This is a genomic window from Sideroxyarcus emersonii, assembly GCF_021654335.1.
GTDB classification, from domain to species: domain Bacteria; phylum Pseudomonadota; class Gammaproteobacteria; order Burkholderiales; family Gallionellaceae; genus Sideroxyarcus; species Sideroxyarcus emersonii.
This window is the reverse complement of record NZ_AP023423.1, coordinates 280,001-392,475: the sequence shown is the minus strand read 5'-3', so window position 1 is coordinate 392,475 and position 112,475 is coordinate 280,001. Positions and strand designations below refer to the sequence as shown.

The window sequence follows — 112,475 nt, the reverse complement described above, 5'->3', positions numbered from 1 at the left end:
CATGCGCACCGCCGGGAACAACCACATGCTGCGCAATGTCGTCATCGTACTGCTCGCCTCCGCGCTGATCTTCTGGTCGATGCAGCGGCCGGGGAAACCGCAGGCATCGGGACCGGCGACGACCCGGACACCCACCCTGTCGCTCAATCAGCTGCACTACCCGTGCGAAGGCGCATTGCCCGCCAACGGCAATGTGAGCCTCTTCCCGGCCAACCGCATGCGCACCGGCGGCCCGGACGACCCCGAGGTCACCCTGAAGAACGACCACCCGCATCCCGTGCTGCTGATCCTCACCGCGGCAGAGAGCGCCACTCCCTCGTTGTCGATATTGGTGCATGCCGGACAGGTTGCCGCCGTGCGCCTGCCTGCCGGACGGTACGACATGATGTTCAGTGTCGGCGACAATTGGTGCAACCCGCGCAACGGTTTCTCGGAAGGCCACTTGCTGAAATTCGACCAGCCGCTGAGCGTGCAGGCCGGCAAACCGGTGCAGGTCGCCATGCAAACATCCGGCAGCGGCATCGCGGACCTGCAGGTGCTGGTTAAAACCTTCCATCCGGCCGCCTCGGCACCGCTCCCGAACTACACCGGCGACGGCCGCATGCAGGTGGCACGCCATGCGGATGGACACTTCTACCTGCCGGGCAGCATCGACGACACCCCCATCGTGTTCATGCTGGATACCGACTCACCGGTCACCTCCGTCTCCAGCAGCCTTGCCCGCCAGGCAGGCATCCGCAACTGCAAGGCGGTACAGCCTCCGGCTGCGAACACCCCTGCGGCCGGCTGCATCGCCCTGGTGCCGCACATGAAGCTTGGCCGCTTCGCACTGGAGAACATCACCGTGGCGGTACTGCCGGACACGGAAACCAACCTGCTCGGCACCAACGTGCTGCGCAATTTTCAAGTCAGCCAACACGACAGCCAGCTGCTGATCGGACGGCGTTAACCGAGGAACCGGACATGACAGAGAGCGAATTCAACGAACAGGCCGATGCGGTATTCCGGCGCATCGAACGGGCGATAGACGACGGCGATGCAGATATCGATTACGACAGCAACGGCACGGTGCTGGAAATGGACTTTGCCGATGGCAGCAAAGTCATCATCAATCGCCACGTGCCCAACCGGGAGATCTGGCTCGCCGCGAAATCGGGCGGATTCCACTATGCCCTGCAGGACGGCCGCTGGATCAGCCAGCGCGACGGCAGCGAGCTGTTCGCCAGACTGGGCGAACTCGTGCAACTGGGTGCAGGAACGAAACTGGTGTTCTAGATGCCTGCGATCCGACCCGGGAAGCGTCGGGACCGGCGGCAAGCGACGGGAAGGAGCCAGGCAGACGGAATAGCTTGCTTCGATGCTTCAGTGATCTGGGGGAGGAGACTACTGGGATCGCATCCTCGTCCACCTGGCAGGACGAACTCTAGAACCGTTCCCGCTGTTTGGGAATGTGACAAATTGTCGCAGGGAAAAATGCCTTTGGACAACTTGCGGGGCAGATTGGCGTAGCCGGGGCGCCGCCCTGCCTATTCCGCCACGCCGTAGCTGCGCAATTCCGCGCGACACTGCATATAGTCCGGGCATGCGCTTTCCACCACGCGCCAGAAGGCGGGCGAATGGTTCATCTCGACCAGGTGCGCCAGTTCATGCACCACCACGTAGTCGATCAGGTGCAACGGCATCTTCACCAGCTGCCAGTTCAGCCGTACCACGCCGCGCGCGGTGCAGCTGCCCCACTGGGTGCGCGCCGCCGACAGCTTGATCTCGCGCGGCATCACCTGCAGCAACGGCGCGAAATGCTCCACGCATTCCTGGAACACGCGCAGCGCTTCCTGCCGGTACCAGAGCATCACCGCCTTTTCGATGTGTGCAGCGTCCGCTTCCAGCCCGACCGGCACGTGCAATACCTCGCCGTGCAATTGCGGGATGGCGCCGCGCAACCTGGGTGTCAGCGTCAACAGGAACTCTTCGCCACGGAACGGGATGCGCGCTCCTTCCGCCCAGAATATCGGCGGCACCTTTTTCGATTGCCATCCCTCCAGCTGCTTCACCACCCAGTCGGCCTTGTCCTGCAATACGCTGTGCAGCCACTTTTCGGAAGCCCGCAGCGGCATGTTGACGGTCAGCCCGCGCTCGTCGATGCGCAGGCCGATGCTGCGGCGCCTGCCGCTGCGCTTGAGGGTGTAGCTGATTTCCTTGCCGGAAAGATGGATATTGCGTTGTTCGACGACAGGCGGGGGGAGCTTCCGGCGTAACGCTCTGAACATCAGTCGAGCTTGCCCATCTCGCCTTCGATCCAGTCCTCGACGCGGCGGCTGATCTCTTCCGCCTTGAGGCCCCTGGGATCGATGGGCTGCCCGATACTCATGACGATGGTACCGGGATGTTTCAGGAACGAATTGCGCCCCCAGAATTTTCCGGCATTGTGCGCCACCGGTACCACCGGCGCGCCGGTGCTTTCGCCCAGCAGGGCGCCGCCGATCTTGTACTTGCCGCGTACACCATAGGGCATGCGCGTGCCCTCGGGGAAGATCACCACACAGAAACCGTGCTCAAGCCGGTCCTTGCCCTGCTCCAGCAGCTGCCTCATCGCCTGCTTGCCCTTGCTGCGGTCGATGGCGATGGGGCTGGTCAGCGCCAGGCCCCAGCCGAAGAACGGCAGCCACAGCAACTCGCGCTTGAGCACCCAGACCTGGTCCGGGAACACGGTCTGCAGCGCGAATGTCTCCCATGCCGATTGGTGCTTGCACATCACGATGCACGGCTGCTGCGGGATGTTCTCTGCGCCGCGTACTTCCATGCGGATACCGCAGATCACGCGCAACAGCCACATCGTGCTGTAGGCCAGGCCGGTGGCGATGCGGTAGCGGGTATGCGGCTTGAAAGGAAACAGGAACAGCACCAGCGACGCATAAATCGGCGTCCACACCAGCTGCACCAGGAAGAAAACCAGGGAACGGAGTGGCGTCATACCAGTGTCGCCACCACGGATGCCAGATCGGGATAGATCAGGGTACCTTCAGGCAGCTCGCCCTTGGCCTGTGTCTTGGCGCCCTTGCCGGTCAGCACCAGAATCGGCTGCGCTTCCAGCCGGGCCGCCGCCTGCAGGTCGCGCAGCGAATCGCCCACCGCGGGCACGCCCCTCAGATTGACGCCGTAACGCATGGCAATCTCCTCCAGCATCCCGCTCTTGGGTTTGCGGCAGCCGCAGTTCGCATCGTTGGTGTGCGGACAGAAGAACACCGCATCGATGCGCCCGCCAAGCAGCGCGCACGCCTTGTGCATCTTGTCGTGGATCGCATTCAGCGTCGGCATGTCGAACAGTCCGCGCCCGATACCGGACTGGTTGGTCGCCACCACCACGCGGTAATCGGCCTGGGTCAGGCGCGCGATGGCCTCCAGGCTGCCGGGAATGGGCTTCCATTCTTCCGGGCTCTTGATGAACTGGTCGGAATCGAAGTTGATGACGCCGTCGCGATCGAGGATGATGAGCTTGCTCATGTAACCGTTCTACCCCTTAAGCCGCCAGCCTGGAAATATCCGCAACCTGATTCATCAGGCCGCCAAGCTGCCTGAGCAGCAGCGCACGGTTGATGCGCAGCTTCCTGTCCTCCGCCATCACCATCACCTGATCGAAGAAATCGTCGATGAACGGTTTCAGCGTGACCAGCGCCTTCAGGTTCTGGCCATATTCGCCGCGGCTGAAGTAGCCCTGCGCGAACGGGGTGATGTCCACCATGGCCTGATGCAGGTTGCGCTCGGCCTCGTCCGTCATCAGCTTGGCATCGAATGCCGCACTCGCCATCGCCGTGCCCAGCTCTTCATGGTTCTTGCGCATGATGTTCTGCACGCGCTTATTGGCGGCCGCCAGATCCTTCGCCACCGCCATCGCGGCAAAGGCGCGCACGCCCTGCAGGCGCGGCAGCACTTCGTGCAAACGGCCGTTCAGCACCGCCAGCACGGCTTCGATATGCGACGGGTCGAAACTGCGATCGCGCAGATAGCCGCGCAGGCGATCCATCATGAAACCTTCCACGTCCGCCGCCACCGATGCGCTCAGCATGCCGGCCGGGAAGTTCTCTGCCGTCGCCTTCAGCAGCGCAGGCAGCGGCAGGTCGAGCGGCGTTTCGACCAGGATGCGCAGGATGCCCAGGGCCTGGCGGCGCAAACCGAAGGGGTCCTTGTCGCCGGTCGGCACCTGCCCGACGCCATAGATGCCGACCACCGTCTCCAGCTTGTCGGCCAGCGCCACCGAACTCGCGACTGCGCCCACCGGGATGGAATCGCCGGCGAAACGCGGGTGGTAATGCGCCTCGATGGCGTTCGCCACCTCCAGGTCCTCGCCGTCATGGAAGGCGTAGTAACGGCCGATGATGCCCTGCAGCTCGGGGAACTCGCCCACCATGTCGGTGAGCAGGTCGGCCTTGCACAGGCGCGCCACCAGCTCCGCATTGGCCTTGTCGGCGTCCAGCAGCCGCGCGATGGTTCCTGCCAGCGTGGTGATGCGTTCGACACGCTGCAACTGGCTGCCCAGCTTGTTGTGGTACACCACATTGCCGAGTTTCTCGACGCGCGATTCCAGCTTCTGCTTGCGATCCTGGTTGAAGAAGAAGCGCGCATCGGCGAGGCGCGGACGCACCACGCGCTGGTTGCCGCCGATGATGTGTTTCGGATCGGCCACCTGCATGTTGGAGACGATGAGGAACTTGTTCAGCAGCTTGCCGCTGGTCGCATCCAGCAGCGGGAAATATTTCTGGTTCTGCTGCATGGTGAGGATCAGGCATTCCTGCGGCACGTCGAGGAATTCCTTCTCGAACTCGCCGACATACACCTCCGGCCATTCGACCAGCCCCGTCACCTCATCCAGCAGGGTGCTCAACACGCTGCGTTCGTCGTTGGACATGGAGAGCAGTTTCTCCAGGTCGAAATTGGCGTGCCCCACCCAGATCGCACCGTTCTGCTCGGCCAGTGTGTCCAGGCGCGCCACGATGCTCTCGCGCCGGTGCGCGAAACTGACGATCACGCGCCCGTCGCGCGCCAGCGTCGCTTCGTAATCGTCGGCATGCTCGATGCTGACGCGCTCGCTGCACAGGAAACGGTGCCCGCTGGTGACGTTGCCGCTGGTCAGCCCCAGCACTTCCACCGACACCACGCGATTGCCGTGCAGGATAGTCAGCCCGTGCACCGGGCGCACGAACTGGTGTTCGGAATCGCCCCAGCGCATCAGCTTCGGCACCGGCAGTTTCTTCAGCGCCTGCGTCACGATGTCCTGCAGGTATTCGTCCAGAGCTTTGCCTTTCTGCTCGACGCGCGCCACGAAGTATTCGGACTTGCCGTCGACCACGCGCTGCAACTGCGCCAGCGTGACGCCGGCCGAGCGCATGAAACCTTCCAGCGCCTTGGTCGGTTTGCCGTCGGCATCCAGTCCGGCCGCGACGGCCGGCCCCTTGCGTTCGATCACGCGGTCCGGCTGCTGCGCCTCGACCGCGGTGATGCTCACGGCCAGGCGGCGCGGCGTGCAATATGGCGTGCACACGCTCGCCTCGCCCAGCAATGCCTGTTCTTTCAGGCTGGCGAACACTTCATTGGCAAACGTGGTGGAGAGTTTCTCCAGAACCTTCGGCGGCAGCTCTTCCGTGAGCAGTTCGATCAGCAACGTCGCTTTCATTTCTTACCCCCGATCCTGGCCATCGGGAAACCCAATGCTTCGCGCGAATCGTAATATGCCTGGGCCACTTGCCGCGCCAGGGCGCGCACTTTGCCGATGTAGGCCGCGCGTTCGGTCACCGAGATCGCACCGCGCGCATCCAGCAGGTTGAAGGTATGCGAGCACTTCATCACCATCTCGAATCCCGGCAGCGGCAGCCCCGCCTCCATCAGGCGTTTGGCCTCGGATTCATATTCGTTGAAATGACGGAACAGCATCTCGACGTTGGAATGCTCGAAGTTGTACTTCGACTGCTCGACTTCGTTCTGGTGATACACGTCGCCGTAGGTGATGACGGTGTCGCCGTTCTTCGCCCACACCAGGTCGAACACGTTCTCCACGCCCTGCAGGTACATGGCCAGACGCTCCAGCCCGTAAGTGATCTCGCCCAGCACCGGTTTGCAGGTGAGAGAACCGACTTCCTGGAAATAGGTGAACTGCGTCACCTCCATGCCGTCCAGCCAGACTTCCCAGCCCAGCCCCCAGGCGCCCAGCGTCGGCGATTCCCAATCGTCCTCGACGAAGCGGATGTCGTGCTCGCCGGTGTCGATGCCCAGCGCGCGCAGACTGTCGAGATAAAGTTCCTGGATGTTGTCGGGAGAGGGTTTCAGCACCACCTGGTACTGGTAGTAGTGCTGCAGGCGGTTGGGGTTCTCGCCGTAGCGCCCGTCTTTCGGACGGCGCGAAGGTTGCACGTAAGCCGCGCGCCAGGGCTCGGGGCCGATCGCACGCAGGAAGGTAGCGGTGTGGAAGGTACCCGCGCCGACCTCGATGTCGTAGGGTTGCAGCAGTGCGCAGCCCTGCTTGTCCCAAAACTGCTGCAACGTCAGGATGACTTGCTGAAAAGTCGGCCCCTGGCCGGCTTTCGGTGAAGACTCATGCGCGGAGCGCGTGACGTCGGAACCAAAGGTTTGCATATGCTCAAAACCACCCGTATTTGCGAAAGGCCGCATTTTACGGGTTCCCGCCTGTTACGTCACGCCACAATATCCCAGCGGCGGGAACCGGGAACGCAATTCGTCCCGATCAAGCGACGTTGGCCTCGGCAAGCAGGTGATACGGCGCAGCAGCGCCAGCCCCCCCCCCGGAAAAAGCCGGGATCGCCCCGGCCTTCAACCACCGCAATAAACAGGCGTCTCCGCGTTTACGCGGAACCGCCTGCCGTTGCCTGTTTAGAACTGATAGACCGCAGAAGCCAGTGCGCTCACGTTGTTGTAGCCCGCATCGTATCGATATGCGACCGCGCCAGCATTAACCGTGGTGTCCACCTTGGCCGTGGAAAGCCGTGCTTCAGCACGGAACAGCAGGTTCTTCACCCACGGTGTCTGCCACTGCACACCGCCGAAGATTTCCAGACCGGAGCCCTTGCTTTGCGAGCTCGCACCACCAAGGGAATAGGTCGGGCCACTGATGGAGATAAAGCCGGCGCCAACGTAAGGAAGCGCAGGAGAATGGGCGATGTCGAACGGCTTGTCGATCAGATAAGTGCCGCGAACTTCGATTGTGGTGAAGCTGTTGCCGTTGCTCAAGCCGACCGATGCGCCGATGTCATCGCTAAACCAGTGCCCAAGCGATGCTCCGATCGTGGAATTGTTCACATCGACCGTACCCGCGACTTCGTTCGTATCCGCCACATGCCGAACCTCTGCGTGCGCCGATGCTGCCGCCAACAATGCGCCCGCCAGAGCGACAGAAACCACCAAGAATTTTTTCATGTGAACTCCTCATTGTCTGAAATAACCGGGGAAGCGCCGAACCGTTCGTCCTTTTCCGACGGAAAAGAAAACTGCCCGCAACCACCCCTCTTGCCAGTCTACTCCCATCCTGTCGGTTGCAATGGGTATCTGATTTTTGCAGAACTGACCGCCCAGTTGAAGAAAAACGACATGGTGCGGCATTTGCGCCACAGGCTGGCAACCCAGCCGGCTCGCAGCGTCCATTTCCATCCAAGATAAAAACCGGGCATCAACGAAACAGCGCAAGTTTGTCCGCACGCGGCAAGGCCTTGATCTCCCGCTCGCGCTTTAATGCGGAGGACTTGTCGGCGCAAGGTTCCTGGTAAACCAAAGCTACCGGCGTACGTCCGCGCGTGTATTTGGCGCCTTCGCCGGCGTTATGCGCGGCCAGGCGTTTGGTGAGGTCGTTGGTGATGCCGCAGTAGAGGGTCTGGTCGGCGCATTGGAGGAGGTAGCAGGTCCAGGCGTTGTTGTTCGGTGCTTTCATTTTTGTGGATTACCTGATGGCCGTTCGTGCTGAGTGCCTCTCGTCCCCTCGCCTCATGGGAGATAACCAGCGACTTGGCTGACGTCGTTTGGCAGCCTAGTCGAATGGCTAGTAGTTCCATCAGGGCCAGGGTGAGGGAGGGCACGTTGTATTTTCACTCATCTTAAAACCAAAACCGTCGGGGGTAGCCCGACAGCTAGTCACTTTTCTTGTCTTGCCAAGAAAAGTAACCAAAAGAAGTCGCCCCCGGTGCGCCGCCCCTTCGGGGTTCCCTCCGTTGCTCGACTGGTCAGGCCTCCTCATAAACTCGCACGATCCGCTACGCGGCCACGTGCTCAAACATATTCGCGGACTACCCCTGACCAGCCTGCGCTACTCGGCGGCGCACAGGGGGGGGAAAGCGAAATTCAAAACCTCAGAGTGGGCACTTCGTGCCCACTCTGTTAGGCTACTTCACTTCAACTATATAAGAGGAATCCACCTCGTAACCATCCTGTGGTTTATTTCCTTTATAGGGCCAGTCTAGCTCAACATGGACAAAGTATGTTTTTCCCTTCGGCACTATAAAGCTCCAAACATCATCATATTCAACACCTGGTTCCAAAACATACTCGCCAGAGAATTCGCTCACGACGCTCTTCAATTCATTCAGTTTTGGAAGTTTGTCTTCGTCAATTCTTCCTTGCTTGAGATTAGCCGGCAATGTTCTAAGTGTGATAGCTATATCACCGCCAGAATTTTTGCCTTTCAGGACTATTGGCACCTTGCCAATATTTTTAGGTTTGACATGCACTACCAGCAAACTCGAATGAGAGTCATACGGCAATGCATTAGCCGATACGTTAATTACGGGATTCCATTCAGCCGTGTCGGTGATTGAAAAATTGTGGTACGTCCACCATCCCCCAATGGGAATAGCGATTATTGTCACCCACTTGAGTAATAGGTCACTCCAGTCTTTTGCTCTTTGCATATCCAACATCGTCAGTTCCCCCGGGTTAAGTAAGGTGGGCACAAAGTGCCCACGGGATGGATTAGGTTTTGACTTTTCTTCCCCTGTGCGCCGCCTCGATATTTCACCAACAAGCGGAGGTTTAGGCGAGCACTGTCCGAGCTCCGCAGTGGGGCACGGTTTGTGTGCCCCGCCAGGGCGAGTTGCGCAGCCCCGCTTGTTGGCGAAATATCGAGGGAACCCCGCAGGGGCGGCAAACCGGGGGCGACTTCTTTTGGTTACTTTTCTTGGCAAGACAAGAAAAGTAACTAGCTGTCGGGCTACCCCCGACGGTTTTGGTTTAGAGATAAGCGGGTATGCAACAAGCTCTCCCTCACCCTAACCCTCTCCCAAAGGGAGAGGGGATGTTCTGCGCTGCATCCACCATGCAGCGATCAACATCGCCACAACCAACACCAGCATCCCCGCATTCCCCCAAACCACATACGGCGTCCTCCCAGCATACCCCTGCACCTGCGCCGTCAGCACCCCTTCCTCATGTTGCGGCAGCATGGCCCGAATGTGCCCATCCGAGCCGATCACGGCGGTCACCCCGGTATTGGTGGCGCGCAGCATCATGCGTCCGGTTTCCAGTGCGCGCATTTGCGACAGCTGGGCATGCTGCATCGCGGCATGCGAATCGCCGTACCAGGCATCGTTGGTGACGTTCACCAGCAGCGTCGCCGCGGGCAGGGCGCGGACGATCTCTTCGCCGAAGGCATCCTCGTAGCAGATATCCACCGCCACTTTCTGCCCGGCGACGTTGAGCGGCGCCTGGTGCGCGCCGCCGCTGGCGAGGTCGCCCATGGGGATGTCCAGCACGTCGTTGATGAGCCAGCCGAGCACACTGCGCAGCGGGATGAATTCGCCAAAGGGGACGAGGTGGTCCTTGCGGTAGTGCTGGCTGGGCGAGCTGCCGAGGGAGTACACGCTGTTGTAATAGCCTCCGCTTTCCTTCTCGAACACGCCGATGAGGATATCGCCGCCGTTCTGGCGCGCATGCTCGCGCAGCAGGGTCTGGTAACTTTCCGGCACGTTGTCGCGCAGCAGCGGCAATGCCGTCTCCGGCATCACGATCAGCCGCCCGTCGCTGGCCTGTGCCAGGCGACGATAGGTCTCCAGCGTGCCGACCAGCGCCTCTTCCGAGAATTTGGTGTCCTGCGCGATGTTGCCTTGCAGCAGGCTGACCTTGATCGGCTCGCCCTCCGCCTGCGTCCAGCCGATGCTGCGCAGGGTTGCGCCGCCCAGCCACAACGCGGCGAGGATCGCCAGGGCGGCCTTGCCGGGCCGGCTCCAGCGCGCGTTCCACAGCAGCAACAGGGCTCCCGCGCTCACCGCCGCGACCAGCGATACGCCGTACACGCCGAGCAGCGGGGCATAGCCGGCCAGCGGGCTGTCCGGCGCTTGCGAGTAGCCCGTCACCAGCCACGGAAAGCCGGTGAACAACAGGCCGCGCAGCCATTCGGCAAGCGTCCAGATCGCGGGCATCAGCAACAGCAAGCGCACGTTCGCCGATACCTTGAACCTTGCCTGCGCATAGCCCGCCAGCGCCGGCAGCGTGGCGTTCACGGCAGCGAACAGTGCCGTGGCGATGGCAGCGAGGACGGGGTGCATGTAGCCATAGATATGCAGCGCCACATAGATCCAGTGTATGCCGACGCAGAACAGTCCCATGCCGAAGGCGAACCCCTGCCATGCCGCCTGCGCCGGACGTTCGGCCCGGCTCCACAGCCGGAACAGCACGGCGAGAGCAAGGATGGGCAGGGGGAAGAAACCGAAGGGGGCGAAACCGAATACGGCAACGATACCGGCAAGGAATGCCTGCGCACGGGGTGAAGCGACGAGTCTTTTCACAATAGTCGGCGATAAAGTTGATTCGTTCAATTATACGGTGTAACTTCCGCCGCACGTCATCGTAACCGCCATATTCTTCACCATGTCCGACCGCTCCGCCCTGCTCGAAGAGATCAGCTCGATGCTGCTCGACAGCGACCTGTTCAGCCACCTGTCGCCCGCGGAGTTGCGCGCTGCCGCGCATTATTTCGGCGTCAACAAGATCGCCGAGGACGAAGTCATCTTCAACGAGGGCGATATCGGTTCGTTCATGTGCATCGTGCATTCCGGCAGCATCGCGGTGATCAAGGCCAACCAGAACGAAGAACTGGTGGAGATGGTCAAGCTGGGGCACGGCCGCGCCTTCGGCGAAATGGCGGTGCTGGACGGCGAACGGCGTTCCGCCACCTGCCGGGCCGCCGAAGACAGCATCCTGCTCACGCTCTCGAAAGAGGCGCTCGACAAGATGCTGGAAGAACACCCGCGCATCGCTGCCCGCGTCATCCGTGCCATCGCCGTCAGCCTGTCGCGCCGGCTGCGCATGGCGGTGGGACAACTGGTCGACCACATCATTTAGGAACGCCCTTGGATGCCTCTAGAAATCGTTTTGCGGGATGCAGCGCAAGGAGCCGCGCAGCGAATGACGAGACATACCGCATTGGTAGGCAAGGAATGAGCGAGCACGCGACGCAGCGATGCGCCCACAAAACGAATTTATAAAGGCATCCAATGCTCGATTTCACCGAATACACCAAAATCTTCATCAGCCTGTTCGCGATCATCGATCCGGTCGGCATCATCCCCATCATCATCGCATTCACCGCCGGCATGACCGCGCAGAAACGCGAACGCGTAGGGCGCATGGCATCGCTTTCGGTACTCCTGATCCTGCTCGCCGCCCTGCTGCTGGGCGAGGCGATACTCGGATTCTTCGGCATCAGCATCCATTCCTTCCGCACTGCGGGCGGCATCCTGCTGCTGCTGATGTCCATCACCATGCTGCTCGGCAACAAGCAGGCGCACTCGCCGGAGGATATCGATGTCGACGCGACCTCGTCCATCGCCATCGTGCCGCTGTCGACCCCCTTGCTGGCCGGACCCGGCGCGATCAGCACGGTGATCCTCGATGCGCACAAGGGCACCAACGCCGGCCACTATGGCATGATGGCACTGGTGCTCGCGGCACTGAGCCTGACCGTGTGGCTGACCTTCCTCATCGCCCCCTGGGTCTCGCAGCGCCTGGGCAGGATAGGCAGCAACATCGTCACCCGCCTGATGGGGCTGCTGCTGGCCGCCATTGCGGTCGAGTTCATCGCCGGCGGCTTGCGCGGCCTGTTCCCCACGTTGGGGTGAGCGCAGCTCCGGCCATCCCGTCTTCCCCATCATGCTTCGCCCACAACAGCCCCTTTACCCATGGAAAAAATACGACTCTCAAAACTCATGTCCGAACAGGGCCTCTGCTCCCGCCGCGAAGCGGATGACTACATCGCCCGCGGCTGGGTGAAGGTGGACGGCGAGGTCGTCAGCGAACTCGGCACCAAGGTTCTGCCCACGCAAAAAATCACTCTTGAAAAGGCCGCACAGGCCAAGCAGCAAGGGCGCGTCACCATTCTGCTGCACAAGCCTGTCGGCTACGTCTCCGGCCAGGCGGAGGAAGGCTACAAGCCCGCCATCCTGCTGCTCGATGCCGCCACGCGCTGGGAACAGGACACTGCGCCGCAACGCTTCCACCGCAGCCAGCTGCTCGGCCTCGCGCCTGCCGGGAGACTGGATATCGATTCGACCGGCCTGCTGGTGCTCACCCAGGATGGACGCATCGCCAAACAGCTCATCGGCGAAGATTCGCCGATCGAAAAAGAATACCTGGTGCGCGTGCAGGGCAAGCTGGTCGGCAACGGCCTGGCGCTGCTGAATCACGGCCTGTCGCTGGACGGCAAGAAACTCAAGCCCGCCAAGGTCAGCTGGCAGAACGAGGACCAGCTGCGTTTCATCCTGGTCGAAGGCAAGAAGCGCCAGATCCGCCGCATGTGCGAGATGGTGGGACTGCGGGTCACCGCGCTGAAGCGCGTACGCATCGGCAAGGTCAGGCTGGGCGAGCTGCCGCAGGGGCAATGGCGCTATCTGCGCGAGGATGAGAAGTTCTGAGTACCGGGAAGTGGCCGCATGATTCCCTTCAGCTCTTGCAGCCCGGCATTCCCGCTTGGAACGGCTTGAACCAGTAGGCGGTCACGCGCGTTCCCACCTGAAAACCGCCAGCGCCGCTATCACGATTAACAGAACCAGGCCGAATGCGACGATGATCATCGTCACAGGCGCGCCCGCAGACACCGCCCAGCCATATGCGCCCACGAACAATAACATCGCGAGGTTCTCGGCAAAGTTCTGCACCGCCAATGCCTTGCCCGACCCGATGCTGGCGTGACCGCGCTCTTGCAGCAAAGCGTTGAGCGGGACGACAAACAGGCCGCCGCAGGTGCCAATCGCAATCATCAGGATCGCGGCCAATGCAAGACCATGCACGAAAGTCAGTGCAAGGATGAGCGGCCCGAGCAGCAGTCCTCCAAGCAACGCCCGGTTGACGTTGCGCAGCGACACCCACCAGCCGGCCGCAGCCGCACCCAATACGATGCCGATAGACACCGCGCCCATCAGGTTGGCCGGCGTCCGGTTGTCGGTGATCAACAATGCTGCCGGAACCCAGGCAAACAACAGCAAGCGCAAGGTCGTCCCGCTGCCCCAGAACACACTGGTTCCCAGCAGGCTGAAGCGCGAGTCCCGGTTTCTGAACATCAACGACAGCGACACCAGGAACTGCCTGGTCAACAACCACGGGCGCAACCCCGTCGCGATCCTTTCTGCCTGCAAGCGCGGAATGAACAAGTTGGCAAGAGTCGCCAGGCCATATGCCGCGATCACTCCGGCAAAGGCCCAAGCCATCGAATGATCCGCCAGCCAGCCGCCCAGGATCACCCCGAGCAGGATGGCGACAATGGTCGAGCCCTCGATCATGCCATTGGCACGTACCAGCGCAGCCGCCCCGAACATCTGCGCGAGGATGCCATACTTGGCCGGCGAATAGATTGTGGCGCCGATGCCGATCAAACCGTAGGCGGTCAGCGGATTGGCCCCCGCTGCCATAATCAGCGCGGCAGCCAGCTTGAGCAGGTTTGCCGCCAGCATTACGCGGCCCTTGGGATATCCGTCCGCGACCTGCCCGACAAATGGCGCGAGCAGGATGAACGGCAGCACGAACGACTCTTGCAGCAAGGGAACCAGATTGGCGTAGTCCTGGGATCGGACGATTGCGATGGCCACAATCAGGATCGCATTGTCGGCCAGCGCAGAAAAGAATTGCGCCGCCAGCACTGCCATCATGCCCGGCGACCATAGTGGCATTTCCAATGCTTTCATTTCGCCATCACCGGGGCTTTTCGCGGTGCTAAGCCTGTTCGCCCGCCTCGATCAGCGTGCGCTCCACCAGCAGGGAATGCAGCCTGCGGCTGTCCGCGCGCAGCACGGTGAATTGCCATTCCCCGATCTGTAAACGTTCGCCACGCTTGGGCAACTGACCGGCGGCCTTGAGCACGAGGCCCCCGATGGTGTCATATTCTTCGTCGCTGAAGTCGGTCCCCAGCGCCTCGTTGAAATCGGCGATCTCGGTATCGGCCTTCACCCGCCAGTGCGCATCGTCCTGCCGGATGATGTTGTCTTCGTCTTCGTCGAAATCGTATTCGTCGGCGATGTCGCCGACAATCTGCTCCAGCACGTCTTCGATGGTCACCATGCCGGACACGCCGCCGTATTCATCCACCACCAGCGCGATATGGTTGCGGTTGCTGCGGAAATCGCGCAGCAGCACATTGAGGCGTTTCGATTCCGGCACGAACACGGCCGGGCGCAACATGTCGCGCACGTCGAACCGCTCGCCGGCGTAATAGCGCAACAGATCCTTCGCCAGCAGGATGCCGATGATGTTGTCCTTGTCGCCGTCGGTGACCGGGAAGCGCGAGTGGGCGGTTTCGATGACATACGGGATGAATTTTTCCGGCGGCTGGCTGATGTCGATGACATCCATCTGCGCACGCGGGATCATGATTTCGCGCACCTGGCGCTCGGAGACCTGGATGACTCCCTCCATCATGGAGAGCGCATCGGCATCCAGCAGGTTGCGCTCGTAGGCGCTGTGCAACAGGGAGATCAACTGCTCGCGGTCTTCCGGCTCCCGCAGCAACATCATGGAGAGCCGTTCCAGCAAGGTGGGCTTGTGACTACTTTCCGAACCGTCCATTACTCAAAACATCAACTAACGAGATAGGGAGCAGGATACCTCAATTTGAGCATCAACGCAGTTTCGCGCACTTCCATCTCTTCTGCCTCGCGCTTCTTTTCGTGGTCGTAACCCTGCAGATGCAGCGCCGCATGGATGGTGAGGTGCGCATAATGCGCGAGCAGATCCTTGCCCTGCTCTTTCGCTTCGCGCGCCACCACCGGCGCGCAGATGACGACATCGCCATACAACGGTGACGAGTCGTCGTAGACGAAAGTCAGCACGTTGGTCGCGTAATCCTTGCCGCGATAGCTCTGGTTCAACGCGCGCCCCTCGATCTCGTCCACGATGCGCAATGCGATCTGCACATCCTGTTCCAGCGCCGCCTTCACCCAGCGGCGGAATTGCTGCCGCGTCGGCAGTTTTTTGGCATTGCTGGCGTATTGCACCGACAGCGAGAGCTTGTGCGGATCAGTCATGGTTTTTGCTGTTCGTATTTTTCGTAAGCCGAGACGATCTTCTGCACCAGCGGATGGCGCACCACGTCCTCGGCAAGGAATTGCTGGAAGGCGATGCCGCGCACATCTTTCAGCACGATGCGCGCATCGTTGAGGCCGCTCTTCTGCCCGCGTGCCAGGTCGATCTGCGTCACATCGCCGGTAATCACCGCCTTGCTGCCGAAACCGATGCGCGTCAGGAACATCTTCATCTGTTCCGGCGTGGTGTTCTGCGCCTCGTCCAGGATGATGAAGGAATGGTTCAGCGTGCGGCCGCGCATGTAAGCCAGCGGGGCGACCTCGATCATGCCGCGTTCGAATGCCTTGGCAACCTTGTCCAGCCCCATCAGGTCGTACAGCGCGTCGTACAGGGGACGCAGATAAGGATCGACCTTCTGCGCCAGGTCGCCCGGCAGGAAGCCCAGGCGCTCACCCGCCTCTACCGCCGGCCGCACCAGCACCAGCCGTTTCACCGTCTCGCGCTGCAGCGCATCGACTGCGGAGGCGACGGCAAGATAGGTCTTGCCGGTACCCGCGGGACCGACGCCGAAGGTGATGTCGTGCTCCTGGATGGCCTGCAGGTATTCGTTCTGGCGCACGGTGCGCCCGCGCACCTCGGATTTGCGCGTCATCAGCAGGGGAACCGATTCGCTTTGCGCATCGGGCAGATCGTGTTTCATGCACTCGATCAGGCCAAGCTGCAGGCGCTCCAGCGTGATGTCGTGTTTGGCTTCGAGATAGAAGCGTTCCATCACTGCGCGCGCCAAAGCCGCCTGCGCTCCCGTGATGGTAAACCGTTCGCCGCGCCGCGCGATGTTCACTTCCAGTGCCGTCTCGATCTGGCGCAGGTTTTCGTCGAACGCACCGCACAGGTTGGCCAGGCGGGCGTTATCCACCGGCTCGAAGGAAAGGCTCACTGCGTCGCTCACGGCTGCATCACCAGTTCGCCGCGCAATGTATGTGCGGACCCCGGCAGTATCCGCACATCCACGTAGCGCCCCAGCATGCCCGGCGAACCGGCAAAGTTCACCACCCGGTTGTTTTCCGTGCGTCCCGCCAGTTCCTGCGCGTTCTTGCGCGAGATGTTTTCCACCAGAACCCGCTGCACGCTGCCCCACATCGTCTCGCTGATCTGCTGATCCAGCTCTTGCAGCCGCGCTTTCAGGCGAGACAATCGCGCCTGTTTCGTTTCCTCGGACGTGTCGTCTGCCATTTCCGCCGCCGGCGTGCCGGGCCGAGGGCTGAAGATGAAACTGAAGCTGGCATCGAAACCGACTTCGTCGATGAGTCTCATGGTGGCCTCAAAGTCCGCCTCGGTCTCGCCGGGAAAACCGACGATGAAATCGGAAGAAATGGAAATGCCGGGCCGTGCCGCACGCAATTTGCGCACGATGGATTTATATTCCAGCGCTGTATAACCGCGCTTCATCGCCATCAGGACCCGATCCGATCCGGATTGCACCGGCAGATGCAGGTGGGCGGCCAGCTTGGGCGTGGTCGCATACAGGTCGATCAGGCGCTGCGACATCTCGCGCGGATGCGAAGTGGTATAGCGCAGGCGCTGCACGCCCGGCAGCGCGGCGACGGCCTGGACCAGGAATGCGAAGTCCACCGTATCGCCGTCTTCCGTCTCGCCCTGATAAGCGTTCACGTTCTGCCCCAGCAGCGTGATCTCGCCCACGCCCTGCGCCGCCAGGCTTTCCACCTCCCGCATCACATCGGCGAACGGACGCGAGACCTCCTCGCCGCGCGTATAGGGCACCACGCAAAACGTGCAGTATTTGCTGCATCCTTCCATGATCGAAACGAAGGCCGTGCCATGCGAGGTCTGCGAGACCGGCACATGGTCGAACTTTTCGATCTCGGGGAAACTGATGTCCACTTGCGGTCTACCGCTTGCGCGGCGTGCCGCGATGAGCTGCGGCAATCGGTGCAAGGTCTGCGGACCGAACACCACATCGACATAAGGCGCCCGCTTGACGATGGCCTCGCCTTCCTGGCTTGCAACGCAGCCCCCGACGCCGATCAGCAGGTTCGGGTTGGCCTGTTTCAGCGCCCGCGCCCGCCCCAGGTCGGAAAATACTTTCTCTTCCGCCTTCTCGCGAATGGAGCAGGTGTTGAACAGCATGATGTCGGCTTCTTCCGGCTTGTCCGTTTGCACCATTCCGACGCAGGCATGCAATACGTCCGCCATCTTGTCGGAGTCGTACTCGTTCATCTGGCAGCCATAAGTCTTGATGTAGAGTTTTGTTAACACGCTCGATACCTGTCGATTTTCGATTTGCGGCAGCCGGATCCGGTCACCCCGGCAATAACCTTATAAATTAAATGTCAATATCCCGTTAAATTGCTCATATAATTGAAACGGCTTTAGTCAACTATCGCCATTATAGAGTTCATCCAAAAAACTGACGCACTTTAGGAGCAGAGCATGGCATTGATTGCAGACGTAGCATCCATCGGTACCGCAATATTCTCGGTTTTCTTCGCAGTCTGGATCACCATCCAGCTGTTCAAAAAGGCTGACTAAGCCGCACTACGCGGGAAGCCGATCCCCCGGCTTCCCATCCCGGTTCCCGTATTCCCCTGCAAGCAGCAACCCTGCCAGGCGCCCGCCCAGCGTTAAATTATTGTTAAGCAAAATCCGACTGTGCTAGGATTTCAATACCACTTGGAAAAGTGCGTGTAATCCATTCCCTTGAGAGGAGCGAAAAATGTCATTCGTCGCAGATATTGCAGCAATCGGTTCGGCATTGTTGGCTGTTGTCTTTTCGTTGTGGATGTTGAAGCAACTCTTTACCGACAAAAACTAGTCCAGAAATTACACAGCACCAAACAAAAACTCCAGCAGATGCTGGAGTTTTTGCTTTCAGTTGCAGATCAGGCGAACGGATCGACATTCCCGCATTGCCGAAAATCCTCGGCCTGAAGCGCTGCCGGCCAATGCGGCCGGACAGACCTTAATCCCGGTCGCCGCCGCGTCCTTCGCCCCTGCGTTCCTCACCCCCACGGCCTTCGCCCCGGTATCCTTCGTCGCCGCGCCCCTCGTCCCTGCGCCGATCGCCCCCACGATCTTCGTCGCGGTAATTGTCGCCACGCCCACGGTAACCGGGTTCGTACTCGGCAGACCTCACGAAATATACCGGCCGGTTGCAGGCATCGTATTCGCGGCAATGCCTGGCCCAGTTCCTCGCGTGGCCCGGTGGCACATTCAGGTAAATCGGCTCCATCGAATCGGCCTCCGGTTGCCGGACCGCGATCATCGGCTGCGCATACACCACCGGAGGTGGCGGTGCATTGCCGATCTGCACCCTGCCATAGACACCCGGACTGACCTCGCCGCCGACCGTAAGATTGATGTACGGAGTTTCTGCATGAACTGCCATAGCGCAAAACAGCAGGGATACAAATCCCGTTGCCTGAAGAGTCGTTTTCATGATGGTCCTTTCCCGAATTGCCGCAACGAAACTTTCGCCTCGGCGGTTGGTGACAGTTCCTGCGGAACATGGCGACATAGCCACCGCCTTGTTGCCGGCGGCTTCCTGCCAAATTCTAGTTTAACGAAGCCAAACTTGCCAGACTGCCCGCACGGGGCTGTCTCATACATATAGAGTGGGGGATGGTGTTTCGGAAGAACCCGCATAAATCCTTGGGTCATGAGGTTTCTCGAAGATTTCTGACACTATCTCAAATACTCACGAAACTGTGAGGTTTAGTGCGATTTTGTGATGTGAAATGCGACCAGGCAATGCTCTAGATGATCTGTGCAGACTGAACCGTCTTATCATTTAACTTGCCCATTTAGTGATACTCACAGCGATACTCACAAATTGCCTAGACAGGGTGAGTCAACCTGCGACAAAACGAGACAGCGCGAGACGCGCAAAATGGCTAAAAACCTTGCAAATACTGAATTCTGGAATGACAAAAGCCCGCTTTGGCGGGCTTTTGTCATTTGCATCTTGGTGGTGATAGGTGGACTTGAACCACCGACCCCAGCATTATGAGTGCTGTGCTCTAACCAACTGAGCTATATCACCGTATCCGGGCGCTGTTGACGGGTTATTCCCGCTTGGGCGCCTTGACGAAGGGCGGCATTTTGCTGATTTCACCCCCGCCTGTCAATTATTGCATGCCTCCACCTTGAGCTCGCTCTCGGGGAATTCCTGCTGCAAGGCATTGAGCTTGTCCGTCGTCCCCGAATCGAGATCCCGGATGAGGAATACGGTGTACTTGAGTTTGCTGGTACGCTCGCCCACTTTGGCAGTGCGCACATCCTTGGTATGCAACATGGCGATATATTTTTCCGCCGCATCCCTGGTCTTGAACACCCCCAGCGAGATTGCGTTCTGCCATTTCCCCTTTTCCTGCACCACGAAGTAATCCTTCACCCCGCGCTCTTTCAGTTGCGCGATCTTCTTTTCCACGCTGGCCCGCTTCTTCAACGGCGGGATGTATACCCAGTATCCGTGATTGCGTTCCACTGCGCGCCGGGTCAGATTGTCGCCCAGCTTGAGCACAGCCAGCGCCTGTTGTGCACGCGACAGATCGTCGCCGGAAAATTCGCCCCACTCCGCACATTTGGCGAGGTTAAGCGGTGCACTCGCCGCTACGGCAACCGGCGGGCGTAGCGGAGCGGATACCGCAACAGGCGAAGACGCCACCCCAGGAGAAGAGTGGGTGGCCGGGTGCGTGGCCGCCGGGGCGGGGACGCTAGCGGGTGCCGAGACCGGCGACAAGGTCAGGCTTAGGCCGGGGGTCTCGCTCTGCGCCGCTACGGCAGAAGCGGGCAGCGCATCGAGCAACCGGATCTTGTCCGGATGCAATGCTGCCTGCAGGGTTCCCGAGTCGGCATCCTCGGTCAGCAAATTGCCCCAGCGCATCCAGCCGAACAATGCCAGGTTGACCAGCAACAACAATCCCACGATCCACTTCGTCATGCTTCCGTTTCTCCAATGATCTGCAAACCTTGTAGCACCAGATTGTCCATCCGCTCCGCAGGCAGTCCCAGATGCGGCTGGACAACATCCGCCGCGCCGCCGCCGAGCAGGCAACGCACCGGACCGCCGCGCGCCTGCAGCAGCCCGAACTGATGCCGGACGGCACCGAGCGTGGCGCGCAGCATGCCGCTATGGATGGCATCGGCCGTATTACGGGGAAAGTCCTGCAGCATGCCCTGTTCAGCTGCAAGTTGGGCCGTATTCGTCGCCAGGCTGCGCTGCATCAGGCTGACGCCGGGCAAGATCAATCCGCCGAGGAACTCGCCCTGCGCGGAAAGCGCATCGATCGTTGTCGCTGTCCCGCAGTTCACCACCAGACAGGCGTCCTGCATGTGGTGCCTGGCAGCGATCAGCGCCGCCCAACGGTCGCTGCCCAGCCGCTCCGGCTGCTCATAACCGTTACGCACGCCGCATTGCCCGGCGCGGGCCGTCACGAATTCCACCGGACATGTCCACCGGTTACAGACGGTACGAATGCACTGCGCCATCGCCTCGCCTGCCACATTGGACGCCAGCACACGGGCCGGCGTCGGCAATGCCGCAAAGGCATGCTGCAAGACCACCCATTCGGTATTGCCCACCACGCCCTGATGCAGCCACTTCCCATCCCGCACCAGTGCCCATTTGCAGCGGCTGTTTCCCACGTCCAGCAATAGCACTTAAGCCTTCCTCAGGCTGACCTCGCCCGCATTGAACGTCTGCGTCCCCTGCGCCGTCTCCAGACGCAAAGCCCCTCCATCCGTGACACCCAGCACTGTGCCAGCCACCTGCGAACCGTCTGGCAGCCACAATACCACCGGGCGTTGTTGAAACACGTGACGGCTTTCCCATTCCGCCCGCAGCGGCGCAAAACCGCTCTCGGCGAACCCGCGCAATACCGACAGCAGATGTTTCAATAATACCGCAAGCACAAGGTTGCGCTCGGGCGGTGCCTTGTCCCGTTCAGCCAGATCGCTCACCGCCTGGTCGATGCGACCGCGCAACGCCTCCGGCACGACAAGATTGAGACCGATGCCGATCACTACCGCGCTGGGACCAAGCATATCGCCTTGCGCCTCGATCAATATGCCCGCCAGTTTGCCCTCGTTCAGCAACACATCGTTCGGCCATTTCAATCCGGCCTCCTGCACACCCAGCTCGGTCAAAGCACGCAGCATGGCAACGCCGACAGCCAGACTCAGGCCCGATAACGCGGCAAGCCCGCTCTCGAAACGCCACAGCAGGGAAAAAGTGAGCGCATCACCGAGGCCCGAATGCCATGTCCTGCCGAGACGGCCGCGCCCGGCAGTCTGGTATTCCACCGCCAGTACCGTGGCACTTGGCTCGCCTTGTGCGGCACGCCGCAGCAACAGCGCGTTGCTGGAGGCGGCATGATCGAGGATCTCGATATGCAGTTCGTCCTGCCTCTCCCCGAGCGCTGCGCGGATCAGCCCGGCATCCAGCCATTGCAGCTGGCGCGCCAGACGGTAACCGCGGCCGCGCACACTATACAAGGTCAGGCCGAATTTCCCGGCATCCTGCAAGGCATTGGACACCGTGGCCCGCGTGACGCCGCATTGCCGCGCCAACACTTCGCCGGAATGGAATTCGCCATCGGCCAGCAGGCGCAGCAACGCGAACGTCAGGGGTTTGGGCGATTCGGCTGCGTTCATTGCGGCATGTCGCTACCCGTGGCCGCCCTGTCGTAGCCGAGAAAACCGATGATCTCGTCGCGGCGCTTCATGGCATCCTGGTAACCCAGCTCGATCAACGCCTGGCAATAGTCCTTGTCGAACAGCAGATAACTCACCAGGTTGGCCCCGCTGCGGCGCATCACGCCCGCCGAGCGCAACAGCAGGCGGATGGGCCAGGGCAGGCGCGCGATATGCCGCTCGGCGATCCTTTCCAGAGGCTGGCTGGGGGTGATGACGAACACATCGATATGCCGCACGGCGGTGGCCGAACGCAACGACTCGGGGATCAGGCTGACGATGGTGTTCATGCGCTGCAAACGTTCCAGATCGAGCTCCAGCCCATCCATGAAGATGCTGTCCAGCGCATGGCCGGCGATCTGCGCCAGCGAGGGATAGGTATCCATGCGGTTGCGCCGCCCCTCCTCGTCGTCGGCATGCCAGGCGCCGATCAGCATCACCTTGTCCGCTCCCAGGTGCAGCGCGGAACCGATCGGCGCGATCTGGCGCACGGAACCGTCGCCGAAATATTCGCGGTGGATGTGCACTGCCGGGAAGATGAAAGGGATGGACGCGGACGCCAGCAGGTGCTCGATGCCGATCTTCGTTTCCACCCCGAGGCGGCGCGTCCGTTTCCATGGCTGCAGCCCCGGCACTCCCTGGTAGAACGTGACCGAATGTCCCGATCCGTAACCCGATGCGGTGACACTCAGGGCATGCAGGGCACCCGCGTCGATGCTTTCCTGGATCTTGTCGCACGGCAGCGTCCGCTCTAGGAATGCCGCCAGCGGCGCGTTGTCCAGCAGCGAGATACGGTTCATGCGATTGATCCCCAGCACGCTCAGGAACAGCCCGGCCAGCCAGCGTCCGCTGTTGGTCAGCACACCCAGCACGTCGGCACGGTAGATGTCGCTCACCTGCGCATGCCTCCAGATGCCGAGCAGGTATTTCACGCCCTTGCGGAATTGCCGCGCATTCACCGCCAGCGTCACCGCATTCAGCGCACCGGCCGAGGTTCCGCAGATGATCTGGAACGGGGACGGCGAACGCCGCGGCGTCAGGTCGGCGATGGCCTTGAGCACACCGACCTGGTAGGCCGCGCGGGCACCACCGCCGGTGAGGATGAGTGCGATCTTTTGCGGGGTCTGGACCATGCTCGCCCTTCGCGATCAGGCCTCATCCGGCTCCGCTTGGACCGCATCCAGCGCATCCTTCAGGGTCTCTTCGGGCAGCGCATTCAGGGTCTCGGACAGCATCTCTGCCGCCTCTACCGCATTGGGTTGCAGCAATGCAGCGTCCGCGTTGGCCACCAGCACGGCCGCCGCGCCCACCACCTTGAGCAGGCGTGCACGCTCGCCCATCAACATTTCGATCTCCTGGCTCAACAACTCGACTTCATGCTTGTTCATTACATCCTCCTAGTATTTCTTGACGCCGGCGACAGCCAGCGCACTCATGTTGACGATGCGGCGCACGGTGGCGGTCGAGGTCAGTATATGCACCGACCGGTTCGCCCCCAGCAGGATGGAACCGATGGTGATGCCCTCGCCGGCCGTGATCTTGAGCAGATTGTAGGCGATGTTCGCCGCATCCAGATTCGGCATGATCAGCAGGTTCGCCTCGCCCTTCAGGCGCGAGGCCGGGAAAGTCTGCAGGCGCAGGTTCTCCGACAGCGCCGCGTCGCCGTGCATCTCGCCTTCCACCTCAAGTTCGGGGGCAAGCTGCTCCAGCAGTTCGCGCGCGCGGCCCATCTTGTGCGCCGAGTCGTCCTTGTGGCTGCCGAAATTGGAATGCGACAGCAGCGCAGCCTTGGGCGTCAGGCCGAAGCGTCGCACTTCGGCCGCCGCCAGCAGGGTCATGGCGGCGATCTGCTCCGCGGTCGGATCCAGGTTCACATGCGTATCGCAGATGAACAGGGTATGGCCGGGCAGCATCAGGATGTTCATCGCCGCATACACATTGGCACCCGGATGCTTGCCGATGACCTCGTCGATATAGCGCAGATGGTTCAGCGGTTGCGACACCGTGCCGCACAGCATCGCATCGGCGGCGTCCATGCGCACCAACATCGCCGCGATCAGCGTGTTGTGGCTGCGCATGGCGCGCTTGGCCGCATCCGGCGTCACGCCCCGGCGCTGCATCAGGCGATGGTATTCGTTGCAATACTCGCGATAACGGCTGTCGCTTTCCGGATTCACCAGTTCGAAGTGCTCGCCTGCGCGGATACGCAGCCCCAGCCTGGCGATGCGCTGCTCGATCACCGTCGGCCGGCCGACCAGAATGGGGCTGGCAATGCCCTCGTCCACCACGGTCTGCACCGCATGCAGCACTCTTTCGTCCTCGCCCTCCGCATATACCAGGCGCTTCGGGTTCTTTTTCGCGAACTCGAACACCGGTTTCATCAGCATGTTCGAGTGGTAGAGGAATTGCGACAGCTGCTCGCGGTAGACCGCCATATCGGCGATGGGGCGCTGCGCCACCCCGCTATCCATCGCCGCCTGGGCGACGGCGGGCGCGATGCGCGTGATCAGGCGCGGATCGAAGGGTTTGGGAATCAGGTATTCGGTGCCGAAGGAGAGGCTCTCCTCGCCGTAGACTTCCGCCACCGCATCGGATTGCTCTGCCTGGGCCAGTTCCGCAATGGCATGCACCGCCGCGCGCTTCATCGCCTCATTGATGGTGGAGGCGCCGACATCCAGCGCGCCGCGGAAGATGTAGGGAAAGCACAGCGCGTTGTTCACCTGATTGGGATAGTCCGAACGGCCGGTCGCGATGATCGCGTCGGGGCGAGCCGCCTTTGCCAGCTCCGGCAGTATCTCCGGCGTCGGGTTGGCCAGCGCGAAGATCAGCGGCCTGGCCGCCATCTGCTCCACCATCTCCGGCTTCAGTACGCCGCCCGCCGACAACCCGAGGAACACATCCGCCCCGGCGATGACCTCGCCCAGCGTGCGCGCGGAAGTCTGTACCGCGTAGCGCGCCTTGTTGTCGTCCATCTCTTCGGTGCGGCCCTGGTACACCACCCCCTTGATATCGGTGACGACGATGTTCTCCATCCTCACCCCCAGGCTCACCAGCATGTCCAGGCAGGCCAGGGCCGCGGCACCCGCACCGCTCACCACCAGCCTGATCTCCCCGATCTTCTTGCCCACCACCTTGAGGCCGTTCAGCAGCGCGGCGCCGACGATGATGGACGTGCCGTGCTGGTCGTCGTGGAACACCGGGATGCGCATGCGTTCGCGCAGCTTGCGCTCGATGTAGAAACACTCCGGCGCCTTGATGTCTTCCAGATTGATGCCGCCGAAGGTCGGCTCCAGCGCGGCGATGATGTCCACCAGCTTGTCCGGATCGCGCTCGTCGATCTCCAGATCGAACACGTCGATGCCGGCGAACTTCTTGAACAGCACGCCCTTGCCTTCCATCACGGGCTTGGCCGCCAGCGGGCCGATCGCCCCCAGGCCCAGCACCGCCGTGCCGTTGCTGATGACGGCCACCAGGTTGCCGCGCGCGGTCATGTTGCGGACTTCGGCAGGGTCGGCCACGATGAGTTCGCAGGCGGCCGCCACGCCCGGCGAATACGCCAGCGCCAGATCGCGCTGCGTGATCATCGGCTTGGTGGGATGGACCGAGACCTTGCCTGCCGGAGCCTGGCGGTGATACTGCAGCGCAGCTTCGCGCAACTGTTTATCCATGGTGATCGCGACATCCGGTATGAATCTCGCGCCGATTATAGCTCAGCGTGCATCCCGTCCGCGCCGGACCTGCCCGCCGCCATCGCTACGGCACATCCGTCGACCCCTAGGGGAAACCCTCATTGATTCGCGCACTGTTGTACATTCGCCGCATTGGGAATCTAATCTGAAGTTCGTGAAGACCGATTTTGCTAGAATGCCGCCCCTTGTCGTTACAGACCATCGATAATCATGCGCCCAGTCACGCTCGCCGGAGGTGAAAACGCCGTGCTGCTGATCCACGGACTGCAGAGCAGTCCGGCCGAATTGCTGCCGCTGGCCAAACGCTTGCAGCAAGCCGGCTATACCGTGCATCTGCCGCACATCCCCGGCTACGGATTCGAACACGGCGATACGCCGCGTTCGGTCACGCACTGGCAGGACTGGCACGCCAAGGCCCTGCAAGAGTTCCGCGCACTGCAGCAACAATACAAGACCGTCTCCGTCGGCGGCCTGTGCATCGGCGGTACCCTGTCGCTCAGCATCGCGGCCGAATTGGGAGATGAAGTCACTGCATTGACGCTGCTGTCCACCACGCTGTGGTATGACGGCTGGGCCATGCCCTGGTACCGGCCTTTCCGCTATCTCGGCTACATCTGGCCGATCCGCTACTGGTACACCTATAAGGAACGCGAGCCCTTCGGCCTCAAGAACGAGCAATTGCGCCGCTGGGTCGCACGCGAAATGGCCCACAAGGATGCCTCCATGGTCGGCGCCAGCCGGCTGAACCTGCCCGCCATCCAGGAAGCCGAGCGCATGATCGCCGTGGTCAAGAAGACGATGTCGCGCATCACCGCCCCCGCCATCGTCATCCATGCCGTGGAGGACGAGGTCGCCTCCCCGCGCAGCGCACGCTACATCGCCCGGCACATCGGCTCCAGAACGGTGGAAAGCGTGATGCTGCACAACAGTTACCACATGATCACCGTGGACAACGACCGCGACCAGGTCGCCGCCGACACCATCCGTTTCTTCGACCATGCACGCTCCCTGCGCGCGCCAGGTTAAGATTCTGTGAAGAATTCGTATCTGCTATAATCCGCCATAATTTCAACAGGAAGCAAGCAACCATGAGTTCTCTGCAAACCATACAAAACATGATGGTCAAGCAATTCGACCTCAAGCTGGAAGATCTCAAGCCCGATGCCACCCTGGAAAGCCTGGGCCTGGACTCGCTGTCGGTGATCGAATTCACCTTCAACCTCGAAGACGAACTGAAGATCACCATGCCGGAGGAGCGCGTCGAACTCAAGACGCTGCAGGATGTGGTCAACCTGGTGGACAAGATCGTCGCCGAGCAGAAGGGCAAAGAGCAGTAACCTCCATGGCCAGGCGTGTCGTCATCACCGGATTGGGCGTCATCTCGCCAGTCGGCAAAAATCCCGCCGAATTCTTCGGCAACCTGATGGCCGGACGTTCCGGCATCAAGCGCCTGCAGACGGATTTCATCGAGCAGCTCTCCATCCGCATCGGCGCACCGGTCGAGGGCTTCGACCCCGCCGCCCACTTCAGCAAGATGCAGCTCAGCGGCATCGAGCGTTTCAGCCAGTTCGCGCTGGTCGCCGCCGAACAGGCCGTGCAGGATGCGCAACTCCAGCTCACCGAAGCCGAATACCCGCGTACCGGGGTCTGCATGGGCTCCTGCCTGGGCGGCGCCGGCACGCTGGAAGACGGCTATGTGGAAACACTGCTGGGCAATCCCCCGCGCGTCAAACCGCTCAGCGTACTGCTCAGCATGAACAATGCCGCAGCTTCGCACCTTTCCATCAAATATCGCCTGCAGGGTGCGAACATGACTTATGCCACCGCCTGCTCTTCCTCGGCCATCGCCGTGGGCGAGGCCTATCGCCAGATCAAACACGGCTATGCCGATGCGATGCTGGCCGGCGGTTCGGAAGCGATGCTCACGCTGGGCGCAATGAAAGCATGGGAGGCATTGCGCACCCTCGCGCAGGAAGACCCGGACGACGCGGGCGCCTCCTGCAAACCGTTCTCGAAGCACCGCAGCGGACTGGTGCTCGGCGAAGGCGCCGCCGTACTGGTGCTGGAAGATGCGGAGCGCGCGGTGAAACGCGGCGCGAGGATCTATGCGGAACTGGTCGGTTACGATTGCTCGTCCGATGCCAGCCACATCACCAAGCCCGATGCCGCCGGACAGTCGCGCACCATCCTCAACGCCCTGCGTGAAGCGCAGCTGCAGCCGCAGGACATCCACTACATCAACGCCCACGGTACCGCCACGCAGGCCGGCGACATCGAGGAGACCAGGGCCATCAAGCAGGTGTTCGGCACGCATGCGGCCAAGGTGCCGGTCAGCTCGACCAAATCCATGCACGGCCATCTGATGGGCGCCACCGGCGCGGTGGAATTCATGGCCGCCGTGCTGGCGCTGCACAACCAGGCCATCCCGCCCACCATCAACCTGCACGAACCCGATCCGGAATGCGACCTGGACTACGTACCCAACCAAGGTCGCAGCAACGTCAGGCTGGACGCCGTGATGTCCAACTCGTTCGCCTTCGGCGGCAGCAATGCCGTGCTGATCGCCAGGCGCTACAATGGTTAGCGGGCATTTACCGGCCCGCTAAGTCTCGCGCCTGCTGTTGCCGCCATCCAGCCGCAACGTAGCCAGCGTCCTCTTGCGCACCTCGTGCAGCAGGGCCACGTTCTCATCCAGCGACTCGCCATAGGAAGGAACCATCTCCTTCAGCCTGTGCTTCCATTCGGCCTCCTTCATGCGCGGCTTGAAACAGCGTTCGATCACTTCGATCATCGCCTGGACCGAGGTGGAAGCGCCCGGCGATGCGCCCAGCAGCGCTGCCAGCGTACCATCCCCGGCCGTCACGATCTCGGTGCCGAATTCCAGCCTGCCGCCTTTCTGGTCGCAGCCCTTGATGATCTGCACACGCTGGCCGGCCGAAGCCAGCTCCCAGTCTTCCTCTTTCGCATCCACATAAAAGCCGCGCAATATCCCCACGCGCTCCTTGTGCGAACGGAACGCCTCGGTGACGAGGTAGCGGGTAAGGTCGAAATTGTCGCGCGCGACCGACAGCATCGGCTTCAGGTTGCCCGGCTTGAGCGAAGTGAACAGGTCGAGCGCCGATCCCTCCTTGAGGAATTTGGTGGTGATGCTGGCGAACGGCCCGAACAGCAGCGCCGGCTCGCCGTCGATGATGCGCGCATCCAGATGCGGCACCGACATCGGCGGCGCACCCACGGCCGCTTTGCCATATACCTTGCTGCTGTGGCGTTTCACCACGTCCGGATTCTTGCAGATCAGCCATTGCCCGCTGACCGGGAACCCGCCGTAGCCGCGCGCCTCCGGCACCCCGGATTTCTGCAGCAGCGGCAGCGCGCCGCCGCCGGCACCGAGAAAGACGAACCCGGCATCGATGGTCCGGGTCTCTTTGCTGTGATTGTCCTTCACCCGCACATGCCAGCGCCCGTTTTCGTGCTGCTTCAGGCTGACGATGGTATGGCTCAGCTTCAGGTCGAAGGCGGCATGCCGGTTCAGCGATTTCACCAGGCCGCGCGTCAACATGCCGAAATCCACATCCGTGCCGTGCCGGACCCGCGTCGCCGCGACGACCTGTCCGGCATCGCGATGCTGCATCACCAGCGGCATCCACTTGCGCAGCACCGCATGATCTTCGCTGTATTCCATCTCCTCGAACAGGTGGTGCTTGTGCAATGCCGCATAGCGCTTGCGCAGGAACGCCACATCCTCCTCGCCCCAGACGAAGCTCTGGTGGCAGATCGGGTTGATGAATTTCTCCGGCGCCGGCAACACCGCCTGCTCGACCAGGTACGACCAGAATTGCAGCGAAACCTCGAATGCGGCATTGATCTCCAGCGCGCGGTCGATGCGGATGCTGCCATCGGCCATCTGCGGCGTGTAATTCAGTTCGCAATACCCGCCATGCCCGGTGCCCGCATTGTTCAGGCTATGCGTGCTCTCATGCGCCACCTTGCTCAGCCGCTCGACCATCACGATCTTCAGCGACGGGTCCAACTGCGACAGCAACGTCCCCAGCGTCGCGCTCATTACGCCCGCCCCGACCAACAACACATCTACTTTCTTGGCTGACATCTTCTATCCCTGGCCTAGTCTCATCCCGCGTGTTCCCTCCCCGGCGCGGGAAGGAAGCACATCCATGCTGCAAATTCTACCCGCTTAACCCGGCCAGCATCTTCTCCAGCCGTTTCACCGACACGATCACCGGCGTTTTCAGCTCCTGCGCGAACAGCGACACGCGCAGTTCCTGCAGCATCCAGCCGAAATCCTCCAGCCGCGCATCGGCTTCGCCATGCTGCGACGACAGCCGGCGCTGCCACTGCTGCAACAGGGGATTCATCTGCGCCATGTTCTGCGCATCGCGTGCCGGGTTGGTGCGCAGCTTCTCCAGCCGCACGTTGATCGCCTTCAGGTAACGCGGCATGTGCTGCATGCGCTCGTATGGCGTGCGGGCTATCCATTCCTTGCCCAGCAGCCATTCGCACTGGCTGCGGATGTCCTGTTGCACCTGCCCATGCGCCTTGAATCCGGGCAGCGCCTTTTGCAGCGTGTGGTATTCCGCCAGCACCGCGCCGACCAACCGTGCGATCTCCTGCGCCACCAGGTTCAGGCGCGCCTTGGCCTCCTTGCTGCGTGAGGCGAATTCCTTCTCGCTTTCCGGCCAGGGATCGTTCAGGCAGCAGCGATCGAAGGTCACCGCCAGGATCTGCCGCTGCAGGTCCTGCTGCGAGCCGAACGGCAGGAACTGCATCGCCATCGCCTGCAGGCTGGGCAGGTTCTTCTCCAGGTATTTCACCTGTTCTTTCAGCGCCAGCATGAACAGGCGGCGCAAGCCCAGGCGTTGTGCAGCTTGCGCTTCATCGCGCGTATCAAAACTCTGCAGCGTTACCGCGTCGCCCTCGTCCACCAGCGCGTTGAACACGGTAACGGTCTGTCCGGCCCGGCTCTCCTCGCGCGTCGGCTTGAAGTCGCCGAAGCGCCATTCGGTATAGCGTTCGCCGCTGCTCTTCTGTTGTGGCGCAGCATTCCGGGCAGTCTGCACTGGCGCAGCCACGGCCTGCTTCGGCGACCACTCGCCGCGCAATTGCGCAAAATTGCGCGACATGCCGAGCTGGCGCCCGTGCTCGTCTACCACACGGAAGTTCATCAGCAGGTGTGGCGGCAGCTGTTCCAGCCGGAACGCATCCAGCGGCACGTCGACCTGCTTCTGCTCGCGGATGTAACGCGCCAATGCCTGCAACAGCGGCGTATCGGAAACTTTCACTCCGGCGCAGAACGCCGCCGCAAATTCCGGCACCGGCACGCAATGGCGGCGCAGTTTCTGCGGCAGCGACTTCACCAGTTGCGCGACCTTCTCCGCCAGGATGCCCGGCACCAGCCATTCGCAACGCGCCGCCGACACCTGGTTCAGCAACGCCTGCGGCACGGTCAGCGTGACGCCGTCGTCGTTCTTGCCCGGCGCGAAGTTGTAGGCCAAGGCATAGCTCACGTTATTCATCAGCATCTGCGGCGGGAACTGCTCGGTGGTGATGCCGGCCGCCTCGTGCCGCATCAGGTCGTCTTTTTTCAGGTACAGCAGTTTCGGCTGCTCGCGCTCGACCTCCTTGCGCCAATGCTCGAATGCCGCGCCGTTATGGATGCCGGCCGGGATGCGCGCATCGTAGAACGCAAAGATCAGTTCGTCGTCCACCAGCACATCGGGGCGGCGCGCCTTGTGTTCCAGCGCCTCGATGTCGGCGATCAGCTTCTGGTTATAGGCGAAGAACGGTGCCTGCGTGTTGAACTCGCCGTTCACCAGCGCCTCGCGGATGAACACCTCGCGCGACTCCTCCGGGTTCATTGGTCCGTAGTGCACGCGCTTCTTCGGGTTGATCAGCAACCCGTACAGGGTGCTGCGCTCCCACGCCGCCACTTGCGCCGCCTTCTTCTCCCAGTGCGGCTCGAAATAGCTGCGCTTGATCAAATGGGCGCCGACCTCTTCCAGCCACTCCGGCTCGATGCGCGCGACGCAACGCGCGAACAGCTTGGTCGTCTCCACGATCTCGGCCGCCACTACCCATTTCGTGCCCTTCTTCGCCAACACCGAATTCGATGCAATGAAGAACTTGATCTCGCGCGGGCCGAGGTAATACGGCTCCTTGTCCACCCCCTTGCAGCCGATGTTGCCGAGCAGGCCGGTCAGCAACGCCTTGTGGATCTGCTCGTAGGTGGCGGGCTGTGAACTACTCCCGTCATTCCGGCGCAGGCCGGAATCCAGATGATTTTCAACATCCCCACGCAGTGGGGCAACGCTTGGATTTTGTCCGCTTCGCGGGATATTTTTTTCGGCTGGATTCCGGTCTGCGCCGGATTGACGGTCGATTCGGCTGTTCGGTTCGAACATCCCCATCTCCGACACCTGCGCATGCAATTGCTGGTGCAGCTCGTGCCACTCGCGCAGGCGCAGCGGCGACAGGAATTTCTCGCGGCACTCGTTCGCCCACAGCTTGTTGCTCTTCTTGTGCTTGATCGCTTCCTGGAACCAGGCCCACAGTTTGAGATAGGCAAGGAAATCGGAGCGCTCGTCGTTGAAGCGCTGGTGCGCCGCGTCCGCCGCCTCGCGCCGTTCGGCTGGGCGGTCGCGCGGATCCTGCAACGCCAGCGCGCTGGCGATGATGAGGATCTCGTTGAGGCAGTGAAATTGCCGTCCCGCCAGCAACAGCCTCGCCACCTTGGGATCGAGCGGCAGCTTGGCCAGTTCATGGCCGAGCGGCGTAAGCGTGCGCTTGTCGTCGATGGCATTGAGTTCCTGCAGCAACTGGTAGCCATCGGCGATCGCGCGCGAACCCGGCGGTTCGATGAACGGGAACGCCTCCACCTCGCCCAGGCCCAGCGCACTCATGCGCAGAATGACCGTGGCCAGCGACACGCGAAAAATCTCGGCGTCGGTGAATTCTGGGCGCTGCAGGAAATCCGCCTCGTCGTACAGGCGGATGCAGATGCCGCTCATCACGCGGCCGCAACGGCCGGCGCGCTGGTTGGCGGCGGCGCGCGAGATGTTCTCGATGCGCAGCTGCTCCACCTTCTGCCGCACGCTGTAGCGGTTGATGCGCGCCAGGCCGCTGTCGATCACGTAACCGATATTGGGCACGGTAAGCGAAGTCTCCGCCACGTTGGTCGCCAGCACCACACGGCGCATGCCGGAGGCGAGCTTGAACACGCGATCCTGCTCGGCGATGGACAGGCGCGAGAACAGCGGCAGGATCTCGATGCCCTTGTGCTGGTGCTTGCGCAGTGCCTCGGCAGTGTCGCGGATCTCCCGCTCGCCGGGCAGGAACACCAGCACGTCGCCCTTGAGGCCGCCGATGCTCAGTTCGTCCAGCGCACTACACACTGCCTGCGGTACATCCTGGGTGTCGCCCTCCTCGTTCTGCTGCGGCGGACGGTAGCGCACTTCGACCGGATAGGTGCGGCCGGAGACCTGCAGCACCGGCGCATTGCCGAAGTGCTTGGAAAAGCGCTCCGCATCCAGCGTGGCCGAGGTGATGATGAGCTTGAGATCGGGGCGGCGCGGCAGCAATTGGCGCAGGTAACCGAGCAGGAAATCGATGTTCAGCGAGCGCTCGTGCGCCTCGTCGATGATGATGGTGTCGTATTGACGGAGATTCGGGTCGTGGTGGATCTCGGCCAGCAGGATGCCGTCGGTCATCAGCTTGATGCAGGTGTCGGGCGACACCTTGTCGTTGAAGCGCACCTTGTAACCGACCAGACCGCCGAGCTCGGACTTCAGTTCATGCGCGATGCGCGCGCCGACCGAGCGTGCCGCCACGCGGCGCGGCTGGGTGTGGCCGATAACGCCGAGCACACCGCGCCCCAGGCTCAAACATATCTTGGGAAGCTGCGTGGTCTTGCCCGAGCCGGTCTCGCCGCAAACGATGACCACCTGGTGTTTTTCGATGGCCTGCGCCAACTCCTCGCGCCGCGCCACCACGGGCAGGTCGGCGGGGTATTCGATGGCGGAGAGTTGCTGGATACGCGCCAGACGGCGTTGGGCGAGGGGGGACAGGGCTGCATTCATGACGATGCGATTTTACCCGTTGCGGTTTCCGCCCGCACGAAAAGTGCCGCGGGCCAGACATAACGGCTGTTACGGCCTGACCAGACGGAACGTCACTCTGCCATTGCGATTCTCGCTCAGTTCCAGGCGATAACCGGTTTGCGCAGCCCAGCGGGCGACCTGATACAACCCGATACCCATGCCATCTTCGGACGGCACGATGGTGTTCAGCAGCTGATTGGCGATGCCGCCGGGGATGGCGCTGCCGCTGTCGCTGATGGTGAGGGAGAACGGCTCGGTTTCCAGCGTAACGACAACCGCGATGCCGGGTTCGCGCAGCCGCTTCTTGCAGGCGTTGTCGATCAGGTTGTCTGCCACACAGTCGAACAGCGGGGCCGGGATCGGTCGCCCGTCCACTGTCCGCGGGGCTTTCCACTCGATATCGCGGTACGGGTGGCGCTGGCGCAGGACCTCCCACCAGGTCGCCAGCGGCATTTCCACCACCTCGTCCTGCGTTTCCGGACTCTTGAGTTTGGCCAGCACGGCTTCGATGCGCTGCGTCAGCACGGGCAACTGGCGCTGCAGGATGGGCTGCGCCTTTTCCGGCTGATGCTGGGCGACCGATGTCAGCGCGAACAGGGATTGCAGCATGTTCTTCAGGTCATGGGTCAGTCGCGCCCCGGTCTCGTAGATGACCTGCTGGCGGGTGATCTCGCGCAGCGATTGCTCGCGTCGCTTGGCCTGGTAGAAGTGCCCCAGCAAGTGGGTGAGCAGGCGCACATGCAGCAACACGGTGGGCGAGACCGACTGATGGCTGAACAGGGTAAGATGCAAATCCTGGTCCGACATCTCGATGCGGTGCGGACTGGAGAGCCCCAGCGTCCCGTGCCCGTAATCCGACGACCAGGACAACCCAGAAATCCACGGCATCTCGACCAGGTATTCGGTCGCATGCACGAGAAATGCCTCCGGATTCTGCTCATGGTGCGCCACCGCCGCGAGCCGTTCCAGCCAGATCTCAAGCGGCGTGCCGATGTTCAGCAGGTAACGCGAAAACAGCGCCTGGAATCCGGAAAACCCCAGGCGCGGATTCCACAAAGCCCCCAGGGCCAGCAACATGACCGCGATGATGATCAAGGTCCGCAACAAGGCATCGAGGTAATCGAGGTGCCCCAAGGTCATGAAGGCGAGGCTGCCCAGCACCAGCAGAGTCAGCAGGGTGAACAGCAGCAGGATATAGATGAAGTCCACCGCCTGTTCGGTTTCCACCTGGTTCCACTCGAACGGGATGAAAGCCATGATGACCAGCAACAGCGGCAAGCCCACATTCATCAGGTTGGCCATCACCTCGCCCATGCCCTCGAGGTGGAACAGGTTCGGGGTGATGTACAGAATCAGGATGGCCAGCAAATAGGCCATCGTCAGCAGGTAGTACAAACGCTGCCAGCGGGCATGGAAAGAGAACACCCGCCCGCCCACCAGCGCGAACAGCACGCTGATCCAGAACGCCAGCACCCACCAGTTGAGCAGGAAGATGGTGGCCATGCTCATTGCGATGATGAAGACCGAACCGCCGGTGCGCAGCCTGCTCTCCCCGCGCCACAAGGGCTGCCAAAGCAGGAACAAACCCAGATGCATCAGCAGCAGCGGACGCATCCATAGACTTTCCGTTCCGAGCCAGAGCGCCAGATGCAAATCCACCAGCATGGCAAAAGACAGCCAGCGGCTGGAACGCATCAATTTTTCGGGCGAGAGCGTCAGCATTTCGTCATTCCTGTCAGAATTTCGTCAAATCAAAGCAAATCGACCCAAGTTTAACCCAGATTGACCCGAAACCTCCCGAAGCGCCGAAACGACAGCGCAAGCCGTGCGATTATTCATTTAAGATTCAATACATTCAGTCAATACAAAGAGATTCGGCCTGCCCCTTGCCCGCCGCATCGGCAGAATCGCCGCCCGCCCACCCGATCCGGTTTATATTTGGCATAAGTATTGCTACATATAGCGCGCAAGGCGTCAGCAAGCAAACACCGAACCATTTTGGGAGAAACAACATAATGAAACGCAACCAATCCGGCTTTACCTTAATCGAAATCGCCATCGTGCTGGTGATTATCGGCCTGCTGCTCGGCGGCGTGCTGAAGGGTCAAGAGCTCATCAACAGCGCCAAGGTGAAGAATCTGGCGACCGACTTCAGGAACATCCCTGTCTTCATCTACGGTTATCAGGATAAGTTCAAGGCACTGCCTGGCGACGATGCCGGTGTGGATGCACACCTCGGCGGTCAATGCCTAACTACCTCCTGTAAAGCTACAACGCCTGGAGTGGTTGGCAATGGACTGATCGAAGGTTCATGGGATTCGTATACAAAAACCGATGAATCCTACCTGTTCTGGCAGCATGTACGTCTGGCTGGTTTGACAACCGGTACCACCGTCATTCCAGGTGCGCCCGCGATTGGCGACGGATACAGGCCGGTCAATGCTGTGGGCGGCGAGATTGGCATTCAAAGCGGGACTTCTCTTGTTGCTTCGTCCCCCATGCTAGATCTAAACGGCGCAGCGATCCGCGGTACCTACATCATTTGCTCGCCCAACATCCTGGGCAAGTTTGCCAAGCAACTGGATATCCAGCTGGACGATGGCAACACCCAGACGGGTTCGATGATGTCGTATGACGTAACCACCGGCGGCGCTTACGCCATAGGAAAAGCTGCAACAGCTACTGCCCAAATTAGTGATGCCGACATCGTTGTTGTCTGCATGGGCGTTTAACCGAACTCCGGCGTGACACCTCAAAGCCCGCTTCGGCGGGCTTTTTTCATGCCGTCATTTAGGCATCGATCATTTGCATGGTTGGGGCATCAGTAATGCCATGAACAACCAGAGGGCTGGGGCGAAGGCGCAGACGATCCGCATCAGCCATCGGCGACTTCCTGCGCAGCAGAGGGAGTGCCGGCAGAGTTCACGTCCCGCAAACTCTCAGCCCTGCCGCAACCGTTTCTCCGCAGCTTCCAGCGTCACCGGCTGGCCGAGCAGCACCAGCACGTCGCCGGCGCGCAGGACCATGTCTCCCGCCGGCTGGCTGCCTTCCACGTTATGGCGGCGCACGGCATTCACTTCGACACTGAGCTGGTCCAGCTTCATCTCCAGCAGGCGCCGGTCGACCGCGGCATCGCCCGGATTGAGCCGCACGGTCTGGAAGCGCGGCTGCTGATTCTCGCCATCTTCCGTCTCGGCTTCCTCCGGCGGCGGTGTCGTGCGGAAGTAGCCGCTGAACATGCTGTAGCGTTTTGCCCGCGTCTCCTGGATATGACGGATGACACGGCTGAGCGGTACGCCGGAAAGCAGCAGCGCCTGCGAGGCGAGCATGACGCTGCCCTCGGTGACTTCGGCCACCACTTCGGCGGCGCCCGCCTGTTTCAAGGCGGCGATATGCGTATCATCGGCGGTGCGCACCACCACCGGCAAGTCAGGGCGTGCAGCCTGTGTGTGGTGCAATATCTTGAGGGCGGAGTGCTTGTCGTCGTAAGTGATCGCCAGCGCCTTGGCGCGCATCAGGCCGGCGGCCTGCAATACCTCGAGCTTGCCGGCATCGCCGTAGACCACCTTCTCCCCCGCGGCCACGGCTTCGCGCACGCGCCGCGAATCGAGGTCCAGCGCGATGAAGCTGATGCCCTCTTCGGCCAGGAACCTGGCCAGCGCCTGGCCGCTGCGGCCGTAGCCGCAGATGATGATGTGTTGCTTGCTCGACATGCTGCTCACGGCGATCTGGTGCATCTGCATGGCGCGGTTCATCCACTCCTCCGGGGACAGACGGCGTACGATGACTTCGGCATGCTGGATCAGGAACGGCGCAATGAGCATGGAGATGAGCATGGCGGCCAGCACGTTCTGCATCACGTCGGCCGGCAGCAATTCGACTTCGCCCGCCAGCGTCAGCAGCACGAAACCGAATTCTCCCGCCTGCGCCAGGCCGATGCCGGTGCGCAACGCAGCGCCCCATTCGCCCGCGAATCCGCGCACCAGCAGCGCCACCACCGCCGCCTTGAACGGGATCAGGATGAGCAGCAGCAGCAGTATCCACCCCCATCCGGCGATCACCGCGTGCAGGTCGAGCAGCATGCCGATGGTGACGAAGAACAAGCCGAGCAGCACGTCGCGGAACGGCTTGATGTCCTCTTCCACTTGGTAGCGGTATTCGGTCTCGGAGATCAGCATGCCGGCGACGAACGCCCCCAGGGCGAGCGACAGTCCGCTCAGTTCGGTGAGCCAGGCCATGCCCAGCGTGAACAGCAGCACGTTGAGCATGAACAGTTCGGAGGATTTCTGCCCCGCCACCACATGGAACCAGGGGCGCAGCAGTTTCTGCCCGAACATCAGCAGCGCGGCAAGCAGTACCGCCGCCTTGAGCACGGCGATCGCGATGGTACCGCCGAGATGGGTGCCGCTTTCCGCCAGCGCGGGGATGATGATGATCAGCGGTACCACCGCCAGATCCTGGAACAGCAGCACGCCCATGATCTTCTGCCCGTGCGGCGCATTCAGTTCGGCCCGTTCGACCAGCATCTTGCTGACGATGGCGGTGGAAGACATCGCCAGAATGCCGCCCAGCGCGAGGCCGGCGCGCCAATCGATCTCGAAGAACAGCGACGAAAGCATCACCAGCACCATGGTCGCGGCGACCTGCGCCGTCCCCAGCCCGAACACCAGGCGCTGCATGGCGCGCAAACGGGCCAGGCTGAATTCGAGGCCGATGCTGAACATCAGGAACACCACGCCGAATTCGGCCAGATGGCGCGTCTCCGGCGCGTCCGGTATCCAGCCCAGCGCATGCGGCCCGATCATGATGCCGACCAGCAGGTAGCCGAGCATCGCTGGCAGTTTCAGAATGCGGCACAACACCACCACCCCGACCGCGACGGCCAGCAGAATGAGGATGAGATGGAGCGAATTGTTCATGGTTCGATGATGCCACAATTTCAAAAAAACGCCGCCCCCAAACAGCACTGTTATAATCTTGCACATGAACAAACCACTCTCCGCCGCGCCGCATGCGCTCGACCTCGCACGGCAGGTGCTCAGCATCGAAGCCGATGCCGTCCGCATGCTCACGCAGCGCATCGACGACAGCTTCCTGCATGCACTGAACCTCATCCTCGCCTGCAAGGGCAGGGTCATCGTCAGCGGCATGGGCAAGTCCGGGCATATCGCGCGCAAGATCGCCGCCACCATGTCCAGCACCGGCACGCCGGCCTATTTCGTGCATCCGGGCGAGGCCAGCCACGGCGACCTCGGCATGGTCACGGCGCAGGATGTGTTCATCGCGATCTCCTATTCCGGCGAGAGCGATGAGCTGCTCACCATCGTGCCTGCGGTCAAGCGCCAGGGCGCGCACCTGATCAGCCTGACCGGCAATCCGAAATCCAGCCTGGCGCTGGCGGCGGATGCCCACCTGGACGGTTCCGTGGCCCAGGAAGCCTGCCCGATGGGCCTGGCCCCCACCGCCAGCACCACCGCCGCGCTCGCACTGGGCGACGCGCTCGCCGTTGCCCTGCTCGACGCCAAGGGTTTCGGCGAAGAGGATTTCGCACGCTCGCATCCCGGCGGCAGCCTGGGCCGCCGCCTGCTCACCCACGTGAGCGATGTCATGCACACCAACGCCAGCATCCCGTCCGTGCACGAACAGGCCACCCTGGCCGATGCGGTGCTGGAGATCTCGCGCAAAGGCCTCGGCATGACCGCCATTGTCGACGACAGCAGACACCTGCTGGGCATCTACACCGACGGCGACCTGCGCCGCACGCTGGCCAGGAAAGTGGATTTCAGCACCACTCCCGTCCATGCCGCGATGTCGAAGAACCCGCGCAGCATCGGTCCCGATGCGCTGGCGGTCGACGCCGTGCAGATGATGGAGAAATACAACATCAGCCAGTTGCCGGTGGTGGATGAGCACAAAAAACTGGTCGGCGCGCTGAACATGCACGATCTGCTGAAGGCCAAGGTGATCTGATGTCGCTCGCGGAACGGATCAAACCCCTGCGCCTGGTTGCCTTCGACGTGGACGGCGTATTGACCGATGGCGGACTGTACCTTTCCGATTCGGGCGAGGAATTCAAGCGCTTCAACTCCCTCGACGGGCATGGCCTGAAGATGCTCAAGGCATCCGGCGTGGAGCTGGCCATCATCACCGGGCGCACTTCGAAGTGCGTTGAGTTGCGTGCCAGGAACCTCGGCATCTCGCGCCTGTATCAAGGCGTGGAAGACAAGCTGGCAACGATGCAGGCGCTGCTGGCGGAACTGAAGCTGGCACCGGAAGCCGCCGCCTTCATGGGCGACGACGTGGTCGACCTGCCGGTGATGCGCCGCGTCGGCCTGGCGCTGAGCGTCCCGGCGGCACCGCAGGTGGTGCGCGACCACGCGCATTACGTCAGCCTGCGCGAAGCGGGGCATGGTGCGGTGCGCGAAGTGTGCGAAATGATCCTCGGCGCACAGGGCACGCTGGAGGCGCAGCTCGCGCCCTACCTGAAGTGATGTTCGCATCCCGCTTCACGGACAAGGCACGCGCATGGCTACCGCTGTTGCCGTTGCTGTTGCTGCTGGCCGCCACCTACTGGCTCAACCAGCAGGTACAGCCGCTGGCGCCGCTGTCGAGCCAGCAACGTCACGACATCGATTACGCGGTCGACAATTTCACTGCCATAACGCTGAACCCGCAAGGCCAGCCGCGCTACACCCTGGCAGCGGAGAAGCTCTGGCACTACCCGGACGACGACAGCACGCATCTGCAAATGCCCAAAATCACCAGCCTGTATGCGAATCGCCCGCCCACGCTCACCACGGCGCAGACCGGCATGATCTCCAGCAAGGGGGATGACGTATACCTGTATGACGATGTAAACATCTTGCGTCCAGCCAGCGGAGACATCGGCGAACAGCGTTTCGTCACCGGCTACCTGCATGTCATCCCCGACCGCGACTGGGCGGAGACAAACCAGTCGATCGTGATGACCAGCCGGCACGACATCATCCGTGCGGTCGGCATGGAACTCGACAACAAAGCGCGCACAGTCAGACTGCTGTCCAACGTCAGGGCAAACCATGAACCGCTCCATCCATAAAGCTGTCTGTTTCGGCCTGCTGCTGCTGTGCTGCGATCCGCTGTTCGCCGAGAATGCGGATCGCAGCAAGCCGATCCATCTCGAATCGGATCGCGTCCTCATCGACGATGCAAAACAGATCAGCATATTCGAAGGCAAAGTGGAATTGACACAGGGCACACTGCACATCATGGCAGAGAAAATCGTGATGACTCAGGACAAACAAGGCAACAGGCATTGCACCGCGACCGGCAATCTTGCCAGCTTCCGCCAGAAACACGAAGGCACCGACGAATACATGGAAGGCTACGGCGAACGCATCGAATACGACACCCTCGCCGAGACAATCGATTTTTTTGGCCAGGCGAAAGTCAAACGAGCCCAGGACGAAGTGGAGGGCGACCATATCTCGTACAGCACCCGCACTGAAATATTCCAGGGCAGCAGCGATCCGGCCCACGCGGACTCCTCCGAAAAAGGCCGTGTGCATGCAGTAATCCAGCCCAAGAACAAAGAACCGGCAGCCACCGATACAGACCCAAAGAATGCGCCCCTCACCATCCAGTCCAGCCCGACTCTATCCAGGCCCAAGCCATGAGTGAACTCCGAACCGTCTCCCTGAAAAAACGTTACCGCGCCCGCACCGTGGTGCAGGATGTCTCGCTGTCCGTGAAGAGCGGCGAAGTGGTCGGCTTGCTGGGACCGAATGGCGCGGGCAAGACCACCAGCTTCTACATGATCGTCGGCCTGGTCGCGGCGGACGGCGGCGAGATTTTCGTCGACAGCCAGGACGTCACGCACCTGCCCATCCATCGCCGTGCCCGCCTCGGCCTGGCCTACCTGCCGCAGGAAGCCTCCATCTTCCGCCGCCTCAGCGTGAGCGACAACATCCGTGCCGTGCTGGAATTGCAGGGCTATGCGCCGGCCGAGCTGGACGCACGGCTGGAGGCGCTGCTGAACGACCTGCATATCACCCACATCCGCGACAACCAGGCCATCAGCCTGTCCGGCGGCGAGCGGCGGCGCGTGGAGATCGCCCGCGCGCTGGCGACCGATCCGCGCTTCATCCTGCTCGACGAGCCCTTCGCCGGCGTCGATCCCATCGCCGTGCTGGACATCCAGAAGATCATCCGCTTCCTCAAGGAGCGCAGCATCGGCGTGCTGATCACCGACCACAACGTGCGCGAGACGCTGGGCATCTGCGACCGCGCCTACATCATCAACGCCGGCTCGGTGATGGCGGAAGGCAAGCCTGACGAAATCATCTATAATGAAGGCGTGAGGAAGGTGTATCTGGGCGAGCACTTCAAGTTATAAGATCGCACCGCCCACATACCACAACCCGGCAATGAAACACTCTCTCCAACTCAGGCAGTCCCAACAACTGATGCTCACGCCGCAGTTGCAGCAGGCTATCAAGCTGCTGCAACTGTCGACGCTCGAGATCAATCAGGAAGCGGCGCGCCTGCTGGACGAGAACCCCTTCCTCGAGCGCGAGGACGACACCACCAACCAGACGTACAGCGGTAACAGCAGCACCGACACGCCCGCCCCGTCCAGCAGCGCGGAAAGCGCCCCGGCCGAAGCGGAATCGCGCGACAGCGACAGCAGCGAATGGCCGGAGCCGTCGTTCTCGTCCTCATCCTCCTCCTCCTCCAGCCCCGACGACGAAGACGACGGCTATTCCGAGGTGGCTGCCGAAAAACCCAGCATGCGCGAACACCTGCTGTGGGAACTGAACATGAACCCGATGGACGAGCGCGACAAGAAGATCGTCGGCCTGCTCATCGATGCGCTGGACGAGAACGCCTACCTGTCGCAACCGCTGGAAGAGATCGCCGAACTGCTGCCGCCGGAACTGGACATCACGCTGGACGACCTGGAAACGGCACTGGTGCAGTTGCAGCACCTCGATGCGCCCGGCATCGGCGCGCGCAACCTGAGCGAATGCCTGTCCCTGCAGCTGCGCGCCATGCCGGAAGACCTGCCCGGCCGCGAACTGGCGTTGGCCATCGTCGGCCAGCACCTGGATCTGCTCGCCGCACGCGACTTCAACAAACTGAAGAAGGCCCTGCGCTGCGACGACAATGCCCTGCGCACCGCACAGGATCTGATCGTCCACCTGCAGCCCAAGCCCGGCTCCGCGTTCGAACACCGCGCAGCCGACTATGTCGTGCCGGACGTGCTGGTGGAACGCCACGGCGGCATCTGGCGCGCGCGGCTGAATCCGGAAGCGATGCCGCGCCTGCGCATCAACCAGGTGTATGCCAACATCCTGCAGCAGCGCAACGAGAAGAACGCGCAGGAGATGGCCGGCCAGTTGCAGGAAGCGCGCTGGTTCATCAAGAACCTGCAGCAGCGTTTCGAGACCATCCTGCGCGTGGCGCAGGCCATCGTCGAACGCCAGCGCCAGTTCTTCGAACACGGCGACATCGCCATGCGCCCGCTGGTGCTGCGCGAGATCGCCGAGCAGCTCGAACTGCACGAATCCACCATTTCGCGGGTCACCACGCAGAAGTTCATGCTCACCCCGCGCGGCATCTACGAATTCAAGTATTTCTTCGGCAGCGGCCTCGCCACCGAAGCCGGGGGCGCCTGTTCTTCCACCGCCATCCGCGCACTCATCAAGCAGCTGGTCAGCGAGGAAGATGCCAAACATCCGCTCACCGACAGTCGCATGTCCGAAATCCTGGCACAGCAGGGCATTTTGGTCGCCCGCCGTACCGTGGCAAAATACCGCGAGGGAATGAACATCCTTCCGGTAAATCTTCGTAAATCACTCTAACCATAAGGAGCAGGCCATGAACCTCAACCTCACAGGACGTCACCTCGAAATCACCCCGGCCATCCGCGAGCATGTGCTCAGCAAGCTGGACAAGGTCAAACGCCATTTCGACAACGTGATCGACATCAACGTGATCCTGTCGGTGGACAAACTGGTGCAGAAGGCCGAGGCCAACGTCCACGTCTCCGGCAAGAACATCTTCGCCGAGACCGAGGATAGCAACCTGTATGTGGCCATTGACGCACTGGTCGATTCGCTGGATCGCCAGGTGTTGAAACACAAGGAAAAACACACCGCGCGCCGCCACGACGAATCGGGCAAACACAGCGCAGCAGAATGAAGTCGATACGGGGCCATCAGCAATGATGGCCCCGTTTTTCCGTCACGGTGAAACAGCATGAGCCTGATCAGCAAGATACTAACCCCCGAGTGCGTGCTGCTGGATAACGAATCCGCCAGCAAGAAGCGCGTGTTCGAGCGCGTCGGACTGTTGTTCGAGAACACGCACCACATCGCACGCAGCCAGGTGTTCGACAGCCTGTTCGCGCGCGAAAAACTCGGCTCCACCGGACTGGGACAGGGCGTCGCCATCCCGCATGGCCGCGTGAAGGGTCTGCGCGATGCGGTCGCGGCTTTCGTTAAGATGCAGAACCCCATCCCGTTCGATGCACCGGACGGACTGCCGGTGAATTTCATTTTCGTGCTGCTGGTTCCCGAACGGGCGACCGACCTGCACCTGCAACTGCTGGGCGAACTGGCGCAGATGTTCTGCGACAAGTCGTTCCGCGACCGCCTGCAAGCCACCGACGACCCCGTGGCGATCCACAAACTGTTCATCGACTGGCAAGGATAAATATCGTGGCCCAGGTCAACATCCAGCAACTCTTCGAAGACAAGCAGGAACGCCTGAGCCTGACCTGGGTAGGTGGCGCCAAAGGCGGCGATCGCGTGCTGGAAAGCGATACCGTCAACGCTTCCAACCGCGGCCTGATCGGCCACATGAACGTGATCCACCCGAACTGGGTGCAGGTGTTCAGCAACACCGAGCTGGATTACCTGCACGCGCTCTCCCCCGCCGACCTCTCCGCCACGCTGACCCAGCTCGAACAGGGGCAACCGCTGTGCCTGATCGTGGCCGGCGAGACCGAGATCCCCAAGGGGCTGCTGGATTTCGCCAACCGCACCCACACCCCGCTGTTCCACTCGCCGCTGGGCAGCGTGCAGCTGATGTGGATGATCCGCCACTACATCGTCAAGGGACTGGCGGACTCCACCACGCGCCACGGCGTGTTCCTGGATGTGCTCGGCGTCGGCGTGATGATCACCGGCGACAGCGGCGTGGGCAAGAGCGAACTGGCGCTGGAACTGATCACGCGCGGCAGCGGCCTGGTCGCCGACGACATCACGGAGCTGTACCGCATCTCGCCGGAAACGCTGGAGGGACGCTGTCCCGACCTGCTGCGCGATTTCCTCGAAGTGCGCGGCCTCGGCATGCTCAACATCCGCACCATGTTCGGCGAAACGGCGGTGCGCCGCAAGAAAAGCCTCAAGCTCATCGTCCACCTGTATCGTCCGCCGCACGACGATCTTTCCAAGCTGGAACGCCTGCCGACCTCCGGCTCCGAGGAGATACTGGGCGTCAGGATCAGCAAGGTGGAACTCCCCGTGATGGCCGGGCGCAACCTCGCCGTGCTGGTGGAGGCCGCCGCGCGCAACTTCGTGCTGCAGCAGCGCGGCATCGACACCATGCAGGAATTCATCTCCCGCCAAGAGCAGCTGATGCAGGAGCAGTGAGCATGCAGCTCTTCCTGATCAGCGGCTTATCCGGCTCCGGCAAGAGCGTCGCGCTGAATGTTCTGGAGGACAGCGGCTATTACTGCGTGGACAACCTGCCGGCGGAACTGCTGCACGTGCTGACCAACAACCTGAAACTGGCGGGCATCAGGAAGATCGCCGTCAGCGTCGACGTGCGCAGCGGCAACAGCGTCGTGCTGCTGCCGCAATACATCGAGAAGCTGAAACAGCAGGATATCGACGTGCATCTGCTGTTCCTCGACGCGAACAACGAGACGCTGGTAAAGCGCTTCTCCGAGACGCGCCGCCTGCACCCCCTGAGCGACGGCGTAAAGACGCTCACCGAGAGCGTCGCGCTGGAGCGCGAGTTGCTGGCCGAGATCGCCAGCATCGCGCACCACATCGATACCAGCGACCTCAATGCCAACGCGCTGCGCGCCTGGATCAAGCAGTTCATCGCGCTGGACCGCGCGCGCCTGACCCTGCTGTTCGAATCCTTCGCCTTCAAGAACGGGCTGCCGCTGGATGCCGATTTCGTATTTGACGTACGCTGCCTGCCCAATCCGCATTACGACCCGGTGTTGCGTCCGCTGACCGGCCGCGACCAGCCAGTGATCGACTTCCTCGATGGCACGCCGCTCGCGCAAAAGATGTACACCGACATCCGTGATTTCATCGCGGGCTGGTTGCCCAGTTTCATCGCCGACAACCGCAGCTACCTCACCGTCGCCATCGGCTGCACGGGCGGACAGCACCGCTCGGTGTATTTTGCCGAGAAGCTGGCGCTACACTTCAGATCGCAACAGCAAGTGCTGCTGCGCCACCGCGAACTCGCGCAACAAGCCTGACCCGTGCTCCAGCATATCAAGCCCGGCGACTACCTCACCCTGCTGGTCGGCGGCCTGTGCACCATCTGGATCACGCTCACGGTCTGGTCCGGCGGCGCCGCCGACAAGGCCATCATCCGCAGCGGCGGCAAGGTGTTCCGCGAAGTGCCGCTGTCGCGCGACCAGCAGATCGAAGTGCCCGGCCCGCTTGGCACCAGCATCGTCACCATTGAGAAACGCAGGGCGCGCATCACCTCCGACCCCAGCCCGCGCCAATACTGCGTGCGCCAGGGCTGGCTGCAGCAGGCAGGCGAGATCGCCATCTGCCTGCCGAACGAGGTGAGCGTTGAACTGAGCGGCGGGCAGAAAAAGTATGACAGCCTCAACTATTAATGCGGTACTGAGTCCCGAGTATCGAGTGCCGAGTAATTGCGGCGGGTTTACTCAGCACTCAGCACTTTGATAAATGACTACAACGATAAGACTCGATACATCGGCCGAAGACCACCACATCGCAAAGATGGCGGCGGTGGCGCTCGGCCTCACCGTGCTCGAGAACGCCATCCCCTCGCCGCTGCCGGGCGTGAAACCGGGACTCGCCAACATCGTCACGCTGATCGTGCTGGCGCGCTTCGGCTGGCGCACTGCGGCATGGGTATCGCTGTTGCGCGTGCTCGCGGGTAGCCTGCTGTTCGGCAACTTCCTCGCCCCCGGCTTCTTCCTCAGCCTGTCCGGCGCGCTATGCAGCCTCGCCGTGCTGGCACTCGGCATGCACCTGCCGCAACGCTTCTTCGGCCCGGTCACCCACAGCATCCTTGCCGCCTTCGCCCATATCGCCGGACAGATGACCGTGGTCTACCTGTGGCTCATCCCGCACAGCGGCATCGCCTACCTGATCCCCATCTTTGCCACGGCAGCCCTGGTGTTCGGCACGGTGAACGGATTGATCGCGGCCAGTTTCATGGATAATGGCGAAAAAACCGAGACGGAACCACAACCATGAAAACAATCACGCTTGCTCTTACCGGTGCCTCCGGCCTGCCCTACGGCATGCGCCTGCTCGAATGCCTGCTGCAAGGCGGACAGCGCGTGCATCTGGTATATACCCAGGCCGCGCAGATCGTCGCCAAGCAGGAACTGGATTTCACCCTGCCGAACCGTTCGCAGGAAGCGGAGCAGATGTTCGCCGATCGCATCGGCAACTTCAGCGGCGAGCTGAAAGTGTTCGGCATCCAGGACTGGTACGCGCCGATGGCCTCCGGCTCCAACCCCGGCGACGCAATGGTGGTCTGTCCCTGCACCATGGGTACGCTGGGCAAGATCGCGGGCGGCATCAGCGACGACCTCATCGCCCGCGCGGCGGATGTGATGCTGAAGGAAAAACGCACTTTGATCCTGGTGCCGCGCGAGATGCCGTTCTCGGCGATCCATCTGGAGAACATGCTGAAGCTGTCGCATGCGGGTGCGGTGATCATGCCGCCGAACCCGGGGTTCTATCATCATCCGCAGAGTGTGCAGGATATGGTGGATTTTGTTGTCGCACGGATTTTGGATCACCTTGGGGTGGAGCAGACGTTGATGAAGAAGTGGGGCGAGTAGCTTCAATCAAAACCAAAACCGTCGGGGGTTGCCCGACAGCAAGTTACTTTCTTTTGCTTCGCCAAAAAGAAAGTAACCAAAGAAAAGGCGACCCCGGTGCGCCGCCCCTGCGGGGTTCCCTGCGTTGCTCGACTGGTCAGGCGGCTGCGGAACTCGCGCTACGCGCTCAGACAGTCCTCGCCGAAATCCCCTGACCAGCCTGCGCTACTCGGCGGCGCACAGGGGAGGGAAAGGCAAAACCTAAATCCACAGCGATGGCACTTCGTGCCCCCGCTATTCGACTGTGGATAGCAAGGTTATTAACGAGTGTGGGTACGAATTAGGCCATAAATAACACGGCGAGAAGCGTTGCAACCATAAAGGATTGAACGATCATGGAAGCCCCTTTTGATGATTTTCTTGATAATGCGTTACAGGCTCTCGAATTACTAAAGCTACACGAAGAGAAGAACTCAGGAAAGAAGACTCACCATACTCATGAAGTTCTTACCAAATCGTGTGCGGTACTTTTGGTTGCCTGCTGGGAAGCCTTTATCGAAGATGCCGCTGAAGCCGGGTTAAGCTTCATAATAGACAATGTTAAGTCCCCTACAAATTTGCCGAAGGAACTATTGAAGTCGATTGCTTTGGAGCTAAAAGTCGATAAGAACGACATCAAAGTTTGGGAGCTGGCTGATGGTGGGTGGAAATTGGTAGCGAAAAGCCATTACAAGGCCATGCTTTCAAAGCATCTTGGACCATTCAATACCCCACGTGCTGGAAATATTGATGATCTCTACAAGAATGTTCTTGGGCTTGAAACTCTGTCTGCATGCTGGACTTGGAAGCATATGCCAAATAAACAGTCTAAAGATAAATTGAGTGCGCTCATTTCGCTGCGTGGCTCCATAGCTCACCGAATCAATACAAGCCACAAGGTAACTAGAAAACTAGTGGATGGATATGCAAGCCATCTCCTCTTCCTTGCGATAAAAACAAATAACAGGATTAGAAGGCATGTTTATCAATCGACCGGGTTATATCCATGGAATGAAGTGACCTACCGTTCCATCAAGTAACGTCCATCCATCTTCTCATCGTCAGATGTTAGACAGAGAGGGCACGAAGTGCCCTCTCTGTGACTTTGAATTTCGCCTTTTCTTCCCCTGTGCGCCGCCGAGTAGCGCAGGCTGGTCAGGGGTAGTCCGACGAATATGTTTGAGCACGTGACCGCGTAGCGGGTCGTGCGAGTTTATGAGGAGGCCTGACCAGTCGAGCAACGCAGGGGACTGCGAAGCAGCGGCGCACCGGGGTCGCCTTCTTTTTGGTTACTTTTTCTTGGCGACGCAAGAAAAAGTGACTAGCTGTCGGGCTACCCCCGACGGTTTTGATGTTGATTTGAAAGAAGAGGGGATAAAACCGACAACACCTTCCTCACCGGCGTCGGTATCGCCGCCCCCAACGCCTCTTCCACCTCCAGCCACATAGCACCCGGTTGCGCAGCACGCAAAGGCTTATGTGCAAGCTGCACTTTCAACGGCGTGATATGCAGCCTGAAATGCGTAAAGGTATGCGAGAACTCCTCCAGCCTTTCCCCTGCGCTTGCCTCCAGTTCTTGGCGTATGAACCACTCCCGCGCCGCGGTCTCATCCTCGAATTGCGGCGGACACCAGAGCCCGCCCCAGATGCCGCTGCTTGGCCGTTTCTCCAGCAGGATGTCGTTGCCATGCATCAGCAGCAGGAAGACGGCATGCCGTTCCGGCACCGCCTTGCGCGGTCGCGGCGTGGGCAGTGCGGCAACCCGATCCGTCGCCAGCGCAACGCAATCCGCCTGCACCGGGCACAAGACGCACTTGGGTTTGATGCGTGTGCAGACGGTGGCACCCATATCCATCAGCGCCTGGGTGTAGGTGGCGATATCGCTTTCCGGCAGTAGCGCTTCGGCCTGTTGCCACAACCGTTCTTCCACCTTTTTATCGCCCGCCCAGCCTTCGATGCCGCAGTAACGCGCCAGCACCCGTTTGACGTTGCCGTCGAGGATCGCGCGCCGTTCGTGGTATGCCAGTGCGCACACGGCGGCGGCAGTTGAGCGTCCTACTCCAGGGAGTTCGACGATGTCGTCGAATTTGCGCGGAAAGGCACTGTCGAATTTCTCGACGACGATGCGGGCCGCCTTGTGCAGGTTGCGGCCGCGGGCGTAATAGCCGAGGCCGCTCCAGTGCGCGAGCACGTCGTCCTCGCTGGCGGCGGCCAGCGCGGCGACATCGGGGAAAGCCGCAACGAAACGCTGGTAATAGGGGATGACGGTGGCGACCTGGGTCTGCTGCAGCATGATCTCGGACAGCCAGACGCGGTAGGCATCCGCACCTTGCCACGGCAAGTGGTGGCGTCCGTGCTGCTTTTGCCAGCGGATGAGCTGATGGGCGAACGATGACATCGATGAACGGTTCAGGTGTGTCGCGAACCGCTCATTTGAACAAGCCCTTCAAGCCCTTCTTCAGTTCGTCCCGGGCTCTGGCTTTAAGTTCGTCCTTCTTTTCATCGAGCTTTTGTTTGGCGACATCGGCGATCAGCGCGCTGTAATCGACTTTGTATTTCAGGTCGTCGAACGTGCCGCTGATGTTCACCGGCAGTGTTGCGGTCTTGCCCTGCTCCGTCTTCGCGAAAATGGATTTGGCGTTGTAATCCATGTTGCCGCGCCCGATGTCGATGTCGCCCTTGCCGGTCACGCGCAACACGGTGGATTTCACCGCGAGGTCGTCGTTATGTGCCACGCCGTTATGCACCTTGAAGCTGGCCTTGAATTCGCTGAACGGTGTCTTCTCGTTCTTGTCCACGCCCAGGGTCTGGACACTGGTTTCCTTGCCCAGGTTCTGCACGCCCTGTACCAGCTTCTCCAGATTGACGCCCTTGATCGCGCCGTTCGCCAGGTTCACCGCAACCTTGCCGTTCAGGGCCTTCTTCAGGCCGCTGACGGTGTTGCCCTGCGCAGTCAGGTCGAGCGCGATGTTGCCGCGCCCCTCGATCAGATCGAGATTGGCGACATCCTTCAGCAGCGGGGCGGTGTCGACGCCGGTCAGCTTCTCGTCGATGGCGAAGGTGGATGTCATCGCATTCACCGATGCCCTGCCGTCGACGCTGCCCTGATACAGCTTGGCCGAGATCGGCGCGATGTTCACCTGCCCGCCGCGCGCCTTCACGTCGACGCGCAACTGCGCAAGCTTGACGTTGGCAGCCTTGAGCGAGCCGATGCGCACGCTGCCTTCCACATTCAGCGTCTTCAGCGCGGAGAGATCGAACGGCTGCTCCGGCTCCGCCGGCTTGGCCTGGCCCTGCTGCTGGGTTTGTTCGGCCTTCTTCGGCAGGTAGGGATCGGCATCGAACTGGTCGATCTCCAGGTCGTAACGGATCATCGGCACGCTGAAATTGTTCACCGCCAACTTGGCCTTGACCTGGCTCTGCAGCAGGCCGCCGTCCAGCTTGGCCTGGATGCTCTGCCGACCCAGGTCGGCTTGCACGCTGCCCTTCAATTCGCTGCTGATGTGCTTGCCGGGCAGCTTGTCGCCGCTGGCATCCAGCGCCAGCCTGAGATCGGACAGGTTGAACTGCTGCGCCTCGATGCTGCCGGTGAGCGGCGACGTGAGCTTGAGCTTGAACGACTGCTCGGGCTGCCGCACCTCCACATCCAGTGCCATCGAGCCCACCTTGAACGAACCGGCATTGCCTTCGATACCGGGCAGTGCAAGCGCCGCGACGATGTTGCCGGATGCGCCGTCCAGCTTGCCATTCAGGGCAACGCTGTCGCCCTTGAAGCTGTCCTTGGCAAGGCTCAGCTCGGGCGCATTGAAGCTTGCCTCGAACTTGCCTTGCGCCTTGCTGCCGCTCGCGCTGAGCGTGAACTTCCGCAGCGAGAATTCCTGTGTCGCCAGATGCGCGCTGGCATCGCCGCCGGCCTTCACCAGCAGGTCAGCGATGTCGAGCGCCTTGCCGTTCGCCTGCAGTTCCAGGCCTTGCACTTGATAGAAGTTCTTTTCCAGATCGAAGGTGAGCGTGGTTCTGATCTGCGCCATGATGTCCAGCCTGGGCTGGCTGGACTGGATGTGGGCAGAGAAATCGATCCGGCTCGGCACGTCGTTGGCGATGCGCCCGGTCTTGAGGTTCAGGTCCTGCACGCTGTAATTGTTGCCTGTAGCTTCGTCGCTGTAGCTGAGATCGGTCTTGTCCATCTGTACCGAGGCGATGTCGAACAGCATCGGCGAGCTGCCCGCTTCCGCCGCTGCGGGCGGCGCCGGCGTGGCGGGTTCGGCGGGCTTGCCCAGCAAGTCATCGAGGTTGGTCTTGCCGTTCCTGTATTTGACCAGTCTTGCCTTGACGCCGCTCACCGCGACCTCGTCCACCACGACCTGCCGGGCAAGCAGGGGCAGCAGCTTGAGCGAGATGCTGGCGCTGTCGAGCGAGGCGAACTCCTGCTCGCTCCGGTATTCCGACAGCGAGGCCTTGCCCAGGCTGACGCCGATACTGGGGAAGAAATGCAGACGGATGTCGCCATCCAGCCTGAGCGTGCGCTGCTTGCTGTCCTTCACCGCCTTGATGATCTGCGGTTTGTAGGCGTTGGGATCGAAAGTCGCCGCCACATAGCCGACCAGCGCCGCAGCCAGCGCCAGCAGCGCCCCGATCGTCCACAGGCCGTACTTGAGGTATCTGTTCATATCGTCACCCGTCGAAAGATGTTGTACGAATTATAAACAAGGGGACCGCCATCCATGATGACAGCCACCGTGCCACGTTCGAGCATCGTCGAATCAGGGCCCTCGGCCCGCCTCGACGGGCAATATTCAGGCGTCCGGCAATGCGATCTTGTTGTCGGTGCTGAACTGATAGTCTTTGAAGATATGCTCCGCGGTAAGCAGCTGGTAGCTGCCGTCCGCCGCCTTGCGCGAGGTGTCCTTGAGGCGGTAGGTATAGTGCCCGCAGGTCCAGCATTTGAAGTTGCGCATGTGCGTGCACAGACAGGTCTTGTCGAAGACCTGGATCTTCTTGGCGTCCGGATGCAGGGCCACCTCGCGGTTGTAGGCATCGATGTAGTCGCAATGGCCGGTGGAATCGAGCAGGTAGCCATAAGACTCGCAGCCCGGGCGGATGCCGGAACCGATGGACGGGCTGTTCTTCAGCATGCGCATCGGATACCCCGTGGGCGAGGTGGCATTGACCTCGATGTCGCTCTCGCTGGCCTTGAAATACTCCTGCTGCACATCCTCCGGCAAGCCGCATTCCTTCGACACCGTGAACCGGGTGGCCACTTGCACGGCAGAAGCGCCTTCCTCAAGGAAGCCGACTGCATCGCTGCCGGTGAAGATGCCGCCGGCGGGAATCACCGGGATATCCAGCTTCTCGTCGCGCAGGTACTGATGGATCTCGTTGGTGATGGTGCGCAGGTCGTACTTCATCCAGTCGTCCAGGCCGAAGCCGAGGTGGCCGCCGGCCAGCGGACCTTCCACCACGATGTAGTCGGGCAGGCGATTGGTGCGGGCATTCTTGCGCAGGAACAGTTGCAGCGCGCGCAGGCTGGAGACGATGATGCCCAGCTTGACGTCGCGGAAACGCGGATGTTCCTCGATCAGTGCGAACGATCCAAGATGCAGGCCCGCCGCCAGGGTGACGCCGTCGATACCGCCGGACAGCGCTTCCCAAAGCCGCACCTTGAGCGTCTCCTTGGGCGCGTTCATGGTGAGCTTTTCCATGCAGTTGATGAAGACCATGCCGGAACCGCGCTTGGCCTCCATGGTCTTGCTTACGTGCAGGCGGGTGGATTCGGCGATGTGGCCCAGATCGAACTTGACGTCGGCCTTGTCGGAATTGTCGATGTTGTATTTGTACTGCAGGAGCTTGGTCTTGACGAAGTCGGTCTCGTAGCGGCGGTCGGAGACGGTGGGCAGCATGGCATCCGAAATATGGCCTACACCGCCCAGACGGGCTGCTTCCAGCGCCAACTCCGCAGTGGAGATATCCACGCCCATGCCCCCGATCATGATCGGGACCAGCTCTCGTTTGCCGAACTTCAGGCGGAAATCATCAACACGTTTCATTATTTCTCTCGCTCCTAAACGAGGCTCATTTTACCCCAAAGTGCCATGCGGCCCCCGCAAAAGTGCCTGCGGGGAGCCCTGACCGGCAATTGCCGATTGCCTAGATGACTTTGGAATAGCGCGTGTGTTCTTGTTTTGCGCGCAGGTATTTGTCAAAGACCATGCAGATGTTGCGGATCAGCATGCGCCCCTTCGGGGTGACGCTGATCCATTGCGGCGAGAACTCGAGCAGTCCTTCTTTTTCGTATTCGGCGAGTTCCTTCAGTTCGGTGGCAAAGTACTGGTCGAAATCGATCAGGTAGGCGATGTTGAACGACTCTTTCGATATCTCGAAATGGCACATCAGCGCCTGGATGATGGCGCGCCGCACCAGATCGTCGGCGTTCAGCTCCATGCCGCGCATGATGGGCAGAGTGTTGTTGTCGAGCGCATCGTAGTAGGGTTCCAGCTCGCGGAAGTTCTGGCTGTAGGTCGGGCCGATCTTGCCGATGGAGCTGACGCCGACCGCGATCAGGTCGCAGTCCGAATGTGTCGAATAACCCTGGAAATTGCGGTGCAAACGGCCCTGGCGCTGGGCCACGGCGAGTTCGTCGTCCGGCTTGGCGAAATGGTCCATGCCGATATACACGTAGCCGGCGTCGGTGAGGGTGTTCACCGCCAGCTTGAGGATGTCGAGCTTGGCCTGCGGCGCCGGCAGGTCTTCCTCGTGGATGCGGCGCTGCGGCTTGAACAGCTTGGGCATGTGCGCGTAGTTGTAGATCGAAAGGCGGTCCGGGTCGGCCGCGATGACCTTGTCCAGCGTGACCTTGAAACCTTCCAGCGTCTGCTTCGGCAGGCCGTAGATCAGGTCGATGCTCACCGACTTGAAGCCGTTGGCGCGCGCCGCCTTGATGACCTGCAGCGTCTCCGCTTCGCTCTGGATGCGGTTCACCGCCTTTTGCACCGCAGGGTCGAAATCCTGCACGCCGATGCTGATGCGGTTGAAACCCAGTTCGCCCAGCAGGGCGACGGTGGCATCGCTCACCTTGCGCGGGTCGATCTCGATGGAGTATTCGCCATCCTCCACCAGCTGGAAGTTGCTGCGGATGGCCCCCATCACTGCGCGCAATTCGTCGTCGCTGAGGAAGGTGGGCGTGCCGCCACCGAAGTGCAATTGTTCGACCCGGCGGTCCTTGCCCAGCAGCGCGGCCTGCATCCCGATCTCTTTGATCAGGTATTTGACATATTGGTCGGCCTTGCTGAAATCCTTGGTCACCACCTTGTTGCAGGCGCAATAGAAACACAGGGTATTGCAGAACGGGATGTGGACATACAGCGACAACGGGCGGCTGATGCCGCCGACCTCGCGCTTGCCCATCCACTGCGCGTACATCTCGGCATTGAACGCCTCGACGAAACGGTCGGCGGTGGGATAGGACGTATAGCGGGGACCGTTCTTGTCCAGGCGCCGGATCAGGTCCAGATCGACTTCCAGCTGGGAGCTTATTTCTTTGTTGGCTGACATGGGAAAAGCTTCAAATAATTCGGTTTCGGAATGTGACAGGATACCGCAAAATGCGTTTGATATAGGTCAAAAACCGTGTCATATTTCGGCCGTGGAAACCGCAATCTATCCCCTGAAGAGCCCGGCACAGAACGCCGTTGCCAACCCTGCCCTGCGCATCGCCTGCTCCAGCTGCAACCTGCGCGAGTTATGCCTGCCGGTCGACCTGGACGGAGTGGAGATGCAGCGGCTGGATGCGCTGACCAGCCTGAAACGCGCGTTCCGGCGCGGCGAGTATCTTTACCGCAGCGGCGAGCCGTTCCGCGCGCTATATGCCATCCGCACCGGTTTCTTCAAGACCCAGGTGCTGCATGAAGACGGACGCGAACAGGTGACCGGCTTCCAGATGCCCGGCGAGATCATCGGCCTGGACGCGATCTGCTCCGACGCCCACAGTTGCGACGCCGTCGCGCTGGAGGACAGCGAGATTTGCGAGATACCGTTCGCCCAGCTGGAAGCGCTCAGCCGCGAACTGCCGAGCCTGCAGCGCCATCTGCACAAGATCATGAGCCGCGAGATCGTGCGCGACCACGGTATCATGATGCTGCTCGGCTCGATGCGGGCCGAAGAGCGGCTGGCCACCTTCCTGCTCAACCTGTCGCAGCGTTTCAGCGCCCGCGGCTATTCGCCGAACGCCTTCCACCTGCGCATGACGCGGCAGGAGATCGGCAGCTACCTGGGCCTGAAGCTGGAAACGGTCAGCCGCACGCTGTCCAATTTCCAGGAATGCGGCCTGCTCAATGTGAAGGTGCGCGAGGTGGAGATCATGGACATGCTGCGCCTGCGCAGTTTCGTCGGCGGCGCCTGATGCGTCGTTTTGCCGCATTCCAGCCTCGCCATTGAACAGTTATCCTGCACGAAAGACCGGCTCTTGCCACCGAACAACCATTCATCGGAGTACAACATGCATCAGCAATTCAGCGTATCGCACGAAGAGACCGTCCGCGCCAAATGGCCGCACGAGATTTTTCTGATCAACCTGGTGTTCAACCACATTCTGGTGTTTGCCGCGACCTTCGGCGTGTTCAGCACCTTCCCGCTGATGGTGCTGGTGGTGCCGATCACCTCTTTCGCCATCACCGGCTACATCGTCTTCAAGGCCCGGCAGATCGCCAGGTCTGAAGAGACCTGGTTCGTCAAATCGCACTGGGAGATCGCCGCACAACGCAACAGCAATTTCCTGCGGCTGCTGGTCATCACTTGTGCCATCGTCGGCGGCGGCCTGTGGCTGTCGAAAATGATGGCATGGTCAAAGATCACCACGCTCGCCACACTCGGCGGCTTCGGCATCCTGCCGTTCATGGTCTCCTTGCTGGTGCTCATCGTGCTGGGCAACGATTCGATGTATCAGGCACGCCACGGCAAGCTGCCCAAGCGCTTCGCCGAGCAGCACGCTGCCCCGTCCGATCCGGCCATCTCCCTGTAGGCCGGGCATGACCACCGAAAGCAGGATCTATTGGGGCGTCGGCATCGTATCGGCGCTGGTCATCGCCGGATCGCTGCTGATTCCGGGAGAACCCAGGCGCAGCGATGACCTGCCTTGGCACATCGAGCACCCGACGCCGGATTCGGTGCGGGTATTCGGCCTGACGCTGGGGGAATCGGTTGCCAATGAGGCCGAGCTCCGCTTCAAGGAGGAAGCCAAGCCCAGCCTGTTCAAATCTCCCGAAGGCAAACTGATCGCCGAGGTGTTCTTCGAGCAGGTCGACCTGGCCGGCCTGCGCGGCAAGATCGTGCTGACCATCGACGTTCCCGCTGCGGAATTGCAGGGCATGTACGAGCGCGGGCTGCGCATGGCAGCCACCGGGAGCGGCAAGAAGATCACCATGACGCCGGATGACATCGCGAAGCTGCGCACTTGGCCGATCAGCAGCCTGACCTACCTGCCCAGCCTGAACGTGGACGAAGCCGCTTTCCTGAAACGCTTCGGCCGGCCTGCGCAGCGCATCCAGGAGAACAAGAGCGGGCTGGTCCACTGGCTGTATCCGCAGGATGGCCTGGATATCACGCTGGGCAACGGCGAAAAGCCGTTGTTGCAATATGTCCCGCCCAGGAATTTCGACAGGCTGGTGAACCCATTGATGGCGAACGGCTCGGTCTTGCAGTAACGCTGACGCAGCCGGCTATTTCTTGTCGGCCCCGGCGTTCCTGTCCTTGTCGGCATCGTGCAGCAGATCGTCATCGTCATCCAGCAGGATGCGGTTGGCGCTGCCTTCCATATCCTCGTACTGCCCTTTCTTCACCGCCCACACCAGCACGATGACGAACAGCACGCCGAAAAACATCATGCCGGGTATCAGGCTGTAGATCACATCCATCGCGTCACCTCACTGCTTGTTGAATAATGTCCGAATGCGCGCCGCATTGCCGATCACGACCAGCGAACTGATCGGCATGCTGATCGCCGCCACCAGCGGACTGACTTTCGCCATCATTGCCAGCGGCACCATGATGGCGTTATACACGAACGATAGCCCGATGTTCTGCTTGATGGTGCGCAAGGTGCGTTGCGACAGCAGCGTGGCCTGACGCACCTTGTCCAGTTCGTTGTACATCAGCACAATGTCGGCGCTCTCCACCGACACGTCGGTACCTGACCCCAGCGCGATACCGACATCGGCCCTGATCAGCGCGGGGGCATCGTTGATGCCGTCGCCCACCATCGCCACTACCGCGCCGCCTTGCTGCATGCGCTGGATCACCTGGTCCTTGTCCTGCGGCAACACCTCGGCGATCACCTCCATGCCGCCGAGCTGGCGCGCGACCGCTTCGGCCACCGGCCTGCGATCTCCGCTCAACAGGATCATGGTGATGCCCGACGCGCGCAGCGCGTCGATCAATTGCCGGGCATCGCTGCGCAACTTGTCTGCCAGAGCAATGATGGCCACATGCCTGCCGTCCCGGGCCATATATACGCAGCTCATCGCCTGCTTTTCCAAGTCATGCGCGATCGCCTGCAATGCCGGGTCGAGCGCGATGCCCTGCCGCACCAGCCATTCCGCGCTGCCCATCGTCACTGCCCTGCCCGCCACCATTGCTGCAACTCCCAGCCCCGCTGTCGCCCGGAAGCCGGAGGACGACAGATCGCGATAAGGCAGTTGCCGCGCTTCGGTCTCAGCCACGATGGCCTTGGCCAGACTGTGTTCGCTGTATCGTTCCGCTGCTGCGGCATGCCGCAGCACCTCCTCCTCATCGCACCCTGCCGCCACATGCACCTGTGCCACGCTCATCCTGCCTTCGGTCAACGTCCCGGTCTTGTCGAACACGAAATGCGTGACCTTGGACAGCGTCTCCAGCACCAGGCCGTTCTTGACCAGGATGCCGTGTTTGGCCCCCAGCCCGGATGCCACGGCGATAGACATGGGCGTCGCCATGCCCAGCGCACAGGGGCAAGTGATGATGAGCACCGAAGTGGCCGCCATCAGCGCGATCTCGAAATCGTGGCTGTTCCAGATGAAGAAGGTGATCGTCGCACAGACCAGCGTGACCAGCACGAACCACGGCACGATGGTATCCGCCAGGCGCTGGATGGGAGCCTTGGACGATTGCGCCTCCTCGACCAGCCGGATGATCTTGGCCAGGGTGGTGTCCTGCAGTTGCGCACGCACTTCCACCAGCAATGCGCCGTTCGTGTTCACCGTGCCCGCATAAACTTGCGCACCCGCCGCCTTGTTCTGCGGCGCGGACTCCCCGCTCAGCATGGCTTCGTCGATCGCGCTGTGCCCCTCCAGCACCACGCCGTCGACCGGCACTTTGTAGCCGGGCTTGATCAACACATGATCGCCCGGCTTCACGCCGCGTATCGGGGTCATCTGCTCCTGCCCGTCACGCATGACGATGGCGACGCGCGGCTGCAGTTCCATCAGGCGCTTGGTGGCGGACACCGCCTGATGGCGGAACATCCCCTCCAGATAACGTCCGATCAGGATCACGAAAATCAGGTTGGTGACGGTGTCAAAATATACTTCGCCTATCGCGCTACGCGTCACCGTGACGTACAGCGAATAGGCATAGGTGACGGTCAGACCGATTGCGATGGGCAGATCCATGGTGAGGTGGCCGCCGCGCAATCCCCCCATCGCACCGCGGAAGAACGGATATCCCGAATACAGCAATGTGGGCGTCGCCAGGGCAAGCCCGATCCAGTGGAAGAACTGGCGGAACTCGTCATGATCCGCACCGCTGTACAACGCGATGGCGATCCACATCATGTTCATCATGGCAAAGCCTGCGAAAAACAGGCGGTAGAGCATGGCCCGGTTGCTCTTCTTGATTGCGCCTTCCGCACTTTCCGGATCATAAGGAACCGCGGCATAACCGATCCTGGCCAGTGCCCGGATCAGATCGGAAAGTTTGCTCTGTTTGTTGTCCCAGCGCAGATGCAGGCGTTTCGCGGCCAGATTGACATCGGCAGACTGCACGCCGGGAACGCGCTGCAGCCCCCGTTCGATCAGCCAGACACAGGCTGCACAGTGGATGCCCTCGACCAGCAGATGAATATCGCGGATGTCGCCGGAACAGGTCGTGAACTCCTGCTGGACTTCGTCGAAATCGTAGATTTCGATGTCTTTGGGCAGCTCCGGAGGGGGCGCGAGCAGCACGCCTTCCGGCGTACGCTGGTAATAGCCCTGCAGCCCGGCTTCGTAGATGGCAGCGCTCACGGACTGACAGCCGAAACAGCAGAAATCCCGTTCGGCATCATCCAGTCTGGCATGGAAATCAGCCTCCGGCGGGATCGGCAACCCGCAATGAAAGCAGCCGCCTGCGGCAGGATGGCTACGCTGCATCGTGCAAACCTGCTGCTAATTAAGATGCGGAGACCATGAACTTTTCAGTGTCGACACCGAACCGTTCCTCACCGCGCTGGACGCGAATATGCAACTCCCAATAGCCTTTGAGCGGGAAATTGATATACCCCTGGTAACGGCCCGGAGCCACCTCCCGGAATGGCGTGGAGAAGTCCTGGCTGGCATCGGATGCACGATATGACACCACCTCCATGTTCCCGCTCACCGGCTTGCCATCACGGTCTTGCACAGCGATCTGGTATGTCGCCGGCGTTCCCACAACCACGGATTCCGGCTTCTTGATCTCCGTTTGCCATGCCAATTGATGCTGCATCCTGAGTTCGCTCAGCAACGACTCGTTCGACTGGCGGTCACCGGTCTTGTAGTCGCGCTCGACCAGGGCCGAGCGAGTCCCTTTGGTGGCGAACCAGACAAAGGTCGCATTGACCGACAGCACGATCACGATCAACGCCAGCATGCCCCACACCCAGGGATTGCGCAGTCCGGATTTATTGCCTTGTGAAATCATTTCGTCGCTCCTGTTAATGTTTCGGGCCATTGAAGTTGCTGGTGTACTCGGCGGATATGCCCGGATCTTCCACTCCTTCCACCCTGAATTCGATCGGCGTCACCTCCTGCTTGACGTTCTGGCCGGGTGCCTTGACGAAGATGGTAAACGAAGTGCCGCGACCATGATGGGTGATGGGATTTTCTTCGGCACCGATGATCACCTGACCGGGCACCCCTCCCTCGGCCGAAACCCGGACATGGATATCCTTATCGGTCTTGTTGAGTACCTTGAAATCGTACTTGTTCTGGATCGATCCGTCACTCATGATGACGAACAGGGGCTGGCGTTCCGGAATCACCCTCAGCGTCATCGCGCCCAGGTGGGTCAACCCGTAAACGATCCCGGACAGAGCGATCAGGATGATGCCTACATATACGAATGTGCGCGGGTGCTGATACATCTTCCGCGCCTGCTTGCCGGACAGCTCGTCCAGCGAAGCATAGCGGATCAACCCGCGCGGTTTGCCGATCTTGTCCATGACGCTGTCGCAAGCATCCAGGCAGAGGCCGCAAGTGATGCACCCCAACTGTTGACCATCCCGGATATCGACGCCGGTCGGACAGACCTGCACACACTGGAAGCAGTCGATGCAGTCACCTTGCTGTGCGACCGCCTCACCACCGCGGCGCAACTTGCCTCGCGGTTCGCCGCGTTTGGCATCGTATGTGGGCAGGATGGTTTGCGCATCCGTCATGACCCCCTGGATCCGCGCATAGGGACACAGCCAGATACAGGCCTGCTCACGCAGGAAACCTGCCAGGATATAGGTGCCAAAGAAGAACATGGCAAGGACCACCCAGCCCACCTTCGGCAAGTTGAGGTGAACCAGGTTGTTCCAATAGTCGAATGCGTCGACGAACCAGATCGAAAAGCTGATGCCGGTGAGCAGGGCGATCAGCATCCAGATCGCGTGCTTGATGCCTTTCTTCCGGATCTTGTCGACACTCAATGGCGCGTCATCCAGCTTACGCCGCGCGAGCGGATTGCCCTCGATCTTGTCTTCGATCCAGGTGAACCAATCGGTCCAGGCGGTCTGGAAACAGAAGAAACCACACCATACGCGCGAAGCGACCGATGTCACGGCAAACAGCGTCATCGCCGCCATCAGCAACACCAGCGACAGCATCCAGATATCCTGCGGCAACACCGTCAGATTGAAGAAATGGAACTGGCGGTTCTGGATGTCGAACAATATCGCCTGTTTGCCGTTCCAGCGCAGATAGGGAAACAGGAAGAAAGGAAGCCAGAGCCCGAGCTGAGTATAGTTCTTTACCGTACGGAAGAAGCCGGGCATGCGCTTGGCATGGATGGTCTTTTCGCCCCGATTGACCTTCCACGACTCGAACTCGTGATAGATGGTCGTGACGGTGCCAATCTCTTTCTTGTCTGCTTCGCCATTCACAATCTCTCTCCAAATATTTATTGACTGCTGATTTTTTAATTCCGAGAATAAAATACTTCCGGATCGGTTCGCAGCATTCACCAACACAGAGCCGATGCGCAAGTACCTTGTGCCCTATGAAAAAAGGAGGAGAGTCGTTCTCTCCTCCTTTTCCCTTCTTGCTTATTTCTTGTCCTTATCCTTGGTGGCGTTGCGATATGCCATGTAGAACAACCAGACTACCACCAGGGCGGAACCTGCGACACTGATGATCACACCCCAGAAAACCATATCATGATTCATCTCATTTACTCCTTCTGTTAGTAAACGTCTGCACGGTCATCCCGTGCAGACTGAGGCAGATTTACTTGGCTGCGGGAGTGTCGGCCTGGCCACCGCCGAATTTGTATACATAAACCGCCAGCTTCTTCATCTCGGCATCGCTCAATTTGCCTGCCGCCTGGAAGGACGGCATCACTGCGATACGCGAATCGGGGCCGGCATTCACGCCATACGCGATGGTCTGTTTGATGCCTTCCAGCGATCCGTCAAAGCGCCAGACCTTGTCGGTCAGGTTGGCAGAACCCATCGCCTGGATACCTTTCCCATCGGGACCATGGCAAGCGGTGCAGTCACTGGTCTGGAATACCTTTTTGCCAGCGGCAACCTCGGCATCATCACCCTTGCCTTCGCTGCTTGCCTTGACCCACTTGGCCACGTCCTCGATCTGCTGGTCAGACAGTACACCCTTGTGCGGAGTCATCATGCCTTGGCGACCGCCGACGATGGATGTGTATATATCGTCGATCTTGCCACCATACAACCAGTCGTCGTCACGCAGGATGGGAGCAAACAATCCCTGTTTGTCTATCGTGCCCACGCCGTTCTGGCCGTGGCAGGCGGCACAGTTGTCGCCAAACAGCACCTTGCCGGAACGCGTTACGTATTCCGTCAATTCGCTGTCCGCCAGGATCGCCGCCGGCATCATGTCCTTCAGCTTGGCTTCATATTTGCCGCGCACTTCGTCCACCAGGCTCTTGTCCGCTTCCATCTCGGTGATCGCAGTCCAGCCGCCGACCCCTTTGAAGAAACCATGCGCATTGGAAACCGGGATGGACGGATAGTACAGGAAATACACCACACACCAGATCGCACTGGCTGTCAGGCCCAGCATCCACCACTTCGGCGGCTGATTGGCCAGGTCCGCCAGATCATCGTCCCAAACGTGACCGGTTGTCGGCACGCCACCTGCATCGTGTTTATCACTCATCTTTTTTCTCCCACATTTATATGGTCTTCGTCATCCAGCGCCATACTGCGCTGGGACTCGAACGCGGCCTTGTTAGCCGGACGGAATACCATGTAATAGACCGCCACCATGCCTATCGCCGAAACCAGGACGAAGAACACGCCCAGCCAGTCGTTCGCGCTCATGGCTTCTATATCCATGCCAAGGTATCCCATCAGCTTAGTCACGGTAGTTCACACCTTCCTCGAATTTGATGTGGTTACCCAAACCCTGCAGGTAAGCAATCAAGGCCTCCAGTTCGGTCTTGCCTTCCAGCTGGGCGGCTGCGCCGTCGATGTAGGCATCCGTATAGATGGTCTTCGGAATAGGATTGAACGGCATGATGGTCAGGACCTTCATGGTTTGCACGGTCTCCGCCACATCCACCTTGTTGTTGGCCAGCCAGAAGTAGTTCGGCATGACCGACTCAGGTACCACTTCGCGCGGATAGCTCAGGTGGCGGCGATGCCATTCATCCGAATACTTGCCGCCGACGCGGGCCAGGTCGGGACCGGTTCGCTTGGAACCCCACTGGTAGGTATGGTCGTACATGGACTCCTCGGCAATCGAATAGTGGCCGTAGCGGTCCTTCTCATCGCGGAACGGACGGATCATCTGTGAATGGCACAGGAAACAGCCTTCGCGGATGTAGATATTGCGGCCGGCCAGTTCCAGCGGTTTGTATGGACGGACTCCGTCGCCGGGCTGCCAGTCTTCCAGCGTCTTGTGTGCCGAAGTGGCTGGATTCCAGACGATCTTGTCCATCGGAATCACGTTGCCGCTTTTATCCTTGTGGGCTGTGCCGTTGTAGGTGCCATCCCCGCCGCTCATCGCGGTGTTTGGCAGGTAGAACAACGGCACGATTTCCACAATACCGCCGATCGCCACAGCGATCGCCGTCATTACAAACATCAGAACCGTGCTGCGCTCGATCTTGTCCTGAAATTTGGTCGAATAGATTTTGTCGTGATCAGACATTTCACACTCCTTATGCTTTAGCAGGAACGGCGCTGGATGAGCGCAGAGCGCTCGCCTGACGCACGGTCATCACGATATTGAACAGGGCAACCCAGGCGCCGATGTTGAAGATCAGGCCGCCCACTGCGCGCATCGCATAGTACGGGTGCATGGCGGATACCGACTCAACGAAGGTGTAGGTCAATGTGCCGTATTCGTCATAGTCGCGCCACATCAGGCCCTGCATGATTCCGGAAACCCACATCGCCACGATGTACACCACGGTGCCGATCGTCGCCAGCCAGAAATGGACATTTACCAGGTTGTCGGAATACATCCTGTCCACGCCCCACAGTTTCTTGATCATGTGGTACATCGCGCCGTAGGCAACCATCGCCATCCAGCCCAGTGCGCCGGAGTGCACGTGGCCAACAGTCCAGTCGGTATAGTGGGACAAGGCGTTGACGGTCTTGATGGACATCACTGGACCTTCGAAAGTGGACATGGCGTAGAACGCCAGCGCCACGACCAGGAAGCGCAGGATATAGTCTGTACGCAGACGGTCCCAGGCGCCGGACAGCGTCATCATGCCGTTCATCGCACCGCCCCAGGACGGGATGATCATCGCCAGAGAAACGGCCGCGCCCAGCGAGCCGGTCCAGTCAGGCAGCGCGGTGTATTGCAAGTGGTGCGCACCCAGCCAGACGTAGCCGAAGGTCAGCGCCCAGAAGTGCAGTACGGATAGGCGATAGGAGAACACCGGGCGGCCTGCCTGTTTGGGCACGAAGTAGTACATGATGCCCAGGAAACCGCCTGTCAGGTAGAAGCCGACCGCATTATGGCCCCACCACCATTGCACCATGGCATCTTGCACACCGGTAAAAATGGAGAAGGAGTTGGTCAGACTGACCGGGATGCACAAGCTGTTTACCACATGCAGGTAGGTGATCATCACGATCATCCCCATGGTGAACCAGTTCGAAACATAGATATGCGAAGTCTTGCGGATCGCCACGGTCATGATGTGATTCAATCCGAAGGAAAGCCAGACCACCGCAATCAGGATATCGATGGGCCATTCCAGTTCGGCGTATTCCTTGCCCTGGGTCATCCCCAGCGGCAGCGTGATCACAGCCAGAACGATGATCAGATTCCATCCCCAGAAGGTGAACCAGGCCAGGCTATTACTCCACAGCTTGGTGCCGCCGGTCCGCTGCACCATGTAAAAGCCGGTTCCCATCAACACGCAGCCACCAAAGGCAAAGATCACCGCATTGGTATGCAGGGGACGCAGACGTCCGAAGGTGATGTAGGGGATATCGAAATTCAAAAACGGAAACGCCAGTTCCGATGCGATATATACACCGATCAACGTTCCTACGACCGCATATATGGCGGCCGCGATGGTGAACCATCGGACGACTTCCATATCGTATTTTACTGGTGTCGCTTGCGTAGCTTCCACAGTAGTCTCCTCCTTGAGCAAGTTAACAATAATGCGCCTCGCACACCCTGCAATTGATGATGTGTGTGGCGCACCCTTTCCCGACAACTTTCAAAACTTTTCCCCTTACCTTCGACATAGCCAGTGCCGCAATAAAGGCCTCCGCCGGCTCCGGAACAAAATACCCGAGTAGTTACATCAAGTTAGCGTACCGGAAGCAGACTAGCCTGCATCCTCGCAGCTAAAACCCGGCACGTCAAGCCGGCGTCAAGAAATTGTCAATTATTCGTCAACCAGCACAGCAGGCGCAGCAAAGCACCTCGAGCCAGTCGAATGAAGAAAAAAGAATGGATTTAAACAGATGGAGCGGGTGAACGGGATCGAACCGTCGTATGCAGCTTGGGAAGCTGCCGTTCTACCATTGAACTACACCCGCCTGTAGTAGAATGCGGCGCGGATTCTAACACGGACAACATGAGCAAAGTGATTACCGTCAGCGTCAATGGCGAACCGCGCCAACTCCCCCCGGAAGCGACCGTCGAAGCTCTCATCAAGGAAATGGGACTGGCCGGCAAGCGCATCGCGCTGGAGCGTAACGGCGAGATCGTCCCGCGCAGCACCTTCGCCGCCCAATTCCTGTCGGACGGAGACCGACTGGAAATCGTGGTTGCGGTCGGTGGCGGCTAACCAACGGCTTGAAGCTCGATCCGGCACTTCTGCCGGACGGCTTGCATAGCCAAACAATCTACTTCAGGAACAGGGTCATGAACGACAAATTAGTCATTGCCGGCAAAAACTACTCTTCACGCTTGCTGGTCGGCACGGGTAAATACAAGGATTTCGCCGAAACCAGAGCGGCGATCGAGGCCAGCGGCGCGGAAATCATCACGATCGCGATCCGTCGCAGCAACATCGGCCAGAACCCGAACGAACCCAGCCTGCTGGAAATCCTGCCGCCGTCGAAATACACGCTGTTGCCCAACACCGCCGGCTGCTATACCGCGGACGATGCAGTACGCACCCTGCGCCTGGCGCGCGAACTGCTGGACGGGCACAGTCTGGTCAAGCTGGAAGTGCTGGGCGACCCGCAATCGCTGTATCCCAATGTGATCGAGACTCTCGCCGCGGCAAAGACGCTGGTGGCGGAAGGCTTCCAGGTCATGGTGTACACCTCGGACGACCCCATCGTCGCCAGGCAGCTGGAGGACATCGGTTGCGTCGCCATCATGCCGCTGGCCTCGCTGATCGGCTCCGGCATGGGCATCCTCAACCCGTGGAACCTGCAACTGATCATGGAGCGCGTGCAGGTGCCCGTGATCGTGGATGCCGGCGTCGGCACCGCTTCCGATGCCGCGATCGCGATGGAGCTGGGCTGCCACGGCGTGCTGATGAACACCGCAATCGCTGCGGCACAGCAACCTGTATTGATGGCTTCGGCAATGAAACATGCGGTGGAGGCGGGACGCTGCGCCTTCCTGGCCGGACGCATGCCGAAGAAGCTCTACAGCGCCAGCCCGAGTTCGCCGACGGCAGGTATCATCGCCTCGACGCGCTCCTGAAAAATTCCTGCAGGCAGCCTTTCCCGCTGACCGGGGGAGGCTGAACGACCATCCCGATGACCGACACCACCGATCTCAGCAAAAGACACATCCGCAGTTATGTTCTGCGACAGGGGCGCGTATCGACGGCACAGCAACGCGCCATCGACACGATGTTGCCGCGCTTCGGCATTCACTATGTCGCGCAACCGCTTAACCTCGACCAGGCTTTCGGACGCGCTGCGCCGAAGATTCTGGAAATCGGGTTCGGCATGGGCGACAGCACGGCAACCATCGCGCAAGCACATCCGGAGAACGACTACCTTGCGCTGGAAGTGCATTCGCCTGGCGTGGGCAACCTGCTCAAACTGATCGACGCCCAGCAACTGGACAACATCCGCATCATCCAGCACGACGCCGTGGAAGTGCTGCGCGACATGATCGGCGACAACACCCTGGATGGGGCGCACATCTTCTTTCCCGATCCCTGGCACAAGGCGCGCCACAACAAGCGCCGCCTGATCCAGTCGCCGTTCATCGCGCAACTGGTGCATAAACTCAAGCCCGGCGGGTACATCCATCTGGCCACCGACTGGCAGGACTACGCCGAGCAGATGCTGGCGGTACTGGCGGCCGAACCATTGCTGCAGAACACCGCCGACGCCTACGCCCCCCGTCCCGCCTATCGGCCGCTCACCAAATTCGAGCAGCGCGGACTCAAGCTGGGACACGGCGTATGGGACCTGCTGTTCCGCCGAAAGACACCTTGATCTGAATGGTTAATTGAATGTTAATTTAACATTAAATTAATGTTATTATTTTTTCGGTGACTGTGTTCTTCCTGGTATTTTTTAAGTCACTTGAACCATTCAAGGAGCCATCATGAAATATGTCATTACCCTCGTTAGTCTGATGCTGGCAGCCACTGCTGCCCCCACCTTTGCGCATGAAGGCAACGATTGCGCGACCCAGGCAGAAAAGATCGCCAATATGGCAGAGCGCGAAGCATTCACCAAGTCATGCCTGGAAAAAGCGGCTGCGCCTGCAAAATCCAAGGCGCTAGGCCAAAAAGAGAAAGAAGCGAACTGCAACCAGAATGCCAAGAACATGAAGCTGGAAGGCAAAAAGAAATCCGAATACCTGGAACACTGCTACCGCGAGAACGATTTCGACCCAAGCGCCCCTCCGCATCCGAAGATGTAATGGCTCCATTCAACGTCATTCGAGCCAATTGCCATCGCCGGGACGATTTGTAAAAGATCGTGCAGCAAACGCCGCCCTGATTCGGTCAGTGCGGCGTTTTTATGTGTCCGAAGCAAAGATGCAACATGGTGCCGTCCACCCAGCGGAACGGCAGTCCAAAAAACCAAATATTGCGAATTCAAGGAGTCTTCATGAAGCACATCGCCACATTGACCAGCCTGCTGCTGATCGCCATCGCCACCCCCGCACTTGCGCTGCAAGGCAGCGAATGCTCGGCCAAGAGCCAGAAGCTGCCGCTCGCAGAACGCGCGGATTTCATGAAGTCCTGCCTGGAACAGGCGGAATCGCCGGCCAACGTCCAGGAAGAGGAACGCAAGCGCAAGAGCGGCCTCTGCGAACAGAACGCCAAGAACAAGAAGCTGCAGGGTAACGACAGGAGCAACTACATCGCCAGCTGCATGACCAGGAACGAAGCCGCGGCCATGGCCGGCACCCAGCCCGGGAAGGCCGCCGCCCCGAGCCACAAGCCAGCCCCAACCAGCAGCACCAGGAGTGCGCCGCACAAACCTGCTAGGAAACCGCATGACAAGCGCGCCAAGAAGAGCGCGAAGCAGCCGACCGACAAGTAACAGCCTCAGCCTGCGTCGCGCAGGAATATCTGCAGCAGGTCGTTCAAAAACCGTCGCCCCGATTCAGTCGGGGCGATTTTTTTATGGTCTTGCAACAGCAAGCCTCGTTGCTCCGCTTCGGCCAACTCGCGGCGTATCGACAGCAACGGCAGGCTGGTGCGCTCGGTGAACAGCGAGCTGTCGAATCCCTCGTTCAGGCGCAGCGCATTCATCATGAACTCGAACGCGATGTCGTTATGCGACACCTCATGCGCTTCCTGCACTCCGGCACCGGAAGGATCCGCCTCACCATGTCGTGCCTGTGCCGGCTGGCCGCGTGCCACCGCCTCCATGTAGGCCTGCGGCTGCTTGTAGCGCGCCTGCCGCAGCACCTTGTCATGGAAACTCAGTTTGCTGTGGGCGCCCGCACCGATCCCCAGATAGTCGCCGAACTGCCAGTAGTTCAGGTTATGCCGCGAGCGTCGTCCGGGCTGCGCGAAGGCCGAAGTCTCGTAGTGTTCGTAACCCTGTGCGGCAAGCAGCGCCTCGATGGATTGCTGCATGTCGCTGCTCGCGTCGTCGTCCGGCAAGGGCGGCGGACGGTGCGCAAACAGCGTGTTCGGCTCCAGCGTCAGGTGATAGCAGGACAGGTGTTGCGGCCGGTATTGCAGCGCAGCCTGCACATCCTGCAAGGCCTGCTCCGGTGTCTGGTGCGGCAGCGCGTACATCAGGTCGAGGTTGATGTTGTCGAAATGGCGCTGCGCAACCTCGATCGCGCGCCTAGCCTCGGCGGCGGAGTGGATGCGTCCCAGCGCCTGCAGATGGGTATCGTTGAAACTCTGGATGCCGAGCGACAAGCGGTTCACCCCCGCCTCGCGGAAGGCGGCGAACTTGTCCGCCTCCACCGTGCCGGGATTGGCTTCCAGCGTGATCTCGGCGTTGATATCGAGCGGCAGCAGCATGCGCACCTGGCGCAGGATCTCCGTCACGCTCTCCCCGCTCAGCAGGCTGGGCGTGCCGCCGCCGAAGAACACGGTATACACCTTACGCCCCCAGATCAGCGGCAGCGCCATCTCCAGGTCGCGCACCAGCGCAGCCACATACTCCCGCTCCGGCAGGCTGCCGCGCGCCTCGTGCGAATTGAAGTCGCAATAGGGACATTTGCGCACGCACCAGGGGATGTGGATGTACAGCGACAGCGGCGGCAGCGCGCGGAAATTCACCGGCTGCGAGCTGATGCCGAAAGGCTGCAGCGCCTGCACGCTCATGCGCGCGGGAAGCGCTGCATCAGCACCTGCAGCGCCTTGGCGCGATGACTGATCTGCGCCTTCTCGTCGTGCGTCAGCTCCGCCGCCGTCTTGCCGAACTGCGGCAGCCAGAACATCGGGTCGTAGCCGAAGCCGCCATCGCCGCGTTCTTCATGGAATATCTCGCCGTGCCATTCGCCCTCGGCGATCAGCGGTTGCGGATCGTCGGCATGGCGCACCAGCACCAGCACGCAGTAATAATGCGCGCGGCGGTCGGCCACGCCCTGCATCTCGCGCAGCAGCTTTTCGTTGTTGCGCACGTCGGATTTCGGATTGTCTCCCGCATAGCGCGCGGAGATCACGCCGGGCGCACCGCCCAGCGCTTCGACGCAGATACCGGAGTCGTCGGCCAGCGCCGGCAGGCCGCTTTCGCGGCTGACATGGCGTGCTTTGGCCAGCGCGTTCTCGACGAAAGTACAGTGCGGCTCTTCGGCCTCGGAAATGCCGAGCTGCGCCTGCGTCAGCACCTCGATGCCAAGCGGGGCCAGCATGCGCTGGAATTCGCGCAGCTTGCCCGGGTTGTTCGATGCGATGACCAGTTTCTTCATTGCCTGTCCAATATCATATTGCCCGCAGCCCAATGACGACGGCGATCTTCAGGCCCTGCAGCCCGGGACCGAGGATCGACGGCCATCTTCACGAAAAATGGCCGCAGACCGCCTGCCGACGCCGTCCGCAGCGAGCCCGCTCGCGCCCCGTCAGCCTTGCAGCGCCTTGCGCTGCATCTCCACCAGTTGCCCGATGCCGTGCTTCGCCAGCTCCAGCAGGGTATCCATCTCCTCGCGCGAAAACGGATGGCCTTCCGCCGTGCCCTGCACTTCGACGAAATGGCCGCTGCCCAGCATCACCACGTTCATGTCGGTGTCGCAGGCGGAGTCTTCGACATAGTCGAGGTCGAGCACCGGCGTGCCCTGGTAGATGCCGACCGAAATGGCGGCGACGGCCTCCTTGAGCGGGTTCTCCTTCACCAGGCCTTTTTGCATCAGGCCGCTTACCGCATCGTGCAGCGCAACGAAGGCACCGGTGATGCTGGCGGTGCGCGTGCCGCCGTCGGCCTGGATCACGTCGCAGTCGAGCGTGACAGTGCGCTCGCCGAGCTTGCCGAGATCGACCACGGCGCGCAGGCTGCGCCCGATCAGGCGCTGGATCTCCTGCGTGCGCCCGGACTGCTTGCCCTTGGCCGCTTCGCGCTGCATGCGTTCGCCGGTGGAGCGCGGCAACATGCCGTATTCCGCGGTCACCCAGCCTTCGCCGCTGCCCTTCTTGTGCGGCGGCACGCGCTCTTCCACGCTGGCGGTGCAGATGACCTTGGTGTCGCCGCACTCGATCAGCACCGAACCTTCGGCATGCCTGGTGTAATGGCGGGTGATGCGGATAGCACGCAGCTGATCCGGCTTACGCTGGCTGGGACGCATGACTGGAACCTCGGGGAAATTGAAAACAGCGCGGATTATAACGGACTTGCTCAGAAGTTCCTTGGCGCGGGACGCTCGTCCAGCATGACGCAGACCGGCACGTCGGTGGCATGCTCCCCCTCGCCATCGCCCAGGCGGGCCACTACGGCAGTGGTATTGTCGGCTCGCGCCCCTTCGCGGTACACGGCCATGTCGATCAATTCATCCAGCCGCTCCGCCAGCACGGGCACGGACGACAGCCTGGCCATCTCCTCGTCGGTCAGCGGGCTCCAGAAGCCATCGCTGCACAGCAGCAGCGTATCGCCGGACTGGGCGGCGATCGGCGGGGCGACGTCGACATAGAACATGTCTTCCACGCCGCCCAGGCAATTGGTGATCTTGTTGCGGTCGGGGTGGGTCTTCATCTCGTCCGGGCTGATGATGCCCCAGTCCGCCCACTGCTGCACCACGGAATGGTCGTGCGTGACGTTCGCCACCGCGTTGCCGCGCAGCAGGTAGCAGCGCGAATCACCGGCGTGCGCCCACCAGATCTGCCCGTCCTGTACCAGCGCGGCGACACAGGTGGTGCCGGGATTGCCGCCAAGATTCTCCGCGCGCGCATAGTCGAAGATGGCATCGTGCCCGGCGCGCATGGTGGCGCGCAGGAATACCTCCGGCTCCTTCACCCGCGCCTGTTCCAGGCGGGCGAACGCGCGCATGAAGGTATGCACGGCGATCTGCGCGGCGATCTCGCCATGCAGATGGCCGCCCATGCCGTCAGCCAGCACCAGCAGCAGCGCGTCATTGGTATAGGCATATCCCACCCGGTCCTGGTTGTACTTGCGACCGCCGATGTGGTTGGCCTGATGGACTGCGAACTTCATCTTCTCCCTAGTTTTTATGCACCCCAAATATTCCTCGGGAGTCTGTAGTGAGGTGCAATCGTAATATAATGCGCGGCGTTCAGCCTAGGTTTTTTCCATTTCGCCCGGAGTTTTCAATGATCTACAGCATGACCGGTTTTGCCTCCGTCGCCGTCGAACTGGACTCCGGCTCGCTTACTCTGGAACTGCGCTCCGTCAACCACCGCTACCTGGACCTGCAACTGCGCATGCCGGACGAGCTGCGTACGCAGGAACCCGCCCTGCGCGAAGCCATCGCCGCACAGATCGGTCGCGGCAAGGTGGAATGCCGCATCAACCTGGCCTCGCGCCAGTCCGAACAGGAGCCGGCCCGGCTGAACCAGGTCATGGTGCAGCAACTGGCACTGTGGAGCGTGCAGGTGCGCGAAATGCTGCCGGATGCGCGCGAACTTTCGGTCAACGACGTGCTGCGCTGGAACGGCGTGCTGGCAAGCCCGGCGCTCTCCGCCGATGCCTTGCTTGACGCGTTGCGCAACCTGCTGGCCAAGGCCCTGCAGGATTTCGCCGCCGCGCGCCAGCGCGAAGGCGAGAAGCTCAAGGACTTCCTGCTGGAACGGGTGGCGCAGATCGAAAACCTGCGCCTGGCCGTGGCCCCGCGCATCCCCGGCGCCATCGCCGCTTACGAGGCCAAGCTGCGCACGCGCCTGCTCGAAGCGCTGGGCAGCGAGGACGACGAGCGCGTGCGCCAGGAGATCACGCTCTACGCCAGCAAGATCGACGTGGACGAGGAACTTTCCCGCCTGCAGACCCATCTTGCCGAGGTACGGCGCGTGCTGGACAAAGGCGGCGCGGTCGGCAAACGCCTCGACTTCCTGATGCAGGAACTGCACCGGGAAGCCAATACGCTCGGCTCGAAATCCGTCGATGCCGAGGTCTCGCGCAGCGCGATGGAGATCAAGATCCTCATCGAGCAGATGCGCGAACAGGTACAGAACATCGAATAGGAGAACAGCATGTCCGGCAATCTTTTCATCATCAGCGCCCCTTCGGGAGCGGGCAAGACCAGCCTGGTCAGCGCCCTGCTCAAGGGCAATACGCAGATTGCGCTATCCATCTCCTACACCACGCGCGCACCGCGTCCCGGCGAAACGGACGGCAAGGACTACCACTTCGTCAGCCGCGACACCTTCCTGCAGATGGCGAAGCGCGGCGATTTCCTGGAAAGCGCAGAAGTCTACGGCAACCTGTACGGCACTTCGCAGCCGTGGATAGAGAAGGAACTGGCCTCAGGGCGCGACATCCTGCTGGAGATCGACTGGCAGGGCGCGGAGCAGGTGCGCAGGCTGATGCCGCATGCCGTCTCCATCTTCATCCTGCCGCCCTCGCTGGCGGCGCTGGAGAGCCGTCTGAACGGGCGGGGACAGGACAGCGCCGAGGTGATCGCCCGCCGCCTGCAGGCCGCGCAGGAGGACATCTCGCATGTCGCGGAGTTCGACTATGTTATCATCAACGACAAGCTGGACGAGGCATTGCGGCAGCTCGAGGCGGTGATCATCGCGGTCGGGTTGCAGCGCGACAGCCAACTCGCTCGTCACGCAACCCTCATCAATCAATTTCACCAATAGGAGCACACCATGGCACGCATCACCGTCGAAGATTGCATGAAGCATATCCCCAACCGTTTCGAACTGACCCTGGCCGCCGCCTACCGTGCACGCCAGCTGGCCAACGGCGCCGGCTACCTGGTGGAGAACAGCAAGGACAAGGCCACCGTCGTCGCCCTGCGCGAGATCAGCGAGGGCAAGGTCGGCATCGAAATACTGAATCGCGGCATGGCCTGAACGCATGCCGCCGTGATCGTTCCGGCGGCACATCCAGTAACAATGTTCTATGCCACAAGCAGATGCTGACACCCTGCTCCAGGAGGTCTCCGCCTATCTGAAACCCCAGGACGTAGCGCAGATCGAAGCTGCGCTCGCCTTCAGCCGCACCGCACACCAGGGCCAGCTGCGCCAGTCGGGCGACCCTTACGTCACCCACCCCATCGCCGTCGCCCGCATCCTGACCCCGCTGCACCTCGACACGCAGGCCATCATCGCCGCCCTGCTGCACGACGTCGCGGAAGACACCAGCGTCACCATCGAACAGATCGGCGAACAGTTCGGCAAGCCCGTGGCCGAGCTGGTGGACGGTCTGAGCAAACTGGACAAGCTGCAGTTCGAGACCAAGGAAGACGCGCAAGCGGAGAACTTCCGCAAGATGCTGATGGCGATGGCGCGCGATGTGCGCGTGATCCTGATCAAGCTCGCCGACCGCCTGCACAACATGCGCACGCTGGATTCGGTCTCGCGGGAAAAAAGCGAACGCATCGCGCGCGAAACGATGGACATCTATGCCCCCATTGCCAATCGCCTGGGACTCAACACGCTGTACCAGGAACTGGAAGACCTCAGCTTCAAATACCTGTACCCGAACCGCTATGCGGTGCTGTCGAAAGCGCTCAAGGTCGCGCGCGGCAACCGGCGCGAAGTGGTCAGCAAGATACTGGAAGCGATCAAGCAGCGACTGGAAGAAAACCATATCAAGGCGGAAGTGCGCGGCCGCGAGAAGCACCTTTACGGCATCTACCAGAAGATGCAGTCCAAATCGCTGGCTTTCGCCCAGGTGCTCGACATCTACGGTTTCCGCGTGCTGGTGGAAGACATTCCCTCGTGCTATGTCGCCTTGGGCGTGCTGCACGGGTTGTATAAACCCTTCCCCGGCCGTTTCAAGGATTACATCGCCATCCCCAAGGCGAACGGCTACCAGTCGCTGCATACCGCACTGTTCGGACCGTTCGGCACCCCCATCGAGGTGCAGATACGCACCCACGAGATGAACAAGCTGGCGGAAAGCGGCGTCGCCTCGCACTGGCTGTACAAGACCTCCGAAGCGCAGATCAACGACCTGCACCAGAAGACGCACCAGTGGCTGCAGAGCCTGCTCGAGAGCCTGGCGCAGAGCGGCGATTCGGTCGAGTTCCTGGAACACCTGAAGGTCGACCTGTTCCCGGACGAAGTCTATGTCTTCTCGCCCAAAGGCAAGATCTACGCGCTGCCGCGCGGCGCCACCGCAGTCGATTTCGCCTACAGCGTGCACACCGACATCGGTAACCGCTGCGTCGCCGCCAAGGTGAATGCCGAGCTCGTTCCCCTGCGCACCGAGTTGCACAACGGCGACCGCGTCGAGATCGTCACCGCCACGCTCGCGCATCCGAACCCGGCCTGGCTGAGCTATGTCGTCACCAGCAAGGCGCGCGGCGAGATCCGCCATGCGCTGAAGACCATGCACCTGGAAGAATCGGCCAAGCTCGGCGAACGACTGCTCGGCCAGGCGCTCGGTTCGCTCGGCTTCAAGCTGCAGGACGTCCCGGAGATATGCTGGGAGCGCGTGCTGAAGGAGAACGGCGCCAAATCGCGCCAGGAGATCTTCGCCGACATCGGGCTGGGCCGCCGGCTGAACATGGTGATCGCGCGCCAGCTCGCCCGCATCAACGAAGGCGACCACAGCCGGGCCGAAGCCAACTCCAGCGGCATCGTCACCCTGTTCGGCAACGAAGGCATGGCCGTGCAGTACGCCAAGTGTTGCCGCCCGATTCCCGGCGACCCCATCATCGGCGTCATCAAGAGCGGGCAGGGGCTGGTTGTCCACACCCACGACTGCCCTTCCTTGCGCAAGGGCCGTGGCAGCAGCGAAGAATGGATGGACGTGGTGTGGGACAAGAACATCAGCAAGCTGTTCGATGTCAGCATCAAGCTGATCGTGGCCAACCAGCGCGGCGTGCTGGCCAAGGTCGCCGCCGCCATCTCCGACGCCGAATCCAACATCGAGAACGTCCACTTCACCAGCGAAGGCGAATACACTGCACTCTACTTCACGCTGCAGGTGAACAACCGCCAGCACCTGGCCAACGTCATGCGCAGCCTGCGCAGGATCCAGGAAGTGATACGCATCACGCGCGTGAAGAACATCCCTGCATGACCGCAGACAGGAGCACCAGAATGAAAGACACTCTGAAACCCGGCATCCGATACGAGCACAAGTTCCTCGTCCCCTCGTCGAAGACCGTTCCGGCGCTATACCCGGAAGCCGAAGAATTCCTCGCCATGCCCGAGGTGTTCGCCACCGGCTTCATGGTCGGCTTCCTCGAATGGGCCTGCATCAAATGCATCAACCCGCACATCGACTGGCCGGCCGAACAGACCGTCGGCACGCACATCAATGTCAGCCATCAGGCGGCCACCCCGCCCGGCCTTGAAGTCACCGCCAGCGTCACGCTGGTCGAAGTGGACGGCCGGCGGCTGGTATTCGAAGTGCAAGCGCACGACGGTGTGGAAGTGATCTCCAAAGGACTGCATGAACGCTTCGTCATCAACCGGGCCAAGTTCGATGCCAAGGTGGGAAGCAAGCTGAGGCCGGCCGGAACCTGAAGGATCGCGGCGGCCAGGCCGGATGCGCAGTGCAAGCCGTGGATTGGAATTTGGAATTTGGAATTGAAGAAAGAGAGTGGAATGAAAGATTTGATCAGCCAGTATCGCATCGAAAAGGAACCCTATTATCGCGCCGTATCCGACGAGGTCGCCGTCTACGACGCGGCCTATTCGGTGCGCATGCCGATGATGCTCAAGGGACCGACCGGTTGCGGCAAGACGCGCTTCATCGAATACATGGCCTGGAAGCTGCAGAAGCCGCTGATTACCGTCGCCTGCAATGAAGACATGACCGCCTCCGACCTGGTCGGCCGCTTCCTGCTGGATGCCACGGGTACGCGCTGGCAGGATGGGCCGCTCACCATCGCCGCCCGCTTCGGCGCGATCTGCTATCTCGACGAGGTCGTCGAGGCGCGCCAGGATACGACCGTGGTGATCCATCCGCTCACCGATAACCGCAGGGTTCTGCCGCTGGAGAAGACCGGCGAACTGGTGAACGCACATCCGGATTTCCAGCTGGTGATCTCCTACAATCCCGGCTACCAGAGCGTGATGAAGGATCTCAAACAGTCCACCAAGCAGCGCTTCGGCGCCCTCGACTTCAACTACCCGGAGCACGCGATCGAGGAAGAGATCGTTTCCCACGAAACGGGCGTGTCCCGCGAAGTGGCGGGCAAGCTGGTCTCGATCGCCAAAATGGCGCGCAACCTCAAGGGACACGGACTGGACGAGGGCATCTCCACCAGGATGCTGATCTATGCAGGCAGCCTGATCGCCAAGGGCGTGGAGACGAGCAAGGCTTGCCGCGTCGCGCTGGTCTCCCCGATCACCGACGACCCGGACATGCGCAACGCACTCGATGCGGCGGTAACCACCTTCTTTGGGTAACAGTTGCCGGATGCCGCACATGCCCGGCATGCCGCCCGCTTCCGCCCCGATCCAGCCATGAACTCCTTGATCCATCGCTATTCACGCAAGCTGCAGGACTACCTTGCGCGCGCGCCGCGGCAGGCGGCGGGCGACTTGCCGCAGGCACAGCAAACCAGGCTCGGCGATGTCCAGCGGCGCATCGCCATCTATCTGCGCGGCTTATGGGATCGGGATTTCGTCATCAAGCCGCTCGCTGGCGACGCGGAGAAACGCGCAGCACAGACACCCCGCATCGAGAATGGCGAGATTCATCTGCCCGCAGCCTATGCCGACCTGCCGCTGGAAGGGGCCGCCACGCCGGTCCCCGGGCTGGAGCTGTTTCGCGCCGCCGCCGCGCATGCGGCGGCGCACATCGTCTACACGCAGCATCCCTTCGCGGCAAAGTCGCTCGACAAGTGGCAAAGAGCGACAGTCGCGGCGATCGAGGATGCACGCGTGGAGGCGCTGGCAATACGCCGCTTTCCCGGCCTGAAGAAGCTCTGGATACGGCAGCACACGATCACCCCCGCGCATGGCCGGACTGCGGAAGACTATCTCGACCGCCTCGCGCGCGCATTGCTGGATGATGCCTATCGGGATGACGATCCGTGGATCGCCCAGGGGCGCGAGCTGTTCAAGGCTGCAGCCGATCTGCAGGACGCTCGCCTGGCCTGGGACATCGGCATCGCGCTGGCACCTGCGCTGCGCGACAAGAAGCTCAAATTCAAGCTGCCGGCGGGCATGCATGGCGCGCCCTACCGCGACGACAACCGCAGTATCTGGATGGAGACCCGGCTTGCTGCGGACAAGGCGCCGGTCGCCCCCACCACCATCTTCGAATCCGAACTGTTCTCCATCTGGGAATTCGCCAGATTCGGTTCGGGCAGAAAGAAGCGGTCACGCCTGACCTTCTACAACCCTGAATTTCTCGAGGCGCAGGAGGACCAGCCCGGCACCGGCGAAGCCGGCGAAGACAATGCGGCACTGGAATCCGACGACGAGGGCAGGAAAATTCTGGCCTCGCTGTCCGATGCCGCCGGGAATGAGCAGGAAGCGACCTACTCCTATTCCGAATGGAATTTCCGCAGCCAGCTCGAGACCGAGTCGTGGGTGACGGTGCGGGAAAAGAACCTCGACTCCGGCGACCTGCAGATCATCGACGACATCATCGAGCGGCACTACCACCTGCTGGCGCGCATGAAAGCGCTGCTCAACGCCATCCGCTACGGCGGCATGCACCGCATCCGCAAGCTGGAGGAAGGCGACGACATCGACATCAACGCCGCCATCCGCGCCCAGGTCGACCTCAGGCTGGGCGTGCAGCCCGATCCGCGCATCATGATGCGCTCGCTGCGGAAGACGCGCGATATCTCGGTCCTGTTGCTGCTGGACCTGTCCGATTCGACGAACGAAAAAGTCCAGGGCCAGGAACACACCGTGCTGCAGCTGACCCAGCAGGTGTGCGCACTGTTTGCGGACGCCATCGAGACCGTCGGCGACCCGTTCGCCATCCACGGTTTCTGCTCCGAAAGCCGGCACAATGTCGAATACTATCGGTTGAAGGATTTCGATCAGCCATACGACGACGTCCCCAAGGCCAGGATCGCCGGCATGACCGGGCAGCGCGCCACCCGCATGGGCGCAGCGATACGTCATGCCTCCTATCATCTGAACCGGCAGCAGTCGCGCAAAAAGCTCCTGATACTCATCACCGACGGCGCGCCGGACGATGTCGATGTGCGCGGCGAGGAATACCTGCTCAGCGACACCAAGAAGGCGGTAGAAGGTGCCAGCCGCTCGGGCATCAAGACCTTCTGCATCAGCCTGGACCACAGTGCCGACCGCTATGTAGCGCGGATCTTCGGCGCCCGGAACTACATGGTGGTCGACCATGTCAGGCACCTGCCCGAAAAAATGCTGATGCTGTATGCCGGGCTAACCCGTTAAAACGACGGGCACCGCCCAGCCTCTCGCAACAATATGATTATTTATTGCTTTTACACAAGTTCCCGCGACGCCGACAAACGGCGTTGGCGGATAAAGACAAGTGGACGAAACAGTATATTGGAACTGATGTATCATGATTCCCACGTCAATTCTGGTGCCAGGCAGTAGCGGTGGCAGGATTGATTTAGGGTGCTTCTAGTTCATAAACCTGTGAGGAAAAAATGGATAAGACAACAGATACAGCAGCGTTACGAATCGTGCATCAGGACAAGCTGAAGGAATTGCAAGCTCAGCAGGCAAACCTGAAAAAACTGCAGGACGAACTGAACCGGATCAATGCGAAGATTGAGAAACATGAAGAACTGTCTGCGGAAGACACCAAGTTCATGGGCAATCTGGGCTGGATTACTGCACTGTCAGTCACCATCGCAAGTATCGCCTCCTCCCTGTAGTCCCTGAATCTCGTCGGGCATGCGGGTGTCATTCCCGAATGCCTGAAAGCATGCCGGATCGGTTCCTGAAGTCGGACAGATCCGGCATTGCATTTTCCGGCCCGGCATTTCCAGCCAGCCGCCATCCCCCGAAAACGATCGCGCGCCAAGCTCGCAGCGGCTATTGCCGCGGCAAGGCATTCAGATAGCGGAACAGCCTCCCGGCCAATGCACGGCGATCTGCTTCCGCCATGCCTCCGGCGATGGCCGGCATCCCCGTATCGGGTTTGACCGATGTCGGCGCCAGCACCCAGGCAAGGAACCTCGCTTCTCCCAGAGCCTTGGTCTGCAACGCCAGGTCCTGCGGCACCTTGCTGCTTCCGCGGCCATTCACCCGGTGACAGCTGAGGCAATATTTTTCCAGATCAAGCGCGTCGGGGGACATCTCGCCGGCGACACCCGCCGCCGGCAGCAGCGCAATCTCGTGCACCTGGTATGGCCAGTAGGTATCGCCTTCCTTGAGCAGTTCCGGATGGCGGATGTTGTCCCACACCAGATAATAGGGCGCGAGCGAGACGCCCTGCCCATGCGGCACAAGATTGTCCAGCCTGAACTCGCGCGTATCCTTTTTCGCGAAAACCAGGTAAGCCGGATATCGATCGAAACGTTCGACCGGGACATGCGAAACATAGCCATCCAGCGCCCTGAATTCGACACTGGCACCCGCAGTCTTCCAGCCCGCGCCGAGTATCAGTCGCAACACCTTTGCCACGGGATACCCTAGGTAAACGACATGCGGTCGCTCCCCTGCCGCCACCGGCTGCGGCTCGACCACCTCCACCTCGATCGGTGCTGCCGCCATCCGCCGTTGCAGTTCGGGCACCGCCGGCAACGGGACGGCATCGGCGCAAGCCGGCAAGCACAGCATGAGCGAGCACAGCACTGCCTGGATTCTGGTAAACATGGGCAACCTCCAGATGATTCATCCCGCCGGCACGGATCAGCCCGGCACCCGCCGCACCGTTACGGCGCAACCCCATCCAGCTTGCCACCGAAGCGCTGCAGCAATTCCAGCATCGCGGCGGCCTTATCCAGCGTCTCCTGATATTCCGCCTCGCACTGCGAATCTGCAACCAGCCCGCCGCCGGCCCAGCAACGAATCTCGCCGCCGGCATGCACCAGCGTGCGAATGGCGATATTGGTGTCCATGTCGCCGTCGTGCCCGATGTAGCCGATGGCGCCGCAATACACGCCGCGCCGGTTCGGTTCGAGCTGTTCGATGATCTCCATCGCGCGCTGTTTCGGCGCACCGGTGATCGATCCGCCGGGGAAACAGTCGCGCAGCAAATCCAGCGCATCGTGACCGCGTTGCAACTGGCCTTCCACCGTGCTGACCAGATGATGCACGCTGGCGAAGCTCTCCACCTCGAACAGCCTGGGCGCACGCACCGAACCGGGTTCGCAAACCTGGCCCAGGTCGTTGCGCAACAGGTCGACGATCATCAGGTTCTCGGCCCTGTCCTTGGGATGCTGCCGCAGCTCCTCCGCCAGCCGCCGGTCTTCCGTCGCATCGGCATGCCGCGGACGCGTGCCTTTGATGGGCCGGGTCTCCACCCTGCCCTGCCGCACCTGCAGGAAGCGCTCCGGCGAGGCGCACAGGATCTGCAGTTGCGGCCAGTCGAGGAATGCGGAATAAGGCGCCGGACTCAGCCGGCGCAATTCGAGGTACGCCGTGTATGCATCGCCCGATGCCGCGGCGGCATAGCGTTGCGCCAGGTTGACCTGGTAGCAGTCGCCGGCATGCAGATAAGCCTGCACCGCATCGAACGCACGTGCATACGCGGCCGGTGTGAAATTGGAGACGATCGCTCCCTGCACGCTGAAAGATGTCGCCTGCCGTGTACTGGAACCACGGCTCAGGCGCTCTGCGATCTGCGGCAACACTTGCGCGGTCGCGGCGCAGCGCTGCCGCGACACCAGGCGCGCGCTCCGCTCCTGATGATCCAGGATGATCGCCCAGTCGTAGATGCCGACCGCCATCTCCGGCAGATGCTCGGCATCGCTCGCACTGGCAGGAAGACGGTGATATCGGCGCGCCAGGTCGTAACCCCAGTAACCCAGCGCCCCGCCGGCAAAGGGGATGTCCGGCATCGGTTGCACGGGGGCACCCAGCAGTTCGCGGAGCGTGGCAAACGGGTCTGCCGTCGATTGCCGCACGCCGGCGGCATCGCTGATCTCGGTCCGTTCTCCCTGCGTGACCAGGGTCGCGACCGGTTGCGCGACGAGGATGTCGTAACGCCCGCTGCCGCCGCTGTCCAGCCAGGCCGCCCACGGCAGGTCGCGGATCGCCGAGAAGCAAACGCTTGCATCAGCCGGGTAAGGGAAAGGGAAGCTGTACAGCATCAGATGATAAAATCGCGTTCGGACCAATAAGGGAAATTCGTATGACCACCATCGTCGCAGTCAGAAAGAACGGTTACGCCGCCATCGCGGCCGACACCCTGACCACCTTCGGCAACACCCGCCTGCATGCCACGCAGGATGCCTCGCATGACAAGATTCTGCAGATCGGCGACAGCTACGTCGGCGTGTGCGGCAGTGCGGCACACCATCTGGTGTTGTCCAGCCTGCTCGCCAAGACGCCCGATGTGCAGCTTAACAGCAAGGCCGCGATTTTTGAAACATTCCGCAAGTTGCACCCCATCCTGAAGGAGGAGTGCTTCCTGAACCCCAAGGAAGACGAGGAAGACCCGTACGAGTCGAGCCAGATCACCGCGCTGATTGCCAATTCGCACGGCATCTTCGCCATCTACTCGATGCGCGAAGTGTTCGAGTACACGCAGTACTGGGCCATCGGCTCCGGCCATGAATTCTCGCTCGGCGCCATGCACCAGGCCTATGCGCGCCTTGACGATGCGGCCGACATCGCACGCGCCGGCGTGGATGCGGGGATTGCCTTCGACAAGAACAGCGCCGCACCGATCACGCTGTACAGCGTCCGGCTGAAATAGCCGGCGGTTGCCTGGCGACAGGCAGCCGGCACAAGCGGGACGTTCTATTTTCGCTGCTGCAGGTATTCGGCAGTGACCGACTGGATCAGCCTGTCGGATTCGGCCGCGTCCAGCCCGACCAGCACATACAACGCACCATTCGGCCCGTAGCTGTGCTTCGCGATCCGGGTGTTCTGCAGCGTTGCGTCCGCGATCCTGGTGATCAGCTCACCATTCCGCCCGCCCGATTGCTCGTTTGCGGTGGCCGCGCCCTCATCCAGCTTGTGCCGTACCGCCTCTCCCACCGCTTGCACCAGATGCGCACGCGCATCGGCTGCCGCCATCTTCTCCATGAACGAGAAACCTGCGCGCGATTTCGCTGCAGAACCCACGGCCGCCATCGCCAACCCCTCGACTTGTCCGCTGCAAACCCAGTCGGGCGCACGCCGCCTGGATTTGGGGAAAGTACATTTATGCGCCTTCCTGGCCTTGGTCACACCGGCAGGCTGCGCATCGCCCCAGGCATCGGCGCCCGGCAACAGCACAGCAACAAGCAGCAATGCAAGCAGTTTGCGCACGATCATCCTCGCTTTCAACAACGCCGCTGAAGAGCGGCTACGCATCGATTGTATGCGCTCGAAATTGATTTGACCAAACAGCCGGATCGAGGCGATCGTTTTTATTGCGGCAGCTTCATCTGATTTGAAATTGAATTGCCTGAAAGCGGACGGTCGTGGTCGGCAGAAATTAACCCTTAAGTGACACCGAGCCTTCCCAGAAGCGGATATTCAACGTGGAGCGAAGGGACGCGCGCTTTTGCTCAGTCCCGCTTGAGCGTAGGGTTAGAGCGCATGAATTGTAACCTCGCTACGGAATAAGCGGGTACGCACTGAACCATAAGCGATGGCCTCTAAGCGACGAGAAGATTCCACTTCAGCGGCCAGTAACAAGGCAAAAAATTCACTGAGTTCTTCTCCTTCGAGGCCGGAAACGGTGGCGCAAAAATCAAGAGATTCGTTATGCGTGAACAGGCGGCCAGGAACTGCCGTTTCGCTTGATGCCACGATTCCATAGCGAAGATATGGATACACCTGTTTGTGTTTTGTAGCCTTCGCGCTGTAAGTAAGAACATCGTGAGTAGTGATGCGAGTTTTGAACTCCATGACCACTCGAGGGATAGCGACCTCTTCGCCCTTCTTCTCGAAAATGCAAAGGTCTGTCTGGAACGCGGAGTTACCGCGAGAAGGGCGTTTTACATTTACGGTGAGCGACAGTTGGTTGTCCACGGTAACTTGATACAGCAAAGCCGCACCACGCTGAACGAATAAAGGTGAGGGGAGAATTTTCTCCGCAACTTTTTGTGCAACTTCGACAAATGCGCTTTCAGTAGCCATAGGGTTTGCACTCTAATGGGAGCGAACTTGAGCAATGGGTTGGCCGACTATTCATACAATGTTCCGTTCGGGCATAGCAAACGCCACCAACGTTTGAGCTTATTCTCCCGTGTGGCAAATGCGCCCTCTAGACAGCCAAGCATTAACACCTCCGCATCAAGCACATCATGTTCAAGCTTCTCATAAATAGCAGAGCTGAATTTACTTGGAATATTTCCTTGATAACGAACATACAGATCAAGCCCGAACAAAAACTGAACCTGGAGCCATCGGTAAAGTGCCCAATCTTCAGTGACTAAACTTGAAGGTGGAAGCGGACGTTCACCTGGTGGTGGCTCAAGGTTTGAGTATAAATTGATGAGTGAACCCGGCTCCGCAATTGCCCGCTCAGCGTCATCTCGCGCTTTAGTACGCTCTGCTTGGTTGCCAACAAGTAGGTTAGGAAAGAACGAATTAGCCGTAGCGGCGCGCCCCACGAATTGGTCGACGTGCAATCTTAAGTCATTAGTCTGCTCATCCACCATTTGTTGTACTTCCACGGGAAGTTCGTAGTTCGTATTTTGCAGTCGCGAGTTGAACTGAAATCGTAGTGACTCACGATGCGAAGATGGCTTTCCTGCGGGTTGATGCGTATCGATTTCGATACGCATCAAAGTGCCTATATGGTTGACGAGATCGACGGGGTTATCGATCGGGGGGAATTTAGCGAAGCAACGAGATCTATCCGGCTCGCTTGCCGTAAGAAGTTCGTAGAAGAGAGCATCAGACACAACGAGACGATGCGAGGCCGCGAGTTCGTGGATTCGCAATCTCTTCGCGCCTTGGAGAAAGCTTTTGTCAAGGACGATTGCGGCGCTCATGTATCGGCTAACCTGGAGTTAAAGGGCGCGCCGAAGGCGTATCACGCTTGAGCGCAGGGTTATGAATATTCATCCCCATATCGCCTTCTTGGCAGCTTCGCTCAGTACATCAACTACGATCTCCCGAACCCCGCCAGCCACCGAAGTTCCAACCTTAGACATGACCTTCTTGAATCGAGCAGAAGCAGCCTGCACACGGGGAGAACCCTTAGTCATTTCATTTAGATCATCCTTGAACTCACTCAATTCTCCCTCTGTCAATCTGCCACCTTCTTTGACAAGTTCAATTGCGCCGGAAATCTTTCTTTCTGTCCAAGGAAACGGACTCCCGCAGTTGAAACAAAAGGCGGGCGGTTCATACTCGCTACTAATGAAAATTCCCCCGACTTGGTAGTCACCTCGTATATTCGTATGACAAGACGGGCATGCAGTAATAGTGGCCTCACCACATCTAGAGCAAAATGCTTCCCTCAATTCAGGGTGCACGTCTGCAGAATCAGTTGATACATGCCCGTTGGGGCATACTTCAGCAATTCGATATATACCCATGATTGTCCTTTAGTTTATAACGAAAATTAGGTTTCACTCCGCACATAAGATGGGCCAGCCGTTGTGGGAGCGCCACACTTGCTCACCTAGTAGAAGTAGGACACCAGGATCAGGGCAATTGGGCATGAATCCCTCAAGGGTAGTGAAGTGAAAGCTCCATTCGAATTCGTGCAACTCAGGGTATTTTTGCAGTGCAAGGCCGCCTGTTCCAGGATCTGCGAAGGTGTGTTCACGAGCACGTGCCTGTAGATTAGACGTGAGACCCGAGTAAACGAACTCGGTGTTCCAGTACTGCGCCAGAGCCGGATCGAAACGAGCACAGCGAGCCAGTAAGTCGTAGTTTTTGACGTCGGCACGAGCACCAGATTGCTTCTTTGCATATTGACGTGCCCAGAGATGCTGTCGCGCCAAGACGTCGAACGGAGTGTCTGTTTCTATGTAGTACCAGCCAGGCTTGCTTGGAACATTTGCATTTGTATGCCAACTGCGGTTCGAAAAATCTATTGGCACCGTTTGAAAATGGCCAGATATATACGTGTTTAGCGCTTCCATATGAAACCTAACAGTGATTAGATGGACACAACGGTCCGTATTACTAAATTTAGTGAAGCGTGCGGATTTTCCATAACCAATCGATTCACTAGTGGCCTTACAAAGGCGCCTGTCTGCATATGCATCATAATATGGACTGAGGGCGAATGACTCTTATTGGCCGACAACAGCTACACATTGACCTCCGCACAGCAGCCACTCGCGCCCCTGTTGAGCAGTCTCGTCTCCTGGTTTCGACCCCTGCGTGCCAGCTCGAGCCAGGGTGCCACGCATCAATTATTCAAGCCATGCTGCGCGATGTGATCCTCGACCTGCCTGTCCGCATACACGATATGCGCGTGTATCTTGGCGAACGGCCAGTGATTGAACCAGTCGACGAATTCGTGCTCTCCGATATAGCGCAGCTTCTCCTTGAACTTGAGCGCATCGTGCAGCAGCTGCCGGTGCTTTTCCTTGTGCGCCTCGATCTCGGCATAGCCGGATTGTTCCATGATGTGCTCTTCGGCCGCAAAGTGGAAACTGGTATAGGCGATCACCTCGTCGATCAGGTGTTCCACCATCTCCAGGGGTTTGTCATGCTTTGCCGCGTCGTTCAGCTTGTTGAGCATGCCGACCAGTTCATGATGCTGCCGTTCGATTTCCGCCACCCCAGACATGTCGACCTCCGATTGAAAAACGATTGCTGAAATAACTCCCCAGTCCTGCGACATTCCCGCACGCCGATGTTAACCCTCGCATCGCGGCTGCACATTAAGAAAATTTCATCCCGGCTGGCCACATATCAGGCGCGCTTGAACGGTGCCCTTTCATTCAGTTCATCGACGTACTCGGCCACCGCGCCGGCCTCGCGCTGCAGGTAGCTTGCCACTGCCTGCGAGAACTGGGGATGCGCCAGCCAGTGTGCCGAACGCGTGGTCACCGGCAGGAAACCGCGTGCCAGTTTGTGTTCGCCCTGGGCGCCGCCCTCGAACGTCCTGATCCCGCGCTCGATGCAGAATTCCATCGCGGAATAGTAACAAGTCTCGAAGTGCAGGCCGGAGTGGAACTCCAGCGCTCCCCACGACCGTCCGTACAGCGCGTCGCGGGTGCGGAAATTGAGCGCGCTGGCGATCGGCCTGCCGGCGCGGCTGGCGATGACCAGCAGCGTATGCGGTTTCATCGTGATCCCGATGTGCTGGAAGAAATCGGCATTCAGCGACGGCGGCGAGTTGTACTGTCGGTGGGTGTTGGCATAACACTCGGCAAAGAACGCCCACTGCTCGGCACTCGCATCTTCCCCGGTGACGCATTGCAGCTCGATGCCGGCCTCCCTGACCTTGCGCCGTTCCTGCCGGATGCGCTTGCGCTTGTCGCGACTCAACGCGGCTAGGAAATCCTCGAAATCGCGATAGCCCGGGTTCTGCCAGTGGAACTGCACATCCTCGCGCAACATCATGCCCTGCGCCCTGGCCGTGCGCGTGGCCGCCTCGTCCAGGAACAGGCAATGCAGGGAAGACATGCCTGTTTCCCGCGCGAGCCGCAGCGCGGCCTCGAGCAACGAGGCGCGCATCTCGTCCGACTGGGCCAGCAGCCGCGCCCCGGTGACCGGTGTGAAGGGCACGGCACATACCAGCTTGGGGTAATAGCGCAGGCCGTGCCGGTGGTAGGCATCGGCCCAGGCGAAGTCGAACACCAGCTCTCCGTACGAATTCATCTTCACGTACAGCGGCATCGCCCCCAGCAATTGCCCGCCTTGCCACAGCGTGATGAATTGCGCCCGCCAGCCGAACGGCGGAGTGGCGCAACCGCTCGCCTGCAGTCCATACAGGTAGGCATGGGAAAGGAAAGGATCGGCGCCGGCCAGCGCATCCCATTGCGCTGCGGGTATCTCCGCCAGGTCGGCGACGATCTTCAGTTCGGGGGCACTCATGAATGTTTCATCTGTCCTGTTCACTTTCGCTCCGCCGCCGCAGAAAGACGGCAACTCACTCGCCAGCCATTTCGATGCATTGCATGGGCACGTCGCTTGCCCGCTTCTGCAGGTTGACCGGCAGCATCGTTCTCACGGTCGAGCGCTTGTCGGCATACAGCTCCTCGCCCAGCAGCGGCACCAGCCCGACCGGCTGGCGCGGGTGGCGCGGAAGATCCTGCCTGACCGCTTCCAGCTGCTTCTGGTTGGCACTGAAGTAGCGGTTGGCCTGCATCACGCGCGGCAGGTTCCTGAGCAGGTGCCACAGGCTCCAGCGGTGCTGCCACAGGCGCGCGGTGAAACGGCGGCGGTAGTTCCTGCTGTTGTAGAAGCGCAGGATATGCCAGTTGTACAGCGCATCCATCTGCTCGCGCGATGCAAAGCCCGCGGGCAGGAACACGAAGTTGAGGCAGTTCATCAGCCGCCAGTCTTCGATGAACTCGCCCTCCTCGCCGGACACGCACTCGTCCCAGATCGGCGCGCCGTACAGCGGGCTGAATTTGGTCATGTTCATCTCGTCCAGGTCGAGCGAGAGGATGAAGTCGCTGGTGGCCTTCACCGTCTCCGGCGTCTCGCCCGGCATGCCGAAGATGAACAGGCCTTTCGCGCGCAGCCCGGCTGCATGAATCTGCTCCACCGTCCTGGTCACCGCATCCAGCGTCACACCGGCCTTGTGCCGTTCCATCATCGCCGGATCGGCCGACTCGATACCCATCGACACCATCAGCGCGCCGGCCCGTTTCAGGCGCTGCAGCATCTCGTCCGAGGTGTGGCCGGTGCGGATGGCGCAGTTGAACTGCATGCCCAGCGGCTTTTCGATGAGCAGGTCGCACAGGTCGAACACGCGCTGCTTCTGCGCGGTGAACAGGTCGTCGTAGAAGTTGATGTGGTACACGCCGAACCGGTCGCGCAGGTACTTCATGTGATCGTAGATGTATTGCGCCGAATTGACCTTGTACAGGCGCTCGAACACGGTGCGGTCGCAGAACGAGCAGGTATAGGGACAGCCGCGCGAGGTGATCATGGTCGCCCCGTGTTTCTTCACATGGGAGAACAGCGGCAGGTGATAGGCCTCGGGAAAGCCCCGCAGCTTCTCGTAGGCGGGGAAAGGCAATTCGTCCAGGTCGAGGATGCGCTGGCGGCGCGGGTTGGCGACGATGCGCCCGCCATCGCGATATACCAGGTTGGCGATCTGGCCGAGCGGCTTGCCGTCGGCCAGGTCCAGCATCGCGCCTTCTCCCTCGCCGATGCACAGGTAATCGATCTCGGGAAAGCGTTCGAGCAGCGGCGCGCCGATGGAGGACACGTGCACATTGCCGAATGCCAGCTTGATGTCGGGGCGTTTCTGCCGGATGTACCTCGCCATGTCCGCCGCATCCATGAAGCCGGACGTGGTGGTGGAGAATCCGATCAGTTCGGGATCGGTGGCCAGCACGATCTCCGCGTTCTCTTCTATCGTCGGCGGCGCGAACGGGCCGAGGCAGTCATGCACGCACGTGGCATGGCCGTGCTTGTCCAGCCATGCCGCCAGCGACAGGATGCCGATCGGCGGCATGCGGTTGGCCAGTACGGAAAGGTCCGGCTGGCCCGGCACGAAGTTGAAACCGGCAGGATGGACGAACGTGATGCGCATGAGTCTCGCCGCCGAAAGTGACGGCGCTACTTTAAAACCACTTGCGCCAGATCAACAAGGGCAAACGGATAATAAATCCCGCGAATAACCTCAGGTGCATCCCGGTTAACAGCACGTTGTCGCGCAGGTAATTGAAGTGCGACACGCCGCCTTCGTCCGCACGCAGGTATTTGACCGGTGCCGGGATGTTGACCGGACGGGCGCCGTGCCAGCACAGGCGCACCGCGGCTTCCGGATCGAAATCGAAATGCCGCATCCAGCGGCTGCCTTCCATCACTTTCAGCAGCAGCGCGGCCGGATAGACGCGGAAGCCATACAGCGAATCGCCGATGCCTTGCCACAGCGTCTCCAGGTTCGCCCACCAGTTGGATACCTTGCGCCCGCGCACGCGCAATGCCGGGGCGCTGGCATCGAACACCGGCACGCCCAGCACCAGCGCATTGGCATCGGCCATGGAGGCGGCCATGAATTCCGGGATCTTTTCCGCCGGGTGCTGACCGTCGGAGTCCATGGTCAGCACATGCGTGTACCCCAGGCGCATCGCTTCGCGCAGGCCGTGCAGCACCGCTGCGCCCTTGCCCTGGTTGCGTTCCAGCACGATGACCCGCAGCCCGGGGTCGTCCTTGTCCATGCGCAGCAGCTCCGCCTCGCTGCCGTCCGTGCTGCCGTCGATCACCACCCACACCGGCGACCATTGCGCGCGTGCGGCGCGCACGGTCGGATACAGCGCCGCGCCGGTGTTGTAGCTGGGAATGAGGACAAGGTGCGAAGTCGACGGGGCGTTCATGCGGCACCCCTATTTCCCTGCGCCTGCATCTCGCGGCGGTAATAGTCTTCCAGGTCCGACACGAACGCCTTCACCTCGCCGTTCGCTTCGAAGCGTTCGCCCAGGCGCACGCGATAGACTAGGGGAAATTCCGGCTTCTTCAGCAACGGCCAGTGCTTGCCCAGGAACGGGCTGTTCGCTTCGATGAACACGGTCTGGATCGGCACGCCCGCCTTTTGCGCCACCAGCCCGAAACCACCCTTGAACGGATTGATCGGGGGCGAGACCGTGCGCGTGCCTTCGGGGAAGATCAGCAGCTGGCTGCCGGCGCGCGTCGCCACGGCGGCGCGGCGGATCAGGTTGCCGGTGGAATCGTTGCGGATGTAGCCGGCCATGCTGGCCCCGCCGCCGAGCAAGGGGTTGTCGAGCAGGTTCGCCTTCAGCACGCACACCATGCGCGGCAGGCGCGAGCCGATCAGCACCACGTCGATCAGCGCGGGATGGTTGGTGGTGATGATGAGCGGCTCGCCGCGCAAGGCATCCAGCGCGGTCAGGTCGCATTTCACCAGGCCGCTGGCGCGCACCACGAACAGATAGGAGCGGAACACCAGCATGATGGCGTATTGCCCAACGCGCTCCGCGATGCGCTGCGGCATCAGGTGGCGCAGCACGCTGGCCGGCAGGCTCCACGCCAGGCAGGCCAGCGCGAACAGCAGCAGCCCGCCGTAAAGCACGATGTACTCGTACAACGATTTGAATTGTCGCCAGACCCACATCACCTTGCCGCTTCCCTGAATCTTTTCCCGTTGGTGTCCCAGCCCGTTCGGACTACCCGGTCGTTCGGCCGGATCGCCCTCGCCAGACGGCTGGTTATAGCACATGGACATGCCGTTATGATGACTGCCGTAGCTTCAGTCGTTATTTACTTCCACCATCTTATCCGACTTGTCGATCGTCCATGTCACGGCAAAGCCGATGGTGAAATACTGCTTGCTCTTGACCAGCGGACTGTCTGCGAACACGGCACCGTTCAGGCTGTCCCATTTCATGAAACCGCCTATCCAGTGTCCATCCTGGTAACGCTTGCTGGATGCGACGATGAACTGCGCACCGGAATAGCCGCCGCTCGCCGTGTATTGCGGGCGCGTGGCCGTCGCGTACTGCGGATCGACGTTGTAGAAATACTGGTGGTAGCGACGGTCGGCATAGATCGGCCCGCCGACCAGTCCGATGTTCCAGCCGCTTTGCTCGACATCGCGGAAATCCACGGCGAGCTGGGGCTGGAACACCCAGCCGACCGACTGGACGCTCTTGAAATCCGACGCGATCACGCCCCGTACCGGCATGCGCAGGTCGAAGTTGGTCTTCTTGTCCTCGGAGTAATACAGGTGGACGTTGAGCGAAGGACCGACCTCCAGCGTCGGGTTCAGGTCCGGCATGCCCTGCCTCGCAACGGAACCCTGCGCCGGCACGGAACCGTTCACGCTGATATCCATCTCGACGCTGTCCTTGCGGAAGATCAGTCCGCGCACGCGTTCGCGGTTGATTTGCAGCGTCTCGCCGCGATAGACGAAATAGGGAATGGGAAGCAGGAAGAAACGGCGCTCGTTCGAACCCCGGTACATCGGGAAATCGATCGCCGCAATGCCGGCGCCGGCCTCCCACTCGGGCTTCATCTCGGTCTGCGCATGCGCGGCGGGAAAGCAGACGAGCGGCGTGACGACGGCGACGGATCGGACGATGTTCCTCATACGCTGCAGGCCGCGCGCTATGGCGCAGCCCTGAAATAGGCGCCTTCGATCTCCAGCAGCAGGTCGGAACGGCAGATGTTGGAATGCAGGTAGACCGCCTCGCATGCCGCCCCGAATTCGGCCTGTACCTTGTCGCGCACCATGGCGAGGTCGGCGGCATGGCGCAGATAGACCTTGAGCAGCATGCGCCCCTGCGCCGGGTCGTAATGCGGTATCTGCTGCAGCAGCGTGCGGATGTTCAGCAGCGTCTCGACGGTCTGCTTCTCCGCATCGCCCTGGTGCAGGGTCTCGTAACCGACGATGCTGGCGGTGCCGGAGATGAAGAAGCAATACTGCCCGCCCAGGGTCGCCGACATGGCGCGCACGAAGATCGGGCTGCGCGGGCCGAACTGCTGCGGGTAGTGATAGGCGCTGACCTGGCGGGGATTCTCCACCGCCTTGCCGTACTGCTTGCCCGCCATGAAGTAGATCACCAGCGAACCGCTGTTGCTGCCCAGCGCGCTGGCTGCCGGGGCATGCTCCTCGCCGGCCACGCGTCCGTTGGCGGCGAATGCCGCATGCCGGCCGACGTTGAAACCGCGGTAGCGCTCCAGCCCCTCTTCCTCGTCGTTGATCTGCGGGAAGTAATGCCACACGCGCAGCAGCTTGGGATAGCCGAAATGGTCGATGAAACCGAAGATGCGCATGTAGGCCTGTTCGGCCAGTTGCTCCAGCGTATCGCCCGCGTGCTGTTCCAGCGACAGGCAACCGAACAGGACGGTCCCGTCGGTGGTGCCGCACATGCCCAGATGTTCGCACGACGTGACCTGGGCATCGCTGGACCAGACCTCGACACTGCTGTCGCCCGCGCCCAGCACGGGGATATCGATCCACAGCGGCGCGCAGCCCAGCGGCGGCAACGGCAGCTTGCGGCCGAAACCGATGACGCTCAATACATGACCTCTGTGTGCTTCGAGATATGCGCCGATTTCGCCGGCGTCGAGATATTGCAGTCCGAATTGCTGATCGGGACTTTGCATGTCAGCCTGTCACACCCATCACTTCATTAACTCCCCTAACGCGATACGCCATGCATCGCTGCCGTACACACGCCCCGGTGCCCATCCATGCCGCGCAAGGCAGCCTATTCCGCCTTGTTGACCTCGATCCGGGTCAGCAACTGCTCGCCCCCGGAATTGAACGTCAGCACGCCTTCATGCCTGTATGAATACTGGATGACCCAGCGATCCGGACCGAAATAGAAGGGGATGGAAGCCTTGTCGGTCGGATGCTGCCATTGCTTGGTCGGCGGACCGATCAACTGCTCCACCTGGCTCAAGGTGAGGCCGGTCTTCAGCCTGGCGAACTTGCTGCCGGAGGCCGGCTTGCCCACGACCTCGCCTTCGACCGCTTCTTCTTTCCTGACCACCGTCTCCGCCTTGGCCGCTTCCTTCCTGGCGGCGGCCTTCCTGGCGGCATCCTTGGCCGCTGCCGCCTTGGCCGGCGGCACCTCGGCGGACGTATCCGTCTTCGCCGGCTGTGATGTGCATGCAGTCATCCATGCGGCAGCCAGAACGACGAGTATCGGATATGCATGTTTCATGTCAGCCTCTCCAAACAGCGCATGCGGGCGTTTAAAAACGCCTCGCATCTTAACCGACCCCTACATGCCGGGCAACCAAAGGCGCTCCGCCGCGACGGTGTACGGCACTTACTCGTCGCGCCCGACGATCAGGATCGCGGAGAAGACCAGGCTCAGCACCGCACCGCACGCCACCGTGGAACCGATCGCATTGAGCACCGGCGACTGCGAGAACGACAGCAGCCCGAAGCCGAGCACGGTGGAGGCGTTGGCGAACAGCAGCGAGGTGACGGTGCGCTCGCGGTCCTGCGGCGAAGCACAGCGGTGGTCGAAGAACAGCGCGTAATTGGAACCGACCGCCACCACCAGCAGCAACCCGATCAGGTGGAAAATGGATAGCGCATGTTCGGTCAGCACCAGCCAGGCCGTCACTGCGACCACCGCCGCACCCAGCGGCAGGCAGACATCCAGCACGCGACGCACCGAACGCAGGCTGGCGAACAGCAGCACGACGATCGCCAGCGCACCGAACAGGGCGTTCTTCGCGGCCTCGTGCCGGTAGTCGCGGAACATCTGTTCCGATTCCCGTTTCATGTCGAGCAGCACGAAAGCGTTGCCGGACGCCCGGATATCCCGCTCCAGCGCCTGCGCATCCTTCACGCCGCGCAGCGGCAGCATCAGCGACCACTTGCCCTCGCGCTGCACCAGCATAGTGTCGAGCTTCAGCCCCAGGCTGCTGCCTTGCAGCGCCGCCCGGTCCAGCAAGGGTTGCCGTTTCGCGGCCGCGATCTCCTGCGCGAACGGCGCGAAGGTCGAACTGCGGAACGGCAGCCCTTGCAGCGCCTGAGCGAGATGGCTGCGCGCCGCAGCGGCATCCGGCAGGGCGGCCTGCCGCGCCTGCTGCACCGTGCGGCTCGGCAGCAGCGGCACATCGAACCCCGCCAGCAGGCCCTGCGCCACCAGCGTGCGCATGATGGGCGCGACCGCTTCGCCCTGCTGCAGTACGCTCTCCTGGTCGCTGCCGCTGAGTACCAGCATGTAGCGCACATCCGGCGCCCCCATGTCGCGGCGCAGCTGCTCATCCAGCGCCAGCGCTTCCTTCGGCACCGGGCTCATGCTCGACAGGCTGTCGTTCCACAGCGCATCGCGCTTCCAAGCCAGCAATGCCAGGGCTGCCGCCACCAGCACGAACAGCAGCATGCGCGCGCGCGGTGCGCGGCGCACCAGCGCCATCAGCGCACTGCTGAAACGCGTGGAAGCATGTACCGAGAAACCCTGCGGCAACAGATGGGGCAATACCCAGCGCGTGGTGCTCACCGCGACGACCAGCCCGGCGATGGAAAACAGGCCGAGTTGCGCCAGCCCGGTGAAACCGGAGATCAGCATGGCGCTGAAACCGCAGATGGAAGTGAGCACGCCCAGGCGCAGCGTCGGCCAGATGCGCCGCAAGGTGTCTCGCGGCGCCTCGTCGTGCCCGATCTGGGTGAACAGGTAGATCGCGTAATCCACGCCCTCGCCGATCAGCGTGACGCCGAAGCCGAGCGTGATGCCGTGCACGCTGCCGAAATCCAGGCTCACCGCCGCCACGCCCGCCAGCGCACCGCTCGCCACCGGGAACAGTCCCAGTGCGAGCACGCGCGGCGAGCGGTAGAGCAGCAGCAGCATGCTTGCCACCAGCAGCGTGGCGATGAGCGAGAGCCGCCATGCATCGTTGCGGATGGAAGCGCGCGACTCCACCGAGAACACGCCCGGGCCGGTCATGCGCACCTGCGCCTGTGCCGCCTCGGGCAGCGTTTTCCGGGCGCCCTCGAATGCATCACGGATCGCATGCATGGCACGCTCCTGCGCGTCGATGTCATTGCCCGCGCCGGCGGTGTAGGCTAGCAGCATGGCGCGCAGGCCGTCGCGCGAGAACCAGACCCCGTCCTGCATCGCAGGGTGCGCCTCGCCCTGCAGCTGTTCCAGCAGGTGAATCAGTTCGCCGCTGGGGTCGCCGGGCAGCACGCGCTGCGCCATGCCGCTCATCGGTGTGCTCAACAGCTCCAGGTAGCCGCTCAGACTTTCCTTCAGTCCGGCCGGGGTGAAGCGTTGCGGCGTGACCGCGTCGCTGAGCAGGTAGCGGTTGCGCCACAGCAGCTGGAAATCCTTTTCCAGCCCTGCCCGCTCGCCGTTGTTGATGCCGGCCAGATCGGGGGCGCCGCGCAACTGCGCCGCCATCCGTTTGCTCAGCTCGGCCAGCGCGCCCGGCGGCGCGCCTTCCACGCCAACCAGGATCAGGCGCGACACCACGCCGTCGCGCAGCTGCTCGACCATGATCTTCTGCGTGGGCGTCGGATCGCGCGGCATGAATGCCGACATGTCGGCGGTGAAACGGGAATGGCCGATGACCAGCGCGCAGGCGGCAACGAACAGCAGCCACACGATCACCGCGACATGCCGGCGCAGTTTCATTGGGTATCCTCGGTCACCCTCATGCTGGAACGGTCGCCGTTGGATTCGCGCATCTCGATACTGGTGACGCGATTGTCGCGGCCGGCGATCACGATCTCGCGCACCATCTCTCGCGTCCTTTGTTCGATGGGTGACAGTTGCAGACGCCATTTCGCCGCATCGCCTTCCAGGCTCACCGCATAGAAACGCTGCAGGGTCGGCAGGTCGCCGGCCAGGGTAGAGCGGATGCTCTCGACGAAAGCCCACACTGCCGGATATTCCTGCAACACCAGGGTGCGCCTGATGTTGCGCGCCGGGTTGTCGATGGTCAGCACGCCCCCGTCCAGCACCAGGTTTTCAGTCAGGGGGGCCAGCGTATGCTTCTCCAGGTGGTCAGGCGCCCGGAACGACAGCGTGCCGGAGGACTCCAGCGGCTTGTTCAGCACGCTCAGGAATTTGCGCTCGACGAATTTTCCCTGCGAGGTCTGCACCTGTGCCAGCGCCCGCATCAGTTGCGGCAGACCCCAGTCGTCCGGCGGTGCCGACGGGACGGTCTCGGCATGGACGGCGGCCGAGACCAGGCACAGCAGCAGGAACAGGGAACGCATCATGGTTTCCAGAAATCGTAGAAGTTGAACCAATTGTACGGGGCACTGCGGCAAAAGTGTTCGAGGCGCATGACATAACGCTGCTGCGTCCGGCCGATCAGTTCGTCGCGCGGCAATGCCGGATCGGCCATATCGGCCAGTTCCTCGAAATGCAGGTCGTAGCGATTGCCGCCGCGATACACGCCGACCATCAGCAGCACTGGACACTTCAGCATGTACGCCATGCGCAGCGGGCCGCTGGGGAATCTGGCGGGTGCCCCGAGGAAATCGCAGGTCACGCTCGCGCCGTCCTGCTCCAGCCCCCGGTCGGCAAGCATGCCGATGAATTCGCCGCGCTCCAGCGCCTGCCGCACCTTGAGCATGGAATCGACCTTGCCGAGTCCGATCACCTGCTGCGTCAGTTCCGGATTGATCGCCTGCAGCACCGAGTTGAGCTTGCGCGCGTTCTCCTCGTACATCACCACGCTGGCGGGCGGCCCCTGGATCTCGTGGGCATAGGCGCGCGTGATCTCGAAGCTGCCGAGATGCGCGCCGAGCAAAATGCAACCGCGCCGCTGCACCAGCATGTTGCGCGCCGTATCGTCCAGGTGCACGCGCACGTCGAACTTGTCGAAGCGGCCGTTGAGCAGGAACACCCGGTCCAGAATGGTCGCCGCGAAGGCATGGATGTGGCGGAAGCCGTCGCCGATGCGCGGCTCCCGCCCCAGCGCCTTGCGCAGATACTGTTTCGAGGCGGCGCGGGCTTCGCCGGCGACCAGCATGTAATACAGGCTGGTCGGGTACAGGAACAGGCGCGCGACCGGACGGCCCAGCGCGAGCGCCACCCAGACGATGAAACGGATCGCCAGCAGGTTGCTGCGCTCCGGTTTGGCTGTCCATTCCGGCGAGGCGCTCTCCCGCGCTTTGTCATCGGCCTGCAACGGCGCCTCCCGTCAGGACCCTGGTGCCGGCGACGCTGCACTGGAACTCCACCGTCCCCTGCGGCGAGCGCGTATATTCGATCTCGACGCTGTCGCCGGGCCGCACCGGATGCAGGAATTTGGCCGTCTTGACCTTGCCCGGCACGAACGACAACTGCTCTGCCTGTTCGATGCGAGCCAGCACCTCGGCCAGCAGCAATGCGCCGGGAATGATCGGGTTGCCGGGGAAATGCCCGGCCCCGGTCGGGTGGTTCGCGGCGATGTGCAGGGTCAGCTGGTTCATTTCTTTGCGTGGTGTGCCATCAGCTGCTGCAGCGCTTCGCGGGTGATCTTGCCGGTGGCGTTGCGCGGCAAGGCCTCGACGAAGTACAGGGGGCGCGGCAGGAATACCGCATCCACGCTGTTGCGCAGCGCGCCGAGGATGTCCTCGCTGCGCAGTCCCGGCGCAACCACGAATGCCAGCGGTCGCCGCACCGTGCCGTCGCTGTCGTCGGGCATGAAGAACGCGCCGTCCTGCACGCCCGGGATGGCGTTCAGGTGATGGTTCAGGCTGGCCAGCGAGGTGCGCTTGCCGGCGATGTTGATCATGTCCGACGTGCGCCCGTGCAGCACGAAGGTGCCGTCCGGCCGGCACTCGATCTCGTCGCTCAGGCGCGCTTCGATCTCGACGTGTCCGCCGTACACGCGGCAGCCCAGTTCGTCCTGCGCCATCCCGACCCCGGGCAGCAGGCTCCAGGCCGCACCTTGCGTGGTACGGCGGCTGGCGGCCATGCCCGCCTCGGTGCAGCCGTATATCTCGTACAGCGGTGCGGCGAAACGCGCCTCCGCCTCGAACGCCAGTTGCGGCGCCAGATGGGCCGTGGCACACAACACGAATTGCACCGCCGGCAGTTGCGTCGCCTCGCTCAGCAAGGTGCGCAGGTGCACCGGCGTGGTGACCAGGCAACGCGGCGGCGGCAGGGCTGCCAGCTGCGCGCAGATGTCGGCCGGATAGAACGGTCTTTCGGCAACCAGCGCCAGGCCGTTCTGCATCGCCAGCAACATGCTCGACTCCAGGCCATACATATGTTGCGCCGGCACCGTACCCAATAGCACCATGCCCGAACCCGGCACGATGCCCAGGCTGGCCGCTTCCGCTGCTGCGCCCTTGCACAGGCTGCCCCAGGTCTTCTCGTGCGGAACCGGATCGCCGGTGGAGCCGGAGGTGAACACCAGCGCTGCGCGTTGTGCAGCGGGGATGCGCGGCACGGTGCCTGCAGTCGCGCGGGGATCCGCCTCGGGTTCGGGGAATGGCATCACCTCGACGCCGGGGAACTCGGCCGCGCCGTCCGTCAGGCAATAGATGCCGGGGTAACGCCGCGTCAGGCGCGCCACAAAATCGGCTGTGTAGTTAGGCGGCAGCAGGCTGGTCTGCCCCCGGCACAGCGCAGCGGCGAAACCGACTGCAAAGCGGTAACGGTCGGCGCACAGGTTCAGGATATGGGGCCTGTCCGGCAGCCGTTGCGCGAGCGCTTCCACATCGCGCAGGAAGCGTCCGACAGGAATGGCCTTGCCGGCGCGGTATGCGAACGGGCCGTCCAGCCCGGCATGACTGATGAGCGGAAAATCGGACATGACGTTATGGATTCTGCTTGCGCGGTGCGGCAAGATCTTTGGCATAGACCTCGATGGTGCGCCAGATGGAGGCACGCGGGTGTGCGGGATGAACGACGATGCGGTAGAGGTATTCGCCGATGAACATCAGCGCCAGCAACGGCAGGTTCAGCACATTGATGAAGAACGACCAGGCGGTGATCGAGGCAAGGCTGTAGAGCGCTGCGGAGACAATCACCTGCAGCGCGAAATAGGCGCTCCACGCCGCGGTGACGCTGCGCGTATAGGATGCGATCTCCGGGCACAGCTCGCCGTGCATCAGTCGCGCGATGCGCGTGATGAGCGGCTCGCGCCCGCCGAACAGGGTATGGCCGAAGAACCACATCATGAACAGGTTGAACGAGGCATGGGAGATGCCGGTCACCGCGATCAGCCCGATGCGCTCATGCTCGCCCAGCACCAGATAGACCGGCAGCGCGCCGATGGCCAGGCCGAGCAACGGCCACCACACGATGTTGACGGAACGGAACGCCCACCAGCCGATGCCGGCCAGCAAGGGCAGCAGCACCAGCAGCAACTGCATGCCGCCCGACTCGCTCGTCGCAATGGTGTTGTGCAGCCAGAACGGGTAAGCGATGAATGCGGCCAGCAGCAGTATCTTGCCAAGACGCAGCATGATCAGGCCCACTCCGGGATGCGGGCCGCATTCATAGGATGAACGGCACGAACATCTTGCTGCGTTTCATGTATTCGCGGTAGACATCGCCGAAATAATTGATGTTCTCGCTCTCTTCCGCACGCGCCGTGGCGATCATGAACAGGCTCGCCGTGACCGCCAGGATGACGCCAAGGATCGAGGGCTGCTTGCAGAAGAACCCCCAGCCGAGGAAGATCAGCGAGCTGTACATGGGATGCCTGATGTAGCGGTAGATGCCGGAGGTGACCAGCGCCGTGGTCTTTTCGAATTCGAACATCGGCACATCGTTCCGGCTGGAGTCCGGCTTGCCCGACACTTTCAGCAGCACGACGCCGAAGACGACCAGCAGCAGCGAAATGAAGAACAGCACCCCCGCCATGATCTGGTTGGGTGCGCTGGTATTGTCGTACCAGACCCGCATGTTCATCACGAACAATCCGAGCATGCACTCCCACGCGATGAAACGGTAGAAGCCGTGCGACCCCGGCTTGCGCAGCGAGGCCCTCGACACGAAGGCCAATCCCAATGTCACGACAGTAAAGGTAACTGCTTCCAGCATCGTTGCACTCCTGATACTCGGACCCTCGCCAAGCGAGGGCTATTTAATCACAGAACGGCTTGCCCATCATAGGCTGGGCGGGATCAGGCGACCGCGCGCTTCAACGCGCGGAAGAACTCGCGCTCGCGCTCGGCCTGGCCATGCAGCATCCGAGCCAGCTTGCCGGGGTCGAACGCATCGCGTCCCTTGATCATGCGCGCCGCCTGCAGGGCGAACTCGCGCCAGCCATCGCCGACCTCATTCATGCGCTCCGACAGCGCCGCCAGTTCGGCGATGCCGGTGACGTGCGCCGCTTCCTGCAGGAACGCCGCATACAGGAAGCGGAAACCGGCGCCACCGGTGCCGATCTCTTCCTGCATGCGCACGATATGGCCGGCATAGTTGAGGCTGAGCCTGTCGGCGGGGTCCAGCTTCGCCACCCGCTTCGCCAGCATGCGTATCCCGCGCACGCCGACGATGGGAACGGGACCGAGCATGGTACGCACGGTCTTCCGGATCGCCCGGCGGACGGCGTCCGCCGTCACCTCGTTGCAGCCGATGGACTCCGGGTAATACAGCAGCCCTTTGGGCGCCATCAGGCCTTTGGCGAAACGCGCGCGCTGCAGGGCATCGCCCGCACAGCGCTGCGGATCTTCAGCGACCGGGTCGCTGATCAGGTATTCATCGCCTTGCTTGCCGTACACGATCAGGTTGTGCGCATTGAAGTGGAAGCGCATGTCTTCGGGGAAATAGGGCAGCCAGAACGGCGAGGTCTGCGCACCGACCACCCGGCCCTGTGCCAGCAGCTCGTCCAGCCGCCTCATCCCGGCCGCCGGGTCGCGGAACGTCTCGAAACGAAAGCGCATCCCGAACGGCCTCGCCATGCCCTTGAGGATGTGCCTGGGCGGCATGCGGTAGGCGATCAGCGGAAAGCCCGCGAACTTCACGAAGGGCAGGTAGGCGAACGCCATCGCTGACGACAGGCCGAACGCCATCGCCTCCGAAATCGGCACGCCGTGGTGGGTCAGCAGCGAGGCCGCCACACCGCTCTCGCAGTGCGCGGCGTGGCGATGTCGGAATTCCGTCCCGGTGGTCGCCTTCATGGCAGCCGCCTCAGCTGTTCCACGCCGATCCCCATCACATCGGCATAGCGCTGCAGGATGGCCGTCGACAGCCTGGCGAATCTTTGCGGATGGAAGTGGCGGCGGATGCGCCATTGCCAGAAACCGGTGACCTGGGACAGCTGCGACAGATCCAGGCGCCGCGCATACATCCAGTATTCCAGCGGCGAGGTCCGGCCGGCCAGCACGCGCTCCCGGGCCGCTGCGGCCAGTTCGTCTATCCTTTCCAGGGCCTGCAGGGTGACGGTCTCGTCCACTTCGCCGCCGCGCGACGGGACGATCACCATGCGCCCGTCCTTATCGCGCGCATACATCGCGCGCCGATGGCCGCCCATCGTGCGATTACCCTCCTGCGGCACCTCGTCCACGTCCATCAGACCGCCTCCATGAAAATGAAGGCGCTGGAGAAGCGCCCGCTCTCCGGGACGTACAGCAGCAGTTTCTGCCCCTTACGGATGCGGCCGGAGCGGAACAGTTCGTCCAGCATGATGTAGGGCGAGGCGGAACCGGTGTTGCCCTTCTCGACCAGGTTGGTGAACCAGCGTTCGCGAGGAATGTTCACGCCGGCCTCGGCCAGTCCCGTCGCGACCAGGTCGGCGAAATAGCAGGAAGAGTAATGCGGCAGGAACCAGTCGACCTGCTGCGCCGACAGGCCGTGCTTCCTGACCAGCTCGCGCAGGGGATCGGTCAGCGTGGCGCGGACCACATGCTCGTTGAGCAGCTTCACATCCTGCTTGACCGTGAACACGGAGCGCGTGGCCCACTCCAGCGGCGAGAATTGCTGCCATCCGGTCAGCGACGCATCGGCATTCTTTTCCGCGCCGGAATACATGCAGGCCGGCAGCTCGTGCGCAGCGGACGACAGCTCGACCCAGTCCACCCGCAGGCTCAACGGCCCGCTCGGCCTGTCCTCCAGCAGCACCGCACCGGCGCCGTCGGATAGCATCCAGCGCAGGAAATCCTTTTCGAAGGCGATCTCCGGGCGCTCTTCCAGCTCTTTCACCTTGTGCTCGGCCTCGGCCGCGAAGTTGCGCGCATGCAAACCGACGGAGGCCAGCTCGGAAGCCACCGCCACGGCGCGGTGCGCATCGCCGGCGCGCACCGCCAGCCAGGCGTGCTTGAACGCTGCCGCGCCCGCCACGCAGATGCCGGCCAGCGACACCACTTCCAGGCGCGGCCAGCCCAGTACGCCATGCACCATAACACCATGTCCCGGCATGAGCTGGTCGGGACGCGAGGTCGCCGCCGCCAGGCTGTCCACCCTGTCGATATCGCCGAGGCCCCTGACTGCTGCAGCAGCCATCGCCGCATTCGACATCACCGGTTCGCCGGTGAGGCGGTCGAGCGCATAGTGGCGATGCCGGATGCCGTTGCTGCGCAACACGATGCGGCGCGCCTTGGAAGGCTTGCCGCCGACCATGCCGAGCACGGCTTCCATCTCTTCGTTGCCGACCGGCTCCAGCGGCAGGAACGACGATGTGCGCGTCAGGTAGACATCAGTACCCATACAGATGCATCCTTTCCGTCCCGCACCCCGACGGCTGATCGAAGCGCCGCTTCAGCAACGCACAACGCTGGCGCAGGAACGGGCGCAACAGCGACTGGATGGACAGGCTCAGCGGCACCACGGTCAGGATCAGCGCGATCAGGAAGGCGACGTACAGCAACAGGAACGGGTAGCGCCGGCGCTGCCCCGGTTCGCCCATGGCGCGCAGCAGCTTCCCCCACAGGTAGAAACTGCGCGTGGCGGCCCGCTCGCTCGCCAGCAGGCGCGGATCCGAATCGGCGGCGCGCAGGCCGCTGAGCAGCGGCGCGGCGCCGCGCTCCTGGCCGTTGCGCAGGGCATCGCGCAACGCCAGCCCGAAGCGGCCAGCGGCGCGGATGCTTGCCGCATCGACACCGGCCGGCGGCAACAGCTTGAGCAGGTCGCGTTTGCCGCTCAGCAGCCACAGCGGGGTGGTGAGCAGGCTGGCCAGGGTCGGGCTCGGATCGACCAGCACCACGTTATCCAGCAAGCGTGCACCGCAGTCTGCCAGCAGGCCTTTCATCTTCTCCTGCGCCAGCATCCACATGTTGCGGCAGGCAATCACCGTCACCACCGGCTTGCCGGCCAGCAGCCTGTGCGCCAGCGGATGCTTGAGAAAGGCGGTGACCGGCTGCGACGGCGCCAGGAACCAGACCTGGTAAGGCAGGATCACCAGATCGAATTCCTCCTCGCCGGTCAGAGACAGCGGTTGCAGCGGTGCGGGCACCATGTGCGCGGATTCCGGAAAGGCATCGAGAAAACTGAAGAAGCCCCATGGGAACGGGAACGGCTTGAGCGGGCGCAGTTGCTCGACATGGAGCGCGATGTCGCTCTCGTGCCGCAGCGGCGCGAGGATGTTCCCGACGATCTGGCTGAGCTGGCCGGTCTGCGAATAATCCAGTACCAAGACGCGTTTGATCGGGCGGGAGGTCGATGCTTCGGTTGTCTTCACTGCTGCCACGCGACTAGTTGAGAGGATCGAAAAAACGGGCGGATTCTATCATTCCGCCCCCCTTGCACCAAGGCACCCGCGCCCGTCATCCCGCGTCCTTCGCGCCATGCGTCAGGCACAGGTGAGTGGCCTGGCTGGAAAACATCGCCGTCGCCGGCACTGCGGAAATATCCGCGTGCACTGCCGTATCGCACGGCAGCAACCTCAACCAGTTGCTTTCCCCGCCATCCATCTCGTCCACCCAGCCGAGCAGCACACCGCCGTGCCCGCCCTGCGCACCGGCCAGGCGCAGCAGCGCTTGCGGGCTGGCGCCGGCCATGAAGCAGGCGTGCCCCTGCCAGGCCAACTGCGCTGCCAGCATAGCCAGCAACTGGCTGGGCTGCGTCTGCAGGAACGCCAGCGGCATCGGCAGATCGTCGCGCACTTGTTCGAGGACGTGCGCCGTCGCCGCGTAGGTGCCGCGCCGGCTGCCCAGCCATATCTGCGCATCCGGCGGCAGGGTCGTCTCGCCGGCATCCGCCATGCAGCGCAGCGCGCCGAACAGGCCGAGTTCGGCCCACGTGCCGATGCGCCGCGGCTTGCTGCCCAGCATCTGCGCCAGTTGTTCGCGCCAGCCGGCCGGAGGCGGTGCAGCAAGGCAACGTCCGCCGATAGTGAAAATCTTCATGTGCGCTCCAGCACCACGGTGGCATGACTGCCGCCGAAGCCGAGTATCGTCGCCATCACGCGGCGCACCTGTTCCGGCATGCGTGCGGCGAGGCCGATCCCCAGCGCGGGGTCCGCTGCTTCGGGATATTGCGGCCACACGTTCTGCTCCAGGCATGCCGTCAATAGCGCGATCTCCGCCGCGCCCGCGGCCCCCATGGTGTGCCCGATCGCCGCCTTGAGCGAGACCAGCGGCGGCACGCTCCGGAAAGCCTCGCGCAGACCTTGCGCCTCGGCCGCGTCGTTGCCCGGGCTGCCGGCAGCCTGCACCTTGATCAGATCGATGGCGTCCGCCGTTACGCCGCTCGTCGCCAGGGCACGCCGGTACATCTCCGCCACCGCCGGCACGGAAGCGCCGGTCGGCAGGCTGCCATCCACCACATTGGCGCCGCCGGTCACCCGCCATGGTGCGCCCGCACGCGTGGATAGCCGCAAGGCGGCGACGGCTTCGCCCAGCACCAGGCCGTCGCGTTGCGCTGCAAAAGGCCGGCTGCCCTGCGGCGAAAGCAATTGCAGCGCCGCGAATCCGCCCAGGGTAAGCCGGTTGTCCAGTTCCACCCCCAGCACCAGCGCTTCTTCTTCCTCGCCTGCCGACAGCAGCGCATGCGCGGAGAGCAGCGCATTCAGGCAGGACGTGCATGCCGTACTGATCGTATATACCGGACCTTCCCACTGCAGCCATGCGGCCACCTTGGCGGCGAATTTGCCGTAATCCATTTGCGCCTCGCCCTGCTCCACCGCACCGATGTCGAACGAAGCGGTGGCGATGAAGAGTGCGCCGTTGCGCGCCTGCGCCGCACCGGCTGCGGCGGCGACCAGCTGCACCAGCTGGCGCGCACGTTCGTCCCAGCCGTGTTGCGCGGCGGGAATGGCGTAATAAGGGAAACGGCCGCCCAGCGCGCCGGGCAATACACATGCCGAGGGGGTCACTCCGCCCAGCCGCAGCGAAGCCAGTGCGCTCTCCACGTCCAGGCCCAGGGCACAGGCCAGCCCGCGGCCGCAAAGATGGACCGGTTTCATGCGGGTCGGTGTTTGCGCAGGTGTTCGGCCAGGGCCAGCAACGAGACCAGGGCGCGACGCGTTTCCTTGCTGTCGGGCATGCGCACGCCGTATTTCTTCTGGATCGCCATCGAGATCTGCAATGCGTCCAGCGAATCGAGCTCCAGCCGCGAACCGGGGCCGAACCACGGTTCGTCGTCGCGCAGCCCGCCGGCCGGCTCATCCTTGTCCACGGCGGCCAGGATGAGCGCCTTGAGCTCGTCGCGGAATGCGGTGTCGTTGTCGTTCATGGGAACCGGGGCGCCCGCCGGACGGCGGACGCTGGGATCATTTGGCGCGATGCTGCTGGATATGCCGGTTCAGATTGCGCAGCGAACTGAAAATCTTGCTGTTGTCCGCGTCGTCCGACTTGAGTTGCACCCCGTAGGTCTTGGAGATCGCCAGCGACAGTTCGAGGATGTCGATCGAGTCCAGGCCCAGTCCTTCGCCGTACAGCGGCGCATCCGGTTCGATGTCGTCGGCCGCCACTTCCAGGTTCAACGAGGTCACGATGAGTTGTGCCAGCTCTTTTTCTTCTGCACTTGCTGCCATGATGCTCCCTGTGGTTTATTTATGCGGGCGCATTTTACCTCATTGGCGGCAAGGGTTCTAAACCGATGCGTCAGATCATCGCGCCGTTGATGGAGATGACCTGTCCGGAGATGTAGGCGGCCTTGTCGGAAGCGATGAACGCCACCAGCTCGGCCACCTCCTCCGGTTTGCCGGCCCGGCCGAGCGGAACCAGGCGCTTGATGGCGTCCTTGTCGAACACGTGCTCGGTCATCGCAGATTCGATGATGCCGGGCGCGATCGCATTGACGGTGATACCGCGGCTGGCAACTTCCAGCGCCAGCGCCTTGGTCGCGCCGTGCAGGCCGGCCTTGGCGGCGGCGTAATTGGTCTGGCCGCGGTTGCCGGCAAGGGCGGCGACCGAGGATATGTTGATGATGCGGCCCCAGCGCCTGGCAATCATCGGCAGCAGCAGGGGTTGCGTCACATTGAAGAAGCCGTTGAGCGAGACGTCGATCACCCGGTGCCATTGCAGCGCATTCATGCCCGGCATCACGGCATCGTCATGGATGCCGGCGTTGTTCACCAGGATCTGGATCGCGCCGTCAGCCAGCACGGTCTGCAGCGCGCTTTGCGTCTGCTCGGCATTCGCCACGTCGAATGCGATGGCCTGCGCGCTGCCGCCGGCGTCTTCGATGTCGGCCACGATTTCTTCCGCGCGCTGCAGGGAGCTGTTGGCGTGCACATATACGTGGTAGCCGAGTTGCGCGAGCTTGCGGCAGATCTCCGCGCCGATGCCGCCGCTGCCGCCCGTCACCAGTGCGCGCTTCATACGCCAGCCTTGTCTGCGTCGAGCACCACGGTGGCGCGTCCGCTCATGATCCGGTTCGCGCCGGCATGAATGTCGAACTGGTAGATGACGCGCGCCTCGTCGCCCATCACTTTTTCGGCGTCGATGACGAGATCGTCGGCCAGGTCATCCAGACGGCCGACGCGGCAATCGACATCGCGCAGTGCGGCCAGGTAGCCCGCCCGCGGCCGCCGGTCGAGCCGGGCATCCCATGCCCCGTGCACCGCCATCGCCTGTGCCGCATATTCGATGCCGCACCACGCCGGCAATCCGCTGCCGCTGCGCAAGGGATTGCCGGCATCGCGGTGCGTGCCGCTGATACAGCGGATGCGCTGCGCATCGCATTCCAGCACGCCGTCCAGCAGGCACATGTCGCCGCTGTGCGGAATGACGCCGGCGATCGCGGCCTTGTCCGCTAGCATGGCGTCACACCGAGCTTGAGATGGTTGTCGGCGAACCAGGCGAGGCTGATCTGCGTGGGCTTGCCGCTCGCCAATGCCGCCAGCAGCGGCAAGCCCCGCGCCGCCGGGACGCCGCGGCGCAGCGCGTCCAGCCCTGCATCCTGCATCGTGGTCTCGCTGGCGCCGCCGGCAACCAGTTCCACCGTGATCGCCGCCAGCGATTTATCCGTCTGTTGCGCTGTCAGGATCAATGCCATGCCGAAAGGCGCCGCAATGGGCCGCACCGTGTGCAGCGGCTCCGGATACGGGTGGTCGTAGGCAATCAGCACCACGACGGCACCGTCCACCGCGACCTGCGTAGCCGACTCCAGCAATCCTGCAGCAAAACTGGCGTCGTGCGCACACAGGCTGGTGGAAGGTTCATGCGTGCCTGCAGCGATGCACCAGTACCCTGCTGCGGCGTTGTGCACGGAATTATGGAAGCGGGTCGGCGACACTTCGCGTGGCGCGGTGGCCAGGATGCCGTTAATGGCGTGCGCGTTATCGTTGTCGCCGCCGGACGAGGTGAACACCGTGGCGGCTGTCCGGGTATCGCGCCCGGACTGCAGGAACGCCTCCTGCCCCACGGCGAGCGCGAGCTTGATCGGCACGCCGGCACGCCGCCGCTCCGGTGCCGGCAGCATGTCGCTGCTGCGCAGGTTGGTCGGGGCGGCCTGGTAGGCCGATTCGCCCGCCAGCACGGCACGACCGGCAGGCCAGCCGTCCAGGCCCGGCCCCAGCAGCCCGACGCCTTCGACGAATACGCGCATCACGCCTTCCTCCCCAGCACCAGGCTGCAATTGCTGCCGCCAAAGCCGAAGGAATTGCTCAACACGCGATTGACCTTGCCCGCACCATTCTCGATCCGGTAGTCGATCGCGATGGCGGGGTCGAGCTGTCGCGTATTGATGCTGCCCGGCAGGAAATTGTGCTCGATCGCCAGCATGGCGATGATGGCTTCGGTGACCCCGGCGGCACCCAGCTGGTGCCCGGTCCAGCCTTTGGTCGAACTGCACGGCACACTGGCGCCGAACACATCGGCAACCGCCTTGCCTTCGCTGGCGTCGTTGGATTTGGTCGCCGTACCATGCAGGTTGATATAGTCGATGTCGCTCGCCTGCAAACCGGCGGAGCCCAATGCGCGCTGCATCGCCAGCCTTGCCCCCAGACCCTCCGGATGCGGCGTCGACATGTGATAGGCATCCGAGCTTTCGCCCACCCCCAACAGCAGCATCGCATCCGGCGATACCTGCGCCGGCGCCTTTTCGAGCAATACGAAACCGGCTCCTTCGCCGATCGAAATGCCATCGCGTTCCGCATCGTACGGCCGGCATGGCTGGTGCGAGACCAGCCCAAGGGAATTGAAGCCGTACAGCGTGCTCAGGCACAGGCTGTCCGTTCCGCCGACCACGGCTGCATCGCACACGCCTGCTGCCATCATCCGCTGCGCATTGGCGAACACCTTGACGCTCGATGAACAGGCTGACGATACGACGAAGGATGGGCCGCTCAGGCCCAGGTAGCGCAGGACGAATCCGGCCAGCGAGTAGGAATTCTGCGTCTCTGCATAATGGAAATCTGGCGGCAATGCGCCGGTATCCGGATCCAGCCGGCGATAAGCCAGTTCCGTCTGCAGTATCCCGGAAGTGCTGGTGCCGAGAAACACGCCAATGCGTGACGCGCCATACTTCCGCTTCGCCAGTTCGACCGCCTGGGCGAAACCGTCCTGCTCCAGGCAAAGCTGGGCGAGGCGGTTGTTGCGGCAATCCCATGCTGACAGGTCTGCGCGCACGCGGAAATCGTCCAGCGCCTCGACTTTGGCAATATAGGTTTCCAGGTCGACATCTTCGAATGCACACGGCGCCAGCCCGGAACGACGGCTGCGCAACGCATCCATGGTTGCGGACACCCCCAGCCCCAGACTGTTGGCAAGTGCGGTGTGACTGATGACTAAGGGCTGCAAATTAGAAAACCACTCAATTGTTTGGAAGCACGAACCGTGCTGGTCGAATTCTAGCACATCAAAAAATCCGCCCGTCGCCGCAAAGTCACGGTTGCATCGAATTCCGGTTCGTTTGTCGCACCGACGCTGCCTCGTCCGCTTGAACGGCAGAAACGACAAAGCCCTCGCGAGGAGGGCTTTGTCGTTTGTAAGGAGTCTGACGATGACCTACTTTCACATGCGGATGCACACTATCATTGGCGCGAAGTCGTTTCACTGTCCTGTTCGAGATGGGAAGGAGTGGGGCCAACTTGCTATGGTCGTCAGACATAACTGTTATCAATCGCTGAAGCGGGTTCAGGGTTCCAGCGCTTGATGTAATTTTGGAAGAAGTAAAGTGTGTTCTGATTGTTGCGAGCGTTGTTACTTGCGCTTGCCTAATGTTATAGGATCAAGCCGCACGGGCAATTAGTATCGGTTAGCTTAACGCATTACTGCGCTTCCACACCCGACCTATCAACGTGGTGGTCTTCCACGACCCTTCAGGGCAATCAAGTTGCCAGGGAAGTCTCATCTTGAGGCGAGTTTCCCGCTTAGATGCTTTCAGCGGTTATCTCTTCCGTATATAGCTACCCGGCGATACGACTGGCGTCATAACCGGTACACCAGAGATACGTCCACTCCGGTCCTCTCGTACTAGGAGCAGGCCCCCTCAAACTTCCAGCGCCCACGGCAGATAGGGACCAAACTGTCTCACGACGTTTTAAACCCAGCTCACGTACCACTTTAAATGGCGAACAGCCATACCCTTGGGACCGGCTACAGCCCCAGGATGTGATGAGCCGACATCGAGGTGCCAAACTCCCCCGTCGATATGAACTCTTGGGAGGAATCAGCCTGTTATCCCCAGAGTACCTTTTATCCGTTGAGCGATGGCCCTTCCATACAGAACCACCGGATCACTATGACCTGCTTTCGCACCTGCTCGACTTGTCAGTCTCGCAGTTAAGCATCCTTTTGCCATTGCACTATCAGTACGATGTCCGACCGTACCTAGGATACCTTCGTACTCCTCCGTTACAATTTGGGAGGAGACCGCCCCAGTCAAACTGCCTACCATGCAATGTCCCCAATCCGGATTACGGATCTAGGTTAGAACCTCGAACACACCAGGCTGGTATTTCAACGTCGGCTCCACGATGTCTGGCGACACCGCTTCAAAGCCTCCCAGCTATCCTACACAGGTCTATTCAAAATCCAATGCAAAGCTACAGTAAAGGTTCATGGGGTCTTTCCGTCTAGCCGCGGGTAGATTGCATCTTCACAAACATTTCAACTTCGCTGAGTCCCGGGTGGAGACAGTGTGGCCATCGTTACGCCATTCGTGCAGGTCGGAACTTACCCGACAAGGAATTTCGCTACCTTAGGACCGTTATAGTTACGGCCGCCGTTTACTGGGACTTCAATCAAGAGCTTGCACCCCATCATTTAATCTTCCAGCACCGGGCAGGCGTCACACTCTATACGTCCACTTTCGTGTTTGCAGAGTGCTGTGTTTTTATTAAACAGTCGCAGCCACCATTTCACTGCAACCCCATCGAGCTTCAAGAGCAAGTCTCTACACTCTACCGGGGCGCACCTTTTCCCGAAGTTACGGTGCTAATTTGCCGAGTTCCTTCACCCGAGTTCTCTCAAGCGCCTTAGAATTCTCATCCTGCCCACCTGTGTCGGTTTGCGGTACGGTCCCAATGCAACTGAAGCTTAGTGGCTTTTCTTGGAAGCTTGGTATCAGCAACTTCGCGCCCGAAGGCACTCGTCATCACGCC

Annotated in this window: 114 protein-coding genes, 2 tRNA genes and 2 rRNA genes (2 of these 118 running past the window's edge); 40 read left to right on the top strand and 78 right to left on the bottom strand. The window is 61.5% G+C overall.

Annotation, left to right across the window (positions count from 1 at the left end; translation table 11 throughout):
* On the top strand, positions 1-949 hold the 3' portion of the coding sequence (locus L6418_RS01850; RefSeq protein ID WP_237247783.1) for an aspartyl protease family protein. Its footprint begins 347 nt before the window's first position; 949 of the gene's 1,296 nt are visible here — the last part of the coding sequence; the start codon falls outside the window, past its left edge; it ends in the stop codon at positions 947-949.
* A 14-nt stretch (positions 950-963) separates the two neighbouring features.
* Positions 964-1,275, top strand: coding sequence for an iron donor protein CyaY (cyaY, locus tag L6418_RS01845; RefSeq protein ID WP_237247782.1), 312 nt, complete (start codon positions 964-966; stop codon positions 1,273-1,275).
* A gap of 251 nt (positions 1,276-1,526) precedes the next feature.
* Here cyaY and L6418_RS01840 read toward each other — a convergent pair whose 3' ends face one another.
* From L6418_RS01840 to lnt, 9 genes are all read right to left on the bottom strand, one after another.
* On the bottom strand, positions 1,527-2,267 hold the full coding sequence (locus L6418_RS01840) for a M48 family metallopeptidase (protein WP_237247781.1): 741 nt from the start codon (positions 2,265-2,267) through the stop codon (positions 1,527-1,529).
* Complete coding sequence (locus L6418_RS01835; RefSeq protein ID WP_237247780.1) at positions 2,267-2,971, bottom strand: 1-acyl-sn-glycerol-3-phosphate acyltransferase; 705 nt, start codon at positions 2,969-2,971, stop codon at positions 2,267-2,269. The genes L6418_RS01840 and L6418_RS01835 overlap by 1 nt, the downstream gene beginning before the upstream one ends.
* Complete coding sequence (gmhB, locus tag L6418_RS01830; protein ID WP_237247779.1) at positions 2,968-3,501, bottom strand: D-glycero-beta-D-manno-heptose 1,7-bisphosphate 7-phosphatase; 534 nt, start codon at positions 3,499-3,501, stop codon at positions 2,968-2,970. The genes L6418_RS01835 and gmhB overlap by 4 nt, the downstream gene beginning before the upstream one ends.
* 16 nt (positions 3,502-3,517) lie before the next feature.
* Positions 3,518-5,668, bottom strand: coding sequence for a glycine--tRNA ligase subunit beta (gene glyS, locus L6418_RS01825; RefSeq protein ID WP_237247778.1), 2,151 nt, complete (start codon positions 5,666-5,668; stop codon positions 3,518-3,520).
* Positions 5,665-6,624, bottom strand: coding sequence for a glycine--tRNA ligase subunit alpha (gene glyQ / locus L6418_RS01820; RefSeq protein WP_237247777.1), 960 nt, complete (start codon positions 6,622-6,624; stop codon positions 5,665-5,667). The genes glyS and glyQ overlap by 4 nt, the downstream gene beginning before the upstream one ends.
* 255 nt (positions 6,625-6,879) lie before the next feature.
* Positions 6,880-7,422, bottom strand: coding sequence for a YjbH domain-containing protein (locus L6418_RS01815; protein WP_237247776.1), 543 nt, complete (start codon positions 7,420-7,422; stop codon positions 6,880-6,882).
* Positions 7,423-7,672: 250 nt separating this feature from the next.
* Entirely contained in the window at positions 7,673-7,930 is a 258-nt protein-coding gene (locus tag L6418_RS01810; RefSeq protein ID WP_237247775.1) for a GIY-YIG nuclease family protein, read from the bottom strand.
* A 448-nt stretch (positions 7,931-8,378) separates the two neighbouring features.
* Positions 8,379-8,912: a hypothetical protein gene (locus L6418_RS01805; protein WP_237247774.1), complete on the bottom strand. Its 534-nt coding sequence runs from the start codon at positions 8,910-8,912 to the stop codon at positions 8,379-8,381.
* Positions 8,913-9,260: 348 nt separating this feature from the next.
* Complete coding sequence (lnt, locus tag L6418_RS01800; RefSeq protein WP_237247773.1) at positions 9,261-10,775, bottom strand: apolipoprotein N-acyltransferase; 1,515 nt, start codon at positions 10,773-10,775, stop codon at positions 9,261-9,263.
* Between the two features lie 82 nt (positions 10,776-10,857).
* On the opposite strand from lnt, the gene L6418_RS01795 reads away from it, so the two are divergent.
* From L6418_RS01795 to L6418_RS01785, 3 genes are all read left to right on the top strand, one after another.
* Positions 10,858-11,331, top strand: coding sequence for a cyclic nucleotide-binding domain-containing protein (locus L6418_RS01795; protein WP_237247772.1), 474 nt, complete (start codon positions 10,858-10,860; stop codon positions 11,329-11,331).
* A gap of 152 nt (positions 11,332-11,483) precedes the next feature.
* On the top strand, positions 11,484-12,107 hold the full coding sequence (locus L6418_RS01790; protein ID WP_237247771.1) for a MarC family protein: 624 nt from the start codon (positions 11,484-11,486) through the stop codon (positions 12,105-12,107).
* A 60-nt stretch (positions 12,108-12,167) separates the two neighbouring features.
* Positions 12,168-12,899: a pseudouridine synthase gene (locus L6418_RS01785; protein ID WP_269807818.1), complete on the top strand. Its 732-nt coding sequence runs from the start codon at positions 12,168-12,170 to the stop codon at positions 12,897-12,899.
* An 81-nt stretch (positions 12,900-12,980) separates the two neighbouring features.
* Here the strand turns inward: L6418_RS01785 and lplT are convergent, their stop codons facing one another.
* From lplT to L6418_RS01720, 13 genes are all read right to left on the bottom strand, one after another.
* Entirely contained in the window at positions 12,981-14,165 is a 1,185-nt protein-coding gene (gene lplT / locus L6418_RS01780; RefSeq protein ID WP_237247769.1) for a lysophospholipid transporter LplT, read from the bottom strand.
* A gap of 28 nt (positions 14,166-14,193) precedes the next feature.
* A complete protein-coding gene (locus tag L6418_RS01775; RefSeq protein WP_237247768.1) occupies positions 14,194-15,042 on the bottom strand; it encodes an HlyC/CorC family transporter in 849 nt (282 codons plus the stop codon).
* Positions 15,043-15,053: 11 nt separating this feature from the next.
* Entirely contained in the window at positions 15,054-15,500 is a 447-nt protein-coding gene (gene ybeY / locus L6418_RS01770; RefSeq protein WP_237247767.1) for an rRNA maturation RNase YbeY, read from the bottom strand.
* Positions 15,497-16,447 carry a PhoH family protein gene (locus tag L6418_RS01765; protein ID WP_237247766.1) on the bottom strand — a complete coding sequence of 317 codons (951 nt, stop codon included), beginning with the start codon at positions 16,445-16,447 and terminating at the stop codon, positions 15,497-15,499. The genes ybeY and L6418_RS01765 overlap by 4 nt, the downstream gene beginning before the upstream one ends.
* A complete protein-coding gene (gene miaB / locus L6418_RS01760) occupies positions 16,444-17,775 on the bottom strand; it encodes a tRNA (N6-isopentenyl adenosine(37)-C2)-methylthiotransferase MiaB (RefSeq protein WP_237247765.1) in 1,332 nt (443 codons plus the stop codon). The genes L6418_RS01765 and miaB overlap by 4 nt, the downstream gene beginning before the upstream one ends.
* A 703-nt stretch (positions 17,776-18,478) precedes the next feature.
* On the bottom strand, positions 18,479-18,904 hold the full coding sequence (locus L6418_RS01755; RefSeq protein ID WP_237247764.1) for a hypothetical protein: 426 nt from the start codon (positions 18,902-18,904) through the stop codon (positions 18,479-18,481).
* A gap of 577 nt (positions 18,905-19,481) precedes the next feature.
* Positions 19,482-19,558, bottom strand: a tRNA-Met gene (locus tag L6418_RS01750).
* 81 nt (positions 19,559-19,639) lie between these two features.
* Positions 19,640-20,458 (bottom strand): SPOR domain-containing protein, encoded by an 819-nt coding sequence (locus L6418_RS01745; protein WP_237247763.1) that lies wholly within the window; start codon positions 20,456-20,458, stop codon positions 19,640-19,642.
* On the bottom strand, positions 20,455-21,177 hold the full coding sequence (locus tag L6418_RS01740) for a type III pantothenate kinase (RefSeq protein WP_237247762.1): 723 nt from the start codon (positions 21,175-21,177) through the stop codon (positions 20,455-20,457). The genes L6418_RS01745 and L6418_RS01740 overlap by 4 nt, the downstream gene beginning before the upstream one ends.
* A complete protein-coding gene (locus tag L6418_RS01735) occupies positions 21,178-22,170 on the bottom strand; it encodes a biotin--[acetyl-CoA-carboxylase] ligase (RefSeq protein ID WP_237247761.1) in 993 nt (330 codons plus the stop codon).
* Positions 22,167-23,342 (bottom strand): patatin-like phospholipase family protein, encoded by a 1,176-nt coding sequence (locus L6418_RS01730; RefSeq protein WP_237247760.1) that lies wholly within the window; start codon positions 23,340-23,342, stop codon positions 22,167-22,169. Before L6418_RS01730 ends, L6418_RS01735 begins: the two co-directional genes overlap by 4 nt.
* Positions 23,343-23,357: 15 nt before the next feature.
* Positions 23,358-23,597 carry a hypothetical protein gene (locus L6418_RS01725; protein ID WP_237247759.1) on the bottom strand — a complete coding sequence of 80 codons (240 nt, stop codon included), beginning with the start codon at positions 23,595-23,597 and terminating at the stop codon, positions 23,358-23,360.
* A 9-nt stretch (positions 23,598-23,606) separates the two neighbouring features.
* Entirely contained in the window at positions 23,607-25,877 is a 2,271-nt protein-coding gene (locus L6418_RS01720) for an NADP-dependent malic enzyme (protein WP_237247758.1), read from the bottom strand.
* A gap of 231 nt (positions 25,878-26,108) precedes the next feature.
* On the opposite strand from L6418_RS01720, the gene L6418_RS01715 reads away from it, so the two are divergent.
* The 3 genes from L6418_RS01715 (at position 26,109) to L6418_RS01705 (ending at position 28,482) form a co-directional block, all read left to right on the top strand.
* Positions 26,109-26,924: a carboxylesterase gene (locus tag L6418_RS01715; protein ID WP_237247757.1), complete on the top strand. Its 816-nt coding sequence runs from the start codon at positions 26,109-26,111 to the stop codon at positions 26,922-26,924.
* Between the two features lie 62 nt (positions 26,925-26,986).
* Positions 26,987-27,235: an acyl carrier protein gene (locus L6418_RS01710; protein WP_237247756.1), complete on the top strand. Its 249-nt coding sequence runs from the start codon at positions 26,987-26,989 to the stop codon at positions 27,233-27,235.
* Between the two features lie 5 nt (positions 27,236-27,240).
* Entirely contained in the window at positions 27,241-28,482 is a 1,242-nt protein-coding gene (locus tag L6418_RS01705) for a beta-ketoacyl synthase (protein ID WP_237247755.1), read from the top strand.
* Between the two features lie 18 nt (positions 28,483-28,500).
* Here L6418_RS01705 and mqo read toward each other — a convergent pair whose 3' ends face one another.
* From mqo to L6418_RS01690, 3 genes are all read right to left on the bottom strand, one after another.
* Entirely contained in the window at positions 28,501-30,006 is a 1,506-nt protein-coding gene (mqo, locus tag L6418_RS01700; protein WP_237247754.1) for a malate dehydrogenase (quinone), read from the bottom strand.
* A 76-nt stretch (positions 30,007-30,082) separates the two neighbouring features.
* The gene (hrpA, locus tag L6418_RS01695; RefSeq protein ID WP_237247753.1) at positions 30,083-33,988 is read right to left on the bottom strand and encodes an ATP-dependent RNA helicase HrpA; all 3,906 of its coding nucleotides are present in this window, start codon (positions 33,986-33,988) and stop codon (positions 30,083-30,085) included.
* A gap of 69 nt (positions 33,989-34,057) precedes the next feature.
* Positions 34,058-35,731: an ATP-binding protein gene (locus L6418_RS01690; RefSeq protein WP_237247752.1), complete on the bottom strand. Its 1,674-nt coding sequence runs from the start codon at positions 35,729-35,731 to the stop codon at positions 34,058-34,060.
* A gap of 293 nt (positions 35,732-36,024) precedes the next feature.
* Here L6418_RS01690 and L6418_RS01685 point away from each other — a divergent pair, with 293 nt between their 5' ends.
* Positions 36,025-36,741, top strand: a complete 717-nt coding sequence (locus tag L6418_RS01685; RefSeq protein ID WP_237247751.1) for a prepilin-type N-terminal cleavage/methylation domain-containing protein — start codon at positions 36,025-36,027, stop codon at positions 36,739-36,741.
* A gap of 207 nt (positions 36,742-36,948) precedes the next feature.
* Here L6418_RS01685 and L6418_RS01680 read toward each other — a convergent pair whose 3' ends face one another.
* Complete coding sequence (locus tag L6418_RS01680; RefSeq protein ID WP_237247750.1) at positions 36,949-38,928, bottom strand: monovalent cation:proton antiporter family protein; 1,980 nt, start codon at positions 38,926-38,928, stop codon at positions 36,949-36,951.
* 64 nt (positions 38,929-38,992) lie between these two features.
* On the opposite strand from L6418_RS01680, the gene L6418_RS01675 reads away from it, so the two are divergent.
* From L6418_RS01675 to L6418_RS01610, 14 genes are all read left to right on the top strand, one after another.
* Positions 38,993-39,979, top strand: a complete 987-nt coding sequence (locus tag L6418_RS01675) for an SIS domain-containing protein (RefSeq protein WP_237247749.1) — start codon at positions 38,993-38,995, stop codon at positions 39,977-39,979.
* Positions 39,979-40,500 carry an HAD family hydrolase gene (locus L6418_RS01670; RefSeq protein WP_237247748.1) on the top strand — a complete coding sequence of 174 codons (522 nt, stop codon included), beginning with the start codon at positions 39,979-39,981 and terminating at the stop codon, positions 40,498-40,500. Before L6418_RS01675 ends, L6418_RS01670 begins: the two co-directional genes overlap by 1 nt.
* The gene (gene lptC / locus L6418_RS01665; RefSeq protein ID WP_237247747.1) at positions 40,500-41,087 is read left to right on the top strand and encodes an LPS export ABC transporter periplasmic protein LptC; all 588 of its coding nucleotides are present in this window, start codon (positions 40,500-40,502) and stop codon (positions 41,085-41,087) included. Before L6418_RS01670 ends, lptC begins: the two co-directional genes overlap by 1 nt.
* Positions 41,068-41,664: a lipopolysaccharide transport periplasmic protein LptA gene (lptA, locus tag L6418_RS01660; protein WP_237247746.1), complete on the top strand. Its 597-nt coding sequence runs from the start codon at positions 41,068-41,070 to the stop codon at positions 41,662-41,664. The genes lptC and lptA overlap by 20 nt, the downstream gene beginning before the upstream one ends.
* The gene (gene lptB, locus L6418_RS01655) at positions 41,661-42,383 is read left to right on the top strand and encodes an LPS export ABC transporter ATP-binding protein (protein WP_237247745.1); all 723 of its coding nucleotides are present in this window, start codon (positions 41,661-41,663) and stop codon (positions 42,381-42,383) included. Before lptA ends, lptB begins: the two co-directional genes overlap by 4 nt.
* A gap of 31 nt (positions 42,384-42,414) precedes the next feature.
* Positions 42,415-43,851 (top strand): RNA polymerase factor sigma-54, encoded by a 1,437-nt coding sequence (locus L6418_RS01650; RefSeq protein WP_237247744.1) that lies wholly within the window; start codon positions 42,415-42,417, stop codon positions 43,849-43,851.
* Positions 43,852-43,867: 16 nt separating this feature from the next.
* The gene (gene hpf / locus L6418_RS01645; protein ID WP_237247743.1) at positions 43,868-44,191 is read left to right on the top strand and encodes a ribosome hibernation-promoting factor, HPF/YfiA family; all 324 of its coding nucleotides are present in this window, start codon (positions 43,868-43,870) and stop codon (positions 44,189-44,191) included.
* A gap of 57 nt (positions 44,192-44,248) precedes the next feature.
* On the top strand, positions 44,249-44,704 hold the full coding sequence (locus tag L6418_RS01640; RefSeq protein ID WP_237247742.1) for a PTS sugar transporter subunit IIA: 456 nt from the start codon (positions 44,249-44,251) through the stop codon (positions 44,702-44,704).
* 5 nt (positions 44,705-44,709) lie between these two features.
* Entirely contained in the window at positions 44,710-45,645 is a 936-nt protein-coding gene (gene hprK, locus L6418_RS01635; protein ID WP_237247741.1) for an HPr(Ser) kinase/phosphatase, read from the top strand.
* A gap of 2 nt (positions 45,646-45,647) precedes the next feature.
* Positions 45,648-46,493, top strand: a complete 846-nt coding sequence (gene rapZ / locus L6418_RS01630; protein ID WP_237247740.1) for an RNase adapter RapZ — start codon at positions 45,648-45,650, stop codon at positions 46,491-46,493.
* Positions 46,494-46,496: 3 nt separating this feature from the next.
* The gene (locus L6418_RS01625) at positions 46,497-46,865 is read left to right on the top strand and encodes a NusG domain II-containing protein (RefSeq protein WP_237247739.1); all 369 of its coding nucleotides are present in this window, start codon (positions 46,497-46,499) and stop codon (positions 46,863-46,865) included.
* Between the two features lie 73 nt (positions 46,866-46,938).
* Positions 46,939-47,475, top strand: coding sequence for a Gx transporter family protein (locus tag L6418_RS01620; RefSeq protein WP_237247738.1), 537 nt, complete (start codon positions 46,939-46,941; stop codon positions 47,473-47,475).
* The gene (locus L6418_RS01615) at positions 47,472-48,071 is read left to right on the top strand and encodes a flavin prenyltransferase UbiX (protein ID WP_237247737.1); all 600 of its coding nucleotides are present in this window, start codon (positions 47,472-47,474) and stop codon (positions 48,069-48,071) included. Before L6418_RS01620 ends, L6418_RS01615 begins: the two co-directional genes overlap by 4 nt.
* A gap of 374 nt (positions 48,072-48,445) precedes the next feature.
* A complete protein-coding gene (locus L6418_RS01610; RefSeq protein WP_237247736.1) occupies positions 48,446-49,129 on the top strand; it encodes a HEPN domain-containing protein in 684 nt (227 codons plus the stop codon).
* A gap of 293 nt (positions 49,130-49,422) precedes the next feature.
* Here L6418_RS01610 and mutY read toward each other — a convergent pair whose 3' ends face one another.
* From mutY to hemN, 4 genes are all read right to left on the bottom strand, one after another.
* A complete protein-coding gene (gene mutY, locus L6418_RS01605) occupies positions 49,423-50,487 on the bottom strand; it encodes an A/G-specific adenine glycosylase (protein ID WP_237247735.1) in 1,065 nt (354 codons plus the stop codon).
* A 31-nt stretch (positions 50,488-50,518) separates the two neighbouring features.
* Positions 50,519-52,759, bottom strand: coding sequence for an AsmA family protein (locus L6418_RS01600; RefSeq protein WP_237247734.1), 2,241 nt, complete (start codon positions 52,757-52,759; stop codon positions 50,519-50,521).
* Positions 52,760-52,885: 126 nt separating this feature from the next.
* Positions 52,886-54,136 carry a nitronate monooxygenase gene (locus L6418_RS01595; protein ID WP_237247733.1) on the bottom strand — a complete coding sequence of 417 codons (1,251 nt, stop codon included), beginning with the start codon at positions 54,134-54,136 and terminating at the stop codon, positions 52,886-52,888.
* 100 nt (positions 54,137-54,236) lie between these two features.
* Positions 54,237-55,640, bottom strand: coding sequence for an oxygen-independent coproporphyrinogen III oxidase (gene hemN / locus L6418_RS01590; RefSeq protein WP_237247732.1), 1,404 nt, complete (start codon positions 55,638-55,640; stop codon positions 54,237-54,239).
* Between the two features lie 91 nt (positions 55,641-55,731).
* Here hemN and fnr point away from each other — a divergent pair, with 91 nt between their 5' ends.
* The 3 genes from fnr to L6418_RS01575 all read left to right on the top strand — a co-directional run bounded on the left by fnr (position 55,732) and on the right by L6418_RS01575 (position 57,787).
* The gene (gene fnr / locus L6418_RS01585) at positions 55,732-56,487 is read left to right on the top strand and encodes a fumarate/nitrate reduction transcriptional regulator Fnr (protein ID WP_237247731.1); all 756 of its coding nucleotides are present in this window, start codon (positions 55,732-55,734) and stop codon (positions 56,485-56,487) included.
* Between the two features lie 96 nt (positions 56,488-56,583).
* Positions 56,584-57,105, top strand: a complete 522-nt coding sequence (locus tag L6418_RS01580; RefSeq protein WP_237247730.1) for a hypothetical protein — start codon at positions 56,584-56,586, stop codon at positions 57,103-57,105.
* 7 nt (positions 57,106-57,112) lie between these two features.
* A complete protein-coding gene (locus L6418_RS01575; RefSeq protein WP_237247729.1) occupies positions 57,113-57,787 on the top strand; it encodes a hypothetical protein in 675 nt (224 codons plus the stop codon).
* A 15-nt stretch (positions 57,788-57,802) separates the two neighbouring features.
* On the opposite strand, the gene ccoS is transcribed toward L6418_RS01575, so the two are convergent.
* The 9 genes from ccoS to L6418_RS01530 form a co-directional block, all read right to left on the bottom strand.
* Positions 57,803-57,997 (bottom strand): cbb3-type cytochrome oxidase assembly protein CcoS, encoded by a 195-nt coding sequence (ccoS, locus tag L6418_RS01570; RefSeq protein ID WP_237247728.1) that lies wholly within the window; start codon positions 57,995-57,997, stop codon positions 57,803-57,805.
* 9 nt (positions 57,998-58,006) lie between these two features.
* Positions 58,007-60,466 (bottom strand): heavy metal translocating P-type ATPase, encoded by a 2,460-nt coding sequence (locus tag L6418_RS01565; protein WP_237247727.1) that lies wholly within the window; start codon positions 60,464-60,466, stop codon positions 58,007-58,009.
* Between the two features lie 19 nt (positions 60,467-60,485).
* Complete coding sequence (locus L6418_RS01560) at positions 60,486-60,995, bottom strand: FixH family protein (RefSeq protein ID WP_237247726.1); 510 nt, start codon at positions 60,993-60,995, stop codon at positions 60,486-60,488.
* A gap of 13 nt (positions 60,996-61,008) precedes the next feature.
* Positions 61,009-62,439 (bottom strand): cytochrome c oxidase accessory protein CcoG, encoded by a 1,431-nt coding sequence (ccoG, locus tag L6418_RS01555; RefSeq protein ID WP_237247725.1) that lies wholly within the window; start codon positions 62,437-62,439, stop codon positions 61,009-61,011.
* A gap of 343 nt (positions 62,440-62,782) precedes the next feature.
* Entirely contained in the window at positions 62,783-63,688 is a 906-nt protein-coding gene (ccoP, locus tag L6418_RS01550; protein WP_237247724.1) for a cytochrome-c oxidase, cbb3-type subunit III, read from the bottom strand.
* Positions 63,685-63,867 (bottom strand): cbb3-type cytochrome c oxidase subunit 3, encoded by a 183-nt coding sequence (locus L6418_RS01545; protein ID WP_237247723.1) that lies wholly within the window; start codon positions 63,865-63,867, stop codon positions 63,685-63,687. The genes ccoP and L6418_RS01545 overlap by 4 nt, the downstream gene beginning before the upstream one ends.
* 19 nt (positions 63,868-63,886) lie before the next feature.
* Positions 63,887-64,684, bottom strand: a complete 798-nt coding sequence (gene ccoO / locus L6418_RS01540) for a cytochrome-c oxidase, cbb3-type subunit II (protein ID WP_237247722.1) — start codon at positions 64,682-64,684, stop codon at positions 63,887-63,889.
* Between the two features lie 10 nt (positions 64,685-64,694).
* Positions 64,695-66,128 (bottom strand): cytochrome-c oxidase, cbb3-type subunit I, encoded by a 1,434-nt coding sequence (gene ccoN / locus L6418_RS01535; RefSeq protein WP_237247721.1) that lies wholly within the window; start codon positions 66,126-66,128, stop codon positions 64,695-64,697.
* Between the two features lie 341 nt (positions 66,129-66,469).
* Positions 66,470-66,543, bottom strand: a tRNA-Gly gene (locus L6418_RS01530).
* Positions 66,544-66,590: 47 nt separating this feature from the next.
* On the opposite strand from L6418_RS01530, the gene thiS reads away from it, so the two are divergent.
* The 5 genes from thiS (at position 66,591) to L6418_RS01505 (ending at position 69,477) form a co-directional block, all read left to right on the top strand.
* Entirely contained in the window at positions 66,591-66,794 is a 204-nt protein-coding gene (thiS, locus tag L6418_RS01525; protein ID WP_237248686.1) for a sulfur carrier protein ThiS, read from the top strand.
* A gap of 77 nt (positions 66,795-66,871) precedes the next feature.
* Complete coding sequence (locus tag L6418_RS01520; RefSeq protein WP_237247720.1) at positions 66,872-67,666, top strand: thiazole synthase; 795 nt, start codon at positions 66,872-66,874, stop codon at positions 67,664-67,666.
* Between the two features lie 56 nt (positions 67,667-67,722).
* A complete protein-coding gene (gene trmB / locus L6418_RS01515) occupies positions 67,723-68,415 on the top strand; it encodes a tRNA (guanosine(46)-N7)-methyltransferase TrmB (RefSeq protein ID WP_237247719.1) in 693 nt (230 codons plus the stop codon).
* 112 nt (positions 68,416-68,527) lie between these two features.
* Positions 68,528-68,848: a hypothetical protein gene (locus L6418_RS01510; protein ID WP_237247718.1), complete on the top strand. Its 321-nt coding sequence runs from the start codon at positions 68,528-68,530 to the stop codon at positions 68,846-68,848.
* 191 nt (positions 68,849-69,039) lie between these two features.
* Positions 69,040-69,477, top strand: coding sequence for a hypothetical protein (locus L6418_RS01505; RefSeq protein WP_237247717.1), 438 nt, complete (start codon positions 69,040-69,042; stop codon positions 69,475-69,477).
* 5 nt (positions 69,478-69,482) lie between these two features.
* Here the strand turns inward: L6418_RS01505 and hemW are convergent, their stop codons facing one another.
* From hemW to L6418_RS01485, 4 genes are all read right to left on the bottom strand, one after another.
* Positions 69,483-70,724 (bottom strand): radical SAM family heme chaperone HemW, encoded by a 1,242-nt coding sequence (hemW, locus tag L6418_RS01500; protein WP_237247716.1) that lies wholly within the window; start codon positions 70,722-70,724, stop codon positions 69,483-69,485.
* A complete protein-coding gene (rdgB, locus tag L6418_RS01495) occupies positions 70,721-71,311 on the bottom strand; it encodes an RdgB/HAM1 family non-canonical purine NTP pyrophosphatase (RefSeq protein WP_237247715.1) in 591 nt (196 codons plus the stop codon). The genes hemW and rdgB overlap by 4 nt, the downstream gene beginning before the upstream one ends.
* 150 nt (positions 71,312-71,461) lie before the next feature.
* The gene (gene rph / locus L6418_RS01490; RefSeq protein ID WP_237247714.1) at positions 71,462-72,178 is read right to left on the bottom strand and encodes a ribonuclease PH; all 717 of its coding nucleotides are present in this window, start codon (positions 72,176-72,178) and stop codon (positions 71,462-71,464) included.
* Between the two features lie 50 nt (positions 72,179-72,228).
* A complete protein-coding gene (locus tag L6418_RS01485) occupies positions 72,229-73,041 on the bottom strand; it encodes a PP2C family serine/threonine-protein phosphatase (protein WP_237247713.1) in 813 nt (270 codons plus the stop codon).
* Between the two features lie 116 nt (positions 73,042-73,157).
* Between L6418_RS01485 and L6418_RS01480 the strand changes: the two genes are divergently transcribed.
* The 8 genes from L6418_RS01480 (at position 73,158) to L6418_RS01445 (ending at position 80,797) form a co-directional block, all read left to right on the top strand.
* On the top strand, positions 73,158-74,024 hold the full coding sequence (locus L6418_RS01480) for a YicC/YloC family endoribonuclease (protein ID WP_237247712.1): 867 nt from the start codon (positions 73,158-73,160) through the stop codon (positions 74,022-74,024).
* 9 nt (positions 74,025-74,033) lie between these two features.
* Entirely contained in the window at positions 74,034-74,645 is a 612-nt protein-coding gene (gmk, locus tag L6418_RS01475; RefSeq protein WP_237247711.1) for a guanylate kinase, read from the top strand.
* A 9-nt stretch (positions 74,646-74,654) separates the two neighbouring features.
* Positions 74,655-74,861, top strand: a complete 207-nt coding sequence (rpoZ, locus tag L6418_RS01470) for a DNA-directed RNA polymerase subunit omega (RefSeq protein ID WP_013028539.1) — start codon at positions 74,655-74,657, stop codon at positions 74,859-74,861.
* A 49-nt stretch (positions 74,862-74,910) separates the two neighbouring features.
* Positions 74,911-77,040 carry a bifunctional (p)ppGpp synthetase/guanosine-3',5'-bis(diphosphate) 3'-pyrophosphohydrolase gene (locus tag L6418_RS01465; protein ID WP_237247710.1) on the top strand — a complete coding sequence of 710 codons (2,130 nt, stop codon included), beginning with the start codon at positions 74,911-74,913 and terminating at the stop codon, positions 77,038-77,040.
* Positions 77,041-77,060: 20 nt separating this feature from the next.
* The gene (locus tag L6418_RS01460) at positions 77,061-77,489 is read left to right on the top strand and encodes a thioesterase family protein (RefSeq protein WP_237247709.1); all 429 of its coding nucleotides are present in this window, start codon (positions 77,061-77,063) and stop codon (positions 77,487-77,489) included.
* Between the two features lie 81 nt (positions 77,490-77,570).
* On the top strand, positions 77,571-78,377 hold the full coding sequence (locus L6418_RS01455) for a CbbQ/NirQ/NorQ/GpvN family protein (protein ID WP_237247708.1): 807 nt from the start codon (positions 77,571-77,573) through the stop codon (positions 78,375-78,377).
* A gap of 57 nt (positions 78,378-78,434) precedes the next feature.
* On the top strand, positions 78,435-80,345 hold the full coding sequence (locus L6418_RS01450) for a nitric oxide reductase activation protein NorD (protein WP_237247707.1): 1,911 nt from the start codon (positions 78,435-78,437) through the stop codon (positions 80,343-80,345).
* A gap of 221 nt (positions 80,346-80,566) precedes the next feature.
* Complete coding sequence (locus tag L6418_RS01445; RefSeq protein ID WP_237247706.1) at positions 80,567-80,797, top strand: hypothetical protein; 231 nt, start codon at positions 80,567-80,569, stop codon at positions 80,795-80,797.
* A gap of 160 nt (positions 80,798-80,957) precedes the next feature.
* Here L6418_RS01445 and L6418_RS01440 read toward each other — a convergent pair whose 3' ends face one another.
* Positions 80,958-81,740 carry a cytochrome c gene (locus tag L6418_RS01440; RefSeq protein WP_237247705.1) on the bottom strand — a complete coding sequence of 261 codons (783 nt, stop codon included), beginning with the start codon at positions 81,738-81,740 and terminating at the stop codon, positions 80,958-80,960.
* A gap of 59 nt (positions 81,741-81,799) precedes the next feature.
* Positions 81,800-83,179, bottom strand: a complete 1,380-nt coding sequence (gene pabB, locus L6418_RS01435) for an aminodeoxychorismate synthase component I (RefSeq protein ID WP_237247704.1) — start codon at positions 83,177-83,179, stop codon at positions 81,800-81,802.
* Between the two features lie 41 nt (positions 83,180-83,220).
* Here pabB and L6418_RS01430 point away from each other — a divergent pair, with 41 nt between their 5' ends.
* Positions 83,221-83,787: an MFS transporter gene (locus L6418_RS01430; RefSeq protein ID WP_237247703.1), complete on the top strand. Its 567-nt coding sequence runs from the start codon at positions 83,221-83,223 to the stop codon at positions 83,785-83,787.
* Positions 83,788-83,831: 44 nt separating this feature from the next.
* On the opposite strand, the gene L6418_RS01425 is transcribed toward L6418_RS01430, so the two are convergent.
* The 33 genes from L6418_RS01425 to L6418_RS01265 form a co-directional block, all read right to left on the bottom strand.
* Entirely contained in the window at positions 83,832-84,344 is a 513-nt protein-coding gene (locus L6418_RS01425; RefSeq protein ID WP_237247702.1) for an LPP20 family lipoprotein, read from the bottom strand.
* 264 nt (positions 84,345-84,608) lie between these two features.
* Positions 84,609-85,160 (bottom strand): hypothetical protein, encoded by a 552-nt coding sequence (locus L6418_RS01420; protein WP_237247701.1) that lies wholly within the window; start codon positions 85,158-85,160, stop codon positions 84,609-84,611.
* 47 nt (positions 85,161-85,207) lie between these two features.
* Positions 85,208-86,020, bottom strand: coding sequence for a hypothetical protein (locus tag L6418_RS01415; RefSeq protein WP_237247700.1), 813 nt, complete (start codon positions 86,018-86,020; stop codon positions 85,208-85,210).
* 69 nt (positions 86,021-86,089) lie between these two features.
* The gene (locus tag L6418_RS01410; protein WP_237247699.1) at positions 86,090-86,569 is read right to left on the bottom strand and encodes a DUF2321 domain-containing protein; all 480 of its coding nucleotides are present in this window, start codon (positions 86,567-86,569) and stop codon (positions 86,090-86,092) included.
* Positions 86,570-87,393: 824 nt separating this feature from the next.
* A complete protein-coding gene (locus tag L6418_RS01405; protein ID WP_237247698.1) occupies positions 87,394-87,777 on the bottom strand; it encodes a hemerythrin domain-containing protein in 384 nt (127 codons plus the stop codon).
* A gap of 125 nt (positions 87,778-87,902) precedes the next feature.
* Positions 87,903-89,030 (bottom strand): GNAT family N-acetyltransferase, encoded by a 1,128-nt coding sequence (locus L6418_RS01400; protein WP_237247697.1) that lies wholly within the window; start codon positions 89,028-89,030, stop codon positions 87,903-87,905.
* Between the two features lie 55 nt (positions 89,031-89,085).
* Positions 89,086-90,702, bottom strand: a complete 1,617-nt coding sequence (locus tag L6418_RS01395) for a B12-binding domain-containing radical SAM protein (protein WP_237247696.1) — start codon at positions 90,700-90,702, stop codon at positions 89,086-89,088.
* Between the two features lie 31 nt (positions 90,703-90,733).
* The gene (locus L6418_RS01390) at positions 90,734-91,489 is read right to left on the bottom strand and encodes a glycosyltransferase family 2 protein (protein ID WP_237247695.1); all 756 of its coding nucleotides are present in this window, start codon (positions 91,487-91,489) and stop codon (positions 90,734-90,736) included.
* Positions 91,486-92,355 (bottom strand): 1-acyl-sn-glycerol-3-phosphate acyltransferase, encoded by an 870-nt coding sequence (locus tag L6418_RS01385; RefSeq protein WP_237247694.1) that lies wholly within the window; start codon positions 92,353-92,355, stop codon positions 91,486-91,488. The genes L6418_RS01390 and L6418_RS01385 overlap by 4 nt, the downstream gene beginning before the upstream one ends.
* Before the next feature lie 24 nt (positions 92,356-92,379).
* Complete coding sequence (locus L6418_RS01380; protein ID WP_237247693.1) at positions 92,380-93,219, bottom strand: MipA/OmpV family protein; 840 nt, start codon at positions 93,217-93,219, stop codon at positions 92,380-92,382.
* Positions 93,220-93,236: 17 nt separating this feature from the next.
* Positions 93,237-94,238 carry a hypothetical protein gene (locus L6418_RS01375; protein ID WP_237247692.1) on the bottom strand — a complete coding sequence of 334 codons (1,002 nt, stop codon included), beginning with the start codon at positions 94,236-94,238 and terminating at the stop codon, positions 93,237-93,239.
* Positions 94,239-94,342: 104 nt separating this feature from the next.
* Positions 94,343-94,801 (bottom strand): hypothetical protein, encoded by a 459-nt coding sequence (locus L6418_RS01370; RefSeq protein WP_237247691.1) that lies wholly within the window; start codon positions 94,799-94,801, stop codon positions 94,343-94,345.
* A 108-nt stretch (positions 94,802-94,909) separates the two neighbouring features.
* Positions 94,910-97,231, bottom strand: coding sequence for an MMPL family transporter (locus L6418_RS01365; protein ID WP_237247690.1), 2,322 nt, complete (start codon positions 97,229-97,231; stop codon positions 94,910-94,912).
* On the bottom strand, positions 97,228-97,821 hold the full coding sequence (locus L6418_RS01360) for a LolA-related protein (RefSeq protein ID WP_237247689.1): 594 nt from the start codon (positions 97,819-97,821) through the stop codon (positions 97,228-97,230). Before L6418_RS01360 ends, L6418_RS01365 begins: the two co-directional genes overlap by 4 nt.
* Positions 97,818-98,738, bottom strand: coding sequence for an acyl-CoA synthetase (locus L6418_RS01355; RefSeq protein ID WP_237247688.1), 921 nt, complete (start codon positions 98,736-98,738; stop codon positions 97,818-97,820). Before L6418_RS01355 ends, L6418_RS01360 begins: the two co-directional genes overlap by 4 nt.
* Positions 98,725-99,021 carry a hypothetical protein gene (locus L6418_RS01350; protein WP_237247687.1) on the bottom strand — a complete coding sequence of 99 codons (297 nt, stop codon included), beginning with the start codon at positions 99,019-99,021 and terminating at the stop codon, positions 98,725-98,727. Before L6418_RS01350 ends, L6418_RS01355 begins: the two co-directional genes overlap by 14 nt.
* Positions 99,018-100,352 carry an AMP-binding protein gene (locus tag L6418_RS01345; RefSeq protein WP_237247686.1) on the bottom strand — a complete coding sequence of 445 codons (1,335 nt, stop codon included), beginning with the start codon at positions 100,350-100,352 and terminating at the stop codon, positions 99,018-99,020. The genes L6418_RS01350 and L6418_RS01345 overlap by 4 nt, the downstream gene beginning before the upstream one ends.
* A gap of 4 nt (positions 100,353-100,356) precedes the next feature.
* Entirely contained in the window at positions 100,357-101,007 is a 651-nt protein-coding gene (locus L6418_RS01340; protein ID WP_237247685.1) for a hypothetical protein, read from the bottom strand.
* 31 nt (positions 101,008-101,038) lie between these two features.
* Positions 101,039-101,587, bottom strand: a complete 549-nt coding sequence (locus L6418_RS01335) for an isoprenylcysteine carboxylmethyltransferase family protein (protein WP_237247684.1) — start codon at positions 101,585-101,587, stop codon at positions 101,039-101,041.
* An 83-nt stretch (positions 101,588-101,670) separates the two neighbouring features.
* Positions 101,671-102,669 carry a BtrH N-terminal domain-containing protein gene (locus L6418_RS01330; protein ID WP_237247683.1) on the bottom strand — a complete coding sequence of 333 codons (999 nt, stop codon included), beginning with the start codon at positions 102,667-102,669 and terminating at the stop codon, positions 101,671-101,673.
* Positions 102,666-103,061: a hypothetical protein gene (locus L6418_RS01325; protein ID WP_237247682.1), complete on the bottom strand. Its 396-nt coding sequence runs from the start codon at positions 103,059-103,061 to the stop codon at positions 102,666-102,668. Before L6418_RS01325 ends, L6418_RS01330 begins: the two co-directional genes overlap by 4 nt.
* The gene (locus L6418_RS01320) at positions 103,061-104,194 is read right to left on the bottom strand and encodes a beta-ketoacyl-ACP synthase III (protein WP_237247681.1); all 1,134 of its coding nucleotides are present in this window, start codon (positions 104,192-104,194) and stop codon (positions 103,061-103,063) included. The genes L6418_RS01325 and L6418_RS01320 overlap by 1 nt, the downstream gene beginning before the upstream one ends.
* Positions 104,184-105,164, bottom strand: a complete 981-nt coding sequence (locus L6418_RS01315) for a dialkylrecorsinol condensing enzyme (protein WP_237247680.1) — start codon at positions 105,162-105,164, stop codon at positions 104,184-104,186. The genes L6418_RS01320 and L6418_RS01315 overlap by 11 nt, the downstream gene beginning before the upstream one ends.
* Before the next feature lie 85 nt (positions 105,165-105,249).
* Positions 105,250-105,831 (bottom strand): hypothetical protein, encoded by a 582-nt coding sequence (locus L6418_RS01310; RefSeq protein WP_237247679.1) that lies wholly within the window; start codon positions 105,829-105,831, stop codon positions 105,250-105,252.
* Positions 105,828-106,889 (bottom strand): beta-ketoacyl synthase N-terminal-like domain-containing protein, encoded by a 1,062-nt coding sequence (locus L6418_RS01305; RefSeq protein ID WP_237247678.1) that lies wholly within the window; start codon positions 106,887-106,889, stop codon positions 105,828-105,830. The genes L6418_RS01310 and L6418_RS01305 overlap by 4 nt, the downstream gene beginning before the upstream one ends.
* The gene (locus L6418_RS01300) at positions 106,886-107,158 is read right to left on the bottom strand and encodes a phosphopantetheine-binding protein (RefSeq protein ID WP_237247677.1); all 273 of its coding nucleotides are present in this window, start codon (positions 107,156-107,158) and stop codon (positions 106,886-106,888) included. The genes L6418_RS01305 and L6418_RS01300 overlap by 4 nt, the downstream gene beginning before the upstream one ends.
* Positions 107,159-107,195: 37 nt before the next feature.
* Positions 107,196-107,459 carry a phosphopantetheine-binding protein gene (locus tag L6418_RS01295; RefSeq protein ID WP_269807817.1) on the bottom strand — a complete coding sequence of 88 codons (264 nt, stop codon included), beginning with the start codon at positions 107,457-107,459 and terminating at the stop codon, positions 107,196-107,198.
* A 70-nt stretch (positions 107,460-107,529) separates the two neighbouring features.
* Positions 107,530-108,249 (bottom strand): 3-oxoacyl-ACP reductase FabG, encoded by a 720-nt coding sequence (gene fabG, locus L6418_RS01290; protein WP_237247676.1) that lies wholly within the window; start codon positions 108,247-108,249, stop codon positions 107,530-107,532.
* Complete coding sequence (locus L6418_RS01285; RefSeq protein WP_237247675.1) at positions 108,246-108,689, bottom strand: hydroxymyristoyl-ACP dehydratase; 444 nt, start codon at positions 108,687-108,689, stop codon at positions 108,246-108,248. The genes fabG and L6418_RS01285 overlap by 4 nt, the downstream gene beginning before the upstream one ends.
* Complete coding sequence (locus L6418_RS01280; RefSeq protein ID WP_237247674.1) at positions 108,683-109,477, bottom strand: beta-ketoacyl synthase chain length factor; 795 nt, start codon at positions 109,475-109,477, stop codon at positions 108,683-108,685. The genes L6418_RS01285 and L6418_RS01280 overlap by 7 nt, the downstream gene beginning before the upstream one ends.
* Positions 109,477-110,670, bottom strand: a complete 1,194-nt coding sequence (locus L6418_RS01275; protein ID WP_237247673.1) for a beta-ketoacyl-[acyl-carrier-protein] synthase family protein — start codon at positions 110,668-110,670, stop codon at positions 109,477-109,479. The genes L6418_RS01280 and L6418_RS01275 overlap by 1 nt, the downstream gene beginning before the upstream one ends.
* Before the next feature lie 194 nt (positions 110,671-110,864).
* Positions 110,865-110,977, bottom strand: a 5S ribosomal RNA gene (rrf, locus tag L6418_RS01270).
* Positions 110,978-111,096: 119 nt separating this feature from the next.
* Positions 111,097-112,475: ribosomal RNA gene (locus L6418_RS01265) — 23S ribosomal RNA — on the bottom strand (it continues 1,503 nt past the right edge of the window).

Excerpts from the sequence above, each read along its gene's own strand:
- cyaY (WP_237247782.1), top strand. The coding sequence starts at position 964 with ATGACAGAGAGCGAATTCAACGAACAGGCCGATGCGGTATTCCGGCGC.
- L6418_RS01840 (WP_237247781.1), bottom strand. The coding sequence starts at position 2,267 with ATGTTCAGAGCGTTACGCCGGAAGCTCCCCCCGCCTGTCGTCGAACAA.
- L6418_RS01835 (WP_237247780.1), bottom strand. The coding sequence starts at position 2,971 with ATGACGCCACTCCGTTCCCTGGTTTTCTTCCTGGTGCAGCTGGTGTGG.
- gmhB (WP_237247779.1), bottom strand. The coding sequence starts at position 3,501 with ATGAGCAAGCTCATCATCCTCGATCGCGACGGCGTCATCAACTTCGAT.
- glyS (WP_237247778.1), bottom strand. The coding sequence starts at position 5,668 with ATGAAAGCGACGTTGCTGATCGAACTGCTCACGGAAGAGCTGCCGCCG.
- glyQ (WP_237247777.1), bottom strand. The coding sequence starts at position 6,624 with ATGCAAACCTTTGGTTCCGACGTCACGCGCTCCGCGCATGAGTCTTCA.
- L6418_RS01815 (WP_237247776.1), bottom strand. The coding sequence starts at position 7,422 with ATGAAAAAATTCTTGGTGGTTTCTGTCGCTCTGGCGGGCGCATTGTTG.
- L6418_RS01810 (WP_237247775.1), bottom strand. The coding sequence starts at position 7,930 with ATGAAAGCACCGAACAACAACGCCTGGACCTGCTACCTCCTCCAATGC.
- L6418_RS01805 (WP_237247774.1), bottom strand. The coding sequence starts at position 8,912 with ATGTTGGATATGCAAAGAGCAAAAGACTGGAGTGACCTATTACTCAAG.
- L6418_RS01795 (WP_237247772.1), top strand. The coding sequence starts at position 10,858 with ATGTCCGACCGCTCCGCCCTGCTCGAAGAGATCAGCTCGATGCTGCTC.
- L6418_RS01790 (WP_237247771.1), top strand. The coding sequence starts at position 11,484 with ATGCTCGATTTCACCGAATACACCAAAATCTTCATCAGCCTGTTCGCG.
- L6418_RS01785 (WP_269807818.1), top strand. The coding sequence starts at position 12,168 with ATGGAAAAAATACGACTCTCAAAACTCATGTCCGAACAGGGCCTCTGC.
- lplT (WP_237247769.1), bottom strand. The coding sequence starts at position 14,165 with ATGAAAGCATTGGAAATGCCACTATGGTCGCCGGGCATGATGGCAGTG.
- L6418_RS01775 (WP_237247768.1), bottom strand. The coding sequence starts at position 15,042 with ATGGACGGTTCGGAAAGTAGTCACAAGCCCACCTTGCTGGAACGGCTC.
- ybeY (WP_237247767.1), bottom strand. The coding sequence starts at position 15,500 with ATGACTGATCCGCACAAGCTCTCGCTGTCGGTGCAATACGCCAGCAAT.
- L6418_RS01755 (WP_237247764.1), bottom strand. The coding sequence starts at position 18,904 with ATGGCAGTTCATGCAGAAACTCCGTACATCAATCTTACGGTCGGCGGC.
- L6418_RS01745 (WP_237247763.1), bottom strand. The coding sequence starts at position 20,458 with ATGACGAAGTGGATCGTGGGATTGTTGTTGCTGGTCAACCTGGCATTG.
- L6418_RS01735 (WP_237247761.1), bottom strand. The coding sequence starts at position 22,170 with ATGAACGCAGCCGAATCGCCCAAACCCCTGACGTTCGCGTTGCTGCGC.
- L6418_RS01730 (WP_237247760.1), bottom strand. The coding sequence starts at position 23,342 with ATGGTCCAGACCCCGCAAAAGATCGCACTCATCCTCACCGGCGGTGGT.
- L6418_RS01725 (WP_237247759.1), bottom strand. The coding sequence starts at position 23,597 with ATGAACAAGCATGAAGTCGAGTTGTTGAGCCAGGAGATCGAAATGTTG.
- L6418_RS01720 (WP_237247758.1), bottom strand. The coding sequence starts at position 25,877 with ATGGATAAACAGTTGCGCGAAGCTGCGCTGCAGTATCACCGCCAGGCT.
- L6418_RS01715 (WP_237247757.1), top strand. The coding sequence starts at position 26,109 with ATGCGCCCAGTCACGCTCGCCGGAGGTGAAAACGCCGTGCTGCTGATC.
- L6418_RS01710 (WP_237247756.1), top strand. The coding sequence starts at position 26,987 with ATGAGTTCTCTGCAAACCATACAAAACATGATGGTCAAGCAATTCGAC.
- L6418_RS01705 (WP_237247755.1), top strand. The coding sequence starts at position 27,241 with ATGGCCAGGCGTGTCGTCATCACCGGATTGGGCGTCATCTCGCCAGTC.
- mqo (WP_237247754.1), bottom strand. The coding sequence starts at position 30,006 with ATGTCAGCCAAGAAAGTAGATGTGTTGTTGGTCGGGGCGGGCGTAATG.
- hrpA (WP_237247753.1), bottom strand. The coding sequence starts at position 33,988 with ATGAATGCAGCCCTGTCCCCCCTCGCCCAACGCCGTCTGGCGCGTATC.
- L6418_RS01690 (WP_237247752.1), bottom strand. The coding sequence starts at position 35,731 with ATGCTGACGCTCTCGCCCGAAAAATTGATGCGTTCCAGCCGCTGGCTG.
- L6418_RS01685 (WP_237247751.1), top strand. The coding sequence starts at position 36,025 with ATGAAACGCAACCAATCCGGCTTTACCTTAATCGAAATCGCCATCGTG.
- L6418_RS01680 (WP_237247750.1), bottom strand. The coding sequence starts at position 38,928 with ATGAACAATTCGCTCCATCTCATCCTCATTCTGCTGGCCGTCGCGGTC.
- L6418_RS01675 (WP_237247749.1), top strand. The coding sequence starts at position 38,993 with ATGAACAAACCACTCTCCGCCGCGCCGCATGCGCTCGACCTCGCACGG.
- L6418_RS01670 (WP_237247748.1), top strand. The coding sequence starts at position 39,979 with ATGTCGCTCGCGGAACGGATCAAACCCCTGCGCCTGGTTGCCTTCGAC.
- lptC (WP_237247747.1), top strand. The coding sequence starts at position 40,500 with ATGTTCGCATCCCGCTTCACGGACAAGGCACGCGCATGGCTACCGCTG.
- lptA (WP_237247746.1), top strand. The coding sequence starts at position 41,068 with ATGAACCGCTCCATCCATAAAGCTGTCTGTTTCGGCCTGCTGCTGCTG.
- lptB (WP_237247745.1), top strand. The coding sequence starts at position 41,661 with ATGAGTGAACTCCGAACCGTCTCCCTGAAAAAACGTTACCGCGCCCGC.
- L6418_RS01650 (WP_237247744.1), top strand. The coding sequence starts at position 42,415 with ATGAAACACTCTCTCCAACTCAGGCAGTCCCAACAACTGATGCTCACG.
- hpf (WP_237247743.1), top strand. The coding sequence starts at position 43,868 with ATGAACCTCAACCTCACAGGACGTCACCTCGAAATCACCCCGGCCATC.
- L6418_RS01640 (WP_237247742.1), top strand. The coding sequence starts at position 44,249 with ATGAGCCTGATCAGCAAGATACTAACCCCCGAGTGCGTGCTGCTGGAT.
- rapZ (WP_237247740.1), top strand. The coding sequence starts at position 45,648 with ATGCAGCTCTTCCTGATCAGCGGCTTATCCGGCTCCGGCAAGAGCGTC.
- L6418_RS01620 (WP_237247738.1), top strand. The coding sequence starts at position 46,939 with ATGACTACAACGATAAGACTCGATACATCGGCCGAAGACCACCACATC.
- L6418_RS01615 (WP_237247737.1), top strand. The coding sequence starts at position 47,472 with ATGAAAACAATCACGCTTGCTCTTACCGGTGCCTCCGGCCTGCCCTAC.
- L6418_RS01610 (WP_237247736.1), top strand. The coding sequence starts at position 48,446 with ATGGAAGCCCCTTTTGATGATTTTCTTGATAATGCGTTACAGGCTCTC.
- mutY (WP_237247735.1), bottom strand. The coding sequence starts at position 50,487 with ATGTCATCGTTCGCCCATCAGCTCATCCGCTGGCAAAAGCAGCACGGA.
- L6418_RS01600 (WP_237247734.1), bottom strand. The coding sequence starts at position 52,759 with ATGAACAGATACCTCAAGTACGGCCTGTGGACGATCGGGGCGCTGCTG.
- L6418_RS01595 (WP_237247733.1), bottom strand. The coding sequence starts at position 54,136 with ATGAAACGTGTTGATGATTTCCGCCTGAAGTTCGGCAAACGAGAGCTG.
- hemN (WP_237247732.1), bottom strand. The coding sequence starts at position 55,640 with ATGTCAGCCAACAAAGAAATAAGCTCCCAGCTGGAAGTCGATCTGGAC.
- L6418_RS01580 (WP_237247730.1), top strand. The coding sequence starts at position 56,584 with ATGCATCAGCAATTCAGCGTATCGCACGAAGAGACCGTCCGCGCCAAA.
- L6418_RS01575 (WP_237247729.1), top strand. The coding sequence starts at position 57,113 with ATGACCACCGAAAGCAGGATCTATTGGGGCGTCGGCATCGTATCGGCG.
- ccoS (WP_237247728.1), bottom strand. The coding sequence starts at position 57,997 with ATGGATGTGATCTACAGCCTGATACCCGGCATGATGTTTTTCGGCGTG.
- L6418_RS01565 (WP_237247727.1), bottom strand. The coding sequence starts at position 60,466 with ATGCAGCGTAGCCATCCTGCCGCAGGCGGCTGCTTTCATTGCGGGTTG.
- L6418_RS01560 (WP_237247726.1), bottom strand. The coding sequence starts at position 60,995 with ATGATTTCACAAGGCAATAAATCCGGACTGCGCAATCCCTGGGTGTGG.
- ccoP (WP_237247724.1), bottom strand. The coding sequence starts at position 63,688 with ATGAGTGATAAACACGATGCAGGTGGCGTGCCGACAACCGGTCACGTT.
- L6418_RS01545 (WP_237247723.1), bottom strand. The coding sequence starts at position 63,867 with ATGGATATAGAAGCCATGAGCGCGAACGACTGGCTGGGCGTGTTCTTC.
- ccoO (WP_237247722.1), bottom strand. The coding sequence starts at position 64,684 with ATGTCTGATCACGACAAAATCTATTCGACCAAATTTCAGGACAAGATC.
- L6418_RS01520 (WP_237247720.1), top strand. The coding sequence starts at position 66,872 with ATGAACGACAAATTAGTCATTGCCGGCAAAAACTACTCTTCACGCTTG.
- trmB (WP_237247719.1), top strand. The coding sequence starts at position 67,723 with ATGACCGACACCACCGATCTCAGCAAAAGACACATCCGCAGTTATGTT.
- L6418_RS01510 (WP_237247718.1), top strand. The coding sequence starts at position 68,528 with ATGAAATATGTCATTACCCTCGTTAGTCTGATGCTGGCAGCCACTGCT.
- L6418_RS01505 (WP_237247717.1), top strand. The coding sequence starts at position 69,040 with ATGAAGCACATCGCCACATTGACCAGCCTGCTGCTGATCGCCATCGCC.
- hemW (WP_237247716.1), bottom strand. The coding sequence starts at position 70,724 with ATGAGCGTGCAGGCGCTGCAGCCTTTCGGCATCAGCTCGCAGCCGGTG.
- rdgB (WP_237247715.1), bottom strand. The coding sequence starts at position 71,311 with ATGAAGAAACTGGTCATCGCATCGAACAACCCGGGCAAGCTGCGCGAA.
- rph (WP_237247714.1), bottom strand. The coding sequence starts at position 72,178 with ATGCGTCCCAGCCAGCGTAAGCCGGATCAGCTGCGTGCTATCCGCATC.
- L6418_RS01485 (WP_237247713.1), bottom strand. The coding sequence starts at position 73,041 with ATGAAGTTCGCAGTCCATCAGGCCAACCACATCGGCGGTCGCAAGTAC.
- L6418_RS01480 (WP_237247712.1), top strand. The coding sequence starts at position 73,158 with ATGATCTACAGCATGACCGGTTTTGCCTCCGTCGCCGTCGAACTGGAC.
- gmk (WP_237247711.1), top strand. The coding sequence starts at position 74,034 with ATGTCCGGCAATCTTTTCATCATCAGCGCCCCTTCGGGAGCGGGCAAG.
- rpoZ (WP_013028539.1), top strand. The coding sequence starts at position 74,655 with ATGGCACGCATCACCGTCGAAGATTGCATGAAGCATATCCCCAACCGT.
- L6418_RS01465 (WP_237247710.1), top strand. The coding sequence starts at position 74,911 with ATGCCACAAGCAGATGCTGACACCCTGCTCCAGGAGGTCTCCGCCTAT.
- L6418_RS01460 (WP_237247709.1), top strand. The coding sequence starts at position 77,061 with ATGAAAGACACTCTGAAACCCGGCATCCGATACGAGCACAAGTTCCTC.
- L6418_RS01455 (WP_237247708.1), top strand. The coding sequence starts at position 77,571 with ATGAAAGATTTGATCAGCCAGTATCGCATCGAAAAGGAACCCTATTAT.
- L6418_RS01450 (WP_237247707.1), top strand. The coding sequence starts at position 78,435 with ATGAACTCCTTGATCCATCGCTATTCACGCAAGCTGCAGGACTACCTT.
- L6418_RS01445 (WP_237247706.1), top strand. The coding sequence starts at position 80,567 with ATGGATAAGACAACAGATACAGCAGCGTTACGAATCGTGCATCAGGAC.
- L6418_RS01440 (WP_237247705.1), bottom strand. The coding sequence starts at position 81,740 with ATGTTTACCAGAATCCAGGCAGTGCTGTGCTCGCTCATGCTGTGCTTG.
- pabB (WP_237247704.1), bottom strand. The coding sequence starts at position 83,179 with ATGCTGTACAGCTTCCCTTTCCCTTACCCGGCTGATGCAAGCGTTTGC.
- L6418_RS01430 (WP_237247703.1), top strand. The coding sequence starts at position 83,221 with ATGACCACCATCGTCGCAGTCAGAAAGAACGGTTACGCCGCCATCGCG.
- L6418_RS01420 (WP_237247701.1), bottom strand. The coding sequence starts at position 85,160 with ATGGCTACTGAAAGCGCATTTGTCGAAGTTGCACAAAAAGTTGCGGAG.
- L6418_RS01415 (WP_237247700.1), bottom strand. The coding sequence starts at position 86,020 with ATGAGCGCCGCAATCGTCCTTGACAAAAGCTTTCTCCAAGGCGCGAAG.
- L6418_RS01410 (WP_237247699.1), bottom strand. The coding sequence starts at position 86,569 with ATGGGTATATATCGAATTGCTGAAGTATGCCCCAACGGGCATGTATCA.
- L6418_RS01405 (WP_237247698.1), bottom strand. The coding sequence starts at position 87,777 with ATGTCTGGGGTGGCGGAAATCGAACGGCAGCATCATGAACTGGTCGGC.
- L6418_RS01400 (WP_237247697.1), bottom strand. The coding sequence starts at position 89,030 with ATGAGTGCCCCCGAACTGAAGATCGTCGCCGACCTGGCGGAGATACCC.
- L6418_RS01395 (WP_237247696.1), bottom strand. The coding sequence starts at position 90,702 with ATGCGCATCACGTTCGTCCATCCTGCCGGTTTCAACTTCGTGCCGGGC.
- L6418_RS01390 (WP_237247695.1), bottom strand. The coding sequence starts at position 91,489 with ATGAACGCCCCGTCGACTTCGCACCTTGTCCTCATTCCCAGCTACAAC.
- L6418_RS01385 (WP_237247694.1), bottom strand. The coding sequence starts at position 92,355 with ATGTCCATGTGCTATAACCAGCCGTCTGGCGAGGGCGATCCGGCCGAA.
- L6418_RS01380 (WP_237247693.1), bottom strand. The coding sequence starts at position 93,219 with ATGAGGAACATCGTCCGATCCGTCGCCGTCGTCACGCCGCTCGTCTGC.
- L6418_RS01375 (WP_237247692.1), bottom strand. The coding sequence starts at position 94,238 with ATGCAAAGTCCCGATCAGCAATTCGGACTGCAATATCTCGACGCCGGC.
- L6418_RS01370 (WP_237247691.1), bottom strand. The coding sequence starts at position 94,801 with ATGAAACATGCATATCCGATACTCGTCGTTCTGGCTGCCGCATGGATG.
- L6418_RS01365 (WP_237247690.1), bottom strand. The coding sequence starts at position 97,231 with ATGAAACTGCGCCGGCATGTCGCGGTGATCGTGTGGCTGCTGTTCGTT.
- L6418_RS01360 (WP_237247689.1), bottom strand. The coding sequence starts at position 97,821 with ATGATGCGTTCCCTGTTCCTGCTGCTGTGCCTGGTCTCGGCCGCCGTC.
- L6418_RS01350 (WP_237247687.1), bottom strand. The coding sequence starts at position 99,021 with ATGAACCAGCTGACCCTGCACATCGCCGCGAACCACCCGACCGGGGCC.
- L6418_RS01345 (WP_237247686.1), bottom strand. The coding sequence starts at position 100,352 with ATGTCCGATTTTCCGCTCATCAGTCATGCCGGGCTGGACGGCCCGTTC.
- L6418_RS01340 (WP_237247685.1), bottom strand. The coding sequence starts at position 101,007 with ATGCTGCGTCTTGGCAAGATACTGCTGCTGGCCGCATTCATCGCTTAC.
- L6418_RS01335 (WP_237247684.1), bottom strand. The coding sequence starts at position 101,587 with ATGCTGGAAGCAGTTACCTTTACTGTCGTGACATTGGGATTGGCCTTC.
- L6418_RS01330 (WP_237247683.1), bottom strand. The coding sequence starts at position 102,669 with ATGAAGGCGACCACCGGGACGGAATTCCGACATCGCCACGCCGCGCAC.
- L6418_RS01325 (WP_237247682.1), bottom strand. The coding sequence starts at position 103,061 with ATGGACGTGGACGAGGTGCCGCAGGAGGGTAATCGCACGATGGGCGGC.
- L6418_RS01320 (WP_237247681.1), bottom strand. The coding sequence starts at position 104,194 with ATGGGTACTGATGTCTACCTGACGCGCACATCGTCGTTCCTGCCGCTG.
- L6418_RS01310 (WP_237247679.1), bottom strand. The coding sequence starts at position 105,831 with ATGAAGATTTTCACTATCGGCGGACGTTGCCTTGCTGCACCGCCTCCG.
- L6418_RS01305 (WP_237247678.1), bottom strand. The coding sequence starts at position 106,889 with ATGAAACCGGTCCATCTTTGCGGCCGCGGGCTGGCCTGTGCCCTGGGC.
- L6418_RS01300 (WP_237247677.1), bottom strand. The coding sequence starts at position 107,158 with ATGAACGACAACGACACCGCATTCCGCGACGAGCTCAAGGCGCTCATC.
- L6418_RS01295 (WP_269807817.1), bottom strand. The coding sequence starts at position 107,459 with ATGGCAGCAAGTGCAGAAGAAAAAGAGCTGGCACAACTCATCGTGACC.
- fabG (WP_237247676.1), bottom strand. The coding sequence starts at position 108,249 with ATGAAGCGCGCACTGGTGACGGGCGGCAGCGGCGGCATCGGCGCGGAG.
- L6418_RS01285 (WP_237247675.1), bottom strand. The coding sequence starts at position 108,689 with ATGCTAGCGGACAAGGCCGCGATCGCCGGCGTCATTCCGCACAGCGGC.
- L6418_RS01280 (WP_237247674.1), bottom strand. The coding sequence starts at position 109,477 with ATGCGCGTATTCGTCGAAGGCGTCGGGCTGCTGGGGCCGGGCCTGGAC.